The following is a 115,343-nucleotide window of genomic DNA, read 5'->3' on the forward strand; positions in this document are numbered from 1 at the left end:
ATTGCAAAAACAAAAAAGGTTGTTCTTTATCGGAACAACCTTTTTTTTTGGGCTTATTTTGGGTGAAAGATTTGACTGGGCAGAATTGAGGGGTTAGTTTGCTTGCCCTTCAGGAAGTTCTTCAATCACGATATCGATGTTTTGCACATTACCATCACGTAAAATCTGAACGGGAATTTTTGTTCCGGGGCGAATTTCGGCGACATAATCCATGGTTTCTGCGGCAGAAACGGCAGGTTTTCCATCTAAGGATAAGATAACATCCCCTTGCTCAATGCCTGATTTTGCAGCAGGTCCATTGGCTGAAACTTGGAAAACCCTTAACCCTTGAATTTGGTTGATATTATTTGTATTTGTGCGAATTTGCGGTAATTCACGAGCCGTAATGCCGATGTAGCCTCGCACGACACGACCATCACGGATCAGTTTTTCCATGATTTTGGTTGCTAGGGCGGTTGGAATAGCAAAACTCAATCCTTCGGAACTGACTCCTTGCCCTGCGCTGAATGAAAGGGTGTTTATGCCAACCAATTCCCCTTCCGTGTTGATAAGGGCGCCACCGGAGTTACCCGAGTTAATCGAGGCATCGGTTTGTAGGAAATTTTGGCGACGTGTGGAGCTTAAACCGACACGTCCCGTCGCGCTTATAATCCCTTGGGTGACTGTTTGTCCAAGGTTATAAGGGTTTCCAATGGCTAAAACCACATCCCCAACATGGGTGATGCGCTTAGTATTAATTGGGATAACGGGAAGATTTTCAGCCTCTATCTTCAAGACTGCAAGGTCAGTTAAGGGGTCTGAGCCGACTAAAAGTGCATCGAAAATCGCACCATCTTGTAGGGCAACAAGGATTTGGTCAGGGTTATCCACCACATGTTTATTGGTCACTATGTAGCCATTAGCGCTTAATATCACCCCTGATCCAAGAGATTGTAATTCCCGACCCGATTGGGAAAAACTCCCTTTAGAGCTGCTATAGACATACACCACCGCAGGCGCGGCACGGCGTACGGCCTTGTTATAGCTTACAGGCTCGCTATTGGTTTTCCCATACAGTAAATCAGCCAGTCCCTGTGGGCGCAATGAGGGGACAGCCACAATAATGATTGAGGCAGTGACCAATCCAAGTAGGACAGACACAAGCAGCTTTTTGACCATGTTAAAGGTTACCAAGTTCGCTATGATGGAAATGACAGACAGAGAGATACTTTGAGCATAACATAAAAAAACGGGTACAGCAGAGTGATACTGTACCCGTTTTATTGATTTATGTGCGGTAACTTAATGAATTAGTTTTTCATTAATAAGTAGAGCGTTTCACCGCCACGCAGCACTTTCATCGCTAATACTGGTGGTTTGCTATCGATGATTTTGCGGAATTGGTCGATACTTTCTACGCGAGTGTCATTCACGCCAAAGATCAGGTCGCCTTTCGCTAAACCAACCGCAGCAGCCGGAGACTTAGGTGCTACGCTGTCAACTTGTACCCCTTTGGTATTGCTGACAACCGCATTGGAAATGGTGGCGCCTAATAAGGATTCACTCAGTTTTTCCGCGTTGGTTGCAGAGCCTTCATCGCTTTCTAGTACTACTTTCACTTCCATTGGTTTGCCTGAACGGATCAGACCAAGGGTGATTTCTTTGCCTAACTGGCTGGTGCCAATTTTTGCTCTTAATTCAGCGAAGCTATTAATACGTTTACCATCAACAGAGACTAAAACGTCACCCGATTTGATGCCTGCTTTTGCCGCTGACGATTTTGGAATCACTTCACTGACGAAAGCGCCACGCTGAGCATCGATATTGAAGGCTTTAGCGATATCAGAGTTCATCTCTGTACCTTTAATACCTAAAATTCCGCGTTTAACTTCACCGTGTTTAATCAGCTGCTCACTCAGGCTTTTCGCCATGTTGCTCGGGATAGCAAAGCCGATGCCAATATTTCCGCCACCCGGTGCTAAAATTGCAGTGTTAATCCCAATCAGCTCACCGTTTAAGTTAACCAGTGCACCACCAGAGTTACCACGGTTGATTGAGGCATCGGTCTGGATAAAGTTTTCTAAGCCTTCCAGATTTAATCCACTACGACCTAACGCAGAGATAATCCCGGATGTGGCAGTTTGTCCTAAACCGAATGGGTTACCAACAGCGACGGCAAAATCACCAACACGCAGTTTATCGGAGTCCGCAATAGAAACCGCGGTGAGGTTTTTGATATCTTTTGCATTGCTGATTTTTAACAGTGCAATGTCAGTTTGTGGATCTTTACCAATCAGTTTAACGTCAATTTCACGACCGTCATTGAGCTGAATTTGGATTTTGTCGGCACCATCAATAACGTGATTATTGGTTAAAACATAACCTTGTGTCGCATCGATGATGACACCAGAACCTAAACCTTCAAATGGGCGCACGCTTTGTTGTTGTGAAGGTGCATTTGGACCAAAGAAGAATTTGAGTTCTTCAGGAATCTGTTGATTTTGTACACGGGTGCCTGAAACATGGATATTCACGACGGCAGGCAGCACTTTTTCCAGCATTGGCGCTAAACTCGGCATGTTTTGGCTTTGTGCGGTTGCCGGTAATGTGGCCGGTAAGGCGGCGCTGCTGATTGCTGGGATCGTGGACAGGGTTAAACCTAAACTCATTGCGACTGCTGTCAGAAAGAAATTTTTTCTTTTCATCATTCCGTAGATTCTCTCAATAGAAAATATCAGCTCATATGAATGGTACCTATAAACGGTACACTAAGGTCATATGGGCGGAGGTATTTTGGGGTCTCAAATAATATTTTACTGATGACTATGACCAAGGATTATGCGGAAAAGTTCCCTATGCGGATAGTACTTATCCACAATTTTACATCCATTTACATGATGTTTAGGTGAAACGCTAACTTCTATACAGTAGCTAAACTAACTATAAGATTTTATTCGGAATTGGAATGATACAGTGAGGGAAATAACACCACCAGTAACGGGCGCTACTGGTGGCATAATCAAAAATTACTTCTCTTTTTCATCGAGAGGGCGGAACAGCCCTGAAGCACCTTCAGAGTAATCTCTCGGTGGCATTTTAACCGGTGCTTGGTCATTATCGGCTTCAGATTCAGTTAAACGATAATGGAATGGGTTATCTTGCATATCCGGCATTAACTCGGAAGAGCTTTGCGCCATATGTTGATACAGTTGGCGATAGTCGCGTGCCATTTTATCCAATAACTCTGCGCTGCGAGCAAAATGGCTAACGAGTTCTTTACGATACTCTTCCAGCTCAGTGCTTTTTTTGTCTAATTCAGCCTGTGCTGTTTTTTGTTGACGAAGTTTTGGATTGCCATAACGCACAACCAATGCGCCGATGATAAAGCCAACAACTAATCCTATTAGTGCATACTCCCAAGTCATGCTAACTCCTTCGTTTACTTCAATCAAAATTCACAGAAAATGGTCGCCAAAATTTAGCTCGATTACCCTAACTATACCTGCTAATAGCAAATCTGTTAATGCTAAAGAGTGGAATAATAAAGCGAAATTCCTTACTCTATGCCGAATAGTTAATCGAAAGTTAAATGCTAACAGAATCTGGTTATAATAAAGGCAGTGTATATCATATAACGGTAAAAAAAACCGAAAATTTTAAGGATCACTGAGTTGATGTCACCGATGACCCCTACCATGCGTTACCAACAAGCTCTTGAGCAAGGCAATTTCCAGCCGGATGACGTACAAAAACAAGCCGTAGAGCGATTAGACAAGATTTATCAGCAACTTTGTAGCGCTACGCCTTGCTTCCCAAATGAAAAACCAAACGGTCTAAAACAGCGCTTTGGGCGCTTGTTAGGGAAATCATCCACAAAAACCTGTGAGCCAGTTCAGGGGTTATATATGTGGGGGGGCGTAGGTCGCGGTAAAACGTGGTTGATGGACATGTTCTACGACAGTTTACCGGGAGAGCGCAAATTGCGTTTACACTTTCATCGCTTTATGAAGAAAGTGCAGGAAGACTTAATGGCGCTGCAAGGACAGGAAAATCCGCTCGACATTATCGCTGATGAATTTAAAAAACAGACGGATATTTTGTGTTTTGATGAGTTTTTTGTCTCGGACATTACTGATGCGATGATTCTAGGAACCTTATTAGAAGGGCTCTTTGCGCGAGGCATCACGTTAGTCGCGACATCCAACATCATCCCTGACAACCTTTATCGCAACGGTTTGCAACGCGCTCGCTTTTTGCCAGCCATAGAACAGATAAAAAAATATTGCGATGTAATGAATGTGGATGCGGGGATTGACTATCGCTTGCGTACGCTGACTCAAGCGCATCTATTTTTATCGCCAATAAACGAACAAAATCGCCATCATTTAGATGAAGTGTTTGTAAAACTGGCAGGTAAAGAAGGTCAGCAAAATCCGGTATTAGAAGTTAATCATCGGAAAATGCAGGCAATTCGCTCCGCAGAAGGAGTATTGGCAATCAGCTTTAAGGTTTTATGTGAAGAGCCTCGCAGCCAAAACGACTATATCTACCTCTCAAATTGTTATCATACGGTATTGCTCTATGACGTCCCTGTGATGGGACTGAAAGATGAAAATCCTGCCAGACGTTTTCTCGCGCTTATTGATGAGTTCTATGAACGTAAGGTAAAATTGATGATCAATGCACAGGTGCCGATGGATTCACTTTATCAAGGGCAACTTTTGGCGTTTGAATATCAGCGCTGCCTTTCTCGCTTGCAAGAAATGCAAAGTGAAGAATATTTGAAAATCCCGCATTTATCATAGAGGCCAAAGAGGAAATGAGTCTCAAGGACGTCGTTTTCTCTCTAGATTTATGTGTGCTTTTTGAACAGGCGACACTAATTATTTATTTGAACGTAAAAAAAATGCATTTGGGGTCGATTTTTGTTGCTGACTTCTCTATAATCTTGCGACCCCACGTTACGGCGTTGTTTTTTATTTCCCAAAAAATAACGCATTAATGCCAGCTAGGCTGCTCGAAGGGGTGGGTTTGCTGGACAATGAGTCGCGTGAACCTCGCTATATTTTACGAACATGAGTGTTCACACAACGTGTAACTTCAATATTGGGTAAGTTTTAATGAAAACTTTTACAGCTAAACCAGAGACCGTAAAACGCGACTGGTATGTTGTTGATGCAGATGGCAAAACTTTAGGCCGTCTTGCAACTGAAATTGCTAGCCGTCTGCGCGGTAAGCATAAAGCGGAATATACTCCGCACGTGGATACTGGTGATTACATCATCGTTCTGAATGCAGAAAAAATTGCTGTTACCGGCAAAAAACGCGAAGACAAAATCTACTATCGCCACACTGGCCATATTGGTGGAATCAAGCAAGCAACTTTCGAAGAGATGATTGCTCGTAGTCCTGAGCGTGTGCTTGAAATCGCGGTTAAAGGCATGTTGCCAAAAGGACCTCTGGGTCGTGCAATGTACCGTAAACTGAAAGTTTACGCAGGTAATGAGCACAACCACGCGGCACAACAACCGCAAGTTCTTGACATTTAATCGGGATTATAGCAATGGCTGAAAATCAATACTACGGCACTGGTCGCCGCAAAAGCTCATCTGCTCGTGTCTTTATTAAGCCGGGTAGCGGTAACATCACAATCAATCAACGTACACTGGAACAATACTTTGGTCGCGAAACTGCGCGCATGGTAGTTCGTCAGCCGTTAGAACTGGTTGAAATGTTAGAAAAACTGGACCTGTACATCACTGTTAAAGGTGGTGGTATCTCTGGTCAGGCAGGCGCAATCCGTCACGGTATTACACGTGCACTGATGGCTTATGACGAGACTCTTCGTTCTGATCTGCGTAAAGCTGGTTTCGTTACCCGTGATGCGCGTTCTGTTGAACGTAAGAAAGTGGGTCTGCGTAAAGCACGTCGTCGTCCACAGTTCTCCAAACGTTAATTTATTGCCTTCTGGGCATAAAATTGATGAAAAAGCCCGTCTTTATGGCGGGTTTTTTATTGCCTAAAATAAATCAAATATTGAGCCATTCTTATTTAATTAAAATAAAGACAGACAGAAGACATTATTTTATTATTCCACTCTATTTTTGTGTCATATCTCAAATGCAGTAGAAATATAACCCATCAACAATGGAGTTAACTTTAAGGTTTTAATGTTTGTTTGTTCAAAATTTAAGGCTAATAACACTGATTTTTATGAATTTATTCCTCTCTAATAAAATTAACCGATGATTTTCTCTAGGTTAGCCCCCTAAGCTGTACAAAATCTGTTAGACTATGTCCCAGTTTTTTATTTGATTATTTCTCGCTTTCATGAAGCGAGAGGGTTGTGCTGACTTTCAAAATGGATCTTGAAGGTTGAGTACATGGGATTTTAAAAATGAAAATAATGAATTAATCCTTATTTAAGGATCATTATTTTTATCATTTGGAGGTTTTAATGGCTGTTGCTCCTAATAAACGTTCGGTAATGACATTGTTTTCAGGCCCAACTGATATTTTTAGCCATCAAGTACGTATTGTGCTTGCTGAAAAAGGTGTTAGCGTTGAGATTGAACATGTCGAGCCTGGTCATATGCCTCAAGACCTTATTGATCTTAACCCATATCAAAGTGTTCCAACGCTGGTGGATCGTGACCTGACTTTGTATGATCCAGATATCATTATGGAATACCTCGATGAGCGTTTTCCTCATCCACCATTAATGCCTGTTTACCCAGTGGCTCGTGGTACTAGCCGTCAGCTGATGCATCGTATTCGCAGAGACTGGTACTCATTGATGGCTAAAATCGAGAAGGGTACAGCACAAGAAGCAGATGCAGCTCGTCGCCAATTAGCGGAAGAACTGATTGCAGTTTCACCTGTACTGGCTGAAATGCCATTCTTTATGAGTGATGAGTTCAGCTTAGTTGATTGCTATTTAGCACCGCTATTATGGCGCTTACCTGTTTTAGGTATCGAATTAAAGCCTGCAATCAGCAAACATTTACAGATGTACATGCAGCGTGTATTTGAGCGCGATGCATTTTTAGCATCATTAACTGAATTAGAGCGTGAAATGCGCCTGTCAGCACGAGGCTAAGTCGGATGATGGAAATGGCACCAATGACACCACGTCGCCCTTATCTGCTGCGCGCCCACTATGAGTGGTTGCTGGATAACGATATGACTCCGCATTTGGTGGTTGATGTCACTCTTCCCATGGTGAATGTTCCAATGGAATTTGCGCGTGATGGGCAAATTGTTTTAAATGTTGCCCCGCGTGCAGTGGGTAACTTTGAAATTACCAACGAAGAAGTGCGGTTTAATGCGCGATTCGGCGGTGTACCTCGTCAGGTATATGTTCCAATGGCGGCTATCATGGCGGTATATGCGCGTGAAAATGGCGCTGGAATGATGTTTGAACCTGAAGCGGCTTATGATGAGCACTTTGATGGAGAAGACAACAGCACTGATGAAGCACTGTCTGACAACATCGTATTGGTTCATGATGAAGCCACTCAAACAGAAGAACCTTCATCCCCAGACGATGAGCCACCAAGGCCACCGAAAGGTCGTCCAGCGTTACGGGTTGTGAAATAAGCACAAATCGTGGCAGCTAAGACTGATATAGTAAATGCTAAAAAGAGGAAGAAATTCCTCTTTTTTTATACTCGAAGAAAACTCATGATCCCTTCTGCGGCTCCACGCCCTTCGGCAATCGCTGTTACCACCAAATCAGAACCGTGTACTACATCTCCCCCTGCAAAAATTTTAGAGTGCGAAGTCTGGTAAGCATAATGATGATGACGAGGTGCCACTATTCTACCGCTCATATCGCGCTGTATGGCTTGTGTGCTAATCCACGGCATATCGTCAGATTCAAAACCAAACGCAATAATGACCACATCGGCAGAATGTGTAATTTCTTCCGATTCTGTGGAATTCGATAATGTGCTAGCGAAATGGATACCGACAACTTGTCCCTCGACATCGGTGTTAATCCCAATGGGTTGTAAGTGAAAATGGAACTGTACGCCTTCTTCTTGAGCGTGTAAGACTTCTCGCGGTGTTGCAGGCATTTCCGAAGCGCCTCGGCGGTAGATACAACTGACTTTGCTTGCGCCTTGGCGGATAGCGCTGCGGACACAATCCATCGCGGTATCTCCTGCGCCCAACACGATTACATTCTTATTTGCTAGTGATACGTAAGGGTATTGGGGATCGTCGGCGTAACCTAATAAGTGACGTGCATTACCCACTAAATAAGGAAGCGCTTGATAAACGCCTATGGCATCTTCGTTGAGGAGATTGCCTGAAACTGGATGATGGGTGCCGGTTCCAATAAAAATCGCATCAAACTCATTGAGTAACGTTTCTAACGGGATATGTTGTCCAATCTCAGTATTAAGTTTAAAGATAATCCCCATTTCTTCAAAAATCCGTCGTCGGTGCTGCATTATCTGCTTTTCTAACTTAAATGCGGGTATACCAAAAGTGAGTAACCCACCGATTTCAGGATGTTTATCAAATACTATTGCTTGAACGCCGTGACGAGCCAACACATCGGCACAGGAAAGACCCGCAGGGCCCGCGCCGATAATCGCGACTCGTTTACCTGTATCCCTAACATGAGAGAGGTCAGGCCGCCAACCTTGCTCAAATGCACTATCGGTAATATAGCGCTCCAAATGCCCAATCGTGACGGAACCAAAGGTTTCATTCAGGACACAAGCGGCTTCACATAATCGTTCCTGTGGGCAAATTCGACCGCAAATTTCAGGCAAGCTGTTGGTGTGATGACAAAGTTCTGCCGCTTCAAGAATTCGACCTTCTCCAGCCAGCTTTAACCAATTCGGGATAGGATTGTGGAGCGGGCATTTCCACTCACAATAGGGGCTGCCGCAAGACAAGCAACGCTGGGCTTGATGCTGAGCTTCAATGCCACTCATTGGCTGGTAAATTTCCACAAACTCAATTTTGCGGATCGTCAGCGCTTTTTTACGAGGTTCAAGACGGGGCGAACCCATATTTGAAGAGGACATAGGCACCTTTCCAGCCAAATTCTTTTACGGGAATGATATAAATTAAAGTTTACTTTGATAGCATTGATATAAATAGTGATTATCGTAATAAAGTTACTAATACACGGGTGAATATCCCATTGTGACCGACGATTTAATGAGCAGGATCGATATTTCGTATGAAACCCCATCCGAAACAGCCCTGTTTGATATATGATTCAGTGAGAATTTAACTAAGGGGTGGTTATGAAAGTACTTCGCGGTCTTGCACAATACTATGTTGACCTGATGATGAAGCTAGGCTTAGTGCGTTTCTCTTTGCTTCTCGCGTCAGCGTTAGTTGTGCTCGCCATGATAATGCAAATGGCGGTAGCGATTTTTCTTCGGGGGCAAGTCGATAGCCTCGATATGGTTGGCTCCATTTTCTTTGGCTTAATTATTACGCCATTAGCAGTTTATTTTCTTTCGGTGGTGGTAGAACAATTAGAAGAGTCTCGCCAGCGTTTAACGCGCATGGTTGATAAGCTCGAAGTGATGCGAAAGCGTGATGCGGAACTGAATACTCAGCTGCAAGGCAATATTGAGCAACTTAACTTAGAAATTTTAGAGCGTGAAAAAGCCGAAAGCGCCCATCTTGAGTTGTTAGAGCAACTCAAACAAGAAATGAAATACCGTGAACAGACTCAAATTGAGTTTGAACAGCAATCTGTTTTACTGCGTTCGTTCCTCGATGCTTCCCCTGATCTTGTCTATTATCGCAATGAAAACAATGAATTTTCTGGCTGTAACCGTGCGATGGAGCTGCTCACAGGTAAGAGTGAAAAACAGCTAGTCGGTTTAACACCATTGGACATTTATGATGAAGAAATTGCTGCCAAAGTGATGGAAACGGATGAAAAAGTTTTCAGACACAATGTGGCATTAACCTATGAACAGTGGTTAGTTTACCCTGATGGGCGAAAAGCCTGTTTTGAGCTGCGAAAAGTGCCATTTTATGACCGCGTAGGGAAACGTCACGGGCTAATGGGGTTTGGACGTGATATTACCGAGCGTAAGCGTTATCAGGAGGCGTTAGAGAACGCTAGTAGAGAGAAGACCACCTTTATCTCTACTATCAGCCATGAGCTTCGTACGCCGCTTAATGGCATTGTGGGGCTTAGCCGCATTTTACTGGATACTAAGCTTACCAAAGAACAATCAAGCTATTTAAAAACCATTCACGTCAGTGCCGTCACTTTAGGCAATATTTTTAATGATGTGATTGAAATGGACAAAATTGAGCGTCGCAAAGTCCAATTGGATAACCAACCTGTGACATTGCCTGAATTTGTGAACGATTTAGAAAACTTAAGCGGGCTACTGGTTCAGCCGAAAGGCTTGAAGTTTGTTATGGATGTCGCACACGGCTTACCTAAAACCATTCTGACGGATGGCACGCGTTTACGCCAAATTCTGTGGAACTTAATCGGTAATGCGGTGAAATTTACTCAGAAAGGTGAAGTTAAATTAAGCATTTGGCGTGAAGCGGATGACAAGCTGTTTTTCCAAGTCAAAGATAGTGGCATCGGTATTCCGAAAGATGAATTAGATAAAATCTTTGCTATGTATTATCAGGTCCGTGACTCCGCAGGTGGACGTCCTGCAACGGGAACGGGGATTGGGCTTTCTGTATCCCGTAGGTTAGCACAAAGTATGGGGGGCGATATTCGTGTGGAAAGCGATATTGGACATGGTTCAACATTTACTTTGTCGATTATAGCCCCTGAAGTTGAGGCTGAAATCGAAGAGCAGCAACAGCACGACGATGATTACCCATTACCAGCGCTCCATATCTTACTAGTGGAAGATATTGAACTAAACGTGGTTGTGGCGTGTTCTGTGCTGGAGAACCTTGGCAACACAGTTGATGTTGCAATGACAGGTAAAGACGCGCTAGAGATGTTTGCACCTGGGGAATATGACTTAGTTCTATTGGATATTCAACTTCCTGACATGACGGGGTTAGATATCTCTAAACAGCTTAAACAACAGTATGATAAGGATGATTTACCACCATTAATCGCCCTTACCGCGAATGTCCTCAAAGATAAGAAAGAGTACTTCGATGCGGGAATGGACGGTGTTCTGAGCAAACCATTATCGGTTCCTGCGCTCACTCAAGTGATTGAGCAATTCTGGGGCGAGAATGCATCTTCAAATGACAAGCATGAGGAGCAAGTGGATATGGCAGAAGTTGATGAGTCAATTTTAGATTGTGAAATGTTAGAGCAATACATTGAATTAGTTGGGCCAAAACTGATTTATGACGGCTTAGAGGTGTTTGAAAAAATGCTACCGGGCTATTTAGCGATTCTCGATTCCAATATGGTGGCTAAAGATCAGAAGGGAATTGTTGAGGAAGCTCACAAAATTAAAGGTGCCGCGGGTTCAGTTGGTCTGAAAAATTTACAGAAACTCGCTCAGCAAATCCAATCCCCTGAATTACCAGCATGGTGGGACAATGTGCAAGAGTGGGTTGATGAGTTAAAACAGGATTGGAAATCAGATATAGAAACATTAAGAAACTGGGTGGATGGTCGTACAAAAAAATAACCCCAACCTAAGTTGGGGTGCGCGAATACTGCGCCAACACCAGGGAAATCATTGATTCGCTTATAATTTTTATCTTAGGCGAATCATTAAAATGCATTTGTCACGACTCAGACGTTATCAAGATACCAAAATTTATCGAACCTGTTACAAGATTCATTAAAATCTGTGATGAAGATTGATGTTTGTCTGCTTTCGCTCTGGGGAGTAATTTACTACAAAAGGACGAAGATATGAAATCAATTGCGGTAATTTTAAGTGGCTGTGGTGTTTTTGATGGAAGCGAGATCCATGAATCAGTATTAACTATGCTTGCTTTAAGTAAAAATAATGCAGAAGTTCACTTTTATGCGCCAGATGATTATCAAGCTACTGTAATTAATCATGTTAATGGTGGATTAAAAACAGAAAAACGTAACCAAATGGAAGAGTCTGCACGTATTTCTCGTGGAAAAATAGCACCTTTGTCATCAGCAGATGCCTCTAAGCTAGATGCCCTTATAATTCCTGGTGGTTTTGGTGTGGCAAAAAATTTATGTGATTTTGCGGTGAAGGGAAGCGAATGTGAAATTAATAAACAACTATTAAGTTTAGTACAGGCAATGCACCAACAGAAAAAGCCGCTAGGGCTGATGTGTATTGCTCCTGTCATGCTACCGAAGATGTTAAATACATCAGTGAAATTGACGATTGGTAATGATACTGAAACGATTGCCCAAATTGAAAAGATGGGTGGACAGCATGTTGTTTGCACGGTTGATAACATTGTGGTTGATGAATATAACAAAGTTGTTACAACCCCTGCTTATATGCTGGCTCAATCCATTGCTGAGGCAAATATAGGTATCAATAAGCTGGTTGAGAAAGTATTAGAAATGGCGTAATTAACTCAATGCAAAAGTTTGTTTCTCGCTTGTGGTATTGGTTAAAGAAGATCACACTTTCATTACTTGCCCTCTGGCTAGTGTCTGTTGTGATCTTCAAATTTATACCTGTTCCCTTTTCTGCAGTGATGGTCGAAAGGCAGCTTTCTGCATGGCTAAACTTTAATTTTTCTTATGTTTCTCATTCGACTTGGGTGAGTGAAAAACAGATTTCTCCCTATCTTTATCTCGCTGTCATTGCTTCTGAAGATCAAAATTTTCCTCATCATTGGGGATTTGATCTTGATGCAATTGAGCGAGCATATAAACATAATTCGAGTAATAAACAGACAGTTAGGGGGGCTTCAACAATCTCTCAACAAACAGTGAAAAACTTATGGTTATGGGATGGACGAAGCTGGATAAGAAAAGGCCTTGAAACAGCAATGACGCCAGTTATGGAGTTGATGTGGTCAAAAACTCGGATCATTACTGTTTATCTTAATATTGCGGAGTTTGGAGAAGGGGTTTTTGGTGTTGAAGAGGCCGCAAATAAATTCTTCAATAAGCCTGCTAGTAAGCTTTCCCGGCAGGAAGCTGCACTTTTAGCCGCTGTTTTACCTAATCCTCATCGATTTCATGTGAAAAATCCATCTTCATATGTTTTAAAAAGGCAAGCGTGGATACTTAATCAGATGAGCTTATTAGGAGATAGGAATTATCTGAAAAATAACGATATAGGTGAGGAATAAAAAAAAAGCCATGAATTTGACTTCATGGCTTGATGCTTTGTAACAATAGGTTACTAATTATAATCAATTGAGATAAGTAAATGCCGTCGTTACACGACGAACGCCATCCGTTTCACTCGCAATTTTTGCTGCTGCAGCACCTTCTTGCTGAGTGAGTACACCTAATAAGAAGACTTCACCATTCTCAGTGATGACTTTAACGCTGCCTGATTTCACTTCGTCACTGGCTAAAATCTTAGATTTTACTTTGGTGGTTAACCAAGTGTCTTTTGACGCGGTACCTAAATCAACGGGCTGACCTTGTCGAACCTCGTTATACACTTTTTCTGTACCATCAACGTTACTGGCGATTTGTTTGGCTTTATCTGCCCATGACATGTCGGGAGATTGTCCAGTTAACAAGACATTACCTTTATACGCCGTTGCAATAATACGGGCTTTGCTGGTGATATCTTTATCTTTGTTAAGTTGACCACTGACTCGGGCTTCTAATGTGCCATCATCAACTTGCTGACCAACAGAACGAGGGTCTGTAGCGCTTTTGGTAGCTACTGCGGCAGTACCCACAACGGCAGCACCAATACAGCCTTGTAAAAGAACCGCGCTAAACACTATGGCAAAAATCGGAAGTAATCGCATTTTGTCTCCTTAGTCGTTCTGGTGAGGAAAGAGCGTGTTATCGATAAGGTCACACAAACAATTCACGGTGAGTAAGTGTACCTCTTGAATTCTGACACTATGCTGGGATGGAATACGAATTTCAACATCTTGTGGTCCTAAAAGACCCGCTAACTCGCCGCCATCATAGCCAGTGAGTGCGACAATGGTCATATCGCGCGTTACCGCGGCTTCTACGGCTTTAATGATGTCGGCACTGTTACCATGGGTTGAGATAGCCATTAATACATCGCCGTGCTAGCCTAGCGCTCGAACTTGTTTTGCATAGATTTCAGTTGGCTGCTTGCTTCCTGAAATCGCGGTGAGCACGGTATTATCCGTATTTAGCGCAAGAGCAGGTAAACTTGGGCGCTCAGTTTCAAAACGGTGGATCATGCTTGCTGCAAAACGCTGTGCTGTTGCTGCGGATGCGCCATTGCCACAACACAAAATTTTATTACCATTAAGCAGTGACTGTACCATCATCATTGCAGCACGAGAAATTGCATCGGGCAGGGCTTCAGCTGCGGCAATTTGAGTTTGGATGCTTTCAGTAAAGCAAACTTTTATTCTATCTAGCACTTACTTATATTCCTGTTCACTAAGATTAAATGCGTTTTGAATCCACTGAAATTGCTTGCCGGTGATTGCACAGATATCAAAGCGGCAGGGTGTTGTTTCAAAACTTTCTTGTCGTTGAGCAAGCCAATATTGTGCGGTGGACAATATTTTTCTGCGTTTGTGCCAGTTTACTGATAAAAGTGCGTCTCCGTAATCACTATTCTTGCGAAAACGAACCTCTACGAATACCCAGCCTGATGTATCTCGCATGATCAAATCGATTTCTCCCGCACGATTTCGAACATTGCGTGCAACAAAAGCGAGCCCTTGCTGCTTTAAATAGGATAGCGCTTGGTTTTCGTAATATCGACCAGTCAACCATTTTAATGATTTTTTAACGGTTTTCATGACATCCTTGTCTGAAAAATAGGCAGCAATAAAGCGACCTCGTTTAATTTATTGCGCAGACGCTACTTGCCCTTGCTTAAATTGCAGCCATGGCAATTCACGATAAATAACACAGTTATCATGCACGCTTAATGTACCGGATGCACCGTTAACACGGAACTGATCACTGTGCTGCTGCAAGTTATCGTAGTTATTCGCCAGCGACCATGCATCAATACCCATCGCATACAGGCGGAACAGCGAATAATCATTATTCACTTTGCCTTGAGCTTGTTTACGTAGGTTGTTGTTTGCGCCAGCAAGTAATGGAACTTCGCTGAATTTCACACCTTCCATTTCGAAACGATAATCCGCATTTGAGTTCCCTTGGTTACTGCGCGAACTGGCATATAAAGCAGGGCGCTGACGGGAACTGATTGCCATATCGATCATCGGTTTGACGAGGGTTAATTCATCGCGTGTTGCCACGATATAAACCGCATCAACACCGCCACTGGTTGGAGCCATTCCTTGGGTATCGATACTGATTGGGGTACCCGTCATACGGATCCCTTGACCACGGTTGATCGACTCTTTTAAGGATGCAGTAGAACCAAATGTTTGCATCAGTGCAGTGCCACCGCCTTTTGCTTGCCACTCTTCGGCAAATGCTTTTGCGATGCGATCACCAAATGGGGATGCAGGCACTAATACTAACGGCATCTGTTTACCGTCTAATTTCATTTGGTTAGCGGCATTTTTCGCTTCATCTTCAGGGGATAAAGAGAAATAACATAAATTTGCACGTGGCTGTAATTGGTTAGCGTCTAATTCATTCAGTGCCAATACATTGACGGGCGCATTCATTTGAGCAATAGCTTGCACCTCTGATTTCAGTAGAGGTCCAACAATTAAGTTATACCCTTCAGAAGTGGCTTGAGCGACTAACTGAGGGATCGCTTTGCCTTGGGTATCAAAGACTTTAACGCTTTGGGTATTGGTTGGCGCTGCATCAATGCGCACGCTGGATGAAGCCACTTCGGAATTGGTATTTTCATTAACCGTTGCAGCCACTTCTTGGTAAATCTGGTCTAGTACATCATTACCGGAGCTTTGTGGCGCAGTCGGTGCTGCGGCAGCTTGAGATGCAGGGCCTGAAGGTAAACCTTTTTGTGCATCAAGGAAGCCTTGCATGATGGCTTGACCAAAGACTTGGCCTTGCCCACTCATCGGTAAAAATAGCGCAATACGTGGGTTAGCACCGACTTTGGTGATGGTTCCTTGAACTAATGCGCTTGGCAGATTTTTGGCGCCTGGATTATGTGGGTAGCGAGTTTTCCAGTCTTCGATGCCAGTACGGAGTGCCTCTGGGTCATCTTTATTATTTTGGTAGATATCCAGAAGGTCGACCCAGCCCAGTAGAATATTTTCGTCAGCTTCGATTCCTTGAATCTGTTCTGGCTTCATCTGTGTTAACATCTGCCACAGAGAATCAATATTCGCCTGATGTTGTGCAGGATCGGTTAGCAGAGGTTCTTGGCTGATAAAAGCACGCAGGACATCCATTGATGGTTTGCCTTGAGCGGCATCGATAACGGACTGGTAATGGCTGGCATCAGAAACGCTAGGCTGCTGGGTTGTTGTCGAGGTTGTCGATGATTCGATTTGGCATCCTGTTAATGCCAACGTGGACAACATCGCAGTGCAGATTAATCTTTTTTTCAAATGCAAAAAAATTGAAGGACGCATACTGTATCCAATGGTGTATTTTTCAATTGCTTAATTTTAAACCGGCTATTCGGATGAAACAATGAATCAACCTAATCAAGCAGTGGTTATGGCATCTACGCTGTACATCGTGCCAACCCCAATTGGTAACATGGGAGATATCACGCAACGCGCGTTAGATGTGCTTAAACATGTTGACCTAATTGCTGCGGAAGACACAAGGCACTCAGGCATTCTCTTACAGAATTTTGCCATCAATGCGCGCATGTTTGCGCTACATGATCATAACGAGCAGCAAAAAGCAGATCAATTAATTAGCAAGCTTCAACAAGGGGATAGTATCGCATTAGTCTCGGATGCAGGTACACCTTTAATTAATGATCCTGGCTATCACTTAGTCAATCGCTGCCGTGAGGCTGGCATTCGCGTTGTCCCATTACCGGGCGCTTGTGCAGCCATCACTGCCTTGTCAGCGGCGGGTTTACCTTCAGACCGTTTCTGTTATGAAGGGTTCTTACCCGCGAAAACCAAGGGACGCAAAGATGTTTTGCAATCCTTAGAGCAAGAGACTCGAACACTGATTTTCTATGAATCTACTCATCGCTTGTTAGACAGTTTAGCAGACATGGTAGAAGTGTGGGGACCTGAGCGTCGTGTGGTTTTAGCCCGTGAATTGACCAAAACCTGGGAATCGATTGAAGGGCGCCCAGTTGGTGAATTACTCGAATGGGTAAAAGAAGACGAAAATCGTCATCGCGGTGAAATGGTACTCATTGTGGAAGGGTATAAGCCACAAACGGATGAATCGGCGATTACGCCAGATGTTATTCGTACGTTGGGTTTACTACAAAAAGAATTACCACCGAAAAAAGCGGCTGCGATCACCGCAGAAATTTATGGTCTGAAGAAAAATCAGTTATACAAATTGATGCTAGACCAACAAGACGGCGAGTGATTTTTGTTCAAGTGCCGTTTTTTTTGTCTAAGTATAGGTTTTGACGCAATTTGGCTGCCATTGAGTCTGTACAAGCTAGTGTAAAGTGCCTATAATTCGCCGCGGAGTTGGTCAGACAACCGCTGCTTTATCGTAGTCCCTTCGGGAGACGGGTAGAGGGGAGGAAAGTCCGGGCTCCATAGGGCAGGGTGCCAGATAACGTCTGGGAGGCGCGAGCCTACGACAAGTGCAACAGAGAGCAAACCGCCGATGGCCTGTTTACAGGATCAGGTAAGGGTGAAAGGGTGCGGTAAGAGCGCACCGCGCGACTGGCAACAGTTCGTGGCATGGTAAACTCCACCCGGAGCAAGACCAAATAGGGGTTCATATGGTGCGGCCCGCATTGAACTCGGGTAGGTTGCTGGAGCCAGTGCGCAAGTGCTGGCCTAGATGAATGGTTGTCCACGACAGAACCCGGCTTACCGACCAACTCCAATTTTTTCGTCATACTTCAAGTTGTGACTGCGTTGGCTTCATTCGTCAACCCTAGTCACATACTTGTGTATGCTCCTAGGGATTTCCTCATTTTGCCGCCTTGGCACACCTCGAATTATTTAGAAAAAATCTCGGCTTGAATTATATAAAGAAAACGACAAGTCAAATTATTTAGAAAAATCTCTATTTACTTATCTTCCTATCAACACGCCATATCCATCGCCAACATCGCAAGGCAGTGATGCAAATCAATATGTGTGCTGGGGACTTAAATACAATAATGGCATTTAAAATGCATGTTAAAGAGATAGGCGGACATGGCAAAGAAACCCTCAGTACGATACCCTCGCCGTCCTGGTACCATTGGCGGAAAACTCCCTTGGAATGATTGGCGTAACGCCTCGACATGGCGGAAAGTCGTGCAAATCACGCTTTTGGCTATCAACATTTATATCGGCATTACCTTCTATTACTGGGTGCGCTATTACGAAACGGGCGGTGCAACGTTCCATCTTCCTCGTCCGGGAGGCATCGAAGGCTGGCTGCCTATTGCGGGGTTAATGAACTTAAAATACACCATTGAAACAGGGGGATTACCTCCCATACATGCCGCAGCAATGTTTCTCTTGGCTTCCTTTATTATCATCAGTTTATTACTGAAAAAATCCTTTTGCTCATGGCTGTGCCCGATAGGCACAATATCGGAATATATCGGGAAAATAGGTCAGAAACTGTTTCGTTTTCAAATCAAAGTACCTAAATGGCTCGATATCCCCTTAAGAGGATTAAAATACCTACTCTTAGCTTTCTTCCTCTATATCTCGCTCTCCATGCCTGCGCAAATGATCCAATACTTTATGATGTCGCCTTATGGGATCATCATCGATGTGAAAATGCTGGATTTCTTTCGTTATATTAGTAGCGCCTCACTCATCACAGTTTCTGTTCTTGTCGTCGCTAGCCTGTTTATTCGTAATGCATGGTGTCGTTATCTTTGCCCTTATGGTGCATTACTAGGGATATTTTCGCTATTCTCGCCGGTTAAAATTCGCCGAAACGTAGAAAGCTGCATTGATTGCGGAAAATGTGCCAAAAATTGCCCATCACGCATTCCTGTTGACCAATTAATCAACGTCAGAACGGTAGAATGTACGGGGTGCATGACGTGCGTTGAATCTTGCCCAGTGGCATCAACATTGGCTTTCTCACTACAAACGCCGACTAAAAAACGCCAAATCCCTTTATCGGGAATGGTGATGGCCATTTTGACCCTAGGTATTTTATTCACCACTATTGCGGTTGCGGCTTACCTAGGCGTTTGGGATAGCCCGGTTCCTGATAACTATTGGTTTCATATCATACCGAATGCCAGAGGAATAGGTCATTGATTCAAAAGGAAGAGTAAAAAATAGAGAATAAAAATAAAAAGTAAAATGCCCCACGGCACAAAAAGTGAGTGGGGCATTGGCTGCTTTGTCATGGTTATGGCGGTAAGTACTTTAACGTCTCGCTAATATTTATTTTCTTATGTGTAGCTTATTGCTACATCAATTTACCGCTTTTTTAACCATGTTTAGCAATTGGCGGACATCCTCTGGGCGGGTATCTCCAGTGGCTTGATCAATAATAGAACTGTAAATATGTGGGATGATTTTCTTCACGCCAGCGTCGAGGGCGATTTGCAAAATCTCGGCGAAATTTTCTAAATCAATACCGCCCGTTGGCTCTAAAGAAAAATCAAACTTCGCGCAAGCTTCTGCGATAGCTTTATATTCCTCAATGTACTTCAAGCCCTGCATATTAAAGAACTTCACAGAATCTGCGCCCATATCTTTGAGCATCATAATGGCGGTTTCAATCGGCACGATACCATCAGGGGCTTGAGCGCTTAATGGGCCTGTTGAAATTTTCACCATGCCCACCGTACCCGTTGGGGAAATCAACGCATTCACAAACGTTTCATTCTGACCCAGTAGTGCGCGGCTAATCGGTGCGCCCGTAAACACTTGATTCACATGCTGAGGTTGAACTTCTTTCGAAATCAGAGACACCATGGTGGACTGCTTAGGGTCGCCAGCACCTAAACCGACAGACAGCGCATTATCCACTTCCTTGGCGTACACCTTCATATCCGCAATGGCACTTTCAAGGTCAGGATAATTTTTAGATAACACTCCAACCACCACAAAACTTTCCGCCGCGGCATAAATATCTTTTGCGTTTTGATGGCTCCCTGCTAGAACGTTCAGGCACACACGATCATGGTAAAAATTTGGTGACAACTTCATGTTAAATTCCTTCTACTAACGTACGAATTTGCTGCGAAATGACGTCAAGTTGCTCGGTGCTGACGCTGCGAATATCGGCTTCAACCTTTCCTTCATTGGCTTTGTACTCACGAAAATAAATCGCAGTATTGCCTTGCTTCAGCTCATCCATGATTTGGTAGGTGGTTTTGCCAATCGCTTTTTCATCGAAACTGATCTCGGCTCTGGCGATATCACGCCCAGCGGCATCCCAAACAATACGGGCTGAAATACCGGCTATCGTATTTAAATCTTTAAGGAATTTATCCATACGGCTGATCATTTCCGCCCCAGTTTCTTTGGTAGCGGTGAGGTACTGCTCGATAGCCAGTGTTAAGCCTAAAATGCCTTCTTTACCAACTTTCATCGCACGACCAATACCTTGAGATTGGCGTTTTACCCATTGAACATACTGTTTTTTACCGACAACTAAGCCACTGGTTGGTCCTTCAATTGCTTTGGCGCCACTGTAAATCACAATGTCGCCACCCGCTTGGTAATAGGCAGTTAAATCTTCTTCCGCGGCCGCATCCACGATCAAGGGAAGCTGATGGGCATGAGCGACTTTGGCGGCTTCCGCCACGGTTAACATGCTCTTTTGTACGGTATGGTGGGATTTGATATATAAAATGGCAGCGGTTTGCGGGGTGATTTTTGCCGCTAACTGCGCAGCGCTACATTCATTCGCAAAACCCGCTTCAATCACTTTACCGCCACCTAACGTGACCATGGTGTCCACGGGGGCGCCAAAGTTCACGTTATGCCCTTTTGGCAAAATAATTTCGCGAGGAACGGATTTGCTGGAGGAGTGCAAATTAAGCAGCAAATCCTCATCATCTTGCACAATCACCGCCGCCACCGCTTGAGCAATACCCGCAGAGGCGCAGGAAACCACAACCGCAGCTTCAACATTGAGCAGTTGAGCGATGTACTCCCCAGTTTTGTTCACTAAGTCTTTAATTTCAAAATAATGGTTCAGCCCATACGCTACGCGCTCGACGACTTCAGGTGTTGGGGTCGAAACGCCTAAAATAGTCATACGACCGGAGGCATTAATAACGTGTTTTAACTGATATTTTTCATAGATTGATTGCATGTTCAGATTCGCCTTGTGCAGGAATAATGTGCTTTCCACCAACGATGGCAGCAACAGGAACAAAACGATGGGTACCGATGCGATGCTCGCCGTCGGCATCCGTCAGCTCGGTTGCCTCTTCTTTGAGGTCAAATAGGGTGATGTCTGCATCAAAGCCCGGTTTTAAATAACCTTTAGCAGGAAGAGACAGTAAATCCGCGGCTTTCTCAGTGACACAGCGTAAAATTTGTTCGGCGCTAAAGCCCATACACAGGAATTTCGTCATCACGAATGCAAGGCTATAGACGGGACCATTCACTCGGTTACGGTGATAGATATCTGAGCTGATAATGTCTGGATAGGTGCCAATTCGCATGGCTTGCTCTGCGACTTTGAAGCTAAAGCTTTCACCGCCGTGACCCACATCGAGGATCACGCCACGGGCGAGGGCGCGGGCAATAGATGGTTTTAGGTATCCATCATCCCCTAAAATTTTATTTGGTTTGCCATTAAAACAGTGGGTAATGATGTCCCCACGGGTGAGTAAGTCGGCGACTTCATCAATATTGGGCGGGTTATTTCCAATGTGCACCATTAATGGAAGATGGTGTTTTTTCTGCATTTCTTTGGCTTTAACCAAAGGCGCAATACCATTCTCGCCCACCACACTTATGCTCATGCGCGCTTTCATGCCCACCACAAAGCCGGGATGGCGCTCAAGTGCAGCTTGGAAACTCGCATCGTCGATATTATCCATGTTGGACAGCTCATTCTGAGCAATAATGCCAATGCGTGAAATATTCAGCAGAGAGAAGACATTGGTTTTGGACTGAGTGGTGAGCCGATAAAACCTGTCAATATCATCAGCACCTACACTGCCCGCATCAACCAGTGAAGTGACACCACCAGCAGCACCAGCGAGATCAGGCTCATCGAAGTAAATTGGCGATTCGGTAAAACAGTGGGCGTGAGAATCAATCCATCCAGCGCTGACATACAGCTTTCCTTCAAGATCAATGATTTTTTCAGCTTGCTGATTGTGGGAAAGCTCAGGTCCCGCAGCTTGAATTTTTCCGTCTTTGATTAGGATATCGATAATTGAGCCATCGATACGCTTTCCTTGTTTGATGATTAGAGAATACATGATTACCTTCTTTATAGTCATACTCGTCATACTTCAAACCGCAGCGTTGTTGGCTGCTCTTCGCCCCCAAAGTAGGGGGCTTAGATATTTATTAAGCGGCGAGTGGGAAGAAATACCCAAACAACATCGCACCTAAGATAGCGCCACCTGCGACGGGTTTTTGCCATACATAGAAAATCAGTGAACCAATCAGTGCGCCGATACCAATCGGAATAGACGCGGCCATTGCGGCAAGGATAATCAATGGACCCAAGAAACGGCCGGATGTGTTACCAGCCCCCATCATCACGTCTGCGCCGAATGTGGAGTTCGCTTGTGCAATGGTAAACTTACGGGCGAACACGATAATTAAGCCGATAAGCACACCAAGGAATAAACCTGTGATCAGGGAGATCCAGAAATTAGTGACTAAAATATCCCAGCCAGCGGCTAAAAATAGGGCGGGAACCCCTAAGCCAATACCGGTTTGTAGTGCGCCACCGATATCTAAAATCCCCACTAATGACCCTTCGATAATCCGCGCAAACAGGAAGCTTGCACCGAAGGCGGCGACCGCACCGTAAACCCCCGTATCTAGCCCTGCACGTAACATGGCGACGAAAGCCACTTCGTTAAATGCGCCAAACCCGTACACGACATACATATGGGTACCCGCGAAGATCCCCGCTGATAGCAGCCCAACAAAGATAGGGAAAGACCATTCTGCGTACCAAAAGTCTTGTTTATTGATTTCAGTTGTCATGATTATTTCCCGCTCAGCAGTCCGTGGACATATTCAAGCCACAGTGGTTTGTCTAAGTTGAAAGAGGTGATCATCTTCAGGTCAAATTCGCGGAAGAAGCCACTGAGAACGAACAGCAGAATAACGGTGATCATCATGGTACGAGTGATGCGGTTCCAGCCATTGTCATCCACGCCTTTACCAATCAAGATCCCTAACACTAAACCTGGGATAGCGTTACCCATGATTAATTGTGCGCAACCACCAAATAAGGTTGCCCAGAAACCGGAACGACGACCAGCATCCATCGCGGCTAGCCAGAAAATGACGGGCATCACGGTGTTAACCAGTAAGTTAGCTGCCGGAACCAGCACGTTAATAGCGGTGGTTTGCAGCGCGGCTGGTACTGCGGACGCCGTGGTATTTAAGAAGGCGACCACCAATGCCCCGATAATGGCACAGGCAATCGCCATTTTTTTCGGGTTATGCAGGGTATCTGCCACACTGCGGTTTTTAGTTAATAGAGCAGCAGCACCCCAGTTAGGGATGATGCGGTGGTCAACGTCTTGGGTGAAGGCACCCGCAGCGACTGATGATGCCCATGCGTTGAAGAAGAATCCTAAGCCGAATGAGAAGTGTGATGCGGGGTCGCCCTCACAGGCGTTTAACTCACCAAGGGTACGGAATGCTCCCATACCTTGAACGGTTGGCGCGTGGAACATACGTGCTGCCCCTGCGCCTAAACCAAAGCCGCAGAGACCGCCGATAATGAGGGACATGCCCAATATTTCTAAGAAAGATGCAGTTTCACTCATGGAATTTACTCCAGACCTGATTGCTTTTATTGTTCTGTAAATGGAATTTCGTTGACAGAAAGTAAGGTAACATCCAGCGAAACGTCGAGAACAACTCGGAAATGTTCACGTTTGCGTGGCAAAAAGAGAAAGAGAAACTTTTCTGTCCGCGAATGAGAGTGAGCACTAACAACCTCAACATCCTTGGGTTCTATCCGCAGAATAATGTCGGTGCTGTTCTTAAGTACGGTTTTTTGAATCGAATTTAAGGCGTCAGCAATCGCTTTTTGCTTTGTGTCGCCTTGCCCTGTCACCCGTACAGTCGTTTCGATAGATTTTTTCATTAAGCGTTGCCGTATTTTTTATTAAAAGCTTTAACTAAGCGCTCGCCTAACTCTTCCTTGTCCATAAATCCGAAACCTAAAACATTGCAACCTTCAGCAATGGCGGTTTCTCCCTCTTCAATCGAACGCATCCCATAACGCGCTTTGTAGCCATATTTGGTTTGAGCTGTAATGGCGCCTGCACCACCGCTACCACAGAATGAAATGCCAAGATCAGCTTGTTCTTGGTTCATCACATCCCCCAGTTTCATGTCAGCAGCGACACCAGGAACAACAATGGCTTTTCCGCCAGCAGCTTCAACGCCCGCAGCCACTTTTTGCCCTTTACCTAAACGATCGCCGATAACAATAACTATCTGTTTCATAAAATATTCTCCAAAACTGAATGCTAAAAATTGAGTACTAAAAATAAGATGCTAAAAATTAATCATTAGAACGGGCAACTTCAAAGTGAACTGAGAGCAAATAAGTCTCTTCTGGTGCAAGCCCCGGCAAGGTATCGACGACACGTTGCGCTAATGCAATGGAATGGCTCGAAATTTCATCGAACAAACTGATATCCACTTCCGGTAAGGTTTCACCGGTTTTGGCTCGAGCGACCATGGCACGTAGATGAGATTCCAGCATTTGTTGCTGTACATCCGTGGTGTAGCAACCCTCCAGTTTGAGCCAGTCAGTAATCACTGCTAGCAGTTCTTGTGTGACCTGATGGATATCAAGGTCGTCTTCTAACATTTTGAAAACCACAACTGATTCATTCATAACTGTTTAAAATCCAAGGTAATATTTCAAATCAAATCACTTTTTTCTTCATGGCTAATACCTTAATCGCTTCTTGGATAATTTTGCAGACAGGGAATTTCCAGTTCAAAGTGGAAATATTTTGGAAGTGTAACCGGAAGGATGGTGGTTAATTTTCGATCTAACAGGAAGCTAACTGGAAAAACTAACACATTACGAGGGGGGTTTTGGTGTATCAAATAACGAGTGAGTAATTAAAATCATTTAAATTCAAATCATTAAGATCGATTTTTTATAAGTGAAAATAGCTCTCAGGTTAATAAATAAAAGTGGAAATGAATTTGTGGAAATCTATATAGAGTGGAAATCTTCACTTCCACTTACGTTGGTTTACGCATGAAATGGACAATTTGGATTAAAAATCATTTGGTGGAGTTGTGGTTAGGATCACGTAAATAGTGGCCACCTCCCTTTTTCCACTGAGAAGTGGAAATGATGGGAAGTGGGGGGGATGGTGGTGGGAATTATTGATAACTATAAAATTCGCGCGAGACTATCTTTAGCAATTGCTTGGAATTCATTGAAATTTTTGACATTCACTAGGCGGCGGGTGGTTTTCTCTTTGACGAAGGTGACAAACAAATCATAAATCGCCATGGCTTCTTCATAGTCAGTTTTGCTGATTGCCAATAAAAAAATCACATAGGCGTTCTCTTTGGTCTCTTTGTTCCACTCGATGCCTTGCGGGGCAAGGATAGTTGTCACAATAGTTTTATTGGCAAGTAACCCCAAGGAGTGAGGAAGGGCGATCCCTTCACCCAGCAATGTCGAGACAATCGATTCCCGCTCTTGTAGGGACGGGTAAAAATCTGCGGTGACATAGCCTTCTAATTGCAGTTTCTGGCAGACGGTTTTAAACAGCGTCTCTTGGCTAATTTTTTCATTGATAACCATAAAAAAACGCTCATCGAAGAAGCGCTCAATAATATAGGGACGAGTCTGATCCACCATCGCTAAGCGACCCACTTGTTCGAGCTGGTAGGGGGTTGGGAAGGGTGCAATTTTAATAACTGGTTTATTTTTCTCAGAGATCCGTACGGTGGTGATCACAAAGTCTTCTGCGACTTCATCTAACGATTCATACTCTTGCAGTGTTAACCCGCGGCTAAATTTGAGCTGTGGAAATTCACGCATAATTTTGGATTCCACCACACGAAAGGTGGAGTTACCCGCATCCGTGACCACTAACACTTCCGTTTGGCGTGCGGAGCCTGCCCCATAATTTCGTTCAAGGCTAACCCCAATGTGCACTGCTAAGTAACCCAGTTCATCTTCATTAATGGGATGTGGAAGTAGCTGCTTACTGGCGCTGGTTAAGGCGCTTAATGTGACATCATAGGCAAATGGATAATACTGTTTGATGTCTGAAAGCAGCGGGTTTGGGGTAGAAATATGGTATTGAAGGCGAGTCATTAAAGCAGAAAGATGGGTATTCAGATCTTTCTTTAGCTTTTCATCACTCCGCAAATCATAGTTATACAACTCGTTGATATAATTTAAGATATATTCAGATAACTCATTGTGATGATTATGCTTTTGTGTTGATGCGTGCTGATTGCTGATACGCTGCGCGATGATTTGATCGTGCAAAAAGCTCAATTCAGCTGAGGATAAATCATTACCCAGGAAGTAAATTAACCCTTTAGAAATTTCATCACAAGCTTGAGTAATGACTTCTTCTAACTCTTCGTTATTGACGCTGGCAGTGAGTTCATGACCGCGGGTAATACGCAAAATGGTGACGGCGCAGTTAAATACAAGATAAAGATGACCTTCATTGCTGATACGAATATCAAAGCGATTCAAGCTGTTATGAACTACTTTATCGATGTAGGTTAAATCGAGATTATCCAGACTTTCCGGGGTAAATGTGGCGAGATCGGGGGTGATTTGCTCACTAAATTGCCGCCAGAGTGCTTCGGTCATACAAGCACGAATAGCCCACTCACTGCCATTTAAGCGGATCCCTTGATGAGGAATGCTCTCCAGTTGAACTTGATAGCGATGAAGATGCTCCCGAACGGCTCCCATATCTTGCTGAATGGTACTGCGGCTAACAAACCACTCTTCGGCAATATCATCGAGCTTGACGGGCAGGGATAACATCAAGAGTTTGAGCAATAGGGCATCAATACGCTCTTTGCTGGTGCGTGGAATCTGGTTATTTTTGTCATTAAGCTTAGTAAATGCAGAAAAAATTTCATCATTTTCGATTTTTAATCGATATCCACGCCCGCGCTCATACACAATATGAGCACTATGATCTTTAATTAATTCATTGATTTCGTTGATGTCTGAACGAATAGTACGGGTGGAAACGGAAAACTGTTTCGCTAATTCATCTTGAGGGACAACCTCATTGAGGATCCGAGAGAAAATTTGATTGTGTCGCTGCAAAATGAATAAAGCCACAAGAACCCCTTTAAAATCAAAAAAATAAAGTTCGGAGTTAAAAACTGATGGTTTTTTAACTGTCTTATGGCTGGACTCTATCACAGTGATATCGGGATAGCGGAAATATAAATGATGAAATTTGCGAATCTATTCGCAAATTTTGCGCAATTTATGGAGTAAATTCACTTTTTCCGCCTCCTGAATAGGATTACAACGATTCGCCTAAATCAATTAATAAACCTCTAAATGCTCGGTAGCTGGTGAGCGTTAGGGAATTTTCATCTTGGATAAATAAGCCGTCGTTACAGCTCATTGATAAAGATTGCGATTCTTTCCCGCTAACCTGTAAACCACCATGAATGGATTGTAGATAGGCATTTTTACCTCGCAATGCGAGGGTTTTTGATTCATTAGGCTCAAGGTAAATCTGGCTTATCCAAATTTTTTGGCGAAGTTGTAGGCTATTATCGTCCCCATCGGGTGAGGCGATAAGCTTGTTATCTTTCTCCGCTAATGCCAACTTTTGGGGCGGCATAGATTCCTGTTGTGGGCACGCATTTAGCCACAGCTGGAGCCGTGTTAATGGCGTTGTCTCACTGGTATTGTGTTCACTGTAACTCAGGTCAGGGCGAGGCGAAAAGCTGACGCATTCCCCTGCTTTTGCACTGACGGTATTACCTAAATTATCGCGGTATTCAGCTTGACCTTGCAGGATGATGTTCACAATATCAACATGAGGATAAACTCTTGGTTGAAAAGCATTATCTGGCGCAAGCACTTCCTGATTGAGCACTTTTAGGGTTTTAAAACCCATTAGGTCTGGATCAAAATAGTGACCAAACGAAAAAGTATAGCGTGCTTGTAACCAACCGTAGTCTGCTTTCCCACAATGGTTAACTGATCTTAATTTCATCATAATGGTTAACCCTCACTCAAAATATATAGCTAGTAATATATTGTTATAATAAATATCTGGACGTTGAATTGTTAGCCAGTTAATCTGTTTCCATCATTCAAATTTCCTGAAAGAGATACATCATGAGCAAAGAGAGAGCATTAACACTTGAGTCGTTAAGGGTGATGGATGCAATCGATAGGCGTGGCAGCTTTGCGGCAGCGGCGGAAGAGCTAGGTCGCGTTCCTTCGGCATTGAGCTATACCATGCAGAAGTTAGAAGAAGAACTTGATGTTATTTTGTTTGACCGTTCAGGACATCGAACCAAGTTTACCAATGTAGGGCGCATGCTGTTAGAGCGTGGGCGCGTATTACTTGAAGCCGCAGATAAACTCACATCGGATGCGGAGGCGCTAGCTAAAGGTTGGGAAACTCATCTGACTATTGTGTGTGAAGCGCTGGTTCCGGCTGAGTCTTTATTCCCGCTGGTGGACAAACTGGCTGAGAAATCCGACACCCAGCTCTCTTTAATTACTGAGGTGCTAGCAGGGGCATGGGAGCGACTTGAATCAGGACGTGCGGATATTGTTATCGCACCAGATATGCATTTCCGTTCATCCTCTGAAATTAACTCCAAAGTGCTGTATACCTTGAACCATATTTATGTGGCAAGCCCGAACCATCCTATTCACCAAGAACCAGAACCGCTTTCTGAAACCACGCGAGTGAAATACCGAGGTATTGCGGTGGCAGATACCGCCCGTGAGCGCCCAGTGATCACCGTGCAACTGCTGGATAAACAACAAAGATTGACGGTATCGAGCATCGAAGATAAGCGCAAAGCACTAATTGCAGGGCTCGGGGTGGCGACAATGCCATACCCGCTGGTGGAGCAAGATATTAAGGAAGGGCGCCTGCAAGTGGTGGGGGCGGAGTTTAGCCATGAGTCGAATATGATTATGGCGTGGCGACGGGACAGCATGGGGGAGGCGAAGTCGTGGTGTCTCCGCGAAATCCCTAAATTATTTAGGGGGTGATCTCGTCATACTTCAAGCTGTAGCTGTGTTGGCTTCATAAAGTTACCCTAGTCACATACTTGTGTATGCTCCCAGGGATAACTTCACTTGCCGCCTTGCTACAACTCGAATTATTTAGAGATCACTCATCACCTATTCTTTAATTCTTTTTAAAGCGAAAAGCGAAAATAAAAAGAAAGCAAAGGTAAAAGCAAAAAAAAGCACCTCGGATGGGAGGTGCAAAGGCATTTAACTTATGGAAAAGGATGTTGACTTGAGGGTACTGTTAACTCCCTGCCTATAGGTCACTATAGGCGAGGAGATTGGAGCTCATTACCATTTCTTATTTAATAAATGGTCGATACTGAATTTGCCTGGGCCAGTCACTGCTAACAGAATATAGCCGCCTGCAATAGTCATATTTTTCATAAACATCAAGCTGTTTGGCTCAACGCTGAAATTCGTATGGAACAGCATCGCAGTTAAGAATGTGAACACAGCAGTGAAAATTGCGGTTGTACGTGTTAACAGACCGAATAACACTGCCAGCCCACCACCTAACTCAAGTAAAATTGTCAGTGGCAGTAAAAAGCCTGGGACGCCCATTGCTTGCATATATTGCTGAGTGCCTTCATATGCCCCACCTAATTTGCCGTAACCTGCAACGATGAACAGAATTGGCATCATAATACGTGCTAATAAAATAGCTCCACTTTCTAAATTTTTCATTGAGTCTCTCCAGATAATACGGTCATTAAATATAAATAAAGTGCGATATATATCGCGTTATAAGCTAAGTTTCAGCACGAAAAGGCTAGAAATCTTGGATGTGCGTATCTTATTACTTAGCTCATTCAATAAAAAGCTAAGCTTATTAACAAAGATAGACAAAAAAATTGAATGTGTATAATTGAGTGCGAAAAAAAGTGCTAAAGGGCACTTTTATCTATCATATTGACAAATAATGATTATTTTTATCTTAAGGGGATGGGTTATTTCTGATTTGAACTGTTTGAGCTGCTTCTTAGGGTACGAATAAGCCCCCAAGTCGCAATGGCTTTCTTGCTCAGTGAAATAAATCGATTGGGGTGCTTTAAGGTAAAAATAGAGATAAGACCCGTCGCAGCGATAACAATTGGGCGAAAGGTCATCAGGGTTTGCCATGCTCTGTCATAAGGGGTAGTGGCTTGTAGCCACTCTTTCTTACTGGCCGATAATTGGATGCGCTGCTGCTCAATATCAGAGACTAAGCGTGATTTTCTTTCTGCAAGTAACTGACGTTTACTTTTGCTCATCATCGGTTCCTGCCAGTGCTTTAGCGTCATTGCGAAGCTGTTCACGGGTTGCGCTTAGCAGCGTGGACTGTTTCGCTTTTTTTAACGTCCAAATAGCAAAGATAATCGCGAGTAAAATCAGTGTTCCGGTCGTGATAGCGAAAGCCTGATAACGATAGACGGGATCCACAGACCAAAAAATTAGTCCAATAAGGCACATCAGACCAAATGCAGAAAATAGAAGGGTCAGCCCTGCGAGTAATAATAACTGAACAAGGTTGAGTTTCTCTTCTTCTAATTCTACTGCAATAAGTTGAATGCGGGTTTCAACCATATTAACGGCGATACCCGCAATTCTTTGCAGAGAATCTAGAACCCGCTTAGCGGGTCCTTGACGTGGCGACTGTTCCATAAGCGGTGATTAGCGCTTGGTGAGCAGCATGCCTAAGACCACACCGACCGCTGCACCGATACCCACACTTTTCCATGGATTTTCACGTACATAGCAATCTGCTTGGCCTGCAATTTCTTTAGTTTGCTCGGTGATTTTATCACTGGCTTGACCGAGTTTAGCTTTTGAAGAGGAGAGGGCTTCACGGGCTTTCGCCTTTAAGTTTTCGATCTCTTCTTTTGATTTGTCTTGAGTACTATTCAGAATGGATTCGAGAGAGTCTGCGAGTGATTTAAGTTCAGCACGTAGATCTTCAGAAGAATGATTGGATGACATAGTAGAACCTCCTATCAATAGAAAAATAACGCAATGCCTTAATAAAGTATGGCCTTAATAACATTACAATAGCTTTTTTTAGCTTAAGTGCAATCACTAATTGGTATAGATTTCGAATTGAGATAGAGGAAAGCGGGAATCGCTAAATATTCCCGCTGTTCGATTTGATTCAGTGACGGCTATTTATTTGCGGGCGAATTTTTTCTTGATGACAACACCAATGCTGCCGATCAGACCCAAAATTAATAATCCAACTGGAATAAGCATCAAGACATTCATAATTTGATGCTCATATTGTTGGAAAATAGGGCTTTTACCGAATCCGTAGCCTATAGCGGTCAAAATTAGCACCCAAAGGAGCCCGCTTAACCAGTTAAACACTTGGAAACGCCCATTTTGCAAGCCCGCAAGCCCTGCGATAGTTGGTAGTAATGTTCTGACAAAAGCAAGGAATCGACCAATCAGTAATGCGGCTAAGCCGTGACGATGGAATAGCCCATGAGCACGCTGATGATAGTGTTCGGGGAGGTGTGATAACCAGCCTTTGACAATTTTTGTATTACCTAGCCAGCGACCTTGGATATAACCCACCCAGCAACCAATACTGGCGCCCGCAGTTAAAATCACTAAAGTTAATGGGTAGCTAAGAGCACCTTTTGCGATGAGTACGCCAACAAGGATCAGTAAACTATCACCGGGTAAGAATGCAGCTGGGAGCACGCCGTTCTCCAATAATAGGATCATAAACAGCATGAAATAAATCGACCATATCAACGATGGGTTAGATAAGGTTTCGTAATCTTGGTGCCAAAGGGCGAAAAAAAGTTCTCTAACTAATTCCATTAATGTTTCCTAAACGGCAATCACAGCAACAAACATGTTGTTGGGCAGAAATGGATTAAGTAAATGCCGGAAGAAAACAGCTGTTTCTTCGGGCTGTTAGTGTAAAACCCGATCACTTTAACAAAACAGAAAATAACTAAACAGTAAATTTTAAGCTTATTTTGAGAATTCATTTAAATTGCGGCTGATTTTTACATTTTAGGTTCTTAACTACTGGCTTTCTAAAATGGCAAAAAACGGGAATGGCGCTGAATAAGAGGATTTAATCTGACTATTTATCAATATATTTGTGTTTAGATAACGAAAAATAGCATGAACATATTGGTAGCTAATCATTGCTTTTTAAGACTAATTACCTTATTGTGTACGCATAGCAAAGGGGAGTAACTTCTTCTGTCGGATTATCGTCATTACGGTGCACACAATTGTACCCGGTAACCGAGCACCACAATTTCCTTGTCTTAGGTTATCTGTGTTGTAAGTGAGACCTTGCCAGAAGGCGAGGTTTGCTCATCGTTTACAACCGTATAGTGATAACTTAGGGTGAAAACAGTTTAAGCGGCTGATGTCTTCTGGATATCAGCCGTTTTTTGTTTTTTAAGGAATCAAAATGAACTCTGTTGGAAATCCTGTTTTATGGGGCAGCTTTGCTGTCATGATCCTTGTGATGCTACTCATCGATATGTTTTGGCAAGGAAAACATAAAGGCCAGGCGATGTCGATGAAGCAAGCAGCGGGTTGGAGCATCTTGTGGGTGACTCTGTCGCTGATTTTTGCGGGCGGCCTGTGGTGGTACTTCAATGATACCGTTGGACCTGAAGTTGCGAACACGCAAACTATGGCGTTCTTAACCGGTTATCTGTTAGAAAAAGCCCTTGCTGTGGATAACGTGTTTGTTTGGTTAATGCTATTTGGTTACTTTGCTATTCCGGCAAATTTACAGCGTCGCGTACTTGTTTACGGGGTGCTTGGAGCTATCGTCCTGCGTACGATTATGATTTTCGCAGGTAGCTGGTTAGTTACACAATTTAGCTGGATCCTCTATGTTTTCGGTGCGTTTTTACTGTTTACGGGGATCAAAATGGCGTTCGCTAAAGAGGATGATTCACCGATAAATGAAAAGCCATTGGTCAAATGGGTTCGTTCACACTTACGGATGACGGATGAGTTACATGGTGAAAAATTCTTTATTAAAAAGAATGGATTGCTGTTTGCTACCCCATTAATTTTGGTTCTGATCTTAGTGGAAATCAGTGATGTTATCTTTGCGGTAGACAGTATTCCCGCTATCTTTGCTGTGACCACCGACCCGTTTATTGTATTAACGTCTAACCTGTTTGCGATTTTAGGCTTACGTGCAATGTACTTCTTATTAGCGGGTGTTGCTGAGAAATTCTCAATGCTTAAGTACGGTTTAGCTATCATTTTAAGCTTTATCGGCGTGAAGATGTTGCTGATGGATATTTTCCATATTCCTACTGCGGTTTCGTTAGGGACTGTGGCTGCAATCTTAGTTCTGACATTGGTGGTTAACACGATCGTGAATAAGCGCAACGAAGCGAAAAAATTGATTAACGGATAATCTTTTTCCTAATTAGAAAAACTCCCATAATTTCATCATGACTTTGGGAGTTTTTTTATATCTAATGATTTATAGGCGTAAAGATGAGGCGGTTCTGTGCAACAAGTCATGCGGGTCTTACGAAAACTCTATAAGTATGAAAATAGCCAATATGATGGAGGTCGTGCGGTATCGACTTATCCATTGGACTCTTTATCTGATAAAGAACGGAAAATATTGAGTGATTCTCATTGGTTGCCGAATGAGATTGCATTTTTTACTGATCATGAAGATATCATTAATAAACTACACAGTTTAAAACAGGAAACAGCGCTTACTCGCCAGCGTTGTTTGGATGCTTTCGTGGCGGGAGTTGGAGGAAGTTATTTGCGAGGTCGATCAGTCTTGGGAGCTTATCACAAGCTACTTTCTCTGCCGGCTCATCAATATCTTGAAAAACCGCAATATGCATGTTGTTGGGTTTGTAGCGATCATAATAAGCATATTTATATTAATGATAGTTACTTCCAATACTGCTTATATTACGGAAATTCCTATACTGGGAATGTAAGTTACACTTATTTGAATCTCCGACATTTACTGACGGTTGCTGCTGTAGAACCTACCGATGAAGACAAAAAAGTCTTTAATCAACTATTAGATTTATTACGTCATGCCCCTGAAAATGAGACGCCAGGGCAGTTTGAAAAGCGGTTATCGCAGGCAAAATTGGTTAAAGGAGACAGATATACATTACGCGGAATATTGCATTCACTCGCATTGATTGGTGTTATTCCGAATACTTTTATCGCTTTGTCTCTTGATAGTTGGCGCGATTTTGGTGATATAACTAGTGCAGAAAACCAACTTAACAATACGAAAGGGCGTTCTGATATGGAAATGCCTTGGGCTGGTTGGAAAGGAAATTTAAAAGTAGATGAGGCAAAAATAGCAGATTACTTTGGTGACTATTTAATCAATCGTTAAATCTTACTCGCAGTAATCAATACAATTTTAAAAAACACCTTGGAGTCATCTGAGGTGTTTTTTTATTTTAACTATCTGAAAATCCTCACTCATTTTCTATGTCCTCTGTTTCCTATAAGAAACAAAACTCTATTGCGATCACAGATATGTAAAATTAATGTTAACTGCAATCAATCATTGTGTATATTTTGAATAATAGCCTTTTCAGGAGATTAATATTCCTTATACTGGCTCGGCAAACACATTTAATTCCTAAAAAAGATAAATTATAAAGGTCTATTATGGATACAAATAAAGCAGGGTTATGGCGAGTAATTAGTCAAGGTAGTTTGGTCAAACAAATCCTAGCAGGCTTGATTGCAGGTATCTTATTGGCATGGTTATGGCCATCGGCAGCAAAAAACGTTGGCTTACTGGGTGACCTGTTCGTCAGCGCGTTAAAAGCGGTTGCTCCAATTCTTGTTTGGGTGTTGGTTATGGCGTCCATAGCTAACCATCGCCAAGGGCAAAAAACCAGCATTCGTCCAATTTTAGTGCTGTATATTCTAGGGACATTCTTCGCGGCTGTTGTGGCGGTGATTGGCTCATTTATGTTCCCATCAAGCTTGATCTTAGCTGTAGGCGATACTCAACTGACGCCTCCGGGTAACATTGCTGAAGTGCTCAAAGGTTTGTTGATTAATATTTTCGCTAACCCAGTCGATGCTCTGATTAAAGGGAACTATATTGGTATCTTGGCATGGGCGATTGGTTTAGGTATTGCATTGCGTCATGCCAATGAATCCACCAAAACGATGATCCACGATTTCTCTTTAAGCGTGACTCAGTTGGTTCGTGTGGTTATTCGCTTAGCGCCATTAGGTATTTTCGGGTTAGTTTCTTCAACAATTGCGACAACCGGTTTTGAAACCTTAAAAGGTTACTTCCACGTATTGGCGGTATTGCTGGGCTGTATGATTATAGTGGCACTAGTCGTTAACCCGCTGATTGTTTACTGGAAAATCAAGCGTAACCCATACCCATTAGTCTTCGCTTGCTTACGTGAAAGTGGTGTAACCGCCTTCTTTACCCGTAGCTCCGCAGCTAACATTCCTGTGAACATGGGGATGTGTCGCCGTATGAACCTGCATGAAGATACGTATTCCGTTTCTATCCCGCTAGGCGCAACCATTAACATGGGCGGCGCGGCTGTCACCATTACAGTGTTAACACTGGCAGCGGTGCATACTCTGGGCATTCCTGTTGATATCCCGACGGCGCTGCTATTAAGCGTGGTTGCAGCGGTTTGTGCATGTGGTGCATCTGGGGTTGCTGGTGGTTCGTTATTATTGATCCCACTGGCGTGTAATATGTTCGGTATTTCGAATGAAGTGGCAATGCAAGTGGTTGCAGTGGGCGTGATGATTGGCGTACTTCAAGATTCTGCTGAAACTGCACTGAACTCTTCAACGGACGTGCTTTTCACTGCGGCGGTATGTTTATCGGAAGACGATAAACTGGCGCAAGCGGATTCTGAGTTATCTCAAACTCAAGACTAAGCTTTCACGTTGTTCAAAAAAGAAAACCCGCTGATTAGCGGGTTTTTTTATGGGTCAAGAAAACTTACAACTGATAAGCCACTTTCATACCTTGTTCAATGGCTCGGCGGGCATCTAACTCGGACGCCACATCCGCCCCTCCAATCACATGAGGGTGAATGCCAATATCTTCTAATTGCTCTTTCAATGGGCGATAAGGTTCTTGCCCAGCACAAAGGATGACATTATCAACGGCAAGGCAGATATATTCATCTTGATAGCGAATATGAAGCCCATCATCATCCACATTCATATATTCCACGCCATTAAACATCTGAACGCCACGTTTCATTAATGACAGGCGGTGCACCCATCCTGTGGTTTTTCCAAGTCCTGCGCCGACTTTGCTGTTTTTTCGCTGCAATAAATAGAGGTGGCGAGGCGTTGGTTCTAACTGTTTTTTCATCGGGAAAAGCCCGCCGCGAGTGGTGATGGCGGTATCAATATTCCATTCATGATTAAATTTATTATCATCTAAACTGCTGCTGATCCCTTGTTGGGTAAGGAGTTCCGCCACATCGAACCCAATCCCTCCGGCGCCAATAATAGCTACGTTTTTACCGACATTATCGGGCTGTTTTAAAGCCTCAATATAGGACATGACTTTGCGATGATCGGCGCCAGCTAGGTTGATAGTGCGGGGGATAACGCCTGTGGCGATAATAACCTCATCAAATTGAGTTAAATCATTCGCTTGTGCAATCTGCTCGAGTCGAACATCCACATTGAGTAGTTGCAGTTGTCGGGAAAAATAACGCAAAGTTTCATAAAACTCTTCTTTGCCGGGGATCCGTTTAGCGAGATTGAATTGCCCACCAATTTGGTTGCTGCGTTCAAATAGCGTGACTTGATGCCCTCGTTTGGCGGAATAGATTGCACAAGAAAGCCCCGCTGGACCCGCCCCGACAATTGCCACTTTTTTGGGTTTATCTGCTAATTCATTAGGATAGTCCATCTCGCGTACCGCTTGTGGATTCACTAAGCAGCCAGCCAGCTTGCCATTAAAAATCTGGTCAAGGCAGGCTTGATTGCAGCCAATACAGGTGTTTATTTCATCAAATCGACCGTCTTGGGCTTTTGACACAAACGCTTCATCAGCAAGGAAAGGGCGCGCCATGGACACCATATCAGCTTGACCGCTAGCAATGATTTGTTCCGCCACAAACGGGTCATTGATGCGATTGGTGGTAATCAGTGGAATATTCACCTTGCCCATTAATTTTTCGGTTACCCAGCTGAAGGCTTTGCGGGGGACCAGCGTCGCAATGGTCGGCACACGGGCTTCATGCCAGCCTATTCCTGTATTGATCATGGTGGCGCCCGCACTTTCAATCTCTTTAGCCAATAGCTCAATTTCATCCCAAGTTGAGCCCCCTTCAACAAGGTCAAGCATGGATAATCGATAGATAACAATGAAATTTTTCCCAACCGCTTGGCGAATGCGTTTAATGATTTCTATCGGAAAACGGATACGGTTTTGGTAGCTGCCGCCCCATTCATCAGTTCGACGATTGGTGCGCGATGTAATAAATTGGTTGATTAAATAACCTTCCGATCCCATCACTTCGACACCATCGTAGCCTGCTTGCTGGGCAAGTTTAGCGGTATTTACGAAGTCATCGATGGTTTTCTGAACTTCATCGGCAGTTAATTCACGGGGGGGAAATGGGGTGATCTCGGATTTAATCGGGCTAGGCGCCACTAACGCCGGATGTAGAGCGTAACGACCTGCATGCAAGATTTGTAATGCAATTTTTCCATCCGCTTGATGCACTGCATCGGTGATTTGTTGATGAAATGGCAATTGGTCTTGATGATTCAATACAGCACCATGAGGTGCTAAAGCTCCTTCGGGGTTCGGGGCTATTCCCCCGGTAATAATCAGACTGACTCCATTCTCTGCACGAAGTCGGTAAAAGTGGGCAAGGCGCTGGCTTCCTTGGGGATGTTCTTCTAAGCCGGTGTGCATTGAACCCATCAAAATACGGTTTTTAAGAACGGTATACCCCAAATCAAGTGGGGTAAAAAGATGTGGAAAATTGCTCATATTGGCTCCCATTTGGGACTATTAATAACAGGTCAGATGAGTTAACTGTAGCCTAATGGACAATTGAATTAAGAATAATGTTAAAAAATTGTGATTTTTATCATATGTTTTACGAGGAATAATTAAACTTACAGGACTATTTCTTTTGTTTTATTTTTCTGTCATAAAAAATGGTTACAACAAAGAAGAATGGTTATTCACATCATAATTTGATGGGGTTTCACTTCACACAACCGAGTTATTCAGGAAATACGCCGATGAAAGAGATTTGCCAAGCTGTCACCTTAGAAGGCAACCATGTTCGATTAGAGCTACTGACTCATCACCATGATGCTGTTTATGCTGAGATTATTGAACGAGATAAGCTACATCACCTGTGGTATACCTCGGTACCTGAACCGGAAAATGTCGCGAAAGATGTCGATATGCGCCTTGCGCGTTTTGCCCATAAAGAGATGGTGCCATTCGCGATTATTGATAAACGTACAGGCAAAGCCGTTGGCATGACCTCGTATATGCGGATCGACCAAGGGGTTCGCCGTGTTGAAATTGGGGCAACATGGTATGGAGCCGAAGCCCAGCGCACACCAATCAATACGGAAGCTAAGTACTTGTTATTAAAAAATGCATTTGAAGAATTAGAGTGTGTTGCCGTGGAGCTAAGAACACATTTTTTAAATCATCAAAGCCGTAAAGCGATTGAGCGTTTAGGGGCAAAACTCGATGGGATTTTACGTAACCATATGCTAACTCGTACGGGTGAGCTACGAGATACCTGCGTTTATAGCATCTTAAGTAATGAGTGGCCTGCAGTGCGTCGCCACTTAGAATGGCAGATGACAAAGCCTCGCTAAGTCAAAAAAATAGCCCACGGGATGTGGGCTATGTGATTAATATTCAATCAAGTCAGTTGATTATAAATATTCGTGCATCGGTTTGGTCATATACACGTTATTTGGCATTTTTTCTGTGGTGGTGTAGCCCGCAGGGCTGTTGATCAGCGCTGGGATACGGTTAACCAGGTTTGCGCAGGTGAGTTCCACGGTTGCTGGGTTATTCACTTCAATCGCCGTATCTGGCTCGCCAATGAGCTGCCAACTGTTTTTGTCGCACTCATCCGCCGTTAAAATTTTACCGATACATTCCGTTTCTAAGGTGACACCTTCTGCTGTTTCAGTGATCACCACGGCAGACAACCCTAAAACATCGCCTTTTTTCACCGTCATTTTTAAAGTATCTGAATAGATATCTTCTTTGGCAATTTGCGGCACGCAGCGCTGAGTTTGATTGGTAATGGTCAGACCTAAACGGCTGCACAGCCAACCATTTTGTGTCCACATGTACGGTGGTGCATATTCACCGCTCTCAATTTTCTCAGCGATAACCGCGTATGGCAGGTCGTTATAGTTACCAATTTGCTGATTGAATTCGTCGACAGTTAAACCTGCACCGTGACCTTTTGCCAGCGCGATGCCGTAATCTTCCACGTTATAGCAGCTAGAGCCTTTGATTTTGACCAGTTTGTGCATAGAACCCGCCAAGGTATCGATAAGCACGCCCCAGAACATATCTGGGTAGCCGCTGCCCGCTAAAGTGCAGTTATTCGCTTTAGCTAAAGCATCGAGTTTTTCAGTGATCTCAGGGGAAGAGTTCCACGGATAGAGAGCTTCTTCACCTGTTGATATTGCATTAACGCCATGGCGAGCGAAGAGGGAGAATGCATCTTCTAAATCGGTCATGGTACTGAGGGTCGCAATAATCCCCACGTCAGGTTTTAAGGTTTCTAGGGCTTTATCCGCTTCATTCAGTGGCTGGATTTTTACGCCAGTTGGCGCCGTGCCTGCAATTTCACCAATGTCTTTGCCAATCACGGCAGGGTTGATATCAAAAGCCGCCACAACTTCAGCACCGTGTTCTTGTAGGTAACGGATGAGAAATTTGCCCATCTTTCCACAACCATATTGAACTGCACGTACTTTTTTCATCATTATCGTCCTATAGCTGTTTGTCTAATATCATCATGTTCTATATGAAGTATAAAATTATTGTTTTATATCAATCAATTGAATAAAGAATGCTTAATAAATTAGAACAGGAAAACTCAATCTTTACGCCCGATTATTTACTATAGGGTAGTCGTTAACGCAGGTTTGTTCATAAATGGCGTTCTAATAAAGAATGGAATCCTAGAATAAAATTCGATAATTAAGATAGGAATGATGATTTTCGATGATGCCATGCCATTGAATTATATGGCATGGCTATGGCTTGGATACAAATTCACCATACAGTATTGAAATACTAGACCTTCACCAAAACAGCACGTATAATCGGCACCACTTTGGCCCCTTAGCTCAGTTGGTTAGAGCAGGCGACTCATAATCGCTTGGTCACTGGTTCAAGTCCAGTAGGGGCCACCAAATTTTAGCTGTTAAATCAGCGAAAAAAGCCACTTCGAAAGAAGTGGCTTTTTTGTGTCTGGAGCACAGGAAATAAACTACCTGCGAACAAATCCTCTCCCCGTAAACTCTTCAATCAACCGCTCGCCTTCATGCCATTCGCCATATCCTGCATCAGTATTTAAATGCTCACCGCCTTTAACCAACATAAGCTGGCTGCCCCATGTTTCGGCAAGCTGATGGGCTTTTTCAGTGCCAAGATGCGGATCATTATCGGTATAAATAAGCAAAGAAGGGCTTGGAAGCTTTTTATTGGGTAGCGGTCTCTGCTGTTGAATATCGAGTAAGGCAGAAGGGGAATCAACATCTGCTGGGGTGGCTAGGATCATTGCCTTTACTCGATGGTTGGGAAATTGGCTTGCCCATTGCGCCACACAAACGGCTCCGCAACTGTGTCCAATCAGTACCAATTCACCCTCTGTATTTTGAACCATGTCGTTTAGGCGCTCTATCCATTTATGGTTAGGGGCATTCCAGTCATCCTGAATGACGCGCACAACATTATGGTATTTTCTTTCTATATAGGATTGCCAATGTTGAGAGCCGGAATTGGTATAGCCGGGAACAATAATAAAAGTGGTGGTCATCTTGCTTCTCAGGTTGTCTGGGTGAATGTAATCTTAATCGGTGCGAACTAAAGTTAGCTAGCAATTTATCTGTTAGCGTTAAATCAAAATGTTATTTAAATGAGCCATTCGGAATAATACGAAATAGCTTCTGATGATTTTGCTTTTAACGCATTTAATGCGTTACTTATGAGTTTGTAATAAATAATTAAAAATAAAATCAATGTATTGCAGTTAATCCTATTTTCATCACACATTATGATTGTCACCATTGCAATTACTACTAAAGTCAAATTATTTAAGGTGGGATGAGTTTCAATTTGACTTATGGAAAGGTTACTCATATGAAGGATAATGCTTCACTAGATAATGAATTTTCGGGTTTCAATGCATTTCATCTGATTTGATAAAGGCTCAATGAATGCATTTGAGCCTTCGTGTTTCTTTTTACCTAAAGAGCATTTGCCATTCTAATTTCCTACCTAGCTATTCTTATATACCAGTCAATACATCCCTGAAATAATCACTATGGTCATCATATTTGAGTGTGAAATAGTACCTTAATGAAATACTGATTAGACCAGAATATATTTTATTCACATTGAATAATTCTCATTAGGTATAATAAATGAGACTGAGTTCTTATTTATTAGAAAAAATAGCGGATGGGGTTAAATTAGAATTAACCATTTTCTTTTTGATACATATAAATTTGGATTAAAACCGAAAAAAACTATTACGCTAAATTGTGGTAATTGGATAATTGAAGATAATAATACGCGTCAAAGATGTAACCAATTGCAAAAAAGTAATGTCCGATGTATGTGAAAGAAATGTTGTTAAGTATGAATCAATGACACATTATCTGTAACTGATTGATTTATATAGTATCAAAATAATCTTAATATGAGTAAATGTATCAAAAAATAACTGCCTATTGAACTTCTTGTTTTCGATAGGTGATGGCGACTTTACAGCTTTTAAGTGTAATTATAGTATTTGTGTGAACCAAAGCTCAAAAGGCAAAAAGATTTAATTAACGTATTCATAAATATATCGTGGTTTTACCTAAGTATATTTAACTATGTCTCGTATCTGAAATTTAAGCTTCTATTGTAATTAATAATTAATTACAGGAATTCTTATTATCTTTTTTCTTTAAATTACGACTTAATTGAGGATTTACCAAATGAAATTAAATAAAACTCTTATGGCTATCGCAGCAACGACATTAATTGGTTTTGGTGCAAACGCAGCACCAGTTAACCACGGTAATGGTAAAGTTACTTTCACTGGTAGCATCATCACTGCACCTTGTTCTATTGACCCATCTTCTATTGACCAAACTGTAGATTTAGGTCAAATCGCTGATGTGGTGTTAAAAAATGGTGGTACTTCAGACGGTCAATCTTCACCAGTTATGTTCGATATTAAATTAATTGACTGTACTGTAGAAACAGGTGATTCCGTGAATATTACATTTTCAGGCGCGGCCGCTACAAATGATCCTAAATCACTATTAGCTATTACAGGTACTGCTGCAGGTGCAGGTATCCAGATCGTAGATAGCAACAATGACCCAATCGTATTAAATGAAGTCACTAAATCTGAGCACAAACTGCAAGGAACAACTAATACCCTGCAATTTGCTGCATATGTGAAAGGTTTAGGTAGCCAAGGTAAACCAGAAGCTCCGGTTGATATTGTTGCAGGTGAATTCCAAGCGGTAACTGATTTCGTATTGTCGTATAACTAATTTAATGCATTAGTTATTAACGGTAAGCTGAAGTAATGAGACCAATCATTACTTCAGCTTAGAAAATTTATTAAAATTTAAGGACATCGTAATGAAAAAAGTTAATAATAAAATTATGTGTTCTGTGTTTTTAAATGTTAATAAAAAATAAAGTCATGAAAAAACTCATCACGGTATCTTTATTGCTGCTGAATCCATTAATTGCTCTCTCTGAAGAGGCTGTGGACTTCAATATTAATATATTGAACGCAGAAGATAGAGAAAATATTAATTTGGCAGTTTTTTCACAAGATCTTTATATTGTTCCTGGCATTTACCCCTTTAAACTAAGTATAAATAATGCGTATATACCTGAGCAGAAAATAACCGTTGTGAGTTATGAAGAAAAATCACAAGCGTGTTTAACGGATGAAATTGTCGAGAAATTTGACTTAAATTCGGAAGCTGAAAGTGTATTACAGTGGAATACTATTGATGGCTTAGAGTGTTTAGATATTGCTAGCTTAGAAGGAATGTCAGTAACACCTAATTTATCGACCGGAACATTAATTATTAATATTCCTAAAAGTTACCAGGAATATTCAGCCAACGACTGGGAATCAGCATCTCGTTGGGAAGATGGCATTAAAGGTATTATTTTTGACTATAATCTGACCTCACAATATAACCATAGTTTAGGTGATAACAAATCGAACAATACTTTTTTCCTTTCAGGATTAGGGGCGGTTGGCGCTAATTTTGATAGCTGGCGTTTACGGGGTTTTTGGCAAGGTTCATATAACCATGCACAAAATAGTCGAGTTGATGATACTCATGATATTAAATGGACGAATATTTATGCTTATCGAGCTATTCGCAGCTTAAAATCGAAATTAACTCTAGGTGAAGATTTTCTGCAAACAGATTTGTTTGATAGCTTCAAGTTTATTGGGATTTCATTACGTTCTGACGACAATATGTTACCGCCGAGCTTACGTTCATATGCACCAGAGGTGACGGGTTTTGCAGAAACGAACGCGGTAGTCAAAATTAGCCAAGATGGACGCGTTATTTATGAAAGCTTAGTTCCTGCGGGTCCATTTAGAATCCAAAATTTAAATAGCGGTATTTCAGGGACGTTACAAGTCAGAGTTGAAGAAAGTGATGGGCGTGTTTCAGAATTTGAAGTAGAAGCTGGAAACATTCCTTTTTTATCTCGTCCAGGTTCTGTGCGTTATAAAGTGAGCGCAGGTAGACCAACGGATATGGATCGCCATGTTATGGGGGATGCATTCGCACAAAGCGAGGTTTCATGGGGCGTTAGCAATGGTTGGTCAGTTTTTGGTGGCGCACTAAATAGTAGTCGATTTAACTCTTTTGCTGCTGGTGTTGGACGTGATTTGTTTCAATTTGGTGCAATCTCATTTTCATTTAATCATTCAATAGCAGCATTGACAGATGGACCGACCTTAAAAGGCAAAGCATTTAAAGTCGATTATTATAAAAGCTTCGAAGGAAGTAATAGTCAAATTCAATTGTCCGCATACCGTTTTATGGATCGTGAATTTATGACGATGAGTGACTTCCTTACTTATAATGACCAAAAAGATATTATGTATGCAGGACACAATAAAGGCTCTTATTCTGCATCACTAAGTAAAAACTTTACTGATTGGCGTTCATCCATAAATTTAAACTACACGCACCAAACCTATTGGAATCGCCCAAATAGTTATCGCTATAACATGACCTTTTCAAAATATTTTGATACCAGCAAGTTTCATAATATCGGTCTGTCTATCAACATGTTTAATAGCAAAATGCAGGGTTATCAAGATAACGGAGTTTATGTCAGCCTTTCAGTTCCATTAGCATCAGGAACTTATGTCAATTATTCAACGTATAATGGTAAGAACGATAATACGAATAAAGTGACAGTGAATGAGCGTCTTGAAAATAAAGATAACCTTTCACTTTCTATCGGTAATAATCGACATAGCGGAATATTTAGTAGCTATTATAGCCATAAAGGCAATATGAATGATTTTAATACCAGCTATAACTATATAAGTAATAACTCAATGTCATTATCTGCGAATGTCCAAGGCGGCATAACATTGACGGGGTACGGAATAGGAATGCATCCAGTCACATCAACAGGTGGAACACGAGTTTTTGTTGATACAAATGGCGTTAAAGATGTCCCTGTAAAATATAACGGCACACATTTACGCTCTAGTGGTTCTGGAAAAGTCGTTGTACCAGATATTAATAGCTACTATAAGACAGACGTCGTTGTTGATATTAATAAATTACCTAAGAATGTTGAGGTTGCGGATTCCGTAACACGAACCACACTCACTGAAGGGGCAATAGGTTATCGTAGTTTTGATGTTATTTCTGGGATCAAAATGATGGTGATGTTGAGATTACAAGATGGAAGTTACCCACCATTTGCTGCGGATATTAAAAATAATGCTGGCAAGACAACCGGTATTGTGGGTGACCAAGGTGAAGCTTACATCGGTGGAATAAGACCGGGTGAGGCAATGAAAGTATTATGGCAAGGTTCTGAATGTACGATTACATTCCCACAAAATATCGAAGAGCATAATATTTACGACAAACTGCTCTTACCATGTAATTAATAATAATCTTAAAAGAAGGCTAATGTTTATGATGAAAAAATTATCCGTATTATTACTTAGCTGCTTCGTGACTGCGAATGCTTATTCTGCAATTTCAATGGACAGAACGCGTATTATTTATAATGGCGATAGCAATTCAGTCTCATTAACGGTAAGTAATAAAAATAACCAACTGCCTTATTTGGCGCAAGGCTGGTTTCAAGATGAAAAAGGCGAAAAGCTAACCTCTTATTTTACGATTTTACCACCAATCCAAAGAATTAATGCGGGGCAAACAAGCCAATTGCGTATTGAAGCTTTACCAGACATAGTGAAATTGCCTCAAGATAGAGAAAGCCTGTTTTTCTTTAATTTAAGAGAAATTCCACCTACAAGTAAAAAATCTAACGTACTGCAAATTGCATTACAAACACGTGTGAAGTTGTTCTATCGTCCAGCTTCTTTAGCGGTTGATTCCACGCAAATGAAAAATGCGCCGTGGCAGAATAAATTAGTGCTAGTCAAAAAAGGCGGTGCTATTTATGCCAAAAACCCAACGGCTTACTACGTGGTATTAAACAACATTAGAAAAAGTGCCAACGCAGAGAAAGCAAAAAGTTTTGTTGCTGTAGACGTTGCGCCATTTGCTGAGCAAAAACTGTCAATTACCGCAGATCAATTAGGTTCATCGCCAGTGATTAATTACATCAATGACTACGGCGGTCAGGTTGATGTTCCGTTTGTCTGTTCTGCAACAGAGTGTCACGCTCAAGCGGCTAACTAATCCCATAAGCAAATGAGAGAAATGGATAAATCGAATGTTTAAATTTAAGAACCTGTTTTGTCTTAGTTTACTGTTTTTTTTATCTGTGACTGCATTTGCGGATGGGAAGTTTGTGACAGTCAGAGTGAATGTTTTATCTGGCGGATGTGTATTGAATGATAACGAAGATATCTATGTGGATTTTGGCGATGACATCGTTATTGGGCAAATTGAGTCAGGTAAATACACAGAGGAAATTCCTTATAGTTTAAGTTGTGATTCGCGATTTGATGAGCTGTATATTGCTTTTGAAGGCGTTAAAGGGGAAACCTCAAACAGCCTGAAAGTCGCGGATACACCGGGTTTGAATATCAAACTGTATATTGATAACAAGCCTATGGATATCGGTTCTCAATATGAGATTGATAATATCCAATCTTTACCTTCTTTAACCGCAGAACTGGCACTGGCTAATGGGATAAGACCTGTTGGAGGTGAGTTTTCTACTGCTGCAACACTAACTGTAGGATATCATTAAGGTATTATCTTATGAAAAAGCTCTTGTTATCATTCGTTTTATTTCTGGCATACACAAGTGTGGCACAGGCTGTCAAAGTGAGCTTTAGAGGAAATTTGATAGAGGGAACGCCATGTGTCATCAATAATAATCGCCCGATTGAGGTAGATTTTGGTGATGACTTGGTGGTTTCGTTAGTGCCGACCAAAGATGGTACAAAATATATAGAAGATATCGATTTTGAATGGGAATGCGACAATATCTCATCTGGAATGGATGTGATTTTCAGTTTTGAAGGCAAACGTTCTTACTTTGATAATGATTTATTAGCAATTAATGAACAAAGAGATATTGCACTGCAAATTTATTATGATTCAGACACATTGAAAGTGAACGATACGTTTGTATACACCTATGAATCTGACTATAAAAAACCTGATCTGAAGGCGGCATTAGTAAAAAGTAGCTCAAGTTCTGCTCGTGTCGAGCCGGGCGAGTTTACCGCTAGCGCGACATTAACGGTTGCTTATCCATGAAGATAATCTTCTTTACTCTATTACTTTATTTCTCCGGGAATGCGTTCGCGGATGAGGTGAATTTTTCTGGAGTATTGAGACACGCCATTCCTTGTATCGTCAATGGCGGCGAGGAGCTTGTGGTGCCATTTCATGAGGTCAATGATAAAGACCTTTATCGTCAAAGAGATATCTCTGAAGTCTTTGAAATTACACTCTCTGAGTGCGAGTTTTTACCTGATTTTTCATTTTCGATGTCATTTACGGGAATCAGTAACCCGAAAATTAAAGGTTCGCTGCGAATTGATGGTGACCCCGGTGATCTGGGCTATGCCATCGTGTTGAGTAGCGATAATGGCAATGTGGATATTAATAGCCAATACCCTATTGTTGGAATGAACGGTAGTAAATTCCCTAGCGTGATCCCGCTGAAAGCTTCCATTTTGGGGGAAGAAGACGCAATCAAAAATAAAAGTATTAAACTCGGGGATTTTAGCGCCACCACCACTTTTAATATCTATTACGAATAACTCGGTTGTTAAGGATATTATGAAAAAACTTATTCTTATCTGTTTGTTAGCGATATCGTCTTTTCAATTTGCTCGGGCTGAATTTGCAGCGCAAGGTGAGCTTGTTACTGACCATGGCGCATGGATGGACACACGATATATTTTACGCGGGGACTTACAACACGATAATCGCCCGATGGCTGTGCAAACGACAGGCAGTTGTCCTTGTGATATAGAGTTAGGATCTTGGGGAACCTATGCAGATGGTGGGTATGGTGCGGGTACCTCACACATTGTTAACTTTGATACTCACTCAGTGAGATTAAGAGAGCGAAGTTCATGGGACGAAAGCCCCGTTACGTTCAGTGAAGTGGCTAGAGCATTAGAAAAAGATAACGTTTTAAATAGGCAAATTCCGGGACGTTGGCAGTTTTATCCGAGAAGGCCTGGAGTTGGATACTGCTTCAATTTAGGTATTTTGTATCGACAAAAAATGCAGCGTGAGCAAACCGCAGATAACCCAATAATTCTCTGTTCACCATTAGACCCTGCTATTACTAACTGTGATATTGAAGGTCCAGACTACATTGACCACGGCACATTATCCAATAGCTCGATGAATGGTCATACTGTGAGAGAAAACTTTACGATCAGCTGCACAAATCCAACGGATGTTAAAATTTCTGCTGTCGCAGGATTAGATAACGATAACTTTATTTTTATGGCGGATGGGCTAGAGTCTGAAATTAAAGTCAATGGTGCGCCATCAACCATACTTTCGGTAGATTCATTTGTGAAACAAACTTTTGATGTTTCCAGCACATTAAGAAAAACCAAAGATCTTGCTCCGGATGAATATTCAGGTATTTTCCTGTTATCAGTTGAGCTCCCTTAGTATTCAAGCATAAAAGACAATGGCAGGGTTTTGGTCAATACATCGAGACTGAAACCCTGCCATTTTATCTATCAATGGTAATAAAACGAATTGCACCCAAGAAAACACGATTGATTGATGAAGTTTGACTATTCCATCCTGTAAACCCGATAAATTGTTCTCCCGATGGGATTTGGTAGACATAAGTTTGTGGATTAGTGCAGGTATTATGTGCTTCTCCAATCACCTGGTTACTTGTGGGCTTGTAGAAGGTTAATTGACCGATGACCAGTACGCCTTGGAAGCGGCACACAATAACATCAATTTTTGTCACCGAATCTGTGTTAGTTATGGTCGTGGCCGTTCCTCCCGTTCCACCGGAATTTCCGATAGAATCCACGACCCAATCCCCTTGACCCGTTAACGTATATCCAGGAGGCTCTATCAAGTATTCAGAGGCTGAATTGGGTTTGCTGGTGGAATCACCATATATTGGTGACATGTTCAATTCACTGACGGTCAATTTTGCGGGTATGACGGTGACAGGGACACCTTTATAACCTGTACCAGTACTGCTAACGCTAATATCGACGATCCCTTTCTGTAGACCTTGAATTTCTCCCGGAGATATTGGTCTCGCCACACTGGTATTACTGGATATCCAATTGACTTGGTTAGCATTTAATTGAATTTCACTTTCTACACCATCGCTGGATTTAACGAATAATTGATAATCATATAGGGCGGTCACTCCTATTTTATGATCTAAATTGCTTAACCTGAATATATAGGTATACACGCTAATTGTTGGTGACTGGGCAGTATAAGTTGAATACAGCACTGTTGCGGTGATCTGGTAATCACCAACAGTGGAAGAGGTGACAACCGCCGTATATTGACCAGGAAGGGTTTCTGTCACATTGCTTATCTTAAGTTCGTTATTATTGGCGGTAAATTTCACATCATTTTTAACCCCTGTAATCGGTTGATTATTCTTATCGAGCATAGTGAGCGTGATTGTGGCTCTTCCATCCTCTGTTGCACCCGATGAATTGACGATACGTGTTTTATCTAGCGTGAGAGTTGATTTGCTCGGGTCAATAGCACTGGTAAATGTGACGGTGACATCTTGGGTACTATTATTAATCGACAGGGCAATGACGCTGGGTCCCGGCAGACTACTGGTCAAGGAAATAATGGTTTCACCATTAATATCGGTTTCTGGAATTGGACCAATGCCAATATGGGGATCCGCAGTCACAGTGACTCTTTGACCTTTTATAGGGTTATTATTGGCATCGATGATTTTGACTTTTATTTGATTAATTTCGATTTTATCGGCTTTAGCATCATTTTTGACGACAGTAATCGCACTTTTATCTAATTGGGCTGTACTGGTATCTGCAATAAAATCAACTGAAACAGATTGTGAGCTTCCGTTTAGCTCTGCCGTTATTTTGTATTGCTTAGCCTCAGTGCTTGTGATGGAGAATTCAGTTTCCCCCGCAGTATTCGTTGGTGAAACAGTACCTACAATCACGCCAGTATCGGTACTCACTGTAATGATTTGGTCTGCAAGTGGATTACCATTTTTATCCGTCACGATAACCTTGACGCGATCGGTATCAACACTATTGGCTTTAGCATTATTTTTGGTGATTACCATGTCATTTTTATCAATTTTCGCAGAGTTGTTATCCCCAACAAATGTCACGTTTAGGGATTGGGTACTGCCATTAATTTCAGTGGTTACTCGATATTGAGCCGCTTTGAGGCTCGTGAGCGTAAATTCTGTTTCTCCCTGACTATTGGTTGGCGAGATTGCGCTGATAATTGCACCATTTTCTGCTGTCACTGTAATTACTTGATTTGGAAGCGGGTTGTTATGGGCATCCGTAACGATAACTTTAATTTTATTCGTATCAACACCATTAGCCGTCGCGTTATCCTTCACCAAAATCATATTGGCACTATCAATTTGAGCCGTGCTCTTATCGGGCATAAACATCACGTTGACGGTATGGTGACTGCCATTAAATGTTATTGTGATTTCACTATTACCCGCATTAAAACTGGTTAAAGAGAAAATCGTATCGCCATTTGCATCGGTAGGGGTAATGTTACCCACTGTTGCGCCATTATTTGCTGATACACTAATCAATTGATTTTCTAGTGAATTTCCAAATTTATCCGTGATGTGTACAGAAATTCGGTTAGTGGCTTTGTTATTGGCGACGGCATTATCTTCAATAACGACAATATCAGATGATATGATTTGGGCGGTGGAACTGTCAGCGATAAATTGGAGAGGCTTGCTGGATTGATAACCATCTTCTAATTTAGCAATCAATAATCCTTGTTGGGCTTTTTGCCCCCAAATATTGATAATAATCTGTCCGTTACTGTCCGTTGGTAATGTGAGCGGAGAAGCACTGGAAATATTATTGCCAGATAAAGTAAATGCGGATAATGGCGAGAAACCTGATAACGTAAATTCGACATTGGTATTTGAGAGCGCTTTTCCGGCAGCATCGGTGACTGTCACGGTTGCTTCATAGTTATCTGAATCATTGGCTGTCACAGAGCCTTGAGGAACGACGGTAAAAATAGAAATCATTCCTGACATCGGTTTTACATTTAAACGGGTTGTCGCCGTATTCGATTTATTCCCATTATTATCGATTGCAATAGCCGTTACCGTATAGGTTTTAGGGTTGTTTTGAATGGGAGGTAAAACAATTTTGATACTGTTTACGGAGGTTTTAATAAAGCTTCCTCCATCAGCAATCAGTTCAGGGGCTGACCATTGAATGTCTTTGACGCCATATTTAGACTTTATAATTGTTGCGGTTAGATTGATCTGTTGCTTTGATTGCACCTCTAATTCATTAGGTAATGAAATGGTGAGCAATTCTTGTTTCTTATATTGCATGACGATGTCGTAGTTTCGGTCGACAAAGTCGTAACGTAATCCTGTAAGAGAACGCATACTTTTGACTGAGTCAGCAGATAATTGGCGATTCAGTGGAAGATCAAACCGATAATTAATCTGGAGCATCGCAGATGTATCGCTGGAGCTGCCTACGGACTGGTTTAATTTCATCGTTACAAGCGGTATTGGTGTATAAGAAACGCCAACACTATAAAGGCTTGGGTTATTTTTTAAGTCTCTTAAATATGAACCATTGTTAATATTTACATTCTTTCCATAATAATGCTCGTATTTTAAATTTGCCCCAAATTGAGGATAGTCTGGAAGAAACCCTTCGAATCGAACATCAAAACCATTAGCTGGACGCTCATCAAAATCACGCCAATTATCTAATTTAGAACCATGCCAATCACTCAAGCGAAAATAACCATTGCTTGATAGTTTAATAAAATCAGCGGATGCTTCAGCGCCTAAACCTAAGCGTCTATTTGAAGATGTTGAATCATAAAACGAGTTAACTCCCCACATCCAATCATTATTAAGCTGACGATAACCGAATCCCATATTCGTTGTTGTACGATCTTCATTAATTTGTAATCCCAATTGGGTGAAGACAATATGGCTATCTTTATCATATAAGGGATAGAGGATAGCGGCATTACCGCTTTTATCCGTGTTAAATTGAATGCGGGCATAAGCAACCTGATTAAACCAATTATTAATATCACGGTTAATCTTCTGCATTAATGTATTTTCTAACATATTTCTAGCAGTATTGGTGCTATTTTCACTACTCAGGATTGTACCTAACTTGCTTCCTTTTTCAGCAATAAATTTCTGATTGTTATCTTGTTTATTTATTGGCTCTGTTGGCAGTTCAGGAAGGTCATTAATAGATTGCTCTGATGTGTTTTCTAAGATAAGCCAGTGTTCTTGTTTATTTTCATTAGCATTACCAATAGGAAAAAAACTCCAAAAAATAAAAAAAGATATTTGAAGTAAAATTAATGATGTGAATTTTTTATTCATTGTATTCATTTTCATTGTCTATGCTTACATTAATGACAATCAAATATTGATATTATTTATCTGTCTGGGTTGATTTCGTTTTTTTTAAAATTTATTTTTGATTTTTAATTATAGGGTACATTTATTTTTATTGGTGGAATAATGATTAATTTATTTTCGTCTTTTAATTGATTATTTGAAAATGAATGAAACGTTATTTTTAAAATAAAGTTTCGAACTCATATGCCATAAGAAAACTTAAAAACGCTTTATTTTTTGATCTGAACTCAGGTTATTTATACGTAGAAGCGCGAGAATAGCATCTCAGTCACCAGAGGGCATTAGAGTGAAAAACGGCATACAGTTACGTATCAAAGGAAAGGTTCAAGGGGTTGGATTCCGACCTTATGTCTGGCAACTTGCCCATCAATGTGCCTTGAATGGTGACGTCTGTAATGATGGCGAAGGTGTGCTGGTACGCCTGCTAGAGACTGCGGATATCCCTTTATTTACTCAGCTTTTATATCAACACTGCCCGCCGCTTGCACATATTGAATCTATTCAATCCCAACCTTTTCAATGGGATGAGTTGCCAGAAAAATTCACGATTCGTCATAGTGGTGCAGGACGAATGGATACTCAGGTTATCCCCGATGCAGCAACCTGCAAAGCCTGCCGTGACGAGCTGTTTGACCCTGCGAATCGTCGCTATCATTACCCGTTTGCAAACTGCACCCATTGCGGTCCTCGTTTTACTATTATTCGTCAAATGCCCTATGACCGACCAAATACCTCAATGGCGGCATTTCCTTTATGCCCTGAATGTCAGCAAGAATATGAAAACCCAGCAGACAGACGTTTTCATGCTCAGCCAAATGCTTGTGCAACCTGTGGTCCTGAAATCCAGCTGTGTGACAAAAATGGCAAGGTTCTAGCGGTTCACCATCAAGCCTTAGAACAAACGGCGACGGACTTATTGAATGGCAAAATTGCAGCAATTAAAGGGCTTGGCGGTTTTCACCTTGCGTGTGATGCCACTAATTTCCATGTAGTTGAACAATTGCGTCAACGTAAACACCGTCCCAGCAAACCTCTGGCGGTAATGATCCCATCTCTCAACTGGCTAAAAGACCAAGGAGTTGATGTCACTGAAGGTTTACGTGCATTACTTGAAAGTGCGGCGGCACCGATTGTCCTTATTCACGCATGGGAGAATAGCGTATTAAGCGAAAATATCGCACCACATTTGCGGGAAGTGGGGGTAATGCTACCTTCCAACCCGCTGCAACATTTGCTGATGGCGCAGGTGAATAGGCCATTAGTGATGACCTCAGGAAATGCATCGGGCAAACCTCCGGTACTGACGGAGCAAACGGCTTTCACGGATTTAGCAAATATTGCAGACATTTGGCTGATGCATAATCGTGATATTGTGCAACGGGCGGATGACTCTTTAGTGCGTTACCATGCCGGAAAAGCGGAAATGTTACGCCGAGCCCGAGGTTATGTACCGGATGCTATTGACCTTCCAGCGGGCTTTGAAAACTCACCATCTATTTTGGCGCTAGGTGCGGATTTAAAAAATACCTTTTGTTTGCTTAGAGATAAAAGTGCGGTGATGAGCCAGCATTTAGGTGATTTGGACGATATCGATATTTATCAACAATATCAGCAATCTATTGCACTATTTGAGTCGATTTATCGATTTAAACCTGAATACCTAGTAGGGGATATGCACCCCAATTATGTTAGTCATCGTTACGGTAATACCTTAAGTGACCAGTTGAATATCCCGATGATGCACGTTCAGCATCATCATGCTCATATTGCGGCGGTGATGGCGGAATATGGAATTCCGTTAGGTAATGAAAAAGTAATTGGTTTGGCGCTGGATGGTCTCGGTTTTGGTGATGATAACCGGCTGTGGGGTGGTGAGTGCTTACTTGTCGATTATGCCTCTAGCCAGCACCTTGGTGGATTACCGCCAGTTGCCATGCCTGGGGGGGATCTAGCATCTCGCCAACCATGGCGTAACTTATTGGCCCATCTAGAAAAATTTGTGCCTGATTGGCAAACAAAGCCCATTGCTTCGGCGCTCGCTCCTTTTGCTTATCCACTATTACAAAAAGCGATTGCTAGAAAGCTTAACTGCCCAACCGCTTCATCGGCAGGACGATTATTTGATGCTATCGCAGCGGCATTAGGGATTTGTCCTCAGCAAACTAGTTGGGAAGGCGAGGGGGCTTGTCAGTTAGAAGCGCTAGCATTGCAAAGCTCAGTTCAGCAGCATCCTGTCACAATGCCGGTGGTGGATAATCAATTGGATTTAACCACCTTTTGGCATGAATGGTTGGCTTATGATGCGCCGAGAGCGGAACGAGCCCATGCTTTTCATCAAGCCTTGGCGCAAGGATTTGCGGATTTAGCGCTGCAACAAGCGAAACGGTATAGCATTCCACAAGTGGTGCTGTCTGGTGGCGTTCTGCATAACCAATTATTACGTCATTTGCTAATAGAGAATCTACAGCCTCTTGAGGTATTACATGCTCGTCAATTACCGATGGGAGATGGTGGACTTGCATTGGGGCAAGTTGCGATCGCTGCCGCAATATTGAAAAAAAATAACTGAGAATAATAGTCAGGCTTTATTTGTTTTTATTAGACATATATTAATAAATAAATTTAGCTTTATTTATTTTTGATATTCATTCGTATTTAATTTAATTGATATTAATTCTTATTTGTTTTTACCACAATAGTCATTATTGAAATAAGACGTTACTCGAAATTCGGTTAATTATACTTATCTATAAGACCTAATGGATGGATTTTTATTTTAACATCATGATATAACAACCTTTTGTTATCTTTTTTTAACATTTTATCTCCTATTTTTTTAAACAAATTGAAATCAGTATGAAAAGTTAAATAATCTTTTAACTCGTCGCTGAATCGATTTTTCTATCATAAATTTAAAAAAGACCAAATTTCTTATTGGCTCTTGATGAAGATCAAGTGATTAAAAAGCGGTAGGACTAGGATCTCATTTATATTTACACATCAGGTAATTCTAATAAGGTCTCAGCTTATTAGGTGTAATTGGTGAAGCGATTTTGAATACAAATAATACCTAAATTCCTATGCATATTTCTAATATGTGGCGGATTTTATTTATTTTTTGAATGCAAAATCGTAAAGAAAAATAGCCTAATAAATAGGCTCTAAGCCACTCATAATAGGAAATAGAAATGGCAGGAGATAACTCTATTCTTTCTCCCCATGGCATTAATCGCCGTGACTTTATGAAGTTGTGTACAGCGCTTGCTGCGACAATGGGGTTAAGTGGAAAAGCCGCCGCTCAAATGGCTGATGCGGTGAGTGATCCAGAACGTCCACCCGTCATTTGGATTGGTGCTCAAGAGTGTACAGGATGCACAGAATCGTTGCTGTGTGCGACTCACCCAACCCTCGAAAATTTAATTCTCGATACCATTTCTCTCGAATATCACGAAGTTCTCTCTGCGGCTTTTGGTGAGCAGGTTGAAGAGAACAAGCACAATGCTATTGAAAAATATAAAGGTAAGTATGTTTTAGTGGTCGATGGTTCGATTCCACTGAAAGATGATGGCATTTACTGCATGGTGGCAGGAAAACCTATCGTTGAGCATATCCGCATGGCAGCTGAAGGCGCGGCTGCGATTATTGCTATCGGTTCTTGCGCTTCTTGGGGCGGGGTTGCGGCAGCTGGGGATAACCCAACAGGCGCGGTTGGCTTAAATGAAGTTATCAAAGATAAAACCGTTATCAACATTCCGGGTTGCCCGCCAAACCCACATAACTTCTTAGCAACAGTTGCCCACCTGATCACCTATAACCGTCCACCAGCGTTGGATAGCAAAAATCGTCCAATGTTCGCGTACGGTCGATTAATTCATGAACACTGTGAACGCCGTCCACACTTTGATGCGGGGCGCTTCGCAAAAGAGTTCGGCGATGCTGGTCACCGTGAAGGTTGGTGTTTATACCATTTAGGCTGTAAAGGGCCAGAAACTTACGGCAACTGTTCAACCCTACAATTTTGTGACGTTGGCGGCGTGTGGCCAGTGGCAATCGGGCATCCATGCTACGGCTGTAACGAAGAAAATGTGGGCTTCCACAAAGGTATCCACCAATTAGCGAATGTGGAAAACCAAACACCACGTTCCGAAAAACCGGATTTGAATAACAAAGAAGGTGGACAAGTTTCTGCAACTGCCGTGGGCTTAATCGGTGGTGTAGTCGGTCTGGTGGCAGGTGTCAGTGTGATGGCTGTACGTGAGTTAGGGCGTCAAAAACGTCAAAATGATACCAACTCACGGGGAGAATAACCGTGGATAGACGAAATTTCCTTAAGCTCTCAGCTGGGGGAGCGCTGCTTGCAAGCACCACTTCGCCGAGCTTGGCGGGAGCGGAAAATAGGCCGCCAATTCCAAATGCGTTGGGCATGTTGTATGACTCGACACTCTGTGTTGGGTGCCAGGCGTGCGTCACCAAGTGTCAGGATATTAACCATCCTGAGCGCAACCCTGTTGGTCCTCAAACATGGTCAAACAATGACAAACTGACGCCATACACCAACAACGTGATTCAAGTGTGGAGCGATGGCTCAGGCTTGCATAAAGATCAGGAAAAAGATGGCTACGCCTACATTAAAAAACAGTGTATGCACTGCGTTGATCCTAACTGCGTCTCTGTTTGCCCTGTTTCTGCGCTCACCAAAGATCCGAAAACAGGCATCGTGCATTACGACCCTGATATCTGTACGGGTTGCCGTTATTGCATGGTGGGTTGTCCATTCAACATCCCTAAATATGCTTATGACGACAAATTTGGTGCCATCCATAAATGTGAACTGTGTAACCAAAAAGGCGTAGAACGCTTAGATAAAGGCGGTTTACCTGGTTGTGTTGAAGTGTGCCCAACAGGTGCGGTGATTTTTGGTACCCGTGAAGAGCTTCTCGCCGAAGCGAAAAAACGTTTATCGCTGAAAGCGGGTGAAGAGTATGGCTTCCCTCGCCAAACTGTACATCACAATGACCCGAACGTGATGCCAGCACCGAAATACCAACAGCATATTTACGGTGAATTGGAAGGCGGTGGTACTCAGGTCATGGTGCTTTCTGGTGTGCCATATCAAAATCTGGGACTGCCAGAGCTAGATGAACTGGCAACCGGTGCACGCTCTGAAAATGTTCAGCACACCTTGTATAAAGGCATGGTTCTGCCTCTCGCGGCATTAGCGGGACTGAGTTTCTTAGTGTATCGCAATACCAAGAATCATGATTCTCATGACGACAAGTCTCATGGCAATAAAACGCATGACGACCAAAATCATGACGACCAAAATCCTAAGGACAAGGGGGACGACTCTAATGGCAACGCATGATAAAGAACAGCCGCTAGGTGGGCGTTTAGTCAGTTGGCCAGTGATTGTCTTCGGACCGTTTGTCATCCTGTGCCTGATTTTGATTGTAAAACGTTTAGTGTTTGGTCTGGGTTCAGTCTCTGACCTGAACGGCGGATACCCATGGGGGATCTGGATTGCCTTCGACTTACTGATTGGTACCGGTTTTGCCTGTGGTGGATGGGCGTTAGCATGGGCAGTGTATGTCTTTAACCGCGGTGAATATCACCCGTTAGTACGTCCTGCACTGTTGGCGAGTCTATTTGGTTACTCTCTCGGTGGTTTATCTATCACTATCGACGTGGGTCGCTACTGGAACCTGCCTTATTTCTATATTCCAGGGTACTTTAATACCAACTCTGTGCTGTTTGAAACCGCAGTGTGTATGACTATCTACATCGGTGTCATGGCGCTGGAGTTTGCCCCTGCAATTTGTGAACGCTTTAATTGGAAAGTGTCATTAAAACGCCTGAATAAAGTGATGTTTTTCATCATCGCATTGGGCGCGTTACTGCCAATGATGCACCAATCTTCTATGGGTTCACTGATGATTGCCGCAGGGCACAAGGTTCATCCGATTTGGCAAAGCTATGAAATGTTGCCGTTATTATCGCTACTGACCGCCTTTATTATGGGTTTCTCCATTGTGATTTTTGAAGGCTCTTTATTGCAGTCAGCGTTAAAAGGGCAAGGGGCTGATGAACGACCTCTGTTTGTTAAGTTAACCAATATCCTTCAAGTGTTCTTAGTGCTGTTTTTGGTTTGCCGTTTCGGTGAACTGATTTACCGCGGCAAGATGCACTATGTGATGGCGATGGATTTCTACGCCATGATGTTCTGGATTGAGACTGCATTAATGGTGATCCCGCTGATTATCTTCCGTATGCCATCCCTGCGTACTGACTCAAGATGGTTATATATCAGTGGATTAAGCATGTTACTGGGTTCTGCGCTATGGCGTATGAGCTACTCACTGATCGCCTTCAATCCTGGCGGTGGATATGACTATTTCCCAACCGCAGAAGAGATATTAATTTCCATCGGTTTTGTGGCCATCGAGGTGTGCGCATACATCTTGTTAGTTCGCCTATTACCGATTATTCCAGCAATAAAAAAATCTAATTCAAGTCCTTCTCAGGCCCGAGGTAAAGCATGAGCCAACGTATAACTATCGACCCGGTAACTCGTATCGAAGGTCACTTACGCATTGATTGCGAAATCGAAGATGGAAAAGTCACTAAAGCGTGGGCATCCGGCACCATGTGGCGTGGTATGGAAGAGATTGTAAAAGGGAAAGATGCCCGCGATGCATGGATGATCATGCAGCGTATTTGTGGGGTTTGTACCACAGTTCACGGAATTATTTCTGTGCGTACCATTGAAAGCGCACTGAATCTTGAAGTGCCTGTTAACGCGCAATATATCCGTAATATGATTTTGGCGGCGCATACTATTCAAGACCATATTGTGCATTTTTATCAGTTATCTGCGCTGGACTGGGTAGACATTACTTCTGCATTAAAAGCTGACCCAACCAAAGCGGCGAATATGCTTAAAGGGGTCTCTACATGGTCGTTAAACAGCCCTGAAGAGTTCACCCGTGTTCAAAACAAAATCAAAGATTTAGTCGCCAGCGGTCAGTTAGGTATTTTCGCTAACGGCTATTGGGGTCACCCTGCGATGAAATTGTCGCCAGAAGTGAACTTAATTGCGGTGGCTCACTACCTGCAAGCGCTGGAATGTCAGCGTGATGCCAACCGTATCGTGGCACTGCTGGGCGGTAAAACACCGCATATTCAAAACTTAGCGGTGGGCGGTGTTGCTAACCCAATCAACCTTGATGGTCTTGGTGTACTTAACCTTGAGCGCTTAATGTACGTGAAATCCTTTATTGACCGTTTAGGGGATTTTATCGAGCAAGTGTACAAAATCGACGCGGCAGTGATCGCATCGGGTTATCCAGAATGGTTAGAAATGGGTAAAGGTGCCAAACATTATATGTGTGTACCTGAAATGCCAATGGACAACAAAAATGGCAGCTTCTTGTTACCGGGTGGTTATCTGGAAAATGGGGATTTCAGTACTTATCGCCCAATCACTAGCCACACTGATGAATACCTGATTAACGGTATTAAAGAGAGCAGCAAGCACGCATGGTACAAAGATAACGAGCCGCAAGCCCCTTGGGAAGGCACCACTATTCCTGACTACACTGGCTGGGAAGATGACGGTAAATACTCTTGGGTTAAAGCACCAACCTTCTACGACAAAACCGTGGAAGTGGGTCCATTGGCTGACTTGCTGTGCAAACTGGCAGCGAAACATGAGCCAACTGAAAAACACTTTAACGATGTCGTCGGTTTATACCAAACCTTAACAGGCAACACGATCACTAAAGACCAGCTCGAATCAACATTAGGTCGCATTATTGGTCGTACAGTTCGTTGCTGCGTATTAAACGAAACCTTGTCTATTCAATGGCAAGCTCTGGTGGATAATATCGGTAAAGGCGATCACACCACCTTTATCAAACCAAACTTCCCACAAGATACGGTGATCAAAGGGGTTGGTTTTGGTGAAGTGCCTCGTGGTCTGTTATCCCACTGGGTGGTGGTAAAAGACGGTAAAATTGAAAACTATCAAGCGGTTGTTCCATCTACATGGAACTCGGGTCCACGTAATTTCAATGATGAACCAGGTCCTTATGAGCAAGCGCTAGTCGGAACTACGGTGGCTGACCCATCTAAACCATTGGAAGTCGTCAGAACGATCCACTCCTTCGACCCATGCATGTCTTGTGCGGTGCATATCGTCGATACAGAAGGCTCCGAAGTGACCAAGGTGAAGGTGCTGTAATGCGTATATTAGTCTTAGGTGTTGGCAATATTTTGCTGAGTGATGAAGGCATCGGTGTGCGCATTGTTGAAGCACTCGAAGAGCGTTATCACTTACCAGAATGTGTTGAGGTATTGGATGGTGGAACGGCAGGCATGGAGCTGATTGGCGCTATGGCGGATCGTGACCATTTGATTATTGCGGATGTGGTGCTGTCGAGTCAGCAGCCCGGTAGCATTTTGGTACTGCGCGATGCTGAAGTACCCGCGCTGTTTACCCGTAAAATCTCACCCCATCAGTTAGGGCTTTCCGATGTGTTATCGGCGCTGCACCTAACCGATGAATTTCCGAAGCGTCTGACACTGGTGGGGATTGTGCCTGAGTCGTTAGAACCAGCAATTGGTTTAACAGAAACGGGGCAAGCCGCATTAGAGCCTGCATTGCAAAAAGTGATTGAAGTGCTACGCAGTGAAGGGTTAGAGATTATCGCAAAAGAAGAGAGTCTCCATGCCTAGTGAATCCATGCCAAAAGAAATCCAAGGTTACTCTCAAAACCCGCAGCCTCTGGTTCAGGCTGCTTTTGAACGAGTCGCTCAGCAATCGATGCATGATTTGTCCTTCTTGCATCCGACAATGGGCATCTATGCCAGTGCATTTTCGTTATTTGAAAATCAATGGGTAGGGGCGGTTATCACCCCTTGGATGTTGAGTGCGATCATCCTGCCGGGTCCTGACCAATATTGGGAGCATCGTGTTGTTGGGGAGAAACTTGGTTTGATTCTCCCTTACGGCGAAATGACATACACCGTTGGGGAACTGGAAGGGCTAACTCAATATTTGGCGTGTTCATTAATGTCGCCATTAGACAGAAAGCTAACTGCAACGCAGGGTGAACATCTGGCTGATGACTGCGCGCGGATGTTGCTCTCTTTACCTGTGACGGATCCTAATGTCCCTAAATCGCCGGAACGTCGCGCTGTGTTCGCTCGTTATCTGGGAGACCAATAATGCATGAAGTCTCTTTATGCCAAAGTGCTGTTGAGATCATTGAACAGCAAGCTAGACAGCATCAGGTGAAAAAGGTGACCGGCGTTTGGTTGGAAATTGGCGCGCTCTCTTGTATTGAAGAGAGTGCCCTTCGTTTTTGTTTTGATATCGCGTGCCGCGGAACCGTGGCACACGGTAGTCAATTGCACATCCTGTATCGTCCTGCTCAAGCATGGTGTTGGGATTGTAGTGAAAGTGTTGATGTCCACACTCACGACGCCGCTTGCCCTAAATGTCACGGTTTTAACCTCAAAGTTGAGAACGGTGACAGCCTGCGAATCAAAGAATTAGAAATCGAATAGATTTTTGATCTAAGAACCTTTTGTGTGATTTAGAGCGAAAATTGTGAATTGACCTTGCGGTGAATCAACCTATTTTTCTGATGTTGCACTAAGCTAACTTCATCACTCACTTATGGAGTAATCATTATGTGTAGTACTTGTGGCTGTGCTTCGGGAGAGCGCAGAATTGAAGGTGATGAGCACCAACATCACCATGATCATGACCACCACCATGGACATGATCACCATCACCCTCATGACCATGATCATCACCATGATCACCATTCTCATGGACATGACCATGATCATCATGACCACGACCATCATCACCATGACCACTCTCATGCAGCAGAACATAGTGGTAAAACGGTGATTATTCATCATCATTATTATCATCAAGGTGATGTGAACCACTACTATCAATCTGAGCCCGAAACCTGTGGCGTGAAGATTGAAAAACATAAGCATAAACATAAGCACGAGCATCCGCATTCCCATGATCATGATCATCGTCATGAAGCGGAATCCACTTTTGCCCCCGCAGGTGATCACCATGACCTCGATTATGGACAAGGTGAAGCGGGAACTCATGCGCCGGGCATTAGCCAAAAACGCATGCTACAAATTGAGATGGATGTTCTGGATAAAAATAACCATCTAGCCGAGCACAATCGTGAAGATTTTGTGGCAAAAAATATTTTGGCATTGAACCTCGTTTCAAGCCCTGGCTCCGGTAAAACCACCTTACTGACTGAAACCCTGTTGCGTCTGCGTGATAAATTGAACTGCGCGGTGATTGAAGGGGATCAGCAGACTACCAATGATGCTCAGCGTATTCGTGAAACGGGCGTGCCGGCGATTCAAGTGAACACAGGCAAAGGTTGCCATTTAGATGCACAAATGGTGCATGATGCGGTTGACCGTTTAGGTTTGGATGAGAACAGCCTGCTATTTATTGAAAACGTTGGGAACTTAGTCTGTCCAGCGAGTTTTGATTTGGGTGAACGTCATAAAGTTGCGGTGCTGTCTGTCACTGAAGGTGAAGACAAGCCTTTGAAATACCCGCATATGTTTGCGGCGTCAGACATTATGATCCTTAATAAAATCGACTTACTGCCGTACCTGCATTTTGATGTAGACGCTTGTATTGCCAATGCAAAACGGGTGAATCCGAATATCCAAGTGATCAAAGTCTCTGCCACTAGCGGTGAAGGGATGGATGCTTGGTTAGCATGGTTGGAGACTCAACTATGTGCTTAGGAATTCCGGGCAAAATCGTCGCGGTGGGCGAAGATGTCCACCAATTAGCGCAAGTTGACGTCTGTGGAGTAAAACGCGATGTGAACATTGGGCTGATTTGTGAAGGGGACACCGCGGACCTGCTAGGTCAATGGGTCTTGGTACACGTTGGCTTTGCGATGAGTGTGATTAACGAAGAAGAGGCTCAAGCCACCCTTGATGCGCTAACGGCAATGAGCCAGTTAGACCATGAAGTGGGAGACTTTACAGGGCTAAATTCGGGAGCAACAGATGCAGTACGTCGATGAGTTTCGCGACCCTGCCTTGGCAAAAGCCTTATTGGCGCATATCCGCAAGCGTATTGCGGATATCCCAAGAGCCAAGCAGCGCCCATTACAGTTAATGGAAGTGTGTGGTGGTCACACCCACGCCATCTTCAAATTTGGTATTGACCAGCTTCTTCCTCCTGAAATTGAATTTGTGCACGGACCGGGTTGCCCAGTCTGTGTACTGCCGATGGGACGAATTGATGGCTGCATTGAAATTGCTGAACGTCCTGAAGTGATTTTCTGCACCTATGGCGATGCGATGCGTGTGCCGGGTAAAAATGGCTCTTTGCTGGATGCGAAACGCCGTGGTGCGGATGTGCGGATCGTTTATTCACCCTTAGATGCGTTAAATCTTGCCCAGCAAAATCCTGAACGTGAAGTGGTATTTTTCGGTTTGGGATTTGAAACCACCATGCCGAGTACCGCGCTGACACTACAACAAGCGCGTCTGCGCCAAGTGAAAAACTTTTCGGTATTTTGCCAACATATCACCATTATCCCAACCCTTCGTAGCCTGCTTGAACAGCCTGATGTGCGAATTGATGGCTTCCTTGCGCCGGGGCACGTCAGTATGGTGATTGGCGCTCATCCTTATCAATTTATTACCCAAGAATTCCATAAACCGCTGGTGGTCACTGGGTTTGAGCCTCTCGATATTTTGCAATCTCTTGCTATGTTGGTGGATCAAATTGCGGATGGTCGCTGTGAGGTGGAAAACCAATATAAGCGCATTGTGGCGGATGAAGGCAATCTGTTAGCGCTAAAAGCCTTGAACGATGTGTTTGAATTGAAAGCCACCAGTGAGTGGCGTGGATTGGGGGAAATTGCAGGTTCAGGTGTGCAGCTAACCCTTGATTACCAAAGATTTGATGCGGAGCTACGTTTTAATATCCAGCCTCATCAAGTGTCGGATGACCCTCAAGCACGTTGTGGTGATGTGCTCACGGGGCGCTGTAAACCAAATGAATGCCCGCTGTTTGGGCAACGCTGTACACCACAAACGGCATTTGGCGCGTTGATGGTCTCTTCTGAAGGAGCCTGCGCCGCGTATTACCAATATCGTCGGGAGGCGTAAAATGAGCTCGGATTCTAAAAACGTGGTCACTATGGCTCATGGTAGTGGGGGCTTAGCCATGCAGCAGCTGATTGAACAGCTGTTTTTACAGGCTTTTGCTAACCAAGCTCTCGATGAACGCGAAGACCAAGCACGCCTTTCTCTCGCGGAAATGACCGCATTAGGTAACCGTTTAGCATTCAGTACCGATAGCTATGTGATTGACCCTATTTTTTTCCCCGGCGGCAATATAGGGAAACTGGCAGTTTGCGGTACGGTGAATGATGTAGCGGTTAGCGGTGCTATTCCTAAATACCTCTCCTGTGGTTTTATCCTTGAAGAAGGTCTGCCACTGTCAGATTTGCAAACCATTGTGGAATCCATGGCGGCAACCGCTAAAGCGGCGGGAGTGCAGATCGTGACGGGAGATACCAAGGTTGTACAGCGTGGCGCGGCGGATAAAGTGCTTATCAATACTGCGGGTATTGGCGTGATCCCAACCGAAATTCATTGGGGTGCGCAGCAAATTCAAGCGGGAGATAAAGTGATTGTCAGTGGAACACTGGGCGATCATGGTGCGACCATTTTAAACTTGCGTGAACAGCTCGGCTTAGAAGGGCAACTCAGCAGCGATTGCGCGGTTTTAACCCCGATCATTGAGCCTTTACGTGATATTGATGGTGTGCGTGCTCTGCGTGATGCCACTCGTGGTGGTGTAAATGCTATTTTGCATGAATTTGCGCAAGCCAGTGGTTGCGGTATTTCCATCAATGAAGGGGATTTACCCGTTTCTTCCGCCGTTCGTGGCGTGTGTGAGTTATTAGGTTTAGAACCCCTTAATTTTGCCAACGAAGGCAAATTAGTGATTGTGGTGAAACCCGATGCGGAACAGCAAGTTTTAGCCGTATTGCGTCAACATCCATTAGGCGTTAATGCCAAAACCATTGGTTGTGTGACAGAGAATAAACAGGTGAAGCTGGTGGGCATTTTTGGCGCTTCCCGACTGTTAGATCTGCCGCATAGCGAGCCATTACCTCGAATTTGTTAGTTATTTGTACCCTAAAAACGGTACCTGAAAAGGGTACCGAAATGAAAAAATCACCGGTTAGAGGGATATATGATTAAAAAATTAGCGGTTGCCATGTGTTTAATGGGATTTACCCTGCAAGCACAAGCGGCTGAGCCAGCATCATCTACACACACTTTACGACTTGCCATTGGCGCAGAACCCACTGAAGGTTTTGACCCAATGTTGGGTTGGAGCCACGGTAGTTACTTGCTCCTGCATAGTCCACTCTTAAAGCAAAAAGCGGATCTTTCTTGGCACAGTTATATGCTCGAAAGCTACACGCATAATGCGGATGGTAAAGAGTGGATACTGACCTTGAAAAAGGATCTGAAATTCTCGGATGGTTCACCGCTAATGGCAAAAGATGTGGTCTTCAGCTACAACAATGCGGCGGCGAGCGGCGGTAAAGTGGATATGGGTAATTTCGCGAAAGCCGAAGAAGTTAATCCGCTGACCGTGAAAATCACGTTATCCTCCCCACAAAGTACCTTTATCAATGTGTTGGGATCGTTAGGGATCGTCTCTGCGGATAAGTACGATGCAAAAACTTACGCGCACAAGCCGATTGGGGCAGGTCCATACCGTTTAGTGGCTTTCCAACCGGGTCAACAATTGATTGTTGAGCAAAACCCATACTATGCCGGTCCTAAAAATGATTACGGCAAAATGGTGTTTGTGTTCCTTGATGAAGATGCCGCATTTGCTGCTGCCCAGAGCGCTCAGCTTGAAGTTGTGCGCATTCCACCTGCCGTGGCAAGCAATGCTAATAATGTCCCTAACATGAAGCTAATTGAGCGTTACAGCGTCGAAAACCGCGGGATCTCATTCCCAATTCCACCTGCTGGTGAAAAAGATGCTCAGGGTAACCCAATCGGTAACGATATCACTTCCGATGTCGCCATTCGTAAAGCTATAAACTACGCCTTAGACCGCAAGCTGCTGGCGGAATCTGTTCTTGAAGGCTTTGCTGTTCCGGCTTATACCGGTGTTGCCGGGTTACCTTGGAATAACCCTAAATCGTCATTCAAAGATGGGGATTTAGACAAAGCGAAGGCCATTTTGGAAGAGGCTGGCTGGAAACTGAATAAAGACGGTTTAAGAGAGAAAAATGGCAAAGTGGCGAAACTCACTCTGTGGTATGCCAGTGGTGACACGACTCGCCGCGATTTAGCCCAAGCCATTCGCTCAAGCTTAAAACCGCTCGGTATTGAAATGGATTTAAAATCAGGTAGCTGGGAAACGGTTGAATTGCATATGCATGCTAACCCGACACTGTTTGGCTGGGGCAGCCTCGACCCAATGGAGTTAGTCCATAACTACAGCAGCAAAGCTGCGGGTGTCGGTTTCTATAACGCCGGTTACTATAAAAATCCTGCAGTGGATGAAATTATCGAAGAAGCATTGCGTCAGCCAGACCAGGATGCCGCCATCCCGTTATGGCAGCAAGTGGACTGGAATGGCAAAGTGGGCGTTGGCATTCAAGGGGATGCAGCATGGGCATGGTTGATGAATGTTCAGCATATTTACTTATCAAATCAATGTGTTGATTTAGGTAAAAGTGCTCCTGAAATTCACGGCTCTTGGTCTGTGTTGAATAACGTCGATGAATGGAAGTGGACTTGTAAGTAATGCGAACAACCTTTGGGCTTTTATTGCGATTTATCTGCTTATTAACGGTAACCGTGCTGGGGATTTTTATCCTACTAAGTTACTCGCCGATTGATCCGATCAAAGCCTATATTGGTAACGACTTGATGCATGTGCCCCCGGAGCAATACCCGCTGATTGCAGCGCGTTGGGGGCTTGACCAACCGCTCTGGATGCAGTTCTGGCGCTGGCTTTCACAAATGCTTCAAGGGGATTTGGGGTATTCGATGTTGTACAATACCCCTGTTTTACAAGTGATTTCTGACCGTATTGTTCCGTCACTGGCTTTGCTCGGCAGTGCGTGGGTATTTTCCGGCGTGGTCGGGTTCGGGCTTGGGTTAGTTGCAGGGCGCTACTTAAACCGCTGGCCTGACAAAATCATTTCGGCATTTTGTTATTTACTCGCCTCAATCCCGGTCTTTTGGATAGGCTTATTGCTGCTGTCTCTGTTCGCGGTTTCTTTAAAATGGGCGCCAATTTGCTGCGCATGGCCAATAGGCTTAGATGAACAGACCGCCACATTCTCACAAAAAGTTCAGCATTTAATTTTACCCGTCATTGCCCTTGGCATGTTGGGCGTGGGTACCATTGCCTTACACACCCGCGCCAAAGTGGCTGAAGTGATGAATAGCGAATTTATTCATTACGCACAAGCGCAAGGGGATAAAGGCTGGTCAATGATGGGCTTCCATGTGCTTAAACACGCTATCACCCCTGCGATTTGCTTGCAGTTTGCCTCTGTCGGCGAGCTTTTTAGTGGCGCATTGTTGGCGGAGAAAGTGTTTGCGTACCCAGGGTTAGGACAAGCCACCATTGATGCTGGATTACGCGGAGATGTGCCATTGTTAATGGGGATTGTGATGCTGTGCGCCGTGCTGATTTTCTTCAGTAATACGATGGCGGATTTGCTATTGAAACGGGTGAATAAGGGAGTGATAAGAGAATCATGACCTATAATCCTAATCTCGCACTGATTAAATTAATCCTTTCATTAAGTTGCCTGATTTTATTAGGTGGCTACGCTTTTTGGTTGCTTTCGTCTGATATTGAAATGAGCTTGCTCGATAGGCGACAGGCGCCGTCATTACTGCACTTATTTGGGACAGATAATTTAGGGCGCGATTTATTTGAGCGTACATTTCAAGGGCTTGCTACCAGTTTACAAATTGGTTTAACCGCGTCGATAACCAGCGGCATTATCGCCTTGGTGATGGCGGGGTTATCTTCACTCAATAAAAGCATGGATTATGTAGTACGCGGTATTATTGATGCGCTCCTTGCTCTACCACATTTACTGCTATTGGTGCTGATCTGCTTTACGCTGGGTGGCGGAAAGATGGGGGTGATTTGGGCGGTGGCATTAACCCACTGGCCTAAACTGACATTAATCTTGCGTTCAGAACTGCTACGGGTTCAGCAAACTGATTACATCATGCTATCCCATCGTATAGGTAACAGCGCGTTTGAGCGTTTACGCTACCATTATTTACCGATGTTACTTCCTCAATGGATGGTTGGGACATTATTAATGTTTCCGCATTCTGTGTTACACAGCGCCGCACTAAGTTTCCTCGGGTTCGGGCTCGCACCCCATGAGCCATCACTGGGTATCCTGCTTTCTGAAGCGTTACGTTATTTGAGTACTGGTGCATGGTGGATGGTCGTTTTCCCCGGTGCGGCATTGATGGGGTTAGTTCTACTATTTGACCAATTTGCGAAATCGGCTCAACAATTGTGGTTAAGGGGAGCAACATGCTGAAATTTGAAAATCTGACCATTGATGTGGCGCAATATCGTTGGTTGGGCAAAAAGCAATGGTCTCCATTACTGCAAGATATTTCATTGGATATTCAACCTGGTGAAATGGTGGCGCTGATTGGCGGCAGTGGTGAAGGCAAAAGTTTATTACTACAAAGCGCATTAGGATTATTGCCAGAGAATATGCGCTGCAAAGGGAATATCGAACTGAATGGTCAAGCCCTGACGGAGAAAACCAAATCTCAGTATCGCGGGAATTCGTTGTGCTATGTGCCCCAAGGGGTGAGTGCGTTAAATCCATTAATTCAGATTGGTCCTCAGCTCGAACGCGCCGCGGTACTCAGTGGGCAGCATATAAAAATGCACGATGTGGCACGACACCTACAAGAATACAGTTTGCAATCGAGCCTAGTGAATCACTACCCAAGCCAGCTCTCAGGAGGAATGGCAAAAAGGGTATTGGCGAGCAGCGCCACACTTTCGCGTGCGGAATATATTCTCGCCGATGAGATCTCTTCATGGCTGGATGATGAGCATGCTGCGCAGTTGCTCGATAATATCAAATCCTTATGCCGCGATGGCCGCGGTGTGTTATGGGTAACTCATGACCTTTCTATGGCGGTGCGTTTCGCCGATCGCGTGGCACTACTGCGTAATGGTGCGCTTGAAGAAGTACTGAGTAGCCAAAAACTCAAACAAGGTGGTGGCGGACAATGGATCCAATCTTTATGGAATGCCCTGCCTGAACATCAATTTATGATGTTGGATGAGTGGAGGTAGCCAGATGCTAGAGATTCAAAATCTGCGTATTGAGCAAGCGGGTAGGACATTGTGGGATAACCTGAATTTGTCATTAGCAGACAATGAACGGCTGGGTATTTCCGCTCCCAGTGGATTTGGGAAAACGACGCTAGGACGTGTGCTGGGTCAGTGGCAACAACCAACACATGGACAAATTTTATTGAATGGTGCGCCAGTTCCCCATCGCGGTTATTGCCCAATCCAGCTAGTCCCCCAGCACCCAGAAAAAAGCTTTAATCCCTATCGTACCGTGGGTTCCAGTGTTCGTGATGCGTGGGAACCGGATGCCCAATGGTTAGATTATTTTTCCATCAAACCGCAATGGTTAGAGCGACGCCCCAGCGAGTTATCGGGCGGAGAACTGGCGCGGGTAGCTTTACTTCGCGCCCTCGATCCTCGTACCAAAGTGTTGATCGCCGATGAAATCACAGCCCAATTAGATGCCCATCTTCAAAAGGAAGTGTGGCAGCATTTGATCCGTATTTCACAGCAACGCCCTCTTGCGATGATTGTTTTTAGCCACAATAAAGCGCTGCTAGAGAAAGTGTGTACCAAGGTGTGGACAGTGGCTCCACAATAGCGGTATTAGAGGTTTCGATATTGATTGGTTTATTTTAAAAAGGTTATGATGCCCTAGAAATGCGAAACCCCGAGAGGGACAATATGCCTATCTCGGGGCTCTAAATAGATTGTTGAGGGTGCATGTTTTACAGAGGGACCACATCAACTGCTCTGATAGGGATTCTAGAGGGATATGGCAGAAAGTCAAGTCACTTATATTTATGATAGTAATATAAATACAATAAAAGAAAATATTTCGGATAATCGATTTTCGGCTTATTTAAAGAAAGCGGGCTTTAATGAAATATATGCATTTAATTTATATTTATATAATGCCCGAATTTCCAAAGCCTTTTTATTTCCATTACATATGTTAGAGGTGTCATTAAGAAATCGAATCAATAGAATATTTAAAATATTATATGGCGATGATTGGGCTAATCAACAGGCATTTCGTTCTAATCTAACATCGGAAAGTTTAAATAGTCTTGATACCGCATTTAGACGGTGTGATATGAAGCATACTGAAAATGTCATTGCTGAGTTATCTTTCGATTTTTGGTCTAATTTATTTAGAGCAGAATATGACAGAGTGTTTTGGCAGAAAAATATGAAAGTATTGACGCCCCATCACATAACCACAAGAAAAGAATTTCAAAAGATAATTAAAAATATTAATAAACTTAGAAATAGAATTGCTCACTACGAGCCTATTCATGATTTAGATATTTCAACATTGCACTCTCAAGTAATTGACGTTATTAATTGGATTTCTTTAGAAACAAGTAGATGGGTTAAGCACTATTCCACTGTGAATGAAATGCTGCGTACATCACCTAGTCCGACTGGTGAGCCTAGACCACATTTTAGTGAACGATGTGATAATGACTTTATTGAAATAAATGAGAATATCTTTTTATCAGAAATACCTAAAGCAAGATTTATTTTAGTGAAGAATAAAGATGGCAAAGTTTTATCAGTTCTAGAACATAAAGATATTTTTAATTTTATAATAAATTTAATCGATGTTGATGGAAAAAGTATCGCTATAGATTTAACTGACTATAAATTTAAAAATATCTGTAAAGAATTAAGTTTAAATAATAATTATCATGAATGTGGGCATGAAGAGAGTTTCAGTAAAACAGCTATGATTTTTAAAAAATCAAAATCTCAGTTCATTTTAGTGAAAAGAACAGATGAAATTATAGGTGTCATTTCTAAATCTCATCGTAGATATTAATTATTCTTTTAACTTTCCCACCAAAAACTCAATAAATGCCCGTGTCTTGGCGGGTAGAGTTTGGGTATTGGGATAAAGCAATTGAATGTTTTGTTTCGGTAGCTCGAATTCAGGCAACAACCGCACTAATCGCTGTGCTTTTAAATCTTCTTCAATCAGCCACGCGGGGCAAATAGCCGCACCTAATGAGGCTAATGCCAACTGGCGGATGGTTTCTGCTGAATTGGATTCATATTGGCTGTTTAATAAGGGCAACCCAAACTTTTCGCCGTGACAATTCTGCAGAATATATTGGCTATCTTGCAAATTCAGTAACGAATGTGTGACCCACGGAATATGCGCTAAGTCCTCGATATTTTTAATGGAGCATTGATTGGCAAACTGGGGTGTGGCGACCAAATAAATTGCATATTCTCCGAGCTTACGGGATTTTAATGAGGAGTTTTTTAAATTTCCTAATCGAATCGCAATATCGAGCTTTTCAGCTAATAGGTCATCAAAAGAAGAGTTAAAACTGTATTGTAGGCGTAGTTGAGGGTATTGCCGGCAAAATGCTGGGAGTAAAGGCAAAATATAGCGTTGCCCAAATTCATTGGTTGAAGAGAAACGTAATGTGCCAGTTATGTTGGTTGCTAAATTTTGGCTTCTCTCAAAGGCTTCCTCTATCTGTAATTGAATCCGTTTAAAATCATCATAAAAATATTTCCCCACTTCAGTGAGTGCAATATTGCGGGTATTTCGCACCAATAAGCTGACATTTAAGCTCTTTTCAAGCTGTTTAACATCAATACTGACCATCGAACGGCTTAGCTCTAAGATCTCTGCGGCTTTGGTAAATGAACCCGAGTCTACAACTTGAAGAAAGCTGGTAATTTGCTTGAGATTTTTTTGCATAATCCATTCGATTGTTTGATTGTGTTAAACAATGATTTTACTTCCTTTGCATCGACAGGAGAAGGGAGGCACTCTACTCTTGGCGACTGGAGGTAGCTATGTCATACCGTTATCAAATCGCTACAGTATTTCTTCTCGGCTTTTTCATTGATTGTATTAATATTTTTATGTCTGCCATTGCATTGCCAGATATCGCTTCGGCATTTTCGGCGAGCCAGTCGATGGTCTCTTGGGTGGCGAATGCCTATATTTTAGGGCTCGTGCTGATTATGCCTGTTAGCCTGTGGTTAGCGGGTCGTTTGGGGGTGCGTAAGCTACTTGCTTACTCAATGCTGTTATTTTCCCTTTCCGTTGGGCTATGTGGATTTAGTGATTCTATTTATAGTTTGATTTTCTGGCGCTTTATTCAGGGAATTGCTGGGGGGTTATTAATTCCAGTTGGGCAGGCTTTAGTGTTTGCTCTATTTCCTAATCAAGAACGCCAAAAGATATCCACGATGATCATGACGGTTGCTTTAATTGCCCCAGCATTTTCTCCGGCAATTGGTGGCATGATTATCGATTCTCTTTCTTGGCGGTGGGTATTCTTTGCTAATCTTCCGTTCTCATTGCTGGCGGCATTGTTGGCTTGGTGCTGGGTAAAATCCAGTGAAAAGCAGGTGCGAGAAAAGCCCGATATTATTGGCTTGCTGTTAGTCAGTTTCAGTTTACTGAGCTTATTGATGTCATTTTCCTTTTATAATGATTACCAAAGTTTAGCCCTTGCATTATTGAGTTTTGCGCTTTCTGCCGCTTTGCTGATTGTATATTTACAGTACGCAAAGAAATGCCGAGCACCGATTTTAAACCTGCAATTACTCAAGAATTATAATTTACGTAATGGTTTTATTGTTTATTACGCGGTGCCGGGAATTTTTACGGGCGTTAATTTACTGAATATTTTTAATCTACAAAATAATATCGGATTTAATGCACAACAAACGGGCATGTTTATGCTGGTATATGCGGCGGGTGCTTTGATTTCCATGGTAACTGGCGGTTATTTTTATCATCGTCTAGGTAAGCGAAGCCTATTTATTGCGGGTATCGTTGTGCATTGCATTGGGATCTTGACTCTGTTTTGGGTCGATAACCAAAGCCAATTAATGTTGCTCATTATGGCTTATTTATTAATGGGAACAGGCGGTGGGATCAGTGCGAATACGGCGCAAATTAGTGCATTAATAGACTTTAAAGATAAGGATTTATTGCAAGGTAGTGTGTTGTGGAATATTAACCGTCAGGTGGCTTTTAGTGTGGGAACGGTGGTATTAATTTCCCTCTTTAACCTTGTTTCATTTTCTTCAGAGTTAGTTCGTTACCAATATACGTTTTTCATTGCAGCTATTCTGGGGCTGCTATCGTTAATTTCAGTCATTAAGGGAAAATAGATGGACGCTAAAATGTCGCTGGCAGTACAAAGTGTGATTGATTTACATGTGGTCATTGAGGATGTATTTACAGGGCGCAATCAGGGGGAGAGTTTAACGCTTTTACTGAATAGCTTTGCTCCTGATTTTAAAATGGTCACGATCCAAGGGCAGGGGATCGCCCACAAAGATGTCATTGCGTTGTTTAGTCAACTTGCTGGCAAAAAGCCTCATTTGACCATCGCAATTCAGAATATAGTGCCAATACAGCAGGTAGAGAGTGATTGCTGGATACAGTACCAAGAATTACAGACCAATGAAGGCGTTTCATCGTTACGAATCTCAACTGCGTGTATTCATGTTGAAAATGAAAAGTGCACTTGGAAATACCTGCATGAAACACCAGTAAAATAACCTAAGTTTTGAAAGAATAGTTACTTAGTGGAATATGAAACGGTCAATAGACCGTTTTTTTATACTTAGCTAACAAAGAATTTCTCATTTTAATTACAAATGATTTTTATTCTCAATATTGATTGACCGTCGGTCAGTTGCGATCTAACATGCGGAAAAGATCGAAAATGGGAATAAGAGAATGAAACGAATTTTTTTGATTATCGCGGTGTGCTTGGGAACGTTTATGGCGACGCTCGATATTAGTATTGTGAATGTCGCGCTCCCTGCAATAGGGCAAGAACTGTCCACTAATCTTTCAATGTTACAATGGGTTATAGATGCTTATGCATTGTGTTTATCGGCATTGATCCTCTCCGTCGGGCCTCTAAGTGATCGTTATGGACGTAAGAGAGTGTGGTTGATGGGGATCGCAATATTCACATTGGGATCGTTAATTTGTGCTTTGGCGTCAAATATCCAATGGCTGCTATTTGGACGTGCTGTCCAAGGCATTGCCGCCGCGGCGCTGATCCCAGGGGCGCTATCTATTATTACGCAGGCATTTAGTAATGATATTGAGCGAATTAAAGTCATTGGTATCTGGTCGGCAGTTAGCGCGTTATCACTGATCATTGGCCCTATCTTAGGGGGTTTTCTGGTAGATACCTTTGATTGGACAACCATCTTTATCATCAATATTCCGATTGGTTTGCTGACTTTGGTGTTGGGGGTATTAGGGATTACGGAAAGTGCTGATCCTGATAAAGCGGCGTTGGATCCGGTTGGTCAGTTGCTGAGTATTGTTGCTCTTGGGGGGATCACCTATGGGTTAATTGAAGCAGGGGACCTCGGTTGGAATAACCCATCGACTTTGGGAAGCTTAGCGCTTGGCACAGTGGCATTATTAGGTTTTGTTGCTGTGGAAATGAAAGTGCCACGCCCTTTATTGCCGTTGTATCTATTCAAGAAAAATTCTGATTTTTTTCAATATAATATGGCGTCATTTGCTCTCGGGTTTGCCACCTACAGTAATGTATTTTTTATCGCGCTGTTCTTACAGAAAGGGCAAGGTTGGGGAGCATTTGAAGCGGGTTTACGGATGGCGCCAGAATTTATCGCGATGGCACTGTTTTCATTCCGTTTTGGTCGGCTTTCCGGGCGATACAGTGTCCGTAACATTATGATTATTGGCTTCTTGCTGATAGCTCTGTCATCCATATTATTGACGCGAGTGAATGCGGATACCGACTATTTCCTTATTGCCGTTACGTTATTTATTTTGGGGGCGGGCATGGGAATGGCGACGCCGGCAATAGGTGCATTGGTGATGTCGAGTGTTGAAAAGGCTTATTCAGGGATAGCATCTGCGGTGATGAATGCCTTGAGACAAACGGGCATGACTCTGGGCATCGCCTTATTGGGAACACTAATGACTCACCGAGCGGTTGATTTACTATTGAGTAATCAACAGATTAATACTCAGCTTTCCACTGAGCAGATTATCGAGCTCGTTAACCAACATGGAAATATTTCATCGACGATGATTGAGCAAGCAACGCGCTCAGCCTTTGTTTCGGGATTTAATTTAGCGATGTTTGGTGGAGCGTTGGCCATTTTGCTTTCATTAGCGTTAATGTTTAAACGTCAGCAAAAAATTAAGTGTGAGTGACAGATAAAAAAAACACCTGCCGAAGCAGGTGTTTGATTTTGTAGACTTAAAGACGTTTACGGCTTATTCGTCTAAGAAGCTGCGCAGAACTTCTGAGCGGCTAGGGTGACGTAATTTACGCAGCGCTTTCGCTTCAATCTGACGGATACGCTCACGGGTAACATCAAACTGTTTGCCCACTTCCTCTAAGGTGTGGTCAGTGTTCATGTCGATACCAAAACGCATACGCAGGACTTTCGCTTCACGCGCGGTTAAGCCAGCCAGAACCTCATGAGTTGCCGAACGTAAGCTTTCTGACGTTGCAGAATCTAACGGTAACTCTAATGTGGTATCTTCAATGAAATCGCCTAAATGTGAATCTTCATCATCACCGATTGGCGTTTCCATGGAGATTGGCTCTTTCGCAATCTTCAGTACTTTACGGATTTTATCTTCCGGCATTAGCATGCGTTCTGCCAGTTCTTCTGGCGATGGCTCACGGCCCATCTCTTGCAGCATTTGACGAGAGATACGGTTCAGTTTGTTGATGGTCTCAATCATGTGAACCGGAATACGGATTGTACGTGCTTGGTCAGCGATAGAACGGGTAATAGCCTGACGGATCCACCATGTTGCATAAGTTGAGAACTTATAACCACGGCGGTATTCAAACTTATCAACCGCTTTCATCAGACCGATGTTACCTTCTTGAATCAAATCAAGGAACTGCAGACCACGGTTGGTGTATTTCTTCGCGATAGAAATAACCAGACGTAAGTTTGCTTCAACCATCTCTTTCTTCGCACGACGAGCCTTAGCTTCACCGATAGACATGCGACGGTTGATGTCTTTAACCTGTTCGATAGTCAGGCCAGTTTCTTCTTCGATTTGACGCAGTCTTTGCAGACAACGCAGAACTTCTTCTTCCACTTCCAGCAGTTTTTCAGACCACGGCTTGTTCATCGCTTTTGCTGCGGTTAACCAAGTTTCGCTGGTTTCATTGCCACTGAATAAGGTGATGAAGTTCTTCTTAGGCATTTTGCACTGTTCAACACACAGTTTCATGATGGTACGTTCTTGCATACGAACGCGGTCCATCATTTCACGCATGTTGTTGACCAGATAGTCAAACTGCTTAGGTACTAAACGGAACTCTTTGAAAACTTCGGACAATTGCTCGATAGCAGCCGCAGTTTTCGCATCGCTACGACCATATTGTTTAATATGGGTGCGAGTTTTTTCATATTGTTCGCGAAGATCAGAGAATTTCTGACGCGCTAACTCAGGATCGATGCTGTTATCGTCATCGCTATCGCTGTCATCGCCGTCTTCATCTTCTTCGTCTTCGTCGTCTTTATCTAACTCTTCTTGTGGAAGTTCAGAACCTACGTGGGTTGCTGTAGGGGCTAAATCTTCTTCCGCATTTGGGTCAACGAACCCAGTGATGAGGTCAGATAAGCGGCTTTCGCCAGCTTCGACGCGGTCATACTGTTCAAGTAAGTAGGTGATAGCCTCAGGGTATTCAGCAACAGAGCACTGAACCTGATTGATACCATCTTCGATACGTTTTGCGATGTCGATCTCACCTTCACGGGTAAGAAGTTCGACAGTTCCCATTTCACGCATATACATGCGCACTGGGTCAGTGGTACGGCCGATTTCACTTTCAACACTGGACAATACTTGAGCTGCAGCTTCAGCCGCATCTTCATCCGTGTCGGAAGTATTTTCAGCCAAAATTAAATCATCGGCATCAGGTGCTTCTTCCATGACTTGGATGCCCATGTCATTAATCATCTGGATGATATCTTCAATCTGATCTGAATCGACGATATCTTCCGGCAGATGGTCGTTTACCTCAGCATAGGTTAAATAACCTTGCTCTTTACCCTTGGTGACGAGTAGCTTAAGCTGTGACTGCGGGTTTTGCTCCATAAGACGGTATCCACACTTCTGAGTATTTAAATTGGTGTCGGTCGGCGAAACTAACGGCCAACAAGAACATTTAAAGGGACATTTGACTACGCGCTACGCCCTTTATATTTCGTAGCATTTACAGGCATTTGCCTTGTTATTTGCGGCACTTAAGCCGTTTTGTATACTATTTTTTGGATGCTTTAAGTTTTCACTCGTGAAAGAGTGATTAGACGGACTTCTTCGCGCTCTTCAGGTGTCAGCCTTTGTGTTCGTTCTTTCGCTATCAGATAGTCGAAACGCTCATCGAGGGCGCTATTAAATAGATGATTTAGAGCATCTATAAAGGTATTTTCCGCTATTTCCTCTATTTCTATATCGTTCCATGTTGCGAGTTTTTCAAGTTGTTTCGCGAAATTATTATCACGATAACGTTCTAGCAACTGCCCAGTGGTCATTCCGGGGGTGGAACGGCAAACTTCAACCAATTCCTGAAATAGAGAAAGCCCCGGCATTTGGATATGGGCAATTCCCTCTAGCGAGGGAACAAGCTCCGAAAAGTTCGGATTTTGCACCAACAACGCGATAAGTATGCGCATTGTTGTTGGTTTCAGTTTGGGTGCCTGATAGTTAACTGGCTCAGTACTCTCTCTATCAATCATAGCAAGAACTTGGGAAATATCCGGTATACCAATGAAATTTCCTAGCTCTTGTGCCATATAAAGACGTAGAGTTTCACCCGGAATCTGTTTTATCAATGGGATAGCAAGTTTACTAATTTTTGCTCGACCCTCTTGGGTTTTTAAATCCACTTGGGGAACTAAAGAGTCAAACAAAAAGGTGGAAAGACTTTGCGCATTTTCCATACGTTGCTCAAAGGCGTCTTTTCCTTCTTTGCGTACCAATGAGTCTGGGTCTTCGCCATCAGGCAAAAACATAAAACGGAGTTGTCGACCATCGGTCAGATAGGGAAGGGCGTTTTCAAGCGCGCGCCAAGCGGCTTCTCTTCCTGCTCTATCTCCGTCATAACAGCAAATTACCGTATCTGTTGAGCGATAGAGCAATTGAATATGCTCAGAGGTTGTAGAGGTGCCAAGTGATGCAACCGCATAGCGGATGTCATACTGTGCGAGTGCTACAACGTCCATATAGCCTTCAACAACAAGTAATTTTGCAAGCTCACTACTATTTTGTGTGGCTTCATAAAGACCGAAAAGTTGGCGACCTTTATGGAATATATCGGTTTCTGGAGAGTTTAAATATTTCGGCAACGCATCGCCTAACACCCGTCCACCAAATGCAATTACGCGACCGCGACGATCCCGAATCGGGAACATGACTCGCTCTCTAAAGCGATCATAAACGCGACCATTATCATTAGTGACCAGCATGCCCGCTTCATCAAGTTGCTGACGGCTTTCTGGGTTCACGGCAAATTTCTTGAGAAGGTTGTCCCAGCCTGCGGGCGCAAAACCAATCGAAAAATGCGAGATAATATCTGCACTTAAACCACGTTGGCTTAAATAATCTTTGGCTTTATTGGCCGATGGATGATTTAAGGCAGCGCAGTAAAACTGATTTATTTTTTCCATCAATTGGTACAAATTTTGACGCTGATGGAGTTCAATTTGGCTGGTTCCGGTTCCTTTTTCGTAAGGAACATCCAGACCATGTAATGCGGATAACTCTTCTATCGCTTCGACAAAATCTAATTTGTCGTAATTCATCAGAAAATCGATGGCGTTACCATGGGCACCACAACCAAAACAATAGTAAAACTGTCTCTCACCATTGACAGTAAATGATGGTGTTTTTTCGTTATGAAAAGGACAGCAAGCGTGATGGTTCTTACCCTGTTTTTTTAACGGGACTTTTGCATCGACTAAATCAATGATATCGGTACGAGCGAGTAAGTCATTGATAAATGAACGCGGAATTCGTCCAGCCATAAGCCTCTTTTTCGCCTGTTGATGAACGATAATAAGCCGCGCTTCCGTTAGGAAAGCACGGCCTTTAACTGCTAACTACTTACTTGTCTGTATTGGCTGCGATTAAAATCGCAATCAATTAGTACAGACGAGTACGGCGTGCGTTTTCGCGAGCCAGTTTTTTAGCGTGACGCTTTACAGCTGATGCTTTAGCGCGTTTACGTTCAGTTGTTGGTTTTTCATAGAATTCACGACGACGAACTTCTGCTAAAACTCCTGCTTTTTCACAAGAACGTTTGAAACGACGCAGTGCTACGTCGAATGGCTCGTTTTCACGTACTTTAATTACCGGCATGTGCCTCTCACCTCAATAGAAATCGGTTTGTTGCTGGTTTTTGTTCACCAGCCGTCATTTAAAATGGTGCGGAATTTTACTTCAATGAGTACGGGTTTGTAAAGTGCCGTATAAAATTGAATCACGCAAGATCACCTGTTTCACCTCAACTTTATTCAATAAAGTGAGAAAAACCAGATAATAATGAGAATTTGCCACACGAAATTTTTATTACAGGGGTCTGATTATAGACTATACAACTTGGAAAGTCAGCCTTTTGCTGGGATTAATTGTGGGGTTTCATGACATTTTATTGCGCAATGACGCAAATTTAGGCGCGATGACGCAAATTTAGTGGTAGACTTGCCCCCATGCAACAAACAAGGGTAGTGCAATGCGTGTTTTAGGTATCGAAACATCTTGCGATGAAACCGGAATCGCAATCTATGATGATAAACTGGGTTTACTCGCGAACCAGTTATATAGCCAAATTAAAGTTCATGCTGATTACGGCGGTGTTGTACCCGAATTAGCCTCTCGTGATCATATCCGCAAAACAGTACCGCTAATTCAAGCGGCGCTCAAAGAAGCCAATTTAACCCGTGAAGACATCGATGCTGTTGCGTACACCGCAGGCCCCGGTTTAGTGGGTGCATTGATGGTGGGAGCGACAGTGGGTCGTGCACTGGCATTTGCGTGGGATGTACCTGCGGTTGCTGTGCATCATATGGAAGGGCATTTGCTCGCCCCAATGCTGGAAGAAAAAAGCCCTGAATTCCCATTTGTGGCGCTGTTAGTGTCTGGTGGTCATACCCAGCTAATTAGCGTGACGGGCATTGGTGAATACGAACTTCTTGGCGAATCCATCGATGATGCGGCAGGCGAAGCATTTGATAAAACGGCGAAGTTACTTGGTTTAGATTATCCGGGGGGCCCCGTGTTGTCTCGTATGGCGCAGCAAGGTGTAGCAGGGCGTTTTGTTTTCCCTCGCCCGATGACTGACCGTCCGGGGTTAGATTTTAGTTTTTCTGGCTTGAAAACTTTTGCGGCAAATACGATTCGTGATAACCCAGATGATCCTCAAACTCGCGCTGATATCGCCCGTGCTTTCGAAGATGCAGTTGTGGATACACTCGCCATTAAATGTAAGCGCGCGCTTGAGCAAACGGGCTTTAAACGTTTAGTGATGGCCGGTGGCGTGAGTGCTAACCGTACTTTACGCGCCAAAATGGAAGAAGTTTTGAAGCAGCGTGGCGGCGAAGCATTTTATGCGCGCCCTGAGTTTTGCACAGACAATGGCGCAATGATTGCTCTCGCGGGCTTAATTCGCTTAAAAGGCGGAGCAAATGCAGATTTAGGCGTGACCGTTCGTCCTCGCTGGCCGCTTGCAGAGCTGCCACCGTTAGATGAAGGTGCTGTTAAATAAATTATTATGTTTTAAACATAATGAAAACAGGGGGCTAGCGTATTACGTTAGCCCCCTGTTTTATGGTAAAACGTGCTTAGTGCAAGACGTTTTTAGTGCAAGATAGTCACTGCATCCTCTAAGCGAATGGAACGATCTTTAACGTGATTCGCGGTCTCGGTGCTCTGCTCAACGAGTAAGCTACTTTGTTGAGTGATGGACTCCAATTCACTGACGGCTTGTGTGATATCCGAAATCCCAGAAGCTTGCTCCGTTGTAGCATGGCTAATATGGGTAATCAGCTGCGTTACGTTTTGCACTTGATCCACGATTTCTTTCATCGTGTTCCCCGCCGCGTAGACTTGGTCTTTACCGGAACTCACTTTCTTCTCACAGTTATTGATAAGCTCGCGAATATCGTTCACTGCACTGGCGCTGCGGCTTGCTAAGCTACGCACTTCATTGGCGACGACGGCAAAACCTTTGCCTTGTTCACCCGCTCTAGCGGCTTCTACGGCGGCATTTAGCGCCAAAATATTGGTTTGGAATGCAATATCTTTAATCACATCGGTGATCGAATTGATTTTACTGGTGCTGTGTACGATTTCGTCCATAGTGATGACCACCGCATCCATCATTGCACCGCCATTCACCGCTGTTTCACTGGTTTCATTCGATAGCACATCGGCTTTATGGGTATTGTCTGCATTCATCTTAACGGAGACTGCCATTTGGTTCATGGTGGCGGCGGTTTGCTGCATATAGCCTACGGTACGCTGTGTATGGCTATCGAGTTCACCACAATCGCTCACTAACGATTGGCTGCCTTTACGAACGTTATCCACTTGCTCAGAGACATCGTTAATTAGCCAACGACACACTAAGCCCAGCTGACCAATGGAGCGCAGGATCTGCCCAATTTCATCAACGCGGCTCATGTGGTCAATGCTATTACGGTTACCTCGCGCTACGCTTAATGCCTGAGACATAATATTTTCGAGCGGCTTCGCAAAACTGCGCTCTAGCATTACATTGCCGAGTAGCAGGGTTATTAAAGTGAATAAGCTGGTTAGTAGTAGTGCATTACCGGAGAGACCCGATAAACCTGCCATCGCCATCCACAAAACAAATAAGCTGCTGGAAATTAAACGGCAACGCCAGCGAACAGACAGGGTTGAAAGTGAGAATCGACGGCGTTTTGGCAGCACGATCCCCTTATAAATTCGGCGATTGCTGCGATTTTCGACTAGGGCTTTATACAGCGGCTCAACGGCGGCGATTTCTTCTCGGGTGGCGCGTAGGCGAATGGACATATAACCGGTGATGACACCTTTTCGCTGCATAGGGATGATATTGGCACGAACCCAGTAATGGTCACCATTTTTACGGCGGTTCTTGACGATCCCAGTCCACGGCTCTCCCATTTTTAAGGTACGCCACATATCCGCAAAGGCGGCTTTTGGCATATCAGGATGACGAATAATACTGTGAGGCTGTCCCATTAATTCATCGAGATCATACCCACTGACCTGCACAAAGAAATCATTAGCGTGAATAATATTCCCTTGAAGGTCGCTTGTGGTCATCAAGGTGATATCTTCATCTAAGATATGTTCATTTTGAGTTACATATGGAGTTCTGCTCATTTTATATTCACTTTTATAGTTAAGTTTTCCTTTATATAGTCGACAGCTTTTAATTATTCATTAGTAATAAATTTGCAATATTTTAACTATTTTTTAAAAGTGTGCGCTGCGTTGCGAATAAGTGTAAGTACGTACCAAAATGAGTGAGGTGAGTGTGAGTCAATGCAGTAAAAAATAGGGAAAGTTTTTGATGGTATAGAAGGATGCGATTGAAGAGAAAGGGAAGATAATGGAAACAAAAAAGGCTGAAATTCAGCCCTTATTGTTTATCAAAGTAATGACTTATTAGAAGAGTGATTCGTGAAGGAAGCTAATCGTCGTTATCCTCACGTTGCTCTTGAGCTATCTCTTTGGTGGTTTTTTGCTTTTTATTTTTCAATTTCTGCCAAATTCGACTTTCTTGTCCGCGCCATAGACGCTGAATATTGCCATGATGGCGAACAAGTACTAAGCACGACAGCATAGCAACCGGGAAGGTGAATTCAGGCTTAAACCACCACACATAAAATGGTGCCATTAGTGCGCTGACAATCGCTCCAAGGGATGAGTAGCCACTGAGCAATACGGTGAGCAGCCAAGTGCCTGCTACCAGTCCCGAAAGATCCCAGCCGATTGCTGCGATGGATCCAAATGCGGTAGCAACGCCTTTTCCACCTTTAAAGTGGAAGAAAACTGGATAAATATGCCCAAGGCAGGCTGCAATCGCGACCAAGCCAAGATAGAATGGTTGCACATTTAAATAATAAGCAAGCCATACAGGGATCATCCCTTTCAGTACGTCACAGATCAGTACTGAGGCAGCGGCGACTTTGCCGCCGACGCGTAAGACGTTAGTTGCACCGGGGTTACCAGAGCCGTGTTGACGAGGGTCGGGTAATCTTGCCAGACGGCAGATCAAAATAGCACTCGATATTGATCCGCAAAGATAGGCGAAGATTATCATGCCAAGCGCGATAGCACTCATAACTAACTCCAAAAACGGTTTAGGCTATTTATATGTAATTCACTTCAGTCTTGGATAATACGCACATTTTTCCTGAAGTGGTATCAATTCAGCACATAAACGAGAAAATGACGTGATGGATATCGTATTTATTGAACAATTATCAGTCATCACCACTATTGGTGTATATGACTGGGAACAAGATATTGAACAAAAACTTTTGCTCGATATCGAAATGGGATGGGACAATAAACAGGCCGCGATGAGCGATAATGTTGAATTATGTTTGAATTATGCCGATGTCAGCGAACGCGTTGTTAGCTATTTAGAACAGAACAAGTTTGGATTAGTAGAACGGGTTGCGGAAGAGGTTGCTCAACTTCTACTGAATGAATTTTTAACGCCTTGGGTACGTATCCGAGTGTCTAAGCCAGGGGCTGTAGCTCGTGCTGCTAATATGGGCGTGTTGATTGAACGTGGTACGAAAACCAGCTAATGGGGATTGCCTCGTGAATGTTGGCGGTCTATGTGCCGCCAATATTTTCAGCTATTTTAAATCATCACTTTTTGTATTTTTAGCCACTCTTCAACAGCTTGAACACGCTGTTTAGTTAGTTCCTCTCGGATTTGTGCGCCTTGGAAGCCCTGCTCGATAATCGATTTTACGGCAACCGCTTTGGCTATCTCATAGGATTGGCGTAAAAATATTCCTTGAGGATAGGCTTGGTTTTCTAACCCGCCGCGACCTCTGGCATCAGCTTCACTCACTAAACTAAGCTGAAAAATACGCTCAGGTTTACGCCAGCTATCTAATCCATCAAAGATCCCCACAATATCGGCAGCGTTGAGCTTGTTAATCACATGGATCATATCGTGATATTTTGCAGCAAGGCAGGCGAGATCTTTGGTGCTGGTTGGGATCCTGTATCGCTCGCATAAATCGATGATCAGGGGGATCCCTGCTTCCCCATGCTGTGGATGACTCGGCCAGACCGCTTTTGGCGTAAGACCTTTACCTAAGTCATGACATAACGCAGCAAAACGCACATCAATATCTTTCGATAATGTTGCCACCACGCGCATTACCATCAAAATATGGATCCCAGTGTCCACTTCTGGATGCCATTTCTCCGGAGCTGGTACGCCGAAGAGGTTATCAATTTCAGGGAATAGGACGGCAAGTGCGTCACATTCACGTAAAACTTCAAAGTAAACTTGCGGTGAATTGGACATCAATGCTTTGTGCGTTTCTGTCCAGACACGCTCAGGGGTGAGATGGGATAGCTCTCCCGATTCCGACATGGATTGCATCAACGCCATAGTTTCTGGGGCAATTCGAAAGCCTTGTTCATAATAGCGAGCGGCAAAACGTGCCACACGCAATACGCGCAACGGATCTTCCAAAAAAGCATCAGAGACATGGCGCAGAACGCGATTTTTGAGATCACGCACACCATGATGAGGGTCGACCAACTCCCCCGTATCACTTTGTGCGATGGCGTTGATGGTCAAATCTCGGCGAAGTAAGTCATCCTCGATGGTGACGTCTGGCGCGCTATAACAGCTAAATCCTGTATAGCCAGAACCGATTTTTCGTTCAGTTCTGGCAAGGGCATACTCTTCGTGAGTCTTTGGATGTAAAAAGACAGGGAAATCTTTGCCTACCTGTTGAAAGCCTTGGGCTAGCATCGCCTCTGGCGTGGTACCCACCACCACATAATCTCTATCCGAGATGGGTAATCCAAGTAATTTGTCACGTACCGCTCCACCGACGAGATAGACTTTCATTTAGGCTCTCTTACATCCAACCATCATTACGTTTTTTACGGCGTGGAATAATGTGAGGCAGAAGTAACCCTAAAATTAATCCAGCACCCGCCACACCACCACCATACATAAACCACTGTAAAATTAACTCACGACGGCGATCATCCAGATTCACTTCAGCAATGTCTAACTTTTTACCCGCTTTGATAAGCTCGTTTTTCAGTTTTTCATTTTCTGCTTTAAGTTGACGCACTTCGCTATCATTATCAGCCACTTTTTGCTGCATGTCCGCGGTGCGGGTATTCCAAGTATTATCAATGTTATCTAACTGTTGACGAAGCTTTTGATTTTCAGCTTCTAACTGTGGAATTCGACTTTTCATACTTGGGATGTCGCTGAGCTGATCCGTTGGTAACCAAACGGTGCGACCTTTGCCATCTTTAATCTGAGCAAATTTATTATCCACTGAAATCAGTTCAACGGATTCACCTGCGTTTAGAGAGCCAACAATGCGGTAGTTGGTACCCGGACCACTACGGACATAAGTCGATAAATCTTCAGAAACGTAGCGTGTTTCAGCGTTTGCTGTGATTGAAAGGCCTAACCCCATGATTGAAACAAGTAAAAGTGGAATTTTTCGCATAGTGTTTTTATCTTTTCACGGTGAATGAGTGTCTTATTAATTAAATACTAATAAGTAAAGCCTATTGGTGCAAACGTTAAAGCATAGAGTTGTGTAAATGTTGAATGAGAATGAGAACCTTCCTAAGTCACTGGATAATACAATTTTTAAGCATTTTATTGAAACAACCCTCTAAGGGAATTTATGTTTGTAGAATTTTTGGTTTCCGTGCGGTTTCTTTTCTCTGCTCTCAGGGATTGGGGTAATATGGATGGAGTAAAATTATTAAATAAGGAAATGTATGAACCACATAGAAGTTGAACTCAAGTTAGCGGCTCAGAGTTCTGCTATTGATGCTGTTCGCCAGTGTATTTCGACGCTTTCACCGCAACATTCGGCCCCTCGCAAGCTGACTAATATCTATTTTGATACGGCACAAAGACAGCTACGCCAATGGGATATGGGATTGCGCATTCGGGGCTGTGATGGTCGTTATGAGATGACGATGAAAACGGCTGGGCAAGTGATTAGCGGATTACACCAGCGTCCAGAGTTCAACGTGGAAATTGATTCCCCTGAAATCAATCTCGCGGCATTTCCAGCAGAAATCTGGCCAGAAGGAACGGATATTGCTCAACTCGAGGATGAGTTGGAAGTTTTGTTTAGCACCAATTTCACTCGTGAAACATGGTTGGTGAAATTCGAAGATAGTGAAATTGAAATTGTCTTCGACCAAGGGGAAGTCTCTGCAGGTGCGAAAGATTTACCGATTCAAGAATTTGAACTGGAACTAAAACAAGGCTTTGTGGCGGATGTACTGAATTTAGCGAAGAAATTCGCAGATATCGATGGCCTGAATCTATCCTCCCTGAGTAAAGCGGCGCGAGGCTACTCATTATTGGCGAATGAGCCAGTACCTTTAGTCCGTCCTGAGTCTGTGTTTGATTATGAAGAACAACCTATTGAAAAATCACTATTGCACATGCAGCAACTTTGCCAGCAGCATGAACAGTATTGGCTAGCGGATGGTGAACACGCGCGTCATGGGCTCAGTGAATTCTTACGCTTTGTTCAGGCTTTCTTAGTGCATTATCAAAACTCTGCACCGCATTTTGTTCATGATCTCCCTCTGGAACAATTACGTTTGGATGTGACTGACGAGACGGTCAGCGCAGAAGGTTTTTGTTACAGTAGTCAATGGCTAAAATGCAAACTAGCCTTTATTCAGTGGTTAACCGCCTTAACATATACCGATGTCGAATAGGTACTGAATCTATGCCGCTTTCTTCCAAGCTTTTGCAGAACCAACACCAACGTATTATTCAGCAGTTTACGGAGCAATCTTCTGAGTTGCTTCCGTTAAATGAATCTGAACTGAATTTCCTGTCATTCAGTGATTTTGCGTTGAAACAGGTTCTCACCCATTCCCGATTTTTACAGCATATTCGAACACTGCCGCCAGTAGGCGATGAATGGGCTCGCTATGGGGAATGGCTGGAAGAAGCGCTAGCATCGGTGACGGATGAAGACTATTTGATGCAAGTTTTACGCACTTTTCGTCATCATATGTTAGTGCGTATCGCTTGGATGCAAACCTTAGAATTATGTACTCAGCGCGATACCATTGTGCAACTGAGCGAATTGGCTGAGGTATTGATTGTTGCGGCGCGAGACTGGCTATACAAAACCTATTGCCTCTTGTGGGGAACGCCGTGTGATCGTGCGGGAAATCCGCAGCCACTATTAGTACTTGGAATGGGGAAACTGGGTGGTAGAGAATTAAATTTTTCTTCTGATATCGACCTGATTTTTGCTTATCCCGAAAATGGGGTTACTCAAGGCGGACGTAAAGAGCTGGATAACGCGCAGTTTTTTACGCGCTTAGGTCAGAAGCTTATCCGCGTTCTTGACCAAGTCACCATTCACGGTTTCGTGTATCGCGTTGATATGCGTTTACGCCCATTTGGCGATAGCGGTCCATTGGTCTTCAGTTTTTCTGCTTTGGAAGATTACTACCAAGAACAAGGGCGTGACTGGGAACGCTATGCTATGGTCAAAGCCCGTATCATGGGGCCTGACAGCGTCCACTATGCGGATACGTTGCGTAAATTATTGCGCCCGTTTGTCTACCGTCGCTATATTGATTTCAGCGTCATCCAATCCCTACGTAATATGAAAAACATGATTGAGCGGGAAGTCCGCCGCCGTGGATTGGTCAACAACATCAAATTAGGCGCAGGAGGCATTCGTGAAATTGAGTTTATCTCCCAAGTTTTTCAGTTGATCCGAGGTGGGCGAGAACCTGCATTACAGTCACAATCTTTATTTACGGCATTGCAAGGCATTGAAGAACTTGCATTATTACCTGCGCAGCAAGTCACTCAACTGCAAGACAGCTATATCTTCCTGCGTCGGTTAGAGAATTTATTGCAAAGTATCGATGACCAACAAACCCAAACATTACCCGATGATGCTTTAAACCAGGCGCGTTTAGCGTGGGGGATGGGGTTTGCAAACTGGGCTGATTTTTATCAGCAACTGAGTACGAAAATGGCCACGGTACACCAAATCTTCGCAGAACAAATTGGTAGCGATGATGAGGAAGACCAAGTAGAAGAGTGCCATGAAGCATATATTACGCTCTGGCAAAGCGAGCTTTCCAAAGAGGAGCTGGCAAGTTATTTACCGTCAAAAGATGAACTCGTCGCAGAAAAAATGATCCACGGAATTAACCTATTCCGCCATGATCTTAATAAGCGCACTATCGGTCCTCGTGGACGTGATGTTCTTGATGAATTAATGCCAAAATTGTTGGCTAAAGTGGGTGAGCGCGAAGATGCAGGGAGAGTGATTGAGCGCATCACGCCATTACTGCTGAGCATTGTTAGCCGAACAACTTATTTAGAGCTTATGCTCGAATTTGACGAAGTGCTGACCCACGTTATTCGTTTGTGTGCGGCTTCACCAATGATTGCCGAGCAGTTAGCCCGCCATCCACTTTTGTTGGATGAATTACTCGACCCGCAATCCTTGTATCAGCCATTACCGCTCACCGCTTACCGTGATGAATTACGCCAATATTTAATGCGTGTACCTGAAGATGACGAAGAGCAGCTATTAGAAGCACTCCGCCAATTTAAACAGGCACAATTATTACGCATTGCCGCGGAGGATATCTCTGGGGTACTCCCTGTGATGAAAGTGAGTGACCACTTAACGTATTTGGCTGAAGCGATTATTGATGCGGTGGTACGCCAAGCATGGCAAATGATGGTCAAGCGTTATGGTGAGCCAGATCACTTAGCGCAGTTTGATGAAAAACAGTACGGATTTGCGGTACTGGGTTATGGAAAATTAGGCGGCTGGGAGTTGGGTTATAGCTCAGATTTGGATTTGGTTTTTCTGTTTGACTGCCCGATGAATGCGGTGACAACAGGGGATCGTTCCATCGAGGCTCGCCAATTTTATCTGCGTGTTGCGCAGCGTATTATTCATCTTTTTAGCACCCGCACGGCTTCGGGGGTATTGTACGAAGTGGATGCGCGCCTAAGACCTTCTGGTGAATCGGGCATGTTGGTCAGCACAATTCAATCTTTCGATGACTACCAAAAAAATGATGCGTGGACATGGGAACACCAAGCGCTGATCCGTGCTCGTATGGTATTTGGTGATAATTCTCTACAACAAAAATTCACGCAAATTCGTCATGAAACCTTATGTTTGCCGAGAGAGCCAGATGTGCTGCGTGAGCAGGTGCGGGATATGCGCCTGAAAATGCATCGGCATTTGGGAAGCCATCAGGAAAACGAGTTTGATTTAAAAGCGGATCCGGGCGGGATCACTGACATTGAATTTATTGCTCAATACTTAGTGCTGCGTTTTGCTATTGATAACCCAGCGCTGACTCGCTGGTCTGATAATGTGCGTATTTTTGAGTTAATGGCACAGTATGATTTTATGCCAGAAGAAGAGGCGTATGGCTTAACGCAGGCGTATGTCACGATGCGTAACGAGCTACACCATTTAGCGCTACAATCTTTACCGAGTCGGGTAGATAGCCAGCAATTTGCGAATCAACGAGCTTTGGTGCTTGCCTGCTGGAAAAAATGGCTTGAGTAATTGATTAGCTAGCAAATTATTTAGGCGATATCGCGCAGTATGCTAGTATTAGCGGCAATTAATTTCAGATTTTCTTTTCATAACTGGAGTGCGGGATGAAAGTAACCCTTCCTGATTATAAGCAAGCAGGTGTATTGGTTGTTGGTGATGTCATGTTAGATCGCTACTGGCATGGACCTACGAATCGCATTTCACCTGAAGCGCCGGTTCCGGTTGTTAAAGTGACCATGGTGGAAGAGCGCCCAGGTGGCGCTGCAAACGTGGCAATGAACATTGCATCACTCGGTGCAAATTCTCGCTTAGTGGGTTTAACAGGGATTGATGATGCGGCAAAAGCGCTGACCGAGAACCTGAATGGCGTGAATGTGCGCTGTGATTTTGTAGCAATTCCAACGCATCCAACCATTACTAAGTTACGTGTTTTATCCCGTAACCAGCAGCTGATCCGCCTCGACTTTGAAGAAGGGTTCGAAAATGTGGATGCACAGCCAATGTTAGAGCGCATCGAACAAGCTCTGCCACATATTGGCGCGTTGGTGCTGTCTGACTATGCGAAAGGTGCATTAACCGAAGTTGAGAAGATGATTGCGCTGGCGAATAAAGCAGGCGTGCCTGTTCTTATCGACCCGAAAGGCAACAACTTCGAACGTTATCGCGGAGCAACCCTGTTAACGCCAAATATGTCTGAATTTGAAGCGATAGTGGGTCGCTGCAAGGATAATAAAGATGTTGAAGAAAAAGGGATGCAGCTTCTTGAGTCTTTAGAGTTATCAGCACTGTTGATTACTCGCTCAGAGCAAGGGATGAGCTTGATCCGTCGCAATGAGGCACCTCTACATTTACCGACTGAAGCACAGGAAGTCTTTGATGTGACAGGGGCTGGCGATACGGTCATTGGCGTATTGGCGGCATCAATTGCATCAGGTCGTCCATTGCATGAAGCTTGTGCATTAGCGAATGCAGCGGCGGGTGTTGTGGTTGGTAAATTAGGGACTTCAACGGTTTCCCCTATTGAATTAGAAAATGCGATCCGTGGTCGCGCAGAGAATGGTTTCGGCGTAATGACCGAAAGCCAGCTTAAGCAAGCCGTAGCCGATGCGCGTGCTCGCGGTGAGCGCGTAGTGATGACCAATGGCTGTTTCGATATTCTGCATGCAGGACATGTTTCCTATTTGGCAAATGCACGTAAATTGGGTGATCGCCTGATTGTTGCGGTAAACAGCGATGCATCGACTCGTCGCTTGAAAGGCGAAACTCGCCCAGTTAATCCATTAGACCAGCGTATGATTGTGTTGGGCGCATTAGGTGCCGTGGATTGGGTTGTGCCATTCGAGGAAGATACACCTCAGCGTTTGATCTCCGAAATTCTGCCTGACATTTTAGTAAAAGGTGGTGATTATCAGCCAGATGAGATTGCCGGTAGCAAGGAAGTGTGGGCTGCTGGTGGGCAAGTGATGGTTCTGAATTTCGAAGATGGTATTTCAACCACTAATATCATCAAAAATATTATGAAAACCAAATAATTAAACATTATTTGGTGTCAGTGAATTAGCCTAGCTTTTTGTTTGCATTTAAATGCGTACAGAAGTTAGGCTTTTTTGTTTGTGATAGTTTTTCTTAAATGTTAGCTTATTGTGACGTCAATAATTGACGTCACTCTATCATCATTTATTCTATAACCACTAGATTGGATGTCATAGGATAGATGATGATAAAAATGATGGAACTGTCTTCTAAGCACCGTAAGACAATGGTGGATATACTCACTATACCGCCAAAATCTGGAATTAAATGGGATGATGTCTTAAGCCTAATTTGTAATTTAGGTGGAAAAGTTAAAAATGGTAATGGTTCACGGCGAAAATTTATTTTGTTCGGCTCTTTGTTTCAGACGCATGAACCCCATCCAGGTAATGTAATGGATAAAGGTGCTATTAGTGGCTTACGTGAATGGTTTGAGAATGTAATTGGAGTGAAATATGATTAAAGGAAGCAATGTCATGATAATCGACGGGCATCCGGCGTCTGTCGCTTATGAATCTGAAATTAAAGCATTTAGAGGTAAGTTTTTAGATGTAACAGGCTATTGTGATTTTGTCTCAGATAGTATCGAGGGATTAATACAAGAAGCGAAAATTTCACTGGGGGAATATGTACTGACTTGTCAGGAAGAGGGAATTAAACCCTTTAAAGACCAAGAGACGATTAGGTCTTTTACTTTGCGATATCCCAGCCATTTGGAGCCACGTCTAGATGCAATAGCAACCGCTAATAATTTATCTAAAAATCAATATATTGTTCAATTATTAGAGCGTGAGCTTATTTCGAAGTAAAAAGGTATTTGCAAGGTAAACGTGCCCTGAAATTTAATTAAAACATTCAGGGCACTGTAATTTTTGAATCAATCTTCTTGTTTTTCTTCAATCACTTTTTCATCTGAAAAACGGGCTTCAAGTGCGCTAACGCGCTGCTCCATTTTCATCAGTTTTTCGCGAGTGCGCAGTAAAACTTGTGTTTGAATATCAAACTCTTCTCGGCTGACTAAATCTAATTTACCAAGCTGAGATTGCAGCAGTGAACGAAGCTTTTTATCAAAGTCTTCACCTAAGTCACGCACGCCTTTTGGTAATGCACCTTGAATTTGGCGGGCAACTTGTTCAATTTTTTTCGGATCGAGCATTCGCGGGTCCTTCAGTTTCAATATAACATCAGCTTTAAGATAGCGTCAGTTTCACAATAAATAATGTGGGGTAGTGTAATACCTGCGGCGTTATGAATAAACCACCTTCTTCTATTATTATGGAAACACACTGCTTCATCTTGTTTTTATTGGCGAAAAGTGTGAGTAAGTTTCCAGTTTATCGTTTGTTCGTTGCACCATTGAATTATTGGAGTTATATTGATTGCGTAATCTCAGGGCGGGGTGAAAGTCCCCACCGGCGGTAACATGCATCGCGCATGAAGCCCGCGAGCGCTTTGTTATCTTTGGCATTATTGTCATGGATAGGAAAGGTCAGCAGATCCAGTGTGAATCTGGAGCCGACGGTTATAGTCCGGATGGGAGAGAATCACTGTATCTGCATGTTTGTACCTATTGGGTGCAACATTGTTCTACATATTGAATGGCGAAACGGCTGTGAAGTCGTTATGTTTATTCATTTCTCGTACTCCTAAGACTGCCCTGGTTCTGGTAACTCAAATATTGTTAATTTAAGAAGGTTTTTACCATGAATCAGACGCTACTTTCCGAATTCGGTAATCCAACCGAGCGTGTTGAAAATGCAATTGAAGCCCTGCGCCAAGGCAAAGGTATCTTAGTTCTCGATGATGAAGATCGTGAGAATGAAGGTGACTTAGTGTTTGCAGCAGAAACCATGACCACCGAGCAAATGGCAATGACCATTCGCTATAGCAGCGGCATTGTGTGCCTGTGTATTACGGAAGAACGCCGTAAGCAGCTTGATATTCCGATGATGGTGGAGAAAAACACCAGCCAAAACCAAACCGGTTTTACGGTCACTATCGAAGCGGCAAAAGGCGTAACAACAGGCGTTTCTGCGGCTGACCGTATCACAACGATTAAAACCGCAATTGCGGATAACGCGGTACCTGCGGACATTAACCGTCCAGGTCACGTATTCCCTCTGCGCGCTCGTGAGGGTGGGGTATTAACTCGCCGTGGTCATACTGAAGCGACAATCGACTTAGCTGTACTGGCAGGTTTCAAACCTGCTGGAGTACTGTGTGAGTTAACCAACGATGATGGCAGCATGGCGCGTGCGCCAGATGTGGTGAAGTTTGCTCGTGAGCACAACATGACCGTTGTGACTATCGAAGACTTAGTGAACTACCGCCTTCAGTTGGAAAAAAAAGCCAGCTAATTTGCTAGGTTTTTAAAACGTTTTGCTTATAGAGTCATCGGCCACAAAGTTGCACACCTTTGTGGCCTCTTCAAATTTTTTGATGATCATTCTCATAATTCTCCCACTGTGTTTTTTCTAAAAAAGGGTATGCTGATACTCATTATCCTTTTTGTGGAATTGAGGTCATCATGTCGACAAATAACCAACACTTAGCCCATCGAATGCCTGCGGTATTTATCGGTCATGGTAGTCCGATGAACGCGATTAACCATAATTCATACACTGAAGCATGGGAAAAACTGGGCAAAACCTTGCCTAGACCGCGTGCGATTTTGGTGATCTCAGCACACTGGTATACCCGTGGAACGGCGATCACCGCGATGGTTAAACCGAAAACTATCCATGATTTTGGTGGTTTCCCTGAAGCTTTATACCAAATAGAGTATCCAGCACCAGGCTCTCCAGAACTGGCTAAACAGGTGGCTGAATTACTGTCTCCAGAACCAATTTATCAAGATAAAGAGGAGTGGGGGCTTGATCACGGTACATGGGAAATTTTAGTCCGTATGTATCCTCAAGCGGATATCCCCGTTATTCAGCTCAGTATTGATGGGTTGAAATCGGCGGCTTGGCATTATGAGCTGGGGAAAAAGCTGGCGACATTACGAAATGAAGGGGTATTGATTATGGGCAGCGGTAACGTGGTTCATAATTTAAGAGCGATGGATTGGCAAAATGCTAATGCAGCACCTTATCCTTGGGCAACCTCTTTTGAGCAGTTCGTGTATGACAATTTACGCAGTCACGAGCAGCCGCATCCGCTTACAAAAGGGTTAGATCGTGAAGATGGTAAATTATCGAATCCATCTCCGGAACACTTTTTACCTATTTTACCTATTTTAGGAACTTGGGATGGTGAAGAAGGGATAACTACGCCTGTGGAAGGCATTGTTTCTGCATCGCTGAGTATGTTGTCAGTGCAAATTGGCTAATATTTTCGAATCGATTAATGCTTTAAAGTTGGTTAATACTGAGTATAAAAAATAAGAAAGCGGCACGAAATAGCTCGTTGCCGCTTTCTTTTTATCAGATACCCTATTTTTATCAAACTACGAAATATTAGTCGATAATGATATGTGGGTAGAAACGTGATAAATCCTGAGTAATCAGTTCTTTATCTTCGCGAATACAGATGCCCGCAGGTTGGTCGTTAACTAACCAGCTGCCCACTAATGTATAGCTGCCTTCAAATTTTGGCAGTGAGTGGAATTGCTGGATAATCATCCCTTCTTCACCATAAGGACCATCTGCAGAAGCGATTTCTTTACCATTTTCGATGACGCGAATATTCGCACCTTCACGAGAAAATAGCGGTTTAATCACATAGCTTTCAAGCTCTGGTTTGTTACCATCCGCAAAGTAGGCTGGTAACAAGTTTGGATGATCAGGGAACATTTCCCATAACATTGGCAGCAACGCTTTGTTGGAAATAATACTTTTCCATGCTGGCTCTAACCAACGTACACCCGCATCTTGCAGCTTGGTTGAGAAGATTTCTCTGAGCATAAATTCCCATGGATACAGTTTGAACAGGTTACTAATGACCTGATCTTGTGTATCGGTGAATTCACCTTTTTCACCCAGCCCGATTTCATCTATATATAGGAATTCGGTCGCTACGCCAGCTTCATTCGCACAGTCTTGCAGATATTGGACTGTGCCACGATCTTCTTCGGTATCTTGGCAGCAAGCCATATGTAGCAAGCGGAAACCATATTGATCTTTCAGCTCACCAAAACGCTCAATCAGCTGCTCTTGGATGCTGTTAAACTGGTCAGCATTTTCTGGCAGTTTTCCAGCTTGGATTTGGTCTTCTAACCAAATCCATTGGAAGAACGCTGACTCATACAGTGATGTTGGTGTATCCGCATTATTTTCCAGTAGCTTAGGTGGATTTACGCCATCGTAAGCTAAGTCTAGGCGGGAATATAATGAAGGCTGCTCACTTTTCCACGAACTACGGACAAATTCCCAACAGTGTTTAGGAATTTGGAAGCGAGCGAGTAATTCGTCGCTTTCAACAACGCGCTCAACCACTTTTAAACACATTTGGTGAATTTCAGCGGTAGCTTCTTCAATTTCTTCAACTTGCGCTAGCGTGAATTGGTAATAGGCATCTTCAGACCAGTACGGTTCGCCGTACATAGTGTGGAAGTGAAAACCAAACTCATCCGCTTTTTCGCGCCAGTTAGGACGCTCTACAATAGGAACACGTTTCATTACTTATCAACCACCCATTGAACGGGAAGAGGATGAGCTGGATTTCGCGGACGAAGATGAGCGTTGCGCTGTCGCTTGTTTGTTGACTGTGTCACCGAAGCCGCCACGAGTAATAGTAGAGGTGGTGGCAGGTTTTGGTGCCATCGCAGTTTTTGGTACGCTCATTGAACGACCGCCGGCAACGGCTGGACCATAACTTTTACCCGTTGCATCAACAAATTTACCATTTGCTGGGCTTGCTGGGTTTTTAGAGCTAAACAGCGGTTGAGATGGTGCGCTACCGCCCATCATACGACCCATCATGTAGCCCATCATTAATGGCATCCACATGCTGCCACTGCTTTGTGATTGAGCCGCTGGCTCGCCGGCTGCTGGTGTGCTTGTACCTGCGATACCTGCTTGAGCTGGAGCCTGAGTACACATTGCTTCACCAAATTCCGCTACGCAATCTTCTTGAGTTGCGTATTTTGGCGCTGTTTTAGCAGCTTCATTCAATGCGTTGTTATACGCAAGGGTGCATTGATCTGCTTGAGATGGATTTGCTTGGCTACAGTCTTGAGCGTTAGTGTACAGAGACACAGTTTCATCGCTCTCTTCACACGCAGAGAGCATAAATACAGCACTGACCGCTACAGCGACAGGGGCTAAACGGTATGAGCGCCAAGACTTACGGAAGGCGTTCTGATTAATATTTTTGGTACGCTTCATGGTCATGGTAATTACCTTGAATAAATAATAAGTAAGAGGTTCGAGATGTTGCCCTTAGAATAGGGGATATAGGATAAAAATTAAAGTACAAATGCTGCACAAATAATGGGAAATGATGGAATTAGCGAAATTGATTCCATTTTTGCATGTTGTTGGTGAAATCTAATGCCGAGTAATTCCTATTTTTCTTTGATATCAATAAATTAATTATGACGATTTTTTGACTATAGTCTCAATTAACCTCAGTCAGAATTGACTGAATTTTAAGAATTAGATGAATAAATAATACGGTAAGTTATTCATTATTTAGAGAACAGACAAATTCGCGTTATTTTAAAATAAGTGTCTGGATGATCGAGCTAAAAAAATAGCCCGCCATTTGGGCGAGCTATCTTCATCGACTAAATTAAATGATTATTTAATTTGGGGTGCAGTCGAGTTGCGAATAATGCTGTCAGGTGAAGTTTGGATCTCTTTACCTAAGCTAGCATTTAAACGAGCAATATCATCTTCGTTTAACGTACCACGCGCAAATTCGATGTTCAGTTGGTTGATCATATAATCGTAACGGGCGTTAGACAGGTTTTGCTTCGCTTGATACAGCGCAGTTGTTGCTGTTAACACGTCAACGATAGTACGAGTACCCACTTGGTAGCCAGCTTCCATTGCATCTAATGAGCTCTGGGCTGAAACAACAACTTGTTTATAAGCATTGATGCTACTGATTGATGATGTCACGTTGTTATACGATGAACGAACCAATTGGATGACGTTACGGTAAACGCTTTCCAGTTGTTCACTCGCACTTTGGAAACCATATTGTGCCTGTTCAACTTGTGAACTAACCATTCCACCTGAATATAATGGCAGGCTTAAGGTTAAACCAATGCTGTTTTGGCCATTGTAGCTGTTATTTGCGCCACCGGTACGATCGTAACCGCTACCGTGGTTATAAGTGTTTGCTACGCTAGTTGATGCATCTAAGCCTACAGTTGGCATATGACCAGTTTCTGCTAAACGGATGTTTTCACGAGAAACGTCTTGCGCTAAGCGGGCGCTCAGTAAGCTCAGGTTACGTTGTTCGGCTTCTTTTAAGATAGATTCAACATCGTCTGGATTAGCAGTTTTGAAGCGGTCGATATTTAAAGACGCTAACTGGCTGTAGTAAACACCACTGACTTGGCGAAGTTTTTCAACCGCGTTAACTAAATCATTGCGACCTGCGACTTCTTGTGCAATCACGCTATCGTAATTTGCACGGGCGTTTTGCACGTCAGTGATTGCGACTAAACCGACGTTAAAACGTTGCGTTGTTTGGTCTAACTGGCGGTAAACCGCTTCTTTGTTGGCTTGGATGTAAGATAACGCATCAATGGCTTTCAATACGTTAAAATAAGCCGTTGCGGTATCTAAAATAAGCTGTTGCTGGCTTGTCTGATAGGTAACATCAGAAATTCCTGCGGTTTTTTCTTGAAGATCCAACTGACGCCATTTTGACATATCAAATACAATCTGGGTCAATTTCAATGATGCATTAAGACCTGTGCTTTCTGTGTTGCTAGCATCACGGTAACCGCTGCCATAGGTTGCTCCAGCGCCTAAGCCTAATTGCGGTAACAGCGGGCTACGTGCTTCATTGATTTTCTCAAAAGCTTGATTACGCTCAGCAAATGATTTTCTGAGTTCCGGGTTACTCTCTTTGGATTTTTGGTAAACCTGAAGTAAATCTTCTGCGTAACTATTAGCACTGAGACCCACAAAACTCATCGCAATAAAAAGGGGAAGCAGTTTCTTCATTTTGATTCCTTGATTAAACAGCAAATTATATGGAGCCTGTTGTCTAAAACTTATCATGTTAAGGACGATGATAGGCTGTTGGAACTCTGAAAAGAGAGACCGTTCTCAAAACAGACCCTATTGTTGCTCATAAATTTGAATAATGGCGCACATTGTAACAGAGGTGTGGCACGGAAAACGGTAGCCTTTTGTGCCATTTAGTCTCAATTTGTTTAAACATTACCTCATCTAAGGTTAAAAAACCTTAAAAACTGATTTAATCCTTTCATCTTTGTTAGTATAAAAATGAAAGGATTAGGAGACTATCAATGAATAATAAAATCGAAAATCCGATTAAATACAGTAAAAATGATATTGAAATTATATCTAAGCGTAAATTATTTAACGGTTTTTTTCAAATGATTGAATATCGATTTAAACATCGATTATTTGAGGGGGGCTGGAGCAAAGAAATTGTTCGCGAAGTGTTTGAAAGAGGGCATGCGGGGGCAATACTGCCTTATGATCCACAAACCGATAATGTCGTATTAATCGAGCAAATTCGATTCCCTGCTTTTGAATCAAGCGAAACGCCATGGTTGTTAGAGATAGTGGCGGGAATGATTGAAGACAACGAATCCCCTGAAGAGGTGGTTCGTCGCGAATCAACGGAAGAAGCGGGTCTCACTATTGAACGCATAGAAAAATCGATTAGCTATTTATCAAGCCCTGGTGGCACCAGCGAGCGGATTCATGTTTTTGTTGGAGAGGTCGATAGCTCGTTGGCAAAAGGCATTCATGGCTTAGCCTCAGAAAATGAAGATATCCGAGTGCATGTCGTGAGCCGAGAGCAAGCTTATCAATGGGTTGAAGAGGGCAAAATTGATAATGCGGCAACCGTGATAGCCATTCAATGGCTACAACTGAATCACCAAAAGCTGCAAGAAAAATGGGTGAAACTGATTTAAATAACCATTAATCTAGTGAAGTGTGTGCTGATTAGCAGATATTGAATGGATAGTTAGGTTAAAATCAGTGACCTATGTACTTGATGGTTTAGGTGATAATACTTAGCGCTATTTTTAAGGATAAAGGAATACTTTGGACAGCCAGCTTAAAGTGACTGCTAATAACCCTAAAGTTATTAGAATCTTACAAGTTACTGATACGCATCTTTTTGCTGATACGGAAAACACCCTTTTAGGGATCAATACTTACCGAAGCTATCAGGCGGTACTTGATGCGATTGCAGAACAAAACTTACCTGTCGATTTAATCGTCGCCACAGGGGATCTCGTTCAAGACCAATCACCTAAAGCCTATCAACATTTTGCGGCTGGGATTGAACGCATTCCTGCACCTTGTGTTTGGCTACCTGGAAATCACGATTATCCCCCTGCGATGGTCGGTACCTTAAAAATTGCCGGTATTTCGAGTGCGAAGCAGGTCTTTATTGGTGATGACTGGCAAATTTTAATGCTAGATAGCCAATTACAAGATGTTGCTCATGGCGAGCTTTCTGAGCAGCAACTGGAATGGATGAAGCAGTGTTTAGACGAGCAGCCGACACGCACGACACTGATTATGCTGCATCATCATCCATTACCTTCAGGCTGCACTTGGCTAGATCAGCACAGTTTACGAAATTCACATATTTTGGCGGACTATCTTAAAAGCTACCCCAATGTGAAAGCGATGCTATGTGGACATATTCACCAAGAGATGGATGAAAACTGGCACGGCATCCGCCTGTTAGCAACGCCATCGACCTGTGTACAGTTCAAGCCACACTGTACCAACTTTGCTTTAGATACGGTTGCTCCAGGCTGGCGCTATCTAGAATTAACGGTGAATGAGCAAGGGGAAAAAGTGATTGAAACCCAAGTTTATCGTTTAAATACTCAGGAATTTAGTCCTGACTTTGATTCAGATGGTTACTAATGGCAACATTACTGTATATTCATGGATTCAATAGCTCTCCACAGTCTGAGAAAGCAAATAATCTTAAACAGTGGTTGGCAGTGCATTATCCTCAAATCAATATGATTGTTCCGCAATTGCCTAATTTTCCGCAGCAAGCGACAAAATTACTCGATGATATTCTTGCTGAACATCAGCATGAAAAAATCGGTTTAGTGGGTTCTTCATTGGGTGGTTATTTTTCCATTTATTTTTCTGAGCGCTACCAAATTCCCGCAGTATTAGTGAACCCAGCGGTACGTCCGTTTGATTTGCTCAGCGATTATCTTGGGGAAAATACCAATCCATATACCCATGAAACGTATGTGTTAGAACCCAAACATATGCATGAATTGAAGGCGTTGCATCTCGAAAAGATACGTTCACCAAACTTACTTTGGTTATTGCAGCAAATGGGGGATGAGGTACTTGATTATCGTCAAGCCGTTGCCTATCTTTCAGAGTGTAAGCAAACGGTGGAACCGGATGGGGATCATGCATTTGTTGGGTTTGAACGTTATTTCCCGCAGATCATTCGCTTTTTGTCTCTGGTTGATAACGCAGAGAAATAGTGCGAAAACGCCAATACACTGTTATTATCAACAGTAATTCACTGATTGAATATACCCAATCTTCTTGAATTATTTAGGGTATAGTTCAATTAATCATCTATTACCGCAGAATGACAACATGACTCAATCTAGTTATAACGCAGAGGACATTGAAGTTCTCAGTGGTTTGGAGCCTGTTCGCCGTCGTCCTGGCATGTATACCGACACCAGCCGACCGAACCATTTGGCTCAAGAAGTAATTGATAACAGTGTCGATGAAGCCTTAGCTGGACATGCCGGACACATCCAAGTGATTTTATACCCCGATCAATCCCTCGAAGTGATTGATGATGGGCGTGGTATGCCTGTTGATATCCACCCAGAAATGAAAGTCTCCGCGGTTGAACTGATTTTAGGACAACTGCATGCTGGGGGAAAATTCTCCAATAAAAACTATCAATTTTCGGGGGGGTTGCACGGTGTTGGTATCTCCGTGGTCAATGCGTTATCAAAGCGTATTGAAGTCACCGTGCGCCGTGATGGCCAAGTTTATCAAATTGCGTTTGAAAATGGCGAAAAAGTCGAAGATTTACAAGTCATTGGTACTTGTGGCAAACGCAACACTGGAACCAGTGTCCATTTCTGGCCTGATGAAAGCTATTTTGATAGCCCACGTTTCTCCGTTTCGCGTTTAACTCATAACTTAAAAGCAAAAGCCGTTTTATGCCCTGGCGTACAAATTACGTTTAAGGATCTGCTCAATGAAACTGAGCAAAGCTGGTGCTATAGCGATGGGTTAACCGATTACTTAATGGAATCGGTGGATGGCTTTGAAGCGCTGCCTGCCAAGCCATTTACAGGTGAATTCTCTGCTGAAGTTGAAGCCGCTCAATGGGCGCTATTATGGTTACCCGAAGGTGGTGAGCTACTGACGGAAAGCTACGTTAACTTGATCCCAACAGCGCAGGGCGGTACTCACGTTAATGGGTTACGCCAAGGCTTACTCGATGCGATGCGTGAATTCTGTGAATTTCGTAATATTTTGCCGCGTGGAGTGAAGCTATCTGCGGATGATATTTGGGATCGCTGCGCCTATGTTTTATCTGTGAAAATGCAAGATCCGCAATTTGCAGGACAGACGAAAGAGCGCCTTTCTTCCCGTCAATGTGCAGCGTTTGTTTCTGGTGTGGTGAAAGATGCCTTTAGCTTATGGCTAAACCAGAATGTTCAAGTTGCTGAGCAATTGGCTGAAATGGCGATTTCTAGCGCCCAGCGTCGCCTGCGTGCGGCGAAAAAAGTGGTGCGTAAGAAACTCACGAGTGGCCCAGCATTGCCGGGTAAATTAGCGGATTGTAGCTCTCAAGATCTCTCCATGACAGAACTGTTCTTAGTGGAAGGGGACTCGGCAGGTGGATCGGCGAAACAAGCTCGTGATCGTGAATATCAAGCCATCATGCCGCTGCGCGGTAAGATCCTCAATACGTGGGAAGTTTCTTCAGATGAGGTTTTAGCCTCCCAAGAAGTTCACGATATTTCTGTCGCGATTGGTATGGATCCTGATAGCGAAGATATTTCTCAGCTACGATATGGGAAAGTCTGTATCCTCGCGGATGCGGACTCCGATGGACTGCACATTGCCACATTGCTGTGCGCCTTGTTTGTGCGCCACTTCCCTAAATTGGTCAAAGAGGGGCATGTCTATATGGCAATGCCGCCACTGTATCGTATCGATTTAGGCAAAGAGACTTACTACGCATTAGACGAAAGTGAAAAAAATGCGGTATTGGAAAGATTAAGCCGTAAAAAAGGCAAACCAAACGTCCAGCGCTTTAAAGGACTGGGTGAAATGAACCCGCCACAATTGCGTGAAACGACGTTAGATCCAAATACTCGCCGCCTCGTTCAGTTAACTATCGATGATGATAATTACACAGAAACTATGTCGAAGATGGACATGCTTCTGGCTAAAAAACGCTCGGAAGATCGTCGTAACTGGCTGCAAGAAAAAGGCGATACGGCAGAAATTGAGGTCTGATCATAATCGGATGAATAAGAGTAAGGAACGTATTGAATGAGTGAAATTACTCATGACGGTGTGGAGCGTTTACCGCTTCATGCCTTTACTGAAAACGCCTATCTGAACTACTCGATGTACGTCATCATGGATAGAGCGTTGCCATTTATCGGCGATGGACTTAAACCTGTTCAGCGCCGAATTGTGTATGCCATGTCCGAATTGGGGCTGAGCAACACGGCAAAATATAAGAAATCAGCCAGAACCGTCGGTGACGTATTAGGTAAATATCATCCGCATGGTGATAGCGCCTGTTATGAAGCGATGGTGTTGATGGCGCAGCCATTCTCCTACCGTTATCCTTTGGTTGACGGTCAAGGAAACTGGGGGGCTCCAGATGATCCGAAATCCTTCGCTGCGATGCGTTATACCGAGTCTCGCTTATCAAAATATGCAGAAGTTCTGCTCAGCGAATTAGGTCACGGTACCGTTGATTGGGTACCTAACTTTGACGGTACATTAAATGAGCCGAAAATGTTGCCTGCCCGTCTGCCAAATATTTTATTAAATGGTACCACGGGGATTGCCGTGGGTATGGCGACTGATATTCCACCACACAATGCGCGCGAAGTGGCAAGTGCGCTGGTGGCACTACTGGAAAAACCAAAGTTAAATCTTGATGAGATTATGCAGTTTATTCCGGGTCCTGATTACCCAACGGAAGCTGAAATTATCTCTTCACCGGAAGATATCCGTAAGGTTTACCAAAACGGTCGTGGCTCAGTGCGTATGCGTGCGGTATGGGAGAAAGAAGATGGTAATGCGGTAATCACAGCGCTGCCTCATCAAGTTTCCGGCGCTAAAATCCTTGAGCAGATTGCAAACCAGATGCGCGCGAAAAAGCTGCCAATGGTCGAAGATCTACGTGATGAATCAGATCATGAAAACCCAACGCGTTTAGTGATCGTTCCGCGCAGCAACCGCGTGGATCTTGATCAAGTGATGACCCACTTGTTTGCAACGACAGATCTTGAAAGAAGCTACCGTGTTAACTTAAACATGATTGGCTTAGATAACCGTCCGGCAGTGAAAGGATTGGTTGAGATCCTCACCGAGTGGATCACGTATCGTCGTCAAACAGTACGCAATCGCTTAAACCACCGTTTAGAAAAAGTATTAAGACGCCTACATATTTTGGATGGTTTACTCATCGCTTATTTGAATATCGATGAAGTCATTGAAATCATTCGTAATGAAGATGAGCCAAAAGCTGTCTTAATGTCGCGCTTTAATATTAGCGATACCCAAGCCGAAGCGATTTTAGAATTAAAACTACGTCACTTAGCGAAACTTGAAGAGATGAAAATTCGCGGTGAACAGGATGAATTAGCCAAAGAGCGCGATGAGTTACAAGCTATTTTAGGCTCAGAAGCTCGTTTGAATACCTTGATTAAGAAAGAGATTCAGGCAGATGCTAAAGCTTATGGTGATGATCGTCGTTCGCCGCTGCAAGAGCGCGAAGAAGCCAAAGCGCTTAGCGAGCATGAAATTCTGCCTTCGGAGCCGATTACTGTCGTCTTGTCTGACATGGGCTGGGTGCGTAGTGCGAAAGGGCATGATATCGAGCCAAGTAATCTGAGCTACAAAGCGGGGGATAGCTTCAAAGGCGCCGCCCGTGGTAAGTCTAATCAAGCGGCGGTATTCCTTGATACCACTGGACGTAGCTATTCTGTCGATCCGCTGGAATTACCTTCTGCACGTAGCCAAGGTGAGCCGTTAACAGGGAAATTAACACTTCCACCGGGCGCGACGATTGAGCATGTGCTGATGGCGCCGGAAGAGCAGAAATACTTAATGGCGTCTGATGCGGGTTATGGTTTTATTTGCACCTTTAATGATTTGGTGACGAAGAATAAAACCGGTAAGGCGTTGATGTCGTTACCTGAAAATGCAAAAGTAATGGCGCCGATTGAGCTAAATAACGAAAAAGAAGATTTGTTATTAGCCATCACGAAAGCCGGTCGCATGTTATTATTCCCTGTATCTGACCTTCCGCAATTATCCAAAGGGAAGGGGAATAAAATCATTAATATCACAGGGGCGCAAGCCGCAAGTGGTGAAGACCTACTGGTTTGGTTAATGGTGATCCCACCTCGAGCCTCGATCACACTCTATTTTGGTAAGCGTAAACTGAAATTTAAATCAGAAGACTTACAGAAATACCGTGCAGAGCGTGGACGTAAAGGTACATCGTTACCGCGTGGTTTACATAACATTGAACGTATTGATGTTGATTCTGTGGATACAGAGTAAAAATAACAATAATTCAAGGGCTTGGTTAAAGCCCTTTTCATAAGTTAAGGAATATTATGCTAGCGCTAATTAGAGCTATCATTGTGATCATATTTACGATTTGTGTGTGTGTAGGTGGCAGTATCTACTGCCTATTTAGCCCACGAAATCCAAGACATGTGATGACGTTTGGTCGTATGTTTGGGCGTTTGTCCCATGTGTTCGGTATTAAAATGATTGACCGTGTTCCGGCTAAGGCAAAGGATTACGGTCCAAGTATTTATATCGGTAACCACCAAAATAACTATGACATGGTCACTATGTCGAATGGTGTTCAACCAAGAACCGTTACTGTGGGTAAAAAAAGCCTTGTTTTGATCCCATTCTTTGGCTTCTTGTATTGGATCACGGGAAATATTTTGATTGACCGTGGTAACCGTTCGAAAGCCCATAACACTATTTCCCAAGTTGCCGAGCAGATTAAATCTCGTAAGATTTCAGTCTGGATGTTCCCTGAAGGAACTCGTAGCCGTGGTCGTGGTTTACTGCCATTTAAAACGGGCGCATTCCATGCTGCGATTGCTGCTGGTGTGCCAATTGTGCCTGTTTGTGTGTCTACTACACAAAACAAAATTAGCTTGAACCGTTGGAATAATGGTCATGTGATTATTGAAATGTTGGATCCGATAGATACCTCGAAATACTCTAAAGATCAGGTTCGTGAGCTGTCGGAATATTGTCATGACTTGATGGAAGCTAAAATTAAAGAGTTAGATAAAGAAGTTGAAGAGCTGAATAAACGCTAATCTCCATACTTTTACTAAGTTCTATGATTTTACTAAGTTAATTGATATCGATAGTGGGAAGGTCATTCAGAACTTCCCACTATGTTATTCTGGCGATGTTATTTTCACTGCGAGACTTTTGCTCCACTATTTTCTCCGTCATATAATCCCACTCGTAATTATTACCACTCAAATTTATTATATTTTAATTATTGATACATATATTTTTAGAATTCTATGCCCTTTCGCGATATGATGGCTCGCAAATTTGTCGCAAGATAAATTATTGAATTCCAAATAGTGGTATCACCAGCACATACCTAAAAATACTCATATAAATCACTAATTTATAATGATTTATTAAAATAATTTGCTGGTTTTTTATTTAGCGGAGAATCTATGTTATTCAGTCGTTGCCGATCATTGCTGATTAGCGGGTTGGCTGTGTGCTTATTGCAGGTATCAACTTATGCGAGTGCAGAAGGAACGACCGCACTCCCTGTTCCACCCTTGCTAGAATCCCGTTCGGGACAGCCACTCTTTTTAACATTACAAAAAATCCATTGGTCTTTCGATGGTAAATATTCAGCGGAAGTTTTAGGGATTAATGGTTCTTATCCTGGACCCACTATTCGCGTAAAAAACGGAGATGACCTGAAATTAATCTATAGCAATAGATTACCGGATGCCGTTTCAATGACGATTAGCGGGTTGCAGATCCCTGGCACGCAAATTGGCGGTGCAGCGAGACAAATTTCGCCAAATGCAGATTGGTCGCCGGTGATCCCTATTCGCCAAAATGCGGCAACGCTTTGGTATCACGCGAATACTCAAGGTAAAATGGGACAGCAAATCTACAATGGTTTACTGGGAATGTGGATTATTGATGATGATTCCACAAAAGAGTTACGTTTACCAAAACATTACGGCGTAGATGATTTCCCGATTATTATTCAAGACAAACGCTTGGATAACTTTGGCGTTCCTGAATATCACACTGATGAGAATGGATTCCTCGGGGATACATTAGTGGTTAACGGTGTGCAAGATCCCTACATTGAAGTTTCTCGTGGTTGGGTACGTTTAAGATTATTAAACGCGTCTAATTCCAGACGCTATGTGATGAAAATCAGCGATGGCCGTCCCTTCGTGATGATAGCATCAGACCAAGGATTGCTAACGGTGCCTGCCAGCGTACAAGAACTTTCACTTGCACCGGGAGAACGTCGTGAAGTGCTGATTGATATGGCGAAAACGGCTGAACTGACGATTACAGCAGGGGAATCTGCCTCGTTGATGGATCGCGTAAAAGGGCTATTTGAACCGTCGAATAATTTAATTTCCACCAATGCGCTAACCATCAAAGCGACGGGATTAATGTCATTGGTGACGGATGATGTTCCAAAACAATTAGTTTTGGATGCGACACAGATTACCTCCTCGATTACTAACCGTGATATCCAACTAAATGATCCAGTAGGCATCAATGGCGTAAAATTGGATACGGGGCGTGTGGATATTACTTCTCGCCAAGGCAGTTGGGAGCGTTGGAATGTCAGCAGTCAACAGCCTCAATCTTTCCACATTGAAGGTGTTCGCTTTAAAGTGATCAACTGTAATGGGCAGCCAGCTCAGTCAGATAACTTTGGATGGAAAGATACGGTTTGGATTGATGGGCGCTGTGAACTACTTGTGCAGATGCTGCAGCCGTCTTACAACCATTTCCCATTCCTGTTTTATAGCCAAAACCTTGAAAAAGCAGATTTAGGCTCAGTGGGACAACTGGTTATTACACCTGAAGATGGTAGTAACTAATTGAAACATTAGAAAAAGCCCGCAATTAGCGGGCTTTTTTACGTTAAAGATTAGCTCAATGCTACGCGTATACCGAATGCTACTAGCACCACGCCAAGGACTTTATCCACATATTTTTGTACTTTCGCTAGCCCTTTTCTAACGGGGGCACTTTGAATTAAGCACACCAAAATTGGCCAGTAAATCACAGCAAGACCCCAAATAATAAAGGCGAACCAGAGCTTTTCTGAGAATGTCGAATCCACACTAAGCACTTGAGTAAAAATCGCTAAGAAGAATAAAGTTGCCTTAGGATTTAAGACGTTACATAAGAAACCTTGCATGAACGCTTTTTTGAATGTGACATGCTCATGTTGATTGCTCATTAAATCAACACTCTGAGCCTTTTGCGGCATCAGGCTTTTAATCCCAATCCAGATTAAATACGCCGCGCCAGCATATTTAAGAATATTAAATAACCATGGCGTGGTGGTAATCAATACGGCGAGCCCTGCCACGCAATAAGACATATGAAGTGCAATAGCAACGATAATACCGAAGGCGGTCATCATGGCTGCGGAACGTTGGTAACGCGCTGCATTCTTGATAATTAAAAAGAAATCTGGACCTGGTGAGATCATGCCAAGGGCGGCAATCGTCGCGACCATGATACTGGTCTGATACATAATGTAATCTCTTTATTTTAGGTTGAACTAAACTGAGTAATAAGGGACTAAAAGCGTTGTAAACATCGTTTAGTGCATTGACTTGAGTCGTTCGAGTATAAGGGATTGAGTGGTATTTAAGGAAGATTAAATTTAGTCGACGAAGTATGTCTGTTTCCGTATAGTGTGCACAATTTTTATATTTCGTTTCTAAGGTGGTTAGATGAATATTAGCTTAATCGCAGCAATGGCGTTCGATCAGGTTATCGGCATGGAAAATGCGATGCCTTGGAATTTACCAGGTGATTTGGCGTGGTTTAAGCGTCAAACATTGAATAAACCTGTGATTATGGGACGCGTGACTTATGAAGCCCTAGGTCGTCCTTTACCGCAGCGTGTCAATATTGTTTTAAGTAGCCAAGCAGGCACAGAAACTGGTGTTATCTGGGTTAAATCAGTTGAAGAAGCATTAGAAGCCGCGAAGGCAGTTGAAGGTGCTGATGAGATTATGGTGATTGGTGGTGGTAAGGTTTATCAACAATTCCTTCCAATGGCGAATAAACTCTATTTGACTCACGTGGATGCTGAAGTGATTGGGGATACTCATTTCCCTGCTTACGAGCCTGATGAATGGGACTCTATTTTCACTGAATATCATGAGGCAGACGAAGCGAATAGCCACGGTTTCTGCATTGAAGTTCTGACTCGTCGCGTTTAACCGTCGCTGCTCTAGTCAACAAAAATGGCACTGTTAGGTGCCATTTTGCTATCTATCATTTGGTATCTAGAGTAAACACTCACTCTTTGCGACGTTTCTGGTGAGATTTCTGTCTATGGAATGTTTTAGTTTCCCAGTGAAGTAGCGTTAAATCCCCTCCCCAGCAACAGCCAGTATCCATCGCATACACATGTTCCGGTGTAAACTTACCTTCCAATGATGCCCAATGACCAAAGAAAATGGCGTAATCTTCAGGGAATTGACTTGGTAGAGAAAACCATGGCTTCAGTGGAGCAGGAGCTTTAGCTGGGCTCTCTTTACAGATCATGTCCAGTTGCCCATTTGGAAAACAATAACGCAGGCGGGTGAGGGCATTGGTGCTGTAGCGTAAACGCGCCAATCCCATCAAACTTTCAGACCAATTGTTTGGCATGTCGCCATACATAGAGTCAATAAATAGCGGATATGCATCGCTTGAAAGCACGGCTTCCACTTCGCGAGCGCACATTTTTGCGGTTTCGAGATCCCACTGTGGCGTAATGCCAGCGTGGGTCATGACCATTTTTTGCTCTTCATCGACTTGTAAAAGTGGCTGACGGCGTAACCAATTGATGAGTTCATCGATATCGGGCGCATTGAGTAGCTCATCAAGATGGTCTTTAGGCTTATTGCGACTGATTTTGCAGTAGATACCAATTAAATGTAGGTCATGGTTGCCTAACACTAATCGTGCTGATGAGCCTAAACTTTTCACATAGCGTAAGACTTGCAATGACTCGGGTCCACGAGCAACAAGGTCACCCGTTAGCCACAATGTATCTTGCTGTGGATCGAAATTCACGCTATCGAGAAGTTCCCGCAGCTCACGATAACAACCGTGTATATCACCTACAATGTATGTGGACATAATTAATTAATCAGTGTTGGGATAGCGAGGCGAAATGCAGGAATATCAACATGAAAATGATTTCCTTGATCGCTCAGCATAACGTAATAGCCTTCCATCGTACCCATTGGTGTTTCTAAGATAGCACCGCTGGTATAGCGATATTCTTTGCCCGGTAGGATAACGGGTTGTTCACCCACCACGCCTTCACCTTGCACTTCAGTTTTACGGCCATCACTATTGGTAATGAGCCAGTAACGGCTCATTAACTGTATAGGAATTCGCCCTAAATTGCGGATACAAATAGTATACGCAAAGACAAAACGGGCAATGTCGGGCTGGGATTGGCTTTCTATGTAGACACTTTGAACTTGGATGCTCACATTGGGATCATTCAGCATAGTGCCTCCTCAGATTCTCTATTCCGATAAATTACACAGATAGTTTGCCATCTTACAATAGTGCTCAACGGAGATATTCTCAGCGCGCGTTCCCGGGTCGATACCCAGTTCGGTTAACTGCTCAACGCTGAATAAATCCCCAAGACTATTGCGGATAGTTTTACGACGTTGGTTAAATGCTTGGGTTGTAATACGGCTCAATACTTTAATATCCTTCACTGGGTATGGATTTTCCTTGTGAGGGATCAATCTTACTACCGCAGAGTCCACTTTTGGTGGTGGCGCAAAGGCAGTAGGCGGAACTTCAAGCACAGGAACAACATTGCAGTAATATTGCGCCATTACGCTTAAACGACCGAAAGCTTTGCTTCCAGGACCTGCTACTAATCGATTAACCACTTCTTTTTGCAACATGAAATTCATGTCGGAAATTTGGTTGGTGAATGTAAACAGGTGGAACATCAACGGTGTTGAGATGTTATAAGGCAAATTACCAAATACGCGTATTGGCTGTCCAGCTTGTTTCGCCAGTTCACCAAAATCGACAGTCATCGCATCTTGCTGGATGATGGTTAGCTTGTCTTTCAGCTGTGGATGGACATGCAGACGAGCAGCAAGGTCGCGGTCAAGTTCGACAACCGTCATTTTATCCATGCGGCTGCCAACAGGTTCAGTTAATGCACCAAGACCCGGACCAATTTCTACAATGGCTTGTCCTGGTTGTGGGTGCATTGCATCTACAATACTGTCGATAATAAATTGGTCAGTTAAAAAGTTCTGCCCGAAACGTTTGCGGGCAAGGTGCCCCTGATGGACTCGATTATTCATGAATTCTTTTGTGTCATTTGGATAGCTAATTTCAATGCGGTGATGAAACTGCCCGCATCGGCTTGACCCGTACCTGCTAATTCAAGCGCTGTGCCGTGATCGACGGAAGTACGGATAAATGGCAGACCAAGGGTAATATTTACCGCTCTGCCGAAACCTTGGTATTTTAACACAGGTAGCCCCTGATCGTGATACATCGCTAATACGGCGTCTGCATCGGTTAAATACTTCGGTTGGAAAAGCGTGTCTGCGGGTAAAGGACCGATTAAGGTAATACCTTGTTTACGCAAGGTTTCTAGGGCTGGAATGATGGTTTCAATCTCTTCCATTCCCATATGTCCGCTTTCTCCGGCATGAGGGTTAAGCCCACAAACATAAATGTGCGGGTTTTCAATACCAAACTTGGTTTGCAGGTCATGATGCAAAATGGTGATCACTTCATGCAAGCTTTGTTGGGTAATTGCCTCGGAGACATCTTTTAGCGGCAGGTGCGTGGTCGCTAAAGCGACACGTAATTCTTGTGTTGCAAGCATCATCACAACGCGGTCACAGTGGCTTCTATCTGCGAAAAATTCGGTATGTCCACTAAATGGAATACCAGCGTCATTGATAATGCCTTTGTGAACAGGCCCCGTTACGATGGCAGAAAATTCACCATTCAAACAGCCATCACAAGCGCGGGCTAAAGTTTCAGTAACATATTCACCATTACGAACATCGAGTTTTCCAGCTTCTGCCAGTACACTCAGTGAAACGGGAACAATCGATAACTGCCCTGCGACGGAAGTCTGTGGCTGTTTTGCATCATATTCGCGTAATGTTAGCGGTAAATTGAGAGTTTTAGCGCGTTGAATAAGCAGGTCTGGGTCTGCGCAAGCCACAAGCTCGACAGGCCATGCCTGCTGAGCGAGTTGGATCAGAAGATCTGGGCCTACCCCGGCAGGTTCACCGGGGGTGATGACGATTGGCTTATTTTGCTTGTTCATCATTAGATTGGCTTTGGCGACCATCAACGATATTCACATAAGCCGCAGCGCGTTGTTCTTGCATCCAAGTCTGCGCTTCTTCGTTAAACTTACGATTGAACAGTAAACGGTACGCTTGATCTTTCTTCGCGGCATCAGTTTTATCAACGCTGCGAGTATCTTCTAACTGAATTAAGTGCCAGCCGAAACTTGAAGGTACAGGTTGGCTGATTTCACCTTTTTTCAGTTTCATCAGTGCATCACGGAATGCAGGGTCGTAAACATCAGGCATATTCCAACCTAATTCCCCACCTTTTAATGCACTACCTGGATCTTCGGAGTTTTCTTTAGCCGCTTCTTCAAATGAAATTCTGCCGTTACGGATCTCTTGAGCCAGTTGAGTCAGTTTTTGTCTTGCTGTTGCATCATCCATAATTGGTGATGATTTCAGTAAGATATGACGCGCTTTCACTTCGGTGACGGATATTGGCTGGTGAGTATCACCAGTAACGTCATTGACACGTAAAATATGGAAGCCTACACCAGAACGAATTGGACCAACGATATCGCCTTTCTTCGAGTTTTTCAGTTGGTCAGAAAAGACCACTGGCAGCTCTTGCAAACGTGACCAACCCATGTTTCCACCTTTCAGTGCTTGAGGGTCAGCAGAGTAAGCAATCGCTAATTTACCGAAATCAGAGCCTTTTTTCAGGTCAGTTAAGATTTTATCAACTAACGATTCTGCTTTTGATAACTGTTCTGGCGTTGGGTTCTCTGGCAGTGGGATCAGAATGTGGCTTAAATTTACGCCTTTCTGAGCATTCATTTGAGAATCCATTTGCTCAGCTAATGCATCAACTTCCTGAGGCAAAATGGTGATACGGCGGCGAACTTCGTTATTACGCACTTCCGCTAACAGCATTTCCTTACGGATTTCGCTGCGGTATTTGCCCATATTGATACCATCCGCAGTCAGGCGTTTTTCCATCTGCGGTAAGGTTAAATTATTTTGGCGAGCAATATCCGCGATAGTCGCATTCACAGCTTCTTCAGGGATATTAATCTGCATTTGGTTAGCCATCTGCAACATGATGTTATCCATAACCAAACGGTCGATGATTTGCTGGCGCAGGGTTTGATCATCAGGAACTTGTTGATTTGCATTACGTGCATTCAACTTCACTGTATTGATCATATTCTGGACGTCGCTTTCAAGTACAACTCCGTTGTTGACAACCGCAGCCACTTTATCCATTTGCTGTGGCGCAGCTAAACTTGCAGAGCTTGCGAACATCAGTCCCAGAATAAGCGTTCTCCAATTCTTCATAATGGTCCTATAAAATTGACTTTTATTCCGCATATGCGGGCTAATCGTGATCGTTATGTTGTTTGTTATCAGAAAGCACGTTGATAAGGAATAATACCTTGTTTCAACATCTCCTGACTACCTAAACTATGATTGTTATTTAGGCCTCTAAGTTCCACGTTGATAGACCATTTATTGTCATATTCACTGCTGAACTTCTCATTTTGCCAACCCACAATCTTAC

General features: G+C 43.4%; 104 protein-coding genes, 1 tRNA gene, 1 other RNA gene, 2 pseudogenes and 1 riboswitch (1 of these 109 cut by a window edge). Of the genes and pseudogenes, 62 read left to right on the top strand and 46 right to left on the bottom strand.

Annotated elements, in window-relative coordinates:
- Nucleotides 1–93: 93 nt before the first annotated feature.
- From degS to zapG, 3 genes are all read right to left on the bottom strand, one after another.
- The gene (degS, locus tag GKR61_RS09870) at nt 94–1,158 is read right to left on the bottom strand and encodes an outer membrane-stress sensor serine endopeptidase DegS (RefSeq protein ID WP_036956121.1); all 1,065 of its coding nucleotides are present in this window, start codon (nt 1,156–1,158) and stop codon (nt 94–96) included.
- 131 nt (nt 1,159–1,289) lie between these two features.
- Nucleotides 1,290–2,684: a Do family serine endopeptidase gene (locus GKR61_RS09875; RefSeq protein ID WP_036956406.1), complete on the bottom strand. Its 1,395-nt coding sequence runs from the start codon at nt 2,682–2,684 to the stop codon at nt 1,290–1,292.
- 321 nt (nt 2,685–3,005) lie between these two features.
- Entirely contained in the window at nt 3,006–3,404 is a 399-nt protein-coding gene (zapG, locus tag GKR61_RS09880; protein WP_036956122.1) for a Z-ring associated protein ZapG, read from the bottom strand.
- A 249-nt stretch (nt 3,405–3,653) separates the two neighbouring features.
- Here zapG and zapE point away from each other — a divergent pair, with 249 nt between their 5' ends.
- The 5 genes from zapE to sspB all read left to right on the top strand — a co-directional run bounded on the left by zapE (nt 3,654) and on the right by sspB (nt 7,578).
- Nucleotides 3,654–4,784, top strand: a complete 1,131-nt coding sequence (zapE, locus tag GKR61_RS09885; RefSeq protein WP_154599770.1) for a cell division protein ZapE — start codon at nt 3,654–3,656, stop codon at nt 4,782–4,784.
- A 315-nt stretch (nt 4,785–5,099) separates the two neighbouring features.
- Nucleotides 5,100–5,528 carry a 50S ribosomal protein L13 gene (gene rplM, locus GKR61_RS09890; protein WP_006659112.1) on the top strand — a complete coding sequence of 143 codons (429 nt, stop codon included), beginning with the start codon at nt 5,100–5,102 and terminating at the stop codon, nt 5,526–5,528.
- 14 nt (nt 5,529–5,542) lie between these two features.
- A complete protein-coding gene (gene rpsI, locus GKR61_RS09895) occupies nt 5,543–5,935 on the top strand; it encodes a 30S ribosomal protein S9 (protein WP_004258235.1) in 393 nt (130 codons plus the stop codon).
- 501 nt (nt 5,936–6,436) lie between these two features.
- A complete protein-coding gene (gene sspA, locus GKR61_RS09900) occupies nt 6,437–7,078 on the top strand; it encodes a stringent starvation protein SspA (protein WP_036956125.1) in 642 nt (213 codons plus the stop codon).
- Between the two features lie 8 nt (nt 7,079–7,086).
- Complete coding sequence (gene sspB / locus GKR61_RS09905; protein ID WP_036956408.1) at nt 7,087–7,578, top strand: ClpXP protease specificity-enhancing factor; 492 nt, start codon at nt 7,087–7,089, stop codon at nt 7,576–7,578.
- 65 nt (nt 7,579–7,643) lie between these two features.
- Here sspB and GKR61_RS09910 read toward each other — a convergent pair whose 3' ends face one another.
- Nucleotides 7,644–9,020: an FAD-dependent oxidoreductase gene (locus GKR61_RS09910; RefSeq protein WP_036956127.1), complete on the bottom strand. Its 1,377-nt coding sequence runs from the start codon at nt 9,018–9,020 to the stop codon at nt 7,644–7,646.
- A 225-nt stretch (nt 9,021–9,245) separates the two neighbouring features.
- Here GKR61_RS09910 and arcB point away from each other — a divergent pair, with 225 nt between their 5' ends.
- From arcB to mtgA, 3 genes are all read left to right on the top strand, one after another.
- Entirely contained in the window at nt 9,246–11,591 is a 2,346-nt protein-coding gene (arcB, locus tag GKR61_RS09915) for an aerobic respiration two-component sensor histidine kinase ArcB (RefSeq protein WP_036956128.1), read from the top strand.
- Nucleotides 11,592–11,821: 230 nt separating this feature from the next.
- Nucleotides 11,822–12,472: an isoprenoid biosynthesis glyoxalase ElbB gene (gene elbB, locus GKR61_RS09920; RefSeq protein WP_036956130.1), complete on the top strand. Its 651-nt coding sequence runs from the start codon at nt 11,822–11,824 to the stop codon at nt 12,470–12,472.
- A gap of 8 nt (nt 12,473–12,480) precedes the next feature.
- A complete protein-coding gene (mtgA, locus tag GKR61_RS09925; RefSeq protein WP_154599771.1) occupies nt 12,481–13,203 on the top strand; it encodes a monofunctional biosynthetic peptidoglycan transglycosylase in 723 nt (240 codons plus the stop codon).
- A 63-nt stretch (nt 13,204–13,266) separates the two neighbouring features.
- Here mtgA and dolP read toward each other — a convergent pair whose 3' ends face one another.
- The 4 genes and pseudogenes from dolP to GKR61_RS09945 form a co-directional block, all read right to left on the bottom strand.
- Nucleotides 13,267–13,842 carry a division/outer membrane stress-associated lipid-binding lipoprotein gene (dolP, locus tag GKR61_RS09930; protein WP_036956134.1) on the bottom strand — a complete coding sequence of 192 codons (576 nt, stop codon included), beginning with the start codon at nt 13,840–13,842 and terminating at the stop codon, nt 13,267–13,269.
- Nucleotides 13,843–13,851: 9 nt separating this feature from the next.
- Nucleotides 13,852–14,442 (bottom strand): annotated as a pseudogene (gene diaA, locus GKR61_RS09935) (DnaA initiator-associating protein DiaA).
- Nucleotides 14,443–14,829, bottom strand: a complete 387-nt coding sequence (locus tag GKR61_RS09940) for a YraN family protein (protein ID WP_036956136.1) — start codon at nt 14,827–14,829, stop codon at nt 14,443–14,445. It abuts the pseudogene before it with no gap.
- Between the two features lie 48 nt (nt 14,830–14,877).
- The gene (locus tag GKR61_RS09945; protein ID WP_154599772.1) at nt 14,878–16,557 is read right to left on the bottom strand and encodes a penicillin-binding protein activator; all 1,680 of its coding nucleotides are present in this window, start codon (nt 16,555–16,557) and stop codon (nt 14,878–14,880) included.
- Nucleotides 16,558–16,618: 61 nt separating this feature from the next.
- On the opposite strand from GKR61_RS09945, the gene rsmI reads away from it, so the two are divergent.
- The 3 genes from rsmI to GKR61_RS09960 all read left to right on the top strand — a co-directional run bounded on the left by rsmI (nt 16,619) and on the right by GKR61_RS09960 (nt 19,353).
- A complete protein-coding gene (rsmI, locus tag GKR61_RS09950; protein ID WP_036956141.1) occupies nt 16,619–17,491 on the top strand; it encodes a 16S rRNA (cytidine(1402)-2'-O)-methyltransferase in 873 nt (290 codons plus the stop codon).
- A gap of 103 nt (nt 17,492–17,594) precedes the next feature.
- Nucleotides 17,595–17,968, top strand: an RNA gene (gene rnpB / locus GKR61_RS09955) — RNase P RNA component class A.
- A 314-nt stretch (nt 17,969–18,282) separates the two neighbouring features.
- Nucleotides 18,283–19,353: a 4Fe-4S binding protein gene (locus GKR61_RS09960; RefSeq protein WP_154639754.1), complete on the top strand. Its 1,071-nt coding sequence runs from the start codon at nt 18,283–18,285 to the stop codon at nt 19,351–19,353.
- Between the two features lie 159 nt (nt 19,354–19,512).
- On the opposite strand, the gene dagF is transcribed toward GKR61_RS09960, so the two are convergent.
- The 10 genes from dagF to GKR61_RS10010 all read right to left on the bottom strand — a co-directional run bounded on the left by dagF (nt 19,513) and on the right by GKR61_RS10010 (nt 28,460).
- Entirely contained in the window at nt 19,513–20,253 is a 741-nt protein-coding gene (gene dagF, locus GKR61_RS09965) for a 2-dehydro-3-deoxy-phosphogluconate aldolase (protein ID WP_036956146.1), read from the bottom strand.
- Between the two features lies 1 nt (nt 20,254).
- Nucleotides 20,255–21,367 (bottom strand): DgaE family pyridoxal phosphate-dependent ammonia lyase, encoded by a 1,113-nt coding sequence (locus GKR61_RS09970; RefSeq protein ID WP_154599774.1) that lies wholly within the window; start codon nt 21,365–21,367, stop codon nt 20,255–20,257.
- A complete protein-coding gene (locus GKR61_RS09975) occupies nt 21,351–22,490 on the bottom strand; it encodes an amidohydrolase/deacetylase family metallohydrolase (RefSeq protein WP_154639755.1) in 1,140 nt (379 codons plus the stop codon). Before GKR61_RS09975 ends, GKR61_RS09970 begins: the two co-directional genes overlap by 17 nt.
- Nucleotides 22,491–22,581: 91 nt before the next feature.
- Nucleotides 22,582–23,232 (bottom strand): DUF4310 family protein, encoded by a 651-nt coding sequence (locus tag GKR61_RS09980; RefSeq protein WP_036956154.1) that lies wholly within the window; start codon nt 23,230–23,232, stop codon nt 22,582–22,584.
- Nucleotides 23,233–23,234: 2 nt separating this feature from the next.
- Entirely contained in the window at nt 23,235–24,026 is a 792-nt protein-coding gene (locus GKR61_RS09985) for a DUF4311 domain-containing protein (protein WP_036956155.1), read from the bottom strand.
- A gap of 26 nt (nt 24,027–24,052) precedes the next feature.
- Entirely contained in the window at nt 24,053–24,349 is a 297-nt protein-coding gene (locus GKR61_RS09990) for a DUF4312 family protein (protein ID WP_006659132.1), read from the bottom strand.
- On the bottom strand, nt 24,349–24,714 hold the full coding sequence (locus tag GKR61_RS09995) for an SFCGS family glycine-rich protein (protein ID WP_036956157.1): 366 nt from the start codon (nt 24,712–24,714) through the stop codon (nt 24,349–24,351). Before GKR61_RS09995 ends, GKR61_RS09990 begins: the two co-directional genes overlap by 1 nt.
- Nucleotides 24,715–24,772: 58 nt before the next feature.
- Nucleotides 24,773–25,111 (bottom strand): transcriptional antiterminator, encoded by a 339-nt coding sequence (locus GKR61_RS10000; RefSeq protein WP_154599775.1) that lies wholly within the window; start codon nt 25,109–25,111, stop codon nt 24,773–24,775.
- Between the two features lie 513 nt (nt 25,112–25,624).
- A complete protein-coding gene (locus tag GKR61_RS10005; RefSeq protein WP_036956162.1) occupies nt 25,625–27,562 on the bottom strand; it encodes a BglG family transcription antiterminator in 1,938 nt (645 codons plus the stop codon).
- A 190-nt stretch (nt 27,563–27,752) separates the two neighbouring features.
- A complete protein-coding gene (locus GKR61_RS10010; protein ID WP_036956165.1) occupies nt 27,753–28,460 on the bottom strand; it encodes a pirin family protein in 708 nt (235 codons plus the stop codon).
- A gap of 122 nt (nt 28,461–28,582) precedes the next feature.
- On the opposite strand from GKR61_RS10010, the gene GKR61_RS10015 reads away from it, so the two are divergent.
- The gene (locus GKR61_RS10015; RefSeq protein WP_154599776.1) at nt 28,583–29,476 is read left to right on the top strand and encodes a LysR family transcriptional regulator; all 894 of its coding nucleotides are present in this window, start codon (nt 28,583–28,585) and stop codon (nt 29,474–29,476) included.
- A 312-nt stretch (nt 29,477–29,788) separates the two neighbouring features.
- On the opposite strand, the gene GKR61_RS10020 is transcribed toward GKR61_RS10015, so the two are convergent.
- From GKR61_RS10020 to GKR61_RS10040, 5 genes are all read right to left on the bottom strand, one after another.
- Nucleotides 29,789–30,184, bottom strand: coding sequence for a DoxX family protein (locus GKR61_RS10020; protein ID WP_132496578.1), 396 nt, complete (start codon nt 30,182–30,184; stop codon nt 29,789–29,791).
- Between the two features lie 263 nt (nt 30,185–30,447).
- On the bottom strand, nt 30,448–30,750 hold the full coding sequence (locus GKR61_RS10025) for a YqjK-like family protein (RefSeq protein WP_230083152.1): 303 nt from the start codon (nt 30,748–30,750) through the stop codon (nt 30,448–30,450).
- Complete coding sequence (locus GKR61_RS10030) at nt 30,737–31,141, bottom strand: phage holin family protein (RefSeq protein ID WP_036956172.1); 405 nt, start codon at nt 31,139–31,141, stop codon at nt 30,737–30,739. Before GKR61_RS10030 ends, GKR61_RS10025 begins: the two co-directional genes overlap by 14 nt.
- A gap of 9 nt (nt 31,142–31,150) precedes the next feature.
- Entirely contained in the window at nt 31,151–31,456 is a 306-nt protein-coding gene (locus tag GKR61_RS10035; protein ID WP_036956175.1) for a DUF883 family protein, read from the bottom strand.
- A gap of 183 nt (nt 31,457–31,639) precedes the next feature.
- Nucleotides 31,640–32,299, bottom strand: coding sequence for a DedA family protein (locus GKR61_RS10040; RefSeq protein ID WP_108478444.1), 660 nt, complete (start codon nt 32,297–32,299; stop codon nt 31,640–31,642).
- Between the two features lie 610 nt (nt 32,300–32,909).
- On the opposite strand from GKR61_RS10040, the gene GKR61_RS10045 reads away from it, so the two are divergent.
- From GKR61_RS10045 to sstT, 3 genes are all read left to right on the top strand, one after another.
- The gene (locus GKR61_RS10045) at nt 32,910–33,881 is read left to right on the top strand and encodes a TerC family protein (RefSeq protein WP_036956180.1); all 972 of its coding nucleotides are present in this window, start codon (nt 32,910–32,912) and stop codon (nt 33,879–33,881) included.
- 96 nt (nt 33,882–33,977) lie between these two features.
- A complete protein-coding gene (locus GKR61_RS10050) occupies nt 33,978–34,847 on the top strand; it encodes a hypothetical protein (protein WP_230085029.1) in 870 nt (289 codons plus the stop codon).
- 281 nt (nt 34,848–35,128) lie between these two features.
- Nucleotides 35,129–36,385: a serine/threonine transporter SstT gene (gene sstT / locus GKR61_RS10055; RefSeq protein WP_036956183.1), complete on the top strand. Its 1,257-nt coding sequence runs from the start codon at nt 35,129–35,131 to the stop codon at nt 36,383–36,385.
- A gap of 64 nt (nt 36,386–36,449) precedes the next feature.
- On the opposite strand, the gene GKR61_RS10060 is transcribed toward sstT, so the two are convergent.
- On the bottom strand, nt 36,450–38,471 hold the full coding sequence (locus tag GKR61_RS10060) for an NADPH-dependent 2,4-dienoyl-CoA reductase (RefSeq protein WP_108478445.1): 2,022 nt from the start codon (nt 38,469–38,471) through the stop codon (nt 36,450–36,452).
- 257 nt (nt 38,472–38,728) lie between these two features.
- On the opposite strand from GKR61_RS10060, the gene GKR61_RS10065 reads away from it, so the two are divergent.
- Nucleotides 38,729–39,325, top strand: coding sequence for a GNAT family N-acetyltransferase (locus GKR61_RS10065; RefSeq protein ID WP_154599778.1), 597 nt, complete (start codon nt 38,729–38,731; stop codon nt 39,323–39,325).
- Between the two features lie 60 nt (nt 39,326–39,385).
- Here the strand turns inward: GKR61_RS10065 and GKR61_RS10070 are convergent, their stop codons facing one another.
- A complete protein-coding gene (locus tag GKR61_RS10070; protein ID WP_108478447.1) occupies nt 39,386–40,459 on the bottom strand; it encodes an NAD(P)H-dependent amine dehydrogenase family protein in 1,074 nt (357 codons plus the stop codon).
- 355 nt (nt 40,460–40,814) lie between these two features.
- Here GKR61_RS10070 and GKR61_RS10075 point away from each other — a divergent pair.
- A tRNA-Ile gene (locus GKR61_RS10075) sits at nt 40,815–40,891 on the top strand.
- Nucleotides 40,892–40,968: 77 nt separating this feature from the next.
- Here GKR61_RS10075 and GKR61_RS10080 read toward each other — a convergent pair.
- Nucleotides 40,969–41,517, bottom strand: a complete 549-nt coding sequence (locus GKR61_RS10080) for an RBBP9/YdeN family alpha/beta hydrolase (RefSeq protein WP_108478448.1) — start codon at nt 41,515–41,517, stop codon at nt 40,969–40,971.
- Nucleotides 41,518–42,685: 1,168 nt separating this feature from the next.
- Here GKR61_RS10080 and GKR61_RS10085 point away from each other — a divergent pair.
- The 7 genes from GKR61_RS10085 to GKR61_RS10115 all read left to right on the top strand — a co-directional run bounded on the left by GKR61_RS10085 (nt 42,686) and on the right by GKR61_RS10115 (nt 49,057).
- A complete protein-coding gene (locus GKR61_RS10085; protein WP_036956196.1) occupies nt 42,686–43,252 on the top strand; it encodes a fimbrial protein in 567 nt (188 codons plus the stop codon).
- A gap of 155 nt (nt 43,253–43,407) precedes the next feature.
- The gene (locus GKR61_RS10090; RefSeq protein ID WP_036956412.1) at nt 43,408–45,879 is read left to right on the top strand and encodes a fimbria/pilus outer membrane usher protein; all 2,472 of its coding nucleotides are present in this window, start codon (nt 43,408–43,410) and stop codon (nt 45,877–45,879) included.
- A 22-nt stretch (nt 45,880–45,901) separates the two neighbouring features.
- The gene (locus GKR61_RS10095; RefSeq protein WP_108478449.1) at nt 45,902–46,642 is read left to right on the top strand and encodes a fimbria/pilus periplasmic chaperone; all 741 of its coding nucleotides are present in this window, start codon (nt 45,902–45,904) and stop codon (nt 46,640–46,642) included.
- A gap of 34 nt (nt 46,643–46,676) precedes the next feature.
- Entirely contained in the window at nt 46,677–47,159 is a 483-nt protein-coding gene (locus tag GKR61_RS10100) for a fimbrial protein (protein WP_036956202.1), read from the top strand.
- A gap of 11 nt (nt 47,160–47,170) precedes the next feature.
- Nucleotides 47,171–47,674, top strand: a complete 504-nt coding sequence (locus GKR61_RS10105) for a fimbrial protein (protein ID WP_036956204.1) — start codon at nt 47,171–47,173, stop codon at nt 47,672–47,674.
- Nucleotides 47,671–48,183, top strand: coding sequence for a fimbrial protein (locus GKR61_RS10110; protein ID WP_036956207.1), 513 nt, complete (start codon nt 47,671–47,673; stop codon nt 48,181–48,183). The genes GKR61_RS10105 and GKR61_RS10110 overlap by 4 nt, the downstream gene beginning before the upstream one ends.
- A 19-nt stretch (nt 48,184–48,202) precedes the next feature.
- Nucleotides 48,203–49,057 carry an MrpH family fimbial adhesin gene (locus GKR61_RS10115; protein ID WP_036956210.1) on the top strand — a complete coding sequence of 285 codons (855 nt, stop codon included), beginning with the start codon at nt 48,203–48,205 and terminating at the stop codon, nt 49,055–49,057.
- A gap of 64 nt (nt 49,058–49,121) precedes the next feature.
- On the opposite strand, the gene GKR61_RS10120 is transcribed toward GKR61_RS10115, so the two are convergent.
- Complete coding sequence (locus GKR61_RS10120; protein WP_195848383.1) at nt 49,122–52,997, bottom strand: Ig-like domain-containing protein; 3,876 nt, start codon at nt 52,995–52,997, stop codon at nt 49,122–49,124.
- A gap of 325 nt (nt 52,998–53,322) precedes the next feature.
- On the opposite strand from GKR61_RS10120, the gene hypF reads away from it, so the two are divergent.
- The 18 genes from hypF (at nt 53,323) to GKR61_RS10210 (ending at nt 72,283) form a co-directional block, all read left to right on the top strand.
- Nucleotides 53,323–55,605, top strand: coding sequence for a carbamoyltransferase HypF (gene hypF, locus GKR61_RS10125; RefSeq protein WP_272537337.1), 2,283 nt, complete (start codon nt 53,323–53,325; stop codon nt 55,603–55,605).
- Between the two features lie 619 nt (nt 55,606–56,224).
- The gene (gene hybO / locus GKR61_RS10130; protein WP_036956217.1) at nt 56,225–57,343 is read left to right on the top strand and encodes a hydrogenase 2 small subunit; all 1,119 of its coding nucleotides are present in this window, start codon (nt 56,225–56,227) and stop codon (nt 57,341–57,343) included.
- Nucleotides 57,344–57,345: 2 nt separating this feature from the next.
- Complete coding sequence (gene hybA, locus GKR61_RS10135; RefSeq protein ID WP_036956220.1) at nt 57,346–58,401, top strand: hydrogenase 2 operon protein HybA; 1,056 nt, start codon at nt 57,346–57,348, stop codon at nt 58,399–58,401.
- Nucleotides 58,388–59,575, top strand: a complete 1,188-nt coding sequence (gene hybB / locus GKR61_RS10140) for a Ni/Fe-hydrogenase cytochrome b subunit (protein WP_036956223.1) — start codon at nt 58,388–58,390, stop codon at nt 59,573–59,575. The genes hybA and hybB overlap by 14 nt, the downstream gene beginning before the upstream one ends.
- Complete coding sequence (gene hybC, locus GKR61_RS10145; protein WP_108478454.1) at nt 59,572–61,275, top strand: hydrogenase 2 large subunit; 1,704 nt, start codon at nt 59,572–59,574, stop codon at nt 61,273–61,275. Before hybB ends, hybC begins: the two co-directional genes overlap by 4 nt.
- Complete coding sequence (locus tag GKR61_RS10150) at nt 61,275–61,769, top strand: HyaD/HybD family hydrogenase maturation endopeptidase (RefSeq protein WP_036956228.1); 495 nt, start codon at nt 61,275–61,277, stop codon at nt 61,767–61,769. Before hybC ends, GKR61_RS10150 begins: the two co-directional genes overlap by 1 nt.
- 7 nt (nt 61,770–61,776) lie before the next feature.
- Nucleotides 61,777–62,262: a hydrogenase-2 assembly chaperone gene (gene hybE, locus GKR61_RS10155; RefSeq protein WP_108478511.1), complete on the top strand. Its 486-nt coding sequence runs from the start codon at nt 61,777–61,779 to the stop codon at nt 62,260–62,262.
- The gene (gene hypA, locus GKR61_RS10160; RefSeq protein ID WP_006659165.1) at nt 62,262–62,603 is read left to right on the top strand and encodes a hydrogenase maturation nickel metallochaperone HypA; all 342 of its coding nucleotides are present in this window, start codon (nt 62,262–62,264) and stop codon (nt 62,601–62,603) included. Before hybE ends, hypA begins: the two co-directional genes overlap by 1 nt.
- 126 nt (nt 62,604–62,729) lie before the next feature.
- Nucleotides 62,730–63,842 (top strand): hydrogenase nickel incorporation protein HypB, encoded by a 1,113-nt coding sequence (gene hypB / locus GKR61_RS10165; RefSeq protein ID WP_154599782.1) that lies wholly within the window; start codon nt 62,730–62,732, stop codon nt 63,840–63,842.
- The gene (hybG, locus tag GKR61_RS10170) at nt 63,833–64,129 is read left to right on the top strand and encodes a hydrogenase maturation factor HybG (RefSeq protein ID WP_036956233.1); all 297 of its coding nucleotides are present in this window, start codon (nt 63,833–63,835) and stop codon (nt 64,127–64,129) included. Before hypB ends, hybG begins: the two co-directional genes overlap by 10 nt.
- Nucleotides 64,113–65,225: a hydrogenase formation protein HypD gene (gene hypD / locus GKR61_RS10175; RefSeq protein ID WP_154634343.1), complete on the top strand. Its 1,113-nt coding sequence runs from the start codon at nt 64,113–64,115 to the stop codon at nt 65,223–65,225. The genes hybG and hypD overlap by 17 nt, the downstream gene beginning before the upstream one ends.
- A gap of 1 nt (nt 65,226) precedes the next feature.
- Nucleotides 65,227–66,252: a hydrogenase expression/formation protein HypE gene (gene hypE / locus GKR61_RS10180; protein ID WP_154639757.1), complete on the top strand. Its 1,026-nt coding sequence runs from the start codon at nt 65,227–65,229 to the stop codon at nt 66,250–66,252.
- Between the two features lie 69 nt (nt 66,253–66,321).
- Nucleotides 66,322–67,902, top strand: coding sequence for an ABC transporter substrate-binding protein (locus GKR61_RS10185; RefSeq protein ID WP_154599784.1), 1,581 nt, complete (start codon nt 66,322–66,324; stop codon nt 67,900–67,902).
- On the top strand, nt 67,902–68,870 hold the full coding sequence (locus GKR61_RS10190) for an ABC transporter permease (RefSeq protein WP_154639758.1): 969 nt from the start codon (nt 67,902–67,904) through the stop codon (nt 68,868–68,870). Before GKR61_RS10185 ends, GKR61_RS10190 begins: the two co-directional genes overlap by 1 nt.
- A complete protein-coding gene (locus GKR61_RS10195) occupies nt 68,867–69,679 on the top strand; it encodes an ABC transporter permease (protein WP_154639759.1) in 813 nt (270 codons plus the stop codon). The genes GKR61_RS10190 and GKR61_RS10195 overlap by 4 nt, the downstream gene beginning before the upstream one ends.
- Entirely contained in the window at nt 69,673–70,458 is a 786-nt protein-coding gene (locus tag GKR61_RS10200; protein ID WP_036956244.1) for an ATP-binding cassette domain-containing protein, read from the top strand. The genes GKR61_RS10195 and GKR61_RS10200 overlap by 7 nt, the downstream gene beginning before the upstream one ends.
- 4 nt (nt 70,459–70,462) lie before the next feature.
- Entirely contained in the window at nt 70,463–71,059 is a 597-nt protein-coding gene (locus GKR61_RS10205) for an ATP-binding cassette domain-containing protein (RefSeq protein ID WP_195848384.1), read from the top strand.
- A 174-nt stretch (nt 71,060–71,233) separates the two neighbouring features.
- Nucleotides 71,234–72,283 carry an Abi family protein gene (locus GKR61_RS10210; RefSeq protein ID WP_154637129.1) on the top strand — a complete coding sequence of 350 codons (1,050 nt, stop codon included), beginning with the start codon at nt 71,234–71,236 and terminating at the stop codon, nt 72,281–72,283.
- Here the strand turns inward: GKR61_RS10210 and GKR61_RS10215 are convergent, their stop codons facing one another.
- Nucleotides 72,284–73,177, bottom strand: coding sequence for a LysR family transcriptional regulator (locus tag GKR61_RS10215; RefSeq protein ID WP_108478462.1), 894 nt, complete (start codon nt 73,175–73,177; stop codon nt 72,284–72,286).
- 98 nt (nt 73,178–73,275) lie between these two features.
- Between GKR61_RS10215 and GKR61_RS10220 the strand changes: the two genes are divergently transcribed.
- The 3 genes from GKR61_RS10220 (at nt 73,276) to GKR61_RS10230 (ending at nt 76,651) form a co-directional block, all read left to right on the top strand.
- Nucleotides 73,276–74,607, top strand: coding sequence for an MFS transporter (locus GKR61_RS10220; protein ID WP_154639760.1), 1,332 nt, complete (start codon nt 73,276–73,278; stop codon nt 74,605–74,607).
- Nucleotides 74,608–75,000, top strand: a complete 393-nt coding sequence (locus GKR61_RS10225) for a hypothetical protein (protein WP_036956250.1) — start codon at nt 74,608–74,610, stop codon at nt 74,998–75,000.
- Nucleotides 75,001–75,181: 181 nt separating this feature from the next.
- Entirely contained in the window at nt 75,182–76,651 is a 1,470-nt protein-coding gene (locus GKR61_RS10230; protein WP_154639761.1) for an MFS transporter, read from the top strand.
- A 63-nt stretch (nt 76,652–76,714) separates the two neighbouring features.
- Here the strand turns inward: GKR61_RS10230 and rpoD are convergent.
- The 3 genes and pseudogenes from rpoD to rpsU all read right to left on the bottom strand — a co-directional run.
- Nucleotides 76,715–78,583, bottom strand: a pseudogene (gene rpoD / locus GKR61_RS10235) (RNA polymerase sigma factor RpoD); the annotation flags it as partial.
- Nucleotides 78,584–78,747: 164 nt separating this feature from the next.
- Nucleotides 78,748–80,493: a DNA primase gene (gene dnaG, locus GKR61_RS10240; protein ID WP_036956253.1), complete on the bottom strand. Its 1,746-nt coding sequence runs from the start codon at nt 80,491–80,493 to the stop codon at nt 78,748–78,750.
- A gap of 118 nt (nt 80,494–80,611) precedes the next feature.
- Nucleotides 80,612–80,827: a 30S ribosomal protein S21 gene (gene rpsU, locus GKR61_RS10245; protein ID WP_001144069.1), complete on the bottom strand. Its 216-nt coding sequence runs from the start codon at nt 80,825–80,827 to the stop codon at nt 80,612–80,614.
- 373 nt (nt 80,828–81,200) lie between these two features.
- Here rpsU and tsaD point away from each other — a divergent pair, with 373 nt between their 5' ends.
- Nucleotides 81,201–82,232: a tRNA (adenosine(37)-N6)-threonylcarbamoyltransferase complex transferase subunit TsaD gene (gene tsaD / locus GKR61_RS10250; RefSeq protein ID WP_036956254.1), complete on the top strand. Its 1,032-nt coding sequence runs from the start codon at nt 81,201–81,203 to the stop codon at nt 82,230–82,232.
- Between the two features lie 92 nt (nt 82,233–82,324).
- Here tsaD and GKR61_RS10255 read toward each other — a convergent pair whose 3' ends face one another.
- Nucleotides 82,325–83,857, bottom strand: coding sequence for a methyl-accepting chemotaxis protein (locus GKR61_RS10255; RefSeq protein WP_036956255.1), 1,533 nt, complete (start codon nt 83,855–83,857; stop codon nt 82,325–82,327).
- 310 nt (nt 83,858–84,167) lie between these two features.
- Nucleotides 84,168–84,821, bottom strand: coding sequence for a glycerol-3-phosphate 1-O-acyltransferase PlsY (gene plsY / locus GKR61_RS10260; RefSeq protein WP_036956256.1), 654 nt, complete (start codon nt 84,819–84,821; stop codon nt 84,168–84,170).
- 115 nt (nt 84,822–84,936) lie between these two features.
- Here plsY and folB point away from each other — a divergent pair, with 115 nt between their 5' ends.
- Nucleotides 84,937–85,296 carry a bifunctional dihydroneopterin aldolase/7,8-dihydroneopterin epimerase gene (folB, locus tag GKR61_RS10265; protein ID WP_154599822.1) on the top strand — a complete coding sequence of 120 codons (360 nt, stop codon included), beginning with the start codon at nt 84,937–84,939 and terminating at the stop codon, nt 85,294–85,296.
- A 56-nt stretch (nt 85,297–85,352) separates the two neighbouring features.
- Here the strand turns inward: folB and GKR61_RS10270 are convergent, their stop codons facing one another.
- Nucleotides 85,353–86,588 (bottom strand): multifunctional CCA addition/repair protein, encoded by a 1,236-nt coding sequence (locus GKR61_RS10270; RefSeq protein ID WP_036956258.1) that lies wholly within the window; start codon nt 86,586–86,588, stop codon nt 85,353–85,355.
- 10 nt (nt 86,589–86,598) lie between these two features.
- On the bottom strand, nt 86,599–87,210 hold the full coding sequence (locus GKR61_RS10275; RefSeq protein WP_036956260.1) for a TIGR04211 family SH3 domain-containing protein: 612 nt from the start codon (nt 87,208–87,210) through the stop codon (nt 86,599–86,601).
- Between the two features lie 280 nt (nt 87,211–87,490).
- On the opposite strand from GKR61_RS10275, the gene GKR61_RS10280 reads away from it, so the two are divergent.
- From GKR61_RS10280 to GKR61_RS10300, 5 genes are all read left to right on the top strand, one after another.
- Nucleotides 87,491–88,453 (top strand): CYTH domain-containing protein, encoded by a 963-nt coding sequence (locus GKR61_RS10280; RefSeq protein WP_036956262.1) that lies wholly within the window; start codon nt 87,491–87,493, stop codon nt 88,451–88,453.
- 11 nt (nt 88,454–88,464) lie between these two features.
- The gene (glnE, locus tag GKR61_RS10285) at nt 88,465–91,308 is read left to right on the top strand and encodes a bifunctional [glutamate--ammonia ligase]-adenylyl-L-tyrosine phosphorylase/[glutamate--ammonia-ligase] adenylyltransferase (protein ID WP_036956263.1); all 2,844 of its coding nucleotides are present in this window, start codon (nt 88,465–88,467) and stop codon (nt 91,306–91,308) included.
- A 95-nt stretch (nt 91,309–91,403) separates the two neighbouring features.
- Entirely contained in the window at nt 91,404–92,831 is a 1,428-nt protein-coding gene (hldE, locus tag GKR61_RS10290; RefSeq protein ID WP_036956264.1) for a bifunctional D-glycero-beta-D-manno-heptose-7-phosphate kinase/D-glycero-beta-D-manno-heptose 1-phosphate adenylyltransferase HldE, read from the top strand.
- A gap of 185 nt (nt 92,832–93,016) precedes the next feature.
- Nucleotides 93,017–93,295, top strand: a complete 279-nt coding sequence (locus GKR61_RS10295) for a type II toxin-antitoxin system HicA family toxin (protein WP_036956265.1) — start codon at nt 93,017–93,019, stop codon at nt 93,293–93,295.
- On the top strand, nt 93,288–93,641 hold the full coding sequence (locus GKR61_RS10300; protein WP_036956266.1) for a type II toxin-antitoxin system HicB family antitoxin: 354 nt from the start codon (nt 93,288–93,290) through the stop codon (nt 93,639–93,641). Before GKR61_RS10295 ends, GKR61_RS10300 begins: the two co-directional genes overlap by 8 nt.
- A 68-nt stretch (nt 93,642–93,709) precedes the next feature.
- Here the strand turns inward: GKR61_RS10300 and ubiK are convergent, their stop codons facing one another.
- The gene (ubiK, locus tag GKR61_RS10305) at nt 93,710–93,988 is read right to left on the bottom strand and encodes a ubiquinone biosynthesis accessory factor UbiK (RefSeq protein WP_006662951.1); all 279 of its coding nucleotides are present in this window, start codon (nt 93,986–93,988) and stop codon (nt 93,710–93,712) included.
- Nucleotides 93,989–94,213: 225 nt separating this feature from the next.
- Nucleotides 94,214–94,381: riboswitch (FMN riboswitch) on the top strand.
- Nucleotides 94,382–94,535: 154 nt separating this feature from the next.
- Between ubiK and ribB the strand changes: the two genes are divergently transcribed.
- Together ribB and ygiD are read left to right on the top strand one after the other, a co-directional pair.
- Nucleotides 94,536–95,189, top strand: a complete 654-nt coding sequence (gene ribB, locus GKR61_RS10310) for a 3,4-dihydroxy-2-butanone-4-phosphate synthase (protein WP_036956267.1) — start codon at nt 94,536–94,538, stop codon at nt 95,187–95,189.
- 170 nt (nt 95,190–95,359) lie between these two features.
- On the top strand, nt 95,360–96,163 hold the full coding sequence (ygiD, locus tag GKR61_RS10315) for a 4,5-DOPA dioxygenase extradiol (protein ID WP_154599790.1): 804 nt from the start codon (nt 95,360–95,362) through the stop codon (nt 96,161–96,163).
- A gap of 127 nt (nt 96,164–96,290) precedes the next feature.
- On the opposite strand, the gene GKR61_RS10320 is transcribed toward ygiD, so the two are convergent.
- From GKR61_RS10320 to tolC, 3 genes are all read right to left on the bottom strand, one after another.
- Nucleotides 96,291–97,451 carry a glutathionylspermidine synthase family protein gene (locus tag GKR61_RS10320; protein ID WP_154599791.1) on the bottom strand — a complete coding sequence of 387 codons (1,161 nt, stop codon included), beginning with the start codon at nt 97,449–97,451 and terminating at the stop codon, nt 96,291–96,293.
- A 6-nt stretch (nt 97,452–97,457) separates the two neighbouring features.
- Nucleotides 97,458–98,165 carry a DUF1190 family protein gene (locus tag GKR61_RS10325; protein WP_108478472.1) on the bottom strand — a complete coding sequence of 236 codons (708 nt, stop codon included), beginning with the start codon at nt 98,163–98,165 and terminating at the stop codon, nt 97,458–97,460.
- Between the two features lie 408 nt (nt 98,166–98,573).
- On the bottom strand, nt 98,574–99,956 hold the full coding sequence (gene tolC / locus GKR61_RS10330) for an outer membrane channel protein TolC (protein WP_036956271.1): 1,383 nt from the start codon (nt 99,954–99,956) through the stop codon (nt 98,574–98,576).
- Between the two features lie 308 nt (nt 99,957–100,264).
- Here tolC and nudF point away from each other — a divergent pair, with 308 nt between their 5' ends.
- From nudF to ftsP, 7 genes are all read left to right on the top strand, one after another.
- Nucleotides 100,265–100,903, top strand: a complete 639-nt coding sequence (nudF, locus tag GKR61_RS10335; RefSeq protein ID WP_036956272.1) for an ADP-ribose diphosphatase — start codon at nt 100,265–100,267, stop codon at nt 100,901–100,903.
- A 133-nt stretch (nt 100,904–101,036) separates the two neighbouring features.
- Nucleotides 101,037–101,876 (top strand): 3',5'-cyclic-AMP phosphodiesterase, encoded by an 840-nt coding sequence (cpdA, locus tag GKR61_RS10340; protein WP_132496540.1) that lies wholly within the window; start codon nt 101,037–101,039, stop codon nt 101,874–101,876.
- On the top strand, nt 101,876–102,466 hold the full coding sequence (yqiA, locus tag GKR61_RS10345; RefSeq protein ID WP_036956274.1) for an esterase YqiA: 591 nt from the start codon (nt 101,876–101,878) through the stop codon (nt 102,464–102,466). Before cpdA ends, yqiA begins: the two co-directional genes overlap by 1 nt.
- Nucleotides 102,467–102,584: 118 nt before the next feature.
- Nucleotides 102,585–104,480 (top strand): DNA topoisomerase IV subunit B, encoded by a 1,896-nt coding sequence (gene parE / locus GKR61_RS10350; RefSeq protein WP_036956276.1) that lies wholly within the window; start codon nt 102,585–102,587, stop codon nt 104,478–104,480.
- A 36-nt stretch (nt 104,481–104,516) separates the two neighbouring features.
- Nucleotides 104,517–106,772, top strand: a complete 2,256-nt coding sequence (gene parC, locus GKR61_RS10355) for a DNA topoisomerase IV subunit A (RefSeq protein WP_036956278.1) — start codon at nt 104,517–104,519, stop codon at nt 106,770–106,772.
- A 56-nt stretch (nt 106,773–106,828) separates the two neighbouring features.
- A complete protein-coding gene (locus GKR61_RS10360; RefSeq protein WP_036956280.1) occupies nt 106,829–107,557 on the top strand; it encodes a 1-acylglycerol-3-phosphate O-acyltransferase in 729 nt (242 codons plus the stop codon).
- Nucleotides 107,558–107,935: 378 nt separating this feature from the next.
- Nucleotides 107,936–109,351 (top strand): cell division protein FtsP, encoded by a 1,416-nt coding sequence (gene ftsP / locus GKR61_RS10365; protein WP_154639762.1) that lies wholly within the window; start codon nt 107,936–107,938, stop codon nt 109,349–109,351.
- 50 nt (nt 109,352–109,401) lie between these two features.
- Here the strand turns inward: ftsP and GKR61_RS10370 are convergent, their stop codons facing one another.
- Nucleotides 109,402–110,016, bottom strand: coding sequence for a LysE family translocator (locus GKR61_RS10370; RefSeq protein WP_036956284.1), 615 nt, complete (start codon nt 110,014–110,016; stop codon nt 109,402–109,404).
- 202 nt (nt 110,017–110,218) lie between these two features.
- Here GKR61_RS10370 and folA point away from each other — a divergent pair, with 202 nt between their 5' ends.
- Nucleotides 110,219–110,713, top strand: a complete 495-nt coding sequence (gene folA / locus GKR61_RS10375) for a type 3 dihydrofolate reductase (protein WP_036956287.1) — start codon at nt 110,219–110,221, stop codon at nt 110,711–110,713.
- A 79-nt stretch (nt 110,714–110,792) separates the two neighbouring features.
- Here folA and apaH read toward each other — a convergent pair whose 3' ends face one another.
- From apaH to lptD, 6 genes are all read right to left on the bottom strand, one after another.
- Complete coding sequence (gene apaH, locus GKR61_RS10380) at nt 110,793–111,620, bottom strand: bis(5'-nucleosyl)-tetraphosphatase (symmetrical) ApaH (RefSeq protein ID WP_036956289.1); 828 nt, start codon at nt 111,618–111,620, stop codon at nt 110,793–110,795.
- 2 nt (nt 111,621–111,622) lie between these two features.
- Nucleotides 111,623–112,000, bottom strand: a complete 378-nt coding sequence (apaG, locus tag GKR61_RS10385; protein ID WP_036956291.1) for a Co2+/Mg2+ efflux protein ApaG — start codon at nt 111,998–112,000, stop codon at nt 111,623–111,625.
- 18 nt (nt 112,001–112,018) lie between these two features.
- Nucleotides 112,019–112,828, bottom strand: a complete 810-nt coding sequence (gene rsmA, locus GKR61_RS10390) for a 16S rRNA (adenine(1518)-N(6)/adenine(1519)-N(6))-dimethyltransferase RsmA (protein ID WP_036956293.1) — start codon at nt 112,826–112,828, stop codon at nt 112,019–112,021.
- A complete protein-coding gene (gene pdxA, locus GKR61_RS10395) occupies nt 112,825–113,817 on the bottom strand; it encodes a 4-hydroxythreonine-4-phosphate dehydrogenase PdxA (RefSeq protein WP_036956416.1) in 993 nt (330 codons plus the stop codon). Before pdxA ends, rsmA begins: the two co-directional genes overlap by 4 nt.
- Entirely contained in the window at nt 113,798–115,120 is a 1,323-nt protein-coding gene (gene surA / locus GKR61_RS10400; protein WP_036956295.1) for a peptidylprolyl isomerase SurA, read from the bottom strand. Before surA ends, pdxA begins: the two co-directional genes overlap by 20 nt.
- Before the next feature lie 68 nt (nt 115,121–115,188).
- A protein-coding gene (lptD, locus tag GKR61_RS10405; protein ID WP_195848049.1) for an LPS assembly protein LptD crosses the window boundary here: on the bottom strand, nt 115,189–115,343 show its final stretch. The gene runs 2,206 nt beyond the window's last position; 155 of the gene's 2,361 nt are visible here — the last part of the coding sequence; the start codon falls outside the window, past its right edge; the stop codon is at nt 115,189–115,191.

Origin of the sequence: Providencia sp. wls1916 (assembly GCF_009706585.1) — a bacterium.
GTDB classification, from domain to species: Bacteria; Pseudomonadota; Gammaproteobacteria; order Enterobacterales; family Enterobacteriaceae; genus Providencia; species Providencia lanzhouensis.

Bases quoted from the DNA above. Each gene is read 5' to 3' on its own strand.
- arcB (WP_036956128.1), top strand. From the start codon at position 9,246: ATGAAAGTACTTCGCGGTCTTGCACAATACTATGTTGACCTGATGATG.
- hybC (WP_108478454.1), top strand. From the start codon at position 59,572: ATGAGCCAACGTATAACTATCGACCCGGTAACTCGTATCGAAGGTCAC.
- hypD (WP_154634343.1), top strand. From the start codon at position 64,113: ATGCAGTACGTCGATGAGTTTCGCGACCCTGCCTTGGCAAAAGCCTTA.
- GKR61_RS10280 (WP_036956262.1), top strand. From the start codon at position 87,491: ATGAACCACATAGAAGTTGAACTCAAGTTAGCGGCTCAGAGTTCTGCT.
- dolP (WP_036956134.1), bottom strand. From the start codon at position 13,842: ATGCGATTACTTCCGATTTTTGCCATAGTGTTTAGCGCGGTTCTTTTA.
- parC (WP_036956278.1), top strand. From the start codon at position 104,517: ATGAGTGAAATTACTCATGACGGTGTGGAGCGTTTACCGCTTCATGCC.
- GKR61_RS10040 (WP_108478444.1), bottom strand. From the start codon at position 32,299: ATGGAATTAGTTAGAGAACTTTTTTTCGCCCTTTGGCACCAAGATTAC.
- GKR61_RS10030 (WP_036956172.1), bottom strand. From the start codon at position 31,141: ATGGAACAGTCGCCACGTCAAGGACCCGCTAAGCGGGTTCTAGATTCT.
- GKR61_RS10085 (WP_036956196.1), top strand. From the start codon at position 42,686: ATGAAATTAAATAAAACTCTTATGGCTATCGCAGCAACGACATTAATT.
- GKR61_RS10020 (WP_132496578.1), bottom strand. From the start codon at position 30,184: ATGAAAAATTTAGAAAGTGGAGCTATTTTATTAGCACGTATTATGATG.
- hybE (WP_108478511.1), top strand. From the start codon at position 61,777: ATGCCAAAAGAAATCCAAGGTTACTCTCAAAACCCGCAGCCTCTGGTT.
- hypA (WP_006659165.1), top strand. From the start codon at position 62,262: ATGCATGAAGTCTCTTTATGCCAAAGTGCTGTTGAGATCATTGAACAG.
- ubiK (WP_006662951.1), bottom strand. From the start codon at position 93,988: ATGCTCGATCCGAAAAAAATTGAACAAGTTGCCCGCCAAATTCAAGGT.
- GKR61_RS10360 (WP_036956280.1), top strand. From the start codon at position 106,829: ATGCTAGCGCTAATTAGAGCTATCATTGTGATCATATTTACGATTTGT.
- sspB (WP_036956408.1), top strand. From the start codon at position 7,087: ATGGAAATGGCACCAATGACACCACGTCGCCCTTATCTGCTGCGCGCC.
- tsaD (WP_036956254.1), top strand. From the start codon at position 81,201: ATGCGTGTTTTAGGTATCGAAACATCTTGCGATGAAACCGGAATCGCA.
- GKR61_RS10270 (WP_036956258.1), bottom strand. From the start codon at position 86,588: ATGAAAGTCTATCTCGTCGGTGGAGCGGTACGTGACAAATTACTTGGA.
- hybB (WP_036956223.1), top strand. From the start codon at position 58,388: ATGGCAACGCATGATAAAGAACAGCCGCTAGGTGGGCGTTTAGTCAGT.
- yqiA (WP_036956274.1), top strand. From the start codon at position 101,876: ATGGCAACATTACTGTATATTCATGGATTCAATAGCTCTCCACAGTCT.
- GKR61_RS10255 (WP_036956255.1), bottom strand. From the start codon at position 83,857: ATGAGCAGAACTCCATATGTAACTCAAAATGAACATATCTTAGATGAA.
- GKR61_RS10100 (WP_036956202.1), top strand. From the start codon at position 46,677: ATGTTTAAATTTAAGAACCTGTTTTGTCTTAGTTTACTGTTTTTTTTA.
- GKR61_RS10095 (WP_108478449.1), top strand. From the start codon at position 45,902: ATGTTTATGATGAAAAAATTATCCGTATTATTACTTAGCTGCTTCGTG.
- dagF (WP_036956146.1), bottom strand. From the start codon at position 20,253: ATGAAGTTGTCACCAAATTTTTACCATGATCGTGTGTGCCTGAACGTT.
- GKR61_RS10010 (WP_036956165.1), bottom strand. From the start codon at position 28,460: ATGATGAAATTAAGATCAGTTAACCATTGTGGGAAAGCAGACTACGGT.
- GKR61_RS10060 (WP_108478445.1), bottom strand. From the start codon at position 38,471: ATGAGCAATTTTCCACATCTTTTTACCCCACTTGATTTGGGGTATACC.
- rsmA (WP_036956293.1), bottom strand. From the start codon at position 112,828: ATGAATAATCGAGTCCATCAGGGGCACCTTGCCCGCAAACGTTTCGGG.
- GKR61_RS09940 (WP_036956136.1), bottom strand. From the start codon at position 14,829: ATGAAAACCGTTAAAAAATCATTAAAATGGTTGACTGGTCGATATTAC.
- GKR61_RS10225 (WP_036956250.1), top strand. From the start codon at position 74,608: ATGGACGCTAAAATGTCGCTGGCAGTACAAAGTGTGATTGATTTACAT.
- GKR61_RS10190 (WP_154639758.1), top strand. From the start codon at position 67,902: ATGCGAACAACCTTTGGGCTTTTATTGCGATTTATCTGCTTATTAACG.
- GKR61_RS09875 (WP_036956406.1), bottom strand. From the start codon at position 2,684: ATGAAAAGAAAAAATTTCTTTCTGACAGCAGTCGCAATGAGTTTAGGT.
- GKR61_RS10300 (WP_036956266.1), top strand. From the start codon at position 93,288: ATGATTAAAGGAAGCAATGTCATGATAATCGACGGGCATCCGGCGTCT.
- hybO (WP_036956217.1), top strand. From the start codon at position 56,225: ATGGCAGGAGATAACTCTATTCTTTCTCCCCATGGCATTAATCGCCGT.
- GKR61_RS09995 (WP_036956157.1), bottom strand. From the start codon at position 24,714: ATGAAACAGATAGTTATTGTTATCGGCGATCGTTTAGGTAAAGGGCAA.
- folA (WP_036956287.1), top strand. From the start codon at position 110,219: ATGAATATTAGCTTAATCGCAGCAATGGCGTTCGATCAGGTTATCGGC.
- GKR61_RS10015 (WP_154599776.1), top strand. From the start codon at position 28,583: ATGAGCAAAGAGAGAGCATTAACACTTGAGTCGTTAAGGGTGATGGAT.
- GKR61_RS10200 (WP_036956244.1), top strand. From the start codon at position 69,673: ATGCTGAAATTTGAAAATCTGACCATTGATGTGGCGCAATATCGTTGG.
- ribB (WP_036956267.1), top strand. From the start codon at position 94,536: ATGAATCAGACGCTACTTTCCGAATTCGGTAATCCAACCGAGCGTGTT.
- GKR61_RS10370 (WP_036956284.1), bottom strand. From the start codon at position 110,016: ATGTATCAGACCAGTATCATGGTCGCGACGATTGCCGCCCTTGGCATG.
- GKR61_RS10065 (WP_154599778.1), top strand. From the start codon at position 38,729: ATGAAAGAGATTTGCCAAGCTGTCACCTTAGAAGGCAACCATGTTCGA.
- GKR61_RS09960 (WP_154639754.1), top strand. From the start codon at position 18,283: ATGGCAAAGAAACCCTCAGTACGATACCCTCGCCGTCCTGGTACCATT.
- GKR61_RS10205 (WP_195848384.1), top strand. From the start codon at position 70,463: ATGCTAGAGATTCAAAATCTGCGTATTGAGCAAGCGGGTAGGACATTG.
- rpsU (WP_001144069.1), bottom strand. From the start codon at position 80,827: ATGCCGGTAATTAAAGTACGTGAAAACGAGCCATTCGACGTAGCACTG.
- hypB (WP_154599782.1), top strand. From the start codon at position 62,730: ATGTGTAGTACTTGTGGCTGTGCTTCGGGAGAGCGCAGAATTGAAGGT.
- GKR61_RS10230 (WP_154639761.1), top strand. From the start codon at position 75,182: ATGAAACGAATTTTTTTGATTATCGCGGTGTGCTTGGGAACGTTTATG.
- ygiD (WP_154599790.1), top strand. From the start codon at position 95,360: ATGTCGACAAATAACCAACACTTAGCCCATCGAATGCCTGCGGTATTT.
- GKR61_RS09970 (WP_154599774.1), bottom strand. From the start codon at position 21,367: ATGCAATCAATCTATGAAAAATATCAGTTAAAACACGTTATTAATGCC.
- GKR61_RS10150 (WP_036956228.1), top strand. From the start codon at position 61,275: ATGCGTATATTAGTCTTAGGTGTTGGCAATATTTTGCTGAGTGATGAA.
- apaH (WP_036956289.1), bottom strand. From the start codon at position 111,620: ATGTCCACATACATTGTAGGTGATATACACGGTTGTTATCGTGAGCTG.
- nudF (WP_036956272.1), top strand. From the start codon at position 100,265: ATGAATAATAAAATCGAAAATCCGATTAAATACAGTAAAAATGATATT.
- GKR61_RS10220 (WP_154639760.1), top strand. From the start codon at position 73,276: ATGTCATACCGTTATCAAATCGCTACAGTATTTCTTCTCGGCTTTTTC.
- dnaG (WP_036956253.1), bottom strand. From the start codon at position 80,493: ATGGCTGGACGAATTCCGCGTTCATTTATCAATGACTTACTCGCTCGT.
- GKR61_RS10035 (WP_036956175.1), bottom strand. From the start codon at position 31,456: ATGTCATCCAATCATTCTTCTGAAGATCTACGTGCTGAACTTAAATCA.
- degS (WP_036956121.1), bottom strand. From the start codon at position 1,158: ATGGTCAAAAAGCTGCTTGTGTCTGTCCTACTTGGATTGGTCACTGCC.
- GKR61_RS09910 (WP_036956127.1), bottom strand. From the start codon at position 9,020: ATGTCCTCTTCAAATATGGGTTCGCCCCGTCTTGAACCTCGTAAAAAA.
- GKR61_RS10325 (WP_108478472.1), bottom strand. From the start codon at position 98,165: ATGACCATGAAGCGTACCAAAAATATTAATCAGAACGCCTTCCGTAAG.
- rplM (WP_006659112.1), top strand. From the start codon at position 5,100: ATGAAAACTTTTACAGCTAAACCAGAGACCGTAAAACGCGACTGGTAT.
- hldE (WP_036956264.1), top strand. From the start codon at position 91,404: ATGAAAGTAACCCTTCCTGATTATAAGCAAGCAGGTGTATTGGTTGTT.
- GKR61_RS10070 (WP_108478447.1), bottom strand. From the start codon at position 40,459: ATGATGAAAAAAGTACGTGCAGTTCAATATGGTTGTGGAAAGATGGGC.
- GKR61_RS09975 (WP_154639755.1), bottom strand. From the start codon at position 22,490: ATGTATTCTCTAATCATCAAACAAGGAAAGCGTATCGATGGCTCAATT.
- surA (WP_036956295.1), bottom strand. From the start codon at position 115,120: ATGAAGAATTGGAGAACGCTTATTCTGGGACTGATGTTCGCAAGCTCT.
- GKR61_RS10105 (WP_036956204.1), top strand. From the start codon at position 47,171: ATGAAAAAGCTCTTGTTATCATTCGTTTTATTTCTGGCATACACAAGT.
- GKR61_RS10215 (WP_108478462.1), bottom strand. From the start codon at position 73,177: ATGCAAAAAAATCTCAAGCAAATTACCAGCTTTCTTCAAGTTGTAGAC.
- elbB (WP_036956130.1), top strand. From the start codon at position 11,822: ATGAAATCAATTGCGGTAATTTTAAGTGGCTGTGGTGTTTTTGATGGA.
- GKR61_RS10120 (WP_195848383.1), bottom strand. From the start codon at position 52,997: ATGAATAAAAAATTCACATCATTAATTTTACTTCAAATATCTTTTTTT.
- plsY (WP_036956256.1), bottom strand. From the start codon at position 84,821: ATGAGTGCTATCGCGCTTGGCATGATAATCTTCGCCTATCTTTGCGGA.
- GKR61_RS10115 (WP_036956210.1), top strand. From the start codon at position 48,203: ATGAAAAAACTTATTCTTATCTGTTTGTTAGCGATATCGTCTTTTCAA.
- GKR61_RS10320 (WP_154599791.1), bottom strand. From the start codon at position 97,451: ATGAAACGTGTTCCTATTGTAGAGCGTCCTAACTGGCGCGAAAAAGCG.
- GKR61_RS10275 (WP_036956260.1), bottom strand. From the start codon at position 87,210: ATGCGAAAAATTCCACTTTTACTTGTTTCAATCATGGGGTTAGGCCTT.
- rpsI (WP_004258235.1), top strand. From the start codon at position 5,543: ATGGCTGAAAATCAATACTACGGCACTGGTCGCCGCAAAAGCTCATCT.
- parE (WP_036956276.1), top strand. From the start codon at position 102,585: ATGACTCAATCTAGTTATAACGCAGAGGACATTGAAGTTCTCAGTGGT.
- GKR61_RS09945 (WP_154599772.1), bottom strand. From the start codon at position 16,557: ATGCGTCCTTCAATTTTTTTGCATTTGAAAAAAAGATTAATCTGCACT.
- tolC (WP_036956271.1), bottom strand. From the start codon at position 99,956: ATGAAGAAACTGCTTCCCCTTTTTATTGCGATGAGTTTTGTGGGTCTC.
- GKR61_RS10210 (WP_154637129.1), top strand. From the start codon at position 71,234: ATGGCAGAAAGTCAAGTCACTTATATTTATGATAGTAATATAAATACA.
- GKR61_RS10045 (WP_036956180.1), top strand. From the start codon at position 32,910: ATGAACTCTGTTGGAAATCCTGTTTTATGGGGCAGCTTTGCTGTCATG.
- ftsP (WP_154639762.1), top strand. From the start codon at position 107,936: ATGTTATTCAGTCGTTGCCGATCATTGCTGATTAGCGGGTTGGCTGTG.
- GKR61_RS10025 (WP_230083152.1), bottom strand. From the start codon at position 30,750: ATGAGCAAAAGTAAACGTCAGTTACTTGCAGAAAGAAAATCACGCTTA.
- sspA (WP_036956125.1), top strand. From the start codon at position 6,437: ATGGCTGTTGCTCCTAATAAACGTTCGGTAATGACATTGTTTTCAGGC.
- hybG (WP_036956233.1), top strand. From the start codon at position 63,833: ATGTGCTTAGGAATTCCGGGCAAAATCGTCGCGGTGGGCGAAGATGTC.
- glnE (WP_036956263.1), top strand. From the start codon at position 88,465: ATGCCGCTTTCTTCCAAGCTTTTGCAGAACCAACACCAACGTATTATT.
- GKR61_RS09985 (WP_036956155.1), bottom strand. From the start codon at position 24,026: ATGAGTGAAACTGCATCTTTCTTAGAAATATTGGGCATGTCCCTCATT.
- GKR61_RS10110 (WP_036956207.1), top strand. From the start codon at position 47,671: ATGAAGATAATCTTCTTTACTCTATTACTTTATTTCTCCGGGAATGCG.
- sstT (WP_036956183.1), top strand. From the start codon at position 35,129: ATGGATACAAATAAAGCAGGGTTATGGCGAGTAATTAGTCAAGGTAGT.
- GKR61_RS09990 (WP_006659132.1), bottom strand. From the start codon at position 24,349: ATGAAAAAATCTATCGAAACGACTGTACGGGTGACAGGGCAAGGCGAC.
- mtgA (WP_154599771.1), top strand. From the start codon at position 12,481: ATGCAAAAGTTTGTTTCTCGCTTGTGGTATTGGTTAAAGAAGATCACA.
- GKR61_RS10090 (WP_036956412.1), top strand. From the start codon at position 43,408: ATGAAAAAACTCATCACGGTATCTTTATTGCTGCTGAATCCATTAATT.
- rsmI (WP_036956141.1), top strand. From the start codon at position 16,619: ATGAATCAACCTAATCAAGCAGTGGTTATGGCATCTACGCTGTACATC.
- GKR61_RS10080 (WP_108478448.1), bottom strand. From the start codon at position 41,517: ATGACCACCACTTTTATTATTGTTCCCGGCTATACCAATTCCGGCTCT.
- apaG (WP_036956291.1), bottom strand. From the start codon at position 112,000: ATGCTGAATGATCCCAATGTGAGCATCCAAGTTCAAAGTGTCTACATA.
- GKR61_RS10000 (WP_154599775.1), bottom strand. From the start codon at position 25,111: ATGAATGAATCAGTTGTGGTTTTCAAAATGTTAGAAGACGACCTTGAT.
- pdxA (WP_036956416.1), bottom strand. From the start codon at position 113,817: ATGATGAACAAGCAAAATAAGCCAATCGTCATCACCCCCGGTGAACCT.
- zapG (WP_036956122.1), bottom strand. From the start codon at position 3,404: ATGACTTGGGAGTATGCACTAATAGGATTAGTTGTTGGCTTTATCATC.
- zapE (WP_154599770.1), top strand. From the start codon at position 3,654: ATGTCACCGATGACCCCTACCATGCGTTACCAACAAGCTCTTGAGCAA.
- folB (WP_154599822.1), top strand. From the start codon at position 84,937: ATGGATATCGTATTTATTGAACAATTATCAGTCATCACCACTATTGGT.
- GKR61_RS10295 (WP_036956265.1), top strand. From the start codon at position 93,017: ATGATAAAAATGATGGAACTGTCTTCTAAGCACCGTAAGACAATGGTG.
- hypE (WP_154639757.1), top strand. From the start codon at position 65,227: ATGAGCTCGGATTCTAAAAACGTGGTCACTATGGCTCATGGTAGTGGG.
- GKR61_RS10185 (WP_154599784.1), top strand. From the start codon at position 66,322: ATGATTAAAAAATTAGCGGTTGCCATGTGTTTAATGGGATTTACCCTG.
- GKR61_RS10195 (WP_154639759.1), top strand. From the start codon at position 68,867: ATGACCTATAATCCTAATCTCGCACTGATTAAATTAATCCTTTCATTA.
- GKR61_RS09980 (WP_036956154.1), bottom strand. From the start codon at position 23,232: ATGACAACTGAAATCAATAAACAAGACTTTTGGTACGCAGAATGGTCT.